95 protein-coding genes and 1 pseudogene (2 of these 96 running past the window's edge) are annotated in these 115,343 nt (G+C 72.3%); 65 read left to right on the forward strand and 31 right to left on the reverse strand.

Translation table 11 applies throughout. From position 1 onward, the window contains the following. The 3 genes from OG738_RS29730 to OG738_RS29740 form a co-directional block, all read left to right on the forward strand. Positions 1-835: the 3' portion of an oxidoreductase gene (locus OG738_RS29730; protein WP_329045777.1), read on the forward strand. 65 nt of this gene lie to the left of the window's left edge; only the last 835 of its 900 coding nucleotides appear in the window; the start codon falls outside the window, past its left edge; the stop codon is at positions 833-835. Positions 836-1,319: 484 nt separating this feature from the next. Then, a complete protein-coding gene (locus OG738_RS29735) occupies positions 1,320-1,676 on the forward strand; it encodes an HPF/RaiA family ribosome-associated protein (protein ID WP_329045778.1) in 357 nt (118 codons plus the stop codon). Then, positions 1,673-2,131 carry an STAS domain-containing protein gene (locus OG738_RS29740; RefSeq protein ID WP_329045779.1) on the forward strand — a complete coding sequence of 153 codons (459 nt, stop codon included), beginning with the start codon at positions 1,673-1,675 and terminating at the stop codon, positions 2,129-2,131. The genes OG738_RS29735 and OG738_RS29740 overlap by 4 nt, the downstream gene beginning before the upstream one ends. A gap of 48 nt (positions 2,132-2,179) precedes the next feature. Here OG738_RS29740 and OG738_RS29745 read toward each other — a convergent pair whose 3' ends face one another. Continuing rightward, positions 2,180-2,446, reverse strand: coding sequence for a hypothetical protein (locus tag OG738_RS29745; protein ID WP_329045781.1), 267 nt, complete (start codon positions 2,444-2,446; stop codon positions 2,180-2,182). Positions 2,447-2,508: 62 nt separating this feature from the next. Beyond that, positions 2,509-2,931: a DUF6292 family protein gene (locus OG738_RS29750; RefSeq protein ID WP_329045782.1), complete on the reverse strand. Its 423-nt coding sequence runs from the start codon at positions 2,929-2,931 to the stop codon at positions 2,509-2,511. 180 nt (positions 2,932-3,111) lie between these two features. Between OG738_RS29750 and OG738_RS29755 the strand changes: the two genes are divergently transcribed. From OG738_RS29755 to OG738_RS29780, 6 genes are all read left to right on the forward strand, one after another. Next, positions 3,112-4,068 (forward strand): acyl-CoA desaturase, encoded by a 957-nt coding sequence (locus OG738_RS29755; RefSeq protein ID WP_329045784.1) that lies wholly within the window; start codon positions 3,112-3,114, stop codon positions 4,066-4,068. 171 nt (positions 4,069-4,239) lie between these two features. Next, the gene (locus OG738_RS29760; RefSeq protein WP_329045786.1) at positions 4,240-4,848 is read left to right on the forward strand and encodes a hypothetical protein; all 609 of its coding nucleotides are present in this window, start codon (positions 4,240-4,242) and stop codon (positions 4,846-4,848) included. 281 nt (positions 4,849-5,129) lie between these two features. After that, positions 5,130-5,867: a GAF and ANTAR domain-containing protein gene (locus OG738_RS29765; RefSeq protein ID WP_329045788.1), complete on the forward strand. Its 738-nt coding sequence runs from the start codon at positions 5,130-5,132 to the stop codon at positions 5,865-5,867. Positions 5,868-5,897: 30 nt separating this feature from the next. Further along, positions 5,898-6,644 (forward strand): GAF and ANTAR domain-containing protein, encoded by a 747-nt coding sequence (locus tag OG738_RS29770; RefSeq protein WP_442875960.1) that lies wholly within the window; start codon positions 5,898-5,900, stop codon positions 6,642-6,644. 131 nt (positions 6,645-6,775) lie between these two features. Continuing rightward, the gene (locus OG738_RS29775; protein ID WP_329045790.1) at positions 6,776-7,432 is read left to right on the forward strand and encodes a phosphoribosyltransferase; all 657 of its coding nucleotides are present in this window, start codon (positions 6,776-6,778) and stop codon (positions 7,430-7,432) included. Positions 7,433-7,897: 465 nt separating this feature from the next. Next, positions 7,898-8,578 carry a response regulator transcription factor gene (locus OG738_RS29780; RefSeq protein WP_329045791.1) on the forward strand — a complete coding sequence of 227 codons (681 nt, stop codon included), beginning with the start codon at positions 7,898-7,900 and terminating at the stop codon, positions 8,576-8,578. On the opposite strand, the gene OG738_RS29785 is transcribed toward OG738_RS29780, so the two are convergent. Then, a complete protein-coding gene (locus OG738_RS29785; RefSeq protein WP_329045793.1) occupies positions 8,538-9,440 on the reverse strand; it encodes a hypothetical protein in 903 nt (300 codons plus the stop codon). The two genes, OG738_RS29780 and OG738_RS29785, sit on opposite strands and share 41 nt — an antisense overlap. Positions 9,441-9,612: 172 nt before the next feature. Between OG738_RS29785 and OG738_RS29790 the strand changes: the two genes are divergently transcribed. Then, positions 9,613-11,211: a GAF domain-containing sensor histidine kinase gene (locus tag OG738_RS29790; protein ID WP_329045794.1), complete on the forward strand. Its 1,599-nt coding sequence runs from the start codon at positions 9,613-9,615 to the stop codon at positions 11,209-11,211. 62 nt (positions 11,212-11,273) lie between these two features. Here the strand turns inward: OG738_RS29790 and OG738_RS29795 are convergent, their stop codons facing one another. The 4 genes from OG738_RS29795 to OG738_RS29810 all read right to left on the reverse strand — a co-directional run bounded on the left by OG738_RS29795 (position 11,274) and on the right by OG738_RS29810 (position 13,655). Next, entirely contained in the window at positions 11,274-11,432 is a 159-nt protein-coding gene (locus OG738_RS29795; RefSeq protein WP_329045795.1) for a DUF6307 family protein, read from the reverse strand. Further along, on the reverse strand, positions 11,429-11,881 hold the full coding sequence (locus tag OG738_RS29800; RefSeq protein ID WP_329045798.1) for a DUF5994 family protein: 453 nt from the start codon (positions 11,879-11,881) through the stop codon (positions 11,429-11,431). Before OG738_RS29800 ends, OG738_RS29795 begins: the two co-directional genes overlap by 4 nt. 950 nt (positions 11,882-12,831) lie before the next feature. Next, entirely contained in the window at positions 12,832-13,233 is a 402-nt protein-coding gene (locus tag OG738_RS29805) for a hypothetical protein (RefSeq protein WP_329045799.1), read from the reverse strand. A 299-nt stretch (positions 13,234-13,532) separates the two neighbouring features. Then, entirely contained in the window at positions 13,533-13,655 is a 123-nt protein-coding gene (locus OG738_RS29810) for a hypothetical protein (protein WP_329057076.1), read from the reverse strand. Positions 13,656-13,932: 277 nt separating this feature from the next. Here OG738_RS29810 and OG738_RS29815 point away from each other — a divergent pair, with 277 nt between their 5' ends. Then, positions 13,933-14,250, forward strand: a complete 318-nt coding sequence (locus OG738_RS29815; protein ID WP_329045801.1) for a hypothetical protein — start codon at positions 13,933-13,935, stop codon at positions 14,248-14,250. A 1,084-nt stretch (positions 14,251-15,334) separates the two neighbouring features. Here OG738_RS29815 and OG738_RS29820 read toward each other — a convergent pair. Then, positions 15,335-16,564, reverse strand: coding sequence for an alpha/beta hydrolase (locus OG738_RS29820; RefSeq protein WP_329045802.1), 1,230 nt, complete (start codon positions 16,562-16,564; stop codon positions 15,335-15,337). Positions 16,565-16,644: 80 nt separating this feature from the next. Here OG738_RS29820 and OG738_RS29825 point away from each other — a divergent pair, with 80 nt between their 5' ends. The 3 genes from OG738_RS29825 to OG738_RS29835 all read left to right on the forward strand — a co-directional run bounded on the left by OG738_RS29825 (position 16,645) and on the right by OG738_RS29835 (position 18,046). Continuing rightward, positions 16,645-16,956 carry a PadR family transcriptional regulator gene (locus tag OG738_RS29825; protein WP_329045803.1) on the forward strand — a complete coding sequence of 104 codons (312 nt, stop codon included), beginning with the start codon at positions 16,645-16,647 and terminating at the stop codon, positions 16,954-16,956. Beyond that, the gene (locus tag OG738_RS29830) at positions 16,953-17,759 is read left to right on the forward strand and encodes a hypothetical protein (protein WP_329045805.1); all 807 of its coding nucleotides are present in this window, start codon (positions 16,953-16,955) and stop codon (positions 17,757-17,759) included. Before OG738_RS29825 ends, OG738_RS29830 begins: the two co-directional genes overlap by 4 nt. A gap of 68 nt (positions 17,760-17,827) precedes the next feature. After that, positions 17,828-18,046 (forward strand): hypothetical protein, encoded by a 219-nt coding sequence (locus tag OG738_RS29835; protein WP_329045806.1) that lies wholly within the window; start codon positions 17,828-17,830, stop codon positions 18,044-18,046. Here OG738_RS29835 and nhaA read toward each other — a convergent pair. Genes nhaA through OG738_RS29860 form a run of 5 tightly spaced genes read right to left on the reverse strand, consistent with a single transcriptional unit; the run spans position 17,997 to position 24,098 of the window. Then, entirely contained in the window at positions 17,997-19,922 is a 1,926-nt protein-coding gene (gene nhaA / locus OG738_RS29840) for a Na+/H+ antiporter NhaA (RefSeq protein WP_329045808.1), read from the reverse strand. The two genes, OG738_RS29835 and nhaA, sit on opposite strands and share 50 nt — an antisense overlap. 6 nt (positions 19,923-19,928) lie before the next feature. After that, positions 19,929-20,792, reverse strand: a complete 864-nt coding sequence (locus OG738_RS29845; protein ID WP_329045809.1) for a class II glutamine amidotransferase — start codon at positions 20,790-20,792, stop codon at positions 19,929-19,931. Positions 20,793-20,801: 9 nt separating this feature from the next. Continuing rightward, on the reverse strand, positions 20,802-22,235 hold the full coding sequence (gene zwf / locus OG738_RS29850) for a glucose-6-phosphate dehydrogenase (RefSeq protein ID WP_329045810.1): 1,434 nt from the start codon (positions 22,233-22,235) through the stop codon (positions 20,802-20,804). A gap of 47 nt (positions 22,236-22,282) precedes the next feature. Next, entirely contained in the window at positions 22,283-23,113 is an 831-nt protein-coding gene (locus tag OG738_RS29855; RefSeq protein WP_329045812.1) for an SDR family oxidoreductase, read from the reverse strand. A 13-nt stretch (positions 23,114-23,126) separates the two neighbouring features. Beyond that, positions 23,127-24,098 carry a hypothetical protein gene (locus tag OG738_RS29860; protein ID WP_329045813.1) on the reverse strand — a complete coding sequence of 324 codons (972 nt, stop codon included), beginning with the start codon at positions 24,096-24,098 and terminating at the stop codon, positions 23,127-23,129. Between the two features lie 182 nt (positions 24,099-24,280). Between OG738_RS29860 and OG738_RS29865 the strand changes: the two genes are divergently transcribed. Beyond that, a complete protein-coding gene (locus tag OG738_RS29865; RefSeq protein WP_329045814.1) occupies positions 24,281-24,559 on the forward strand; it encodes a cytochrome ubiquinol oxidase subunit I in 279 nt (92 codons plus the stop codon). Here OG738_RS29865 and OG738_RS29870 read toward each other — a convergent pair. After that, positions 24,549-25,085: a sensor histidine kinase gene (locus OG738_RS29870; RefSeq protein WP_329045816.1), complete on the reverse strand. Its 537-nt coding sequence runs from the start codon at positions 25,083-25,085 to the stop codon at positions 24,549-24,551. The two genes, OG738_RS29865 and OG738_RS29870, sit on opposite strands and share 11 nt — an antisense overlap. Positions 25,086-25,090: 5 nt before the next feature. Between OG738_RS29870 and OG738_RS29875 the strand changes: the two genes are divergently transcribed. Further along, positions 25,091-25,315 carry a hypothetical protein gene (locus OG738_RS29875; protein WP_329045818.1) on the forward strand — a complete coding sequence of 75 codons (225 nt, stop codon included), beginning with the start codon at positions 25,091-25,093 and terminating at the stop codon, positions 25,313-25,315. 414 nt (positions 25,316-25,729) lie between these two features. Here the strand turns inward: OG738_RS29875 and OG738_RS29880 are convergent, their stop codons facing one another. From OG738_RS29880 to OG738_RS29890, 3 genes are all read right to left on the reverse strand, one after another. Then, positions 25,730-26,368 carry an MEDS domain-containing protein gene (locus tag OG738_RS29880; RefSeq protein ID WP_329045820.1) on the reverse strand — a complete coding sequence of 213 codons (639 nt, stop codon included), beginning with the start codon at positions 26,366-26,368 and terminating at the stop codon, positions 25,730-25,732. 103 nt (positions 26,369-26,471) lie between these two features. Continuing rightward, positions 26,472-27,314, reverse strand: coding sequence for an NAD(P)-dependent oxidoreductase (locus tag OG738_RS29885; protein WP_329045821.1), 843 nt, complete (start codon positions 27,312-27,314; stop codon positions 26,472-26,474). Between the two features lie 24 nt (positions 27,315-27,338). After that, positions 27,339-27,521, reverse strand: coding sequence for a hypothetical protein (locus OG738_RS29890; protein ID WP_329057078.1), 183 nt, complete (start codon positions 27,519-27,521; stop codon positions 27,339-27,341). 37 nt (positions 27,522-27,558) lie between these two features. Here OG738_RS29890 and OG738_RS29895 point away from each other — a divergent pair. Beyond that, positions 27,559-27,684 (forward strand): annotated as a pseudogene (locus OG738_RS29895) (IS5 family transposase); the annotation flags it as partial. An 8-nt stretch (positions 27,685-27,692) separates the two neighbouring features. Here the strand turns inward: OG738_RS29895 and OG738_RS29900 are convergent. The 3 genes from OG738_RS29900 to OG738_RS29910 are packed head-to-tail and all read right to left on the reverse strand — an operon-like array spanning position 27,693 to position 30,972. Further along, the gene (locus tag OG738_RS29900; RefSeq protein WP_329045823.1) at positions 27,693-29,237 is read right to left on the reverse strand and encodes an FAD-dependent oxidoreductase; all 1,545 of its coding nucleotides are present in this window, start codon (positions 29,235-29,237) and stop codon (positions 27,693-27,695) included. Continuing rightward, the gene (locus tag OG738_RS29905; RefSeq protein ID WP_329045825.1) at positions 29,234-30,130 is read right to left on the reverse strand and encodes an alpha/beta fold hydrolase; all 897 of its coding nucleotides are present in this window, start codon (positions 30,128-30,130) and stop codon (positions 29,234-29,236) included. Before OG738_RS29905 ends, OG738_RS29900 begins: the two co-directional genes overlap by 4 nt. After that, positions 30,127-30,972 (reverse strand): alpha/beta fold hydrolase, encoded by an 846-nt coding sequence (locus tag OG738_RS29910; protein ID WP_329045826.1) that lies wholly within the window; start codon positions 30,970-30,972, stop codon positions 30,127-30,129. The genes OG738_RS29905 and OG738_RS29910 overlap by 4 nt, the downstream gene beginning before the upstream one ends. A gap of 59 nt (positions 30,973-31,031) precedes the next feature. Between OG738_RS29910 and OG738_RS29915 the strand changes: the two genes are divergently transcribed. Together OG738_RS29915 and OG738_RS29920 are read left to right on the forward strand one after the other, a co-directional pair. Beyond that, positions 31,032-31,730, forward strand: coding sequence for a TetR/AcrR family transcriptional regulator (locus tag OG738_RS29915; protein ID WP_329045827.1), 699 nt, complete (start codon positions 31,032-31,034; stop codon positions 31,728-31,730). 484 nt (positions 31,731-32,214) lie between these two features. Next, a complete protein-coding gene (locus tag OG738_RS29920) occupies positions 32,215-33,306 on the forward strand; it encodes a hypothetical protein (protein ID WP_329045829.1) in 1,092 nt (363 codons plus the stop codon). A gap of 240 nt (positions 33,307-33,546) precedes the next feature. Here OG738_RS29920 and OG738_RS29925 read toward each other — a convergent pair whose 3' ends face one another. Further along, positions 33,547-34,743 carry a cytochrome P450 family protein gene (locus OG738_RS29925; RefSeq protein ID WP_329045831.1) on the reverse strand — a complete coding sequence of 399 codons (1,197 nt, stop codon included), beginning with the start codon at positions 34,741-34,743 and terminating at the stop codon, positions 33,547-33,549. 561 nt (positions 34,744-35,304) lie between these two features. On the opposite strand from OG738_RS29925, the gene OG738_RS29930 reads away from it, so the two are divergent. From OG738_RS29930 to asnB, 8 genes are read left to right on the forward strand one after another with little or no spacing between them, the layout of a single operon-like run. Next, complete coding sequence (locus OG738_RS29930) at positions 35,305-39,207, forward strand: amino acid adenylation domain-containing protein (protein WP_329045832.1); 3,903 nt, start codon at positions 35,305-35,307, stop codon at positions 39,205-39,207. A 29-nt stretch (positions 39,208-39,236) separates the two neighbouring features. Continuing rightward, positions 39,237-40,532, forward strand: coding sequence for a lysine N(6)-hydroxylase/L-ornithine N(5)-oxygenase family protein (locus OG738_RS29935; protein WP_329045833.1), 1,296 nt, complete (start codon positions 39,237-39,239; stop codon positions 40,530-40,532). Continuing rightward, complete coding sequence (locus OG738_RS29940) at positions 40,519-41,187, forward strand: FMN-binding negative transcriptional regulator (RefSeq protein WP_329045835.1); 669 nt, start codon at positions 40,519-40,521, stop codon at positions 41,185-41,187. Before OG738_RS29935 ends, OG738_RS29940 begins: the two co-directional genes overlap by 14 nt. Continuing rightward, complete coding sequence (locus tag OG738_RS29945) at positions 41,184-42,983, forward strand: non-ribosomal peptide synthetase (RefSeq protein WP_329045838.1); 1,800 nt, start codon at positions 41,184-41,186, stop codon at positions 42,981-42,983. The genes OG738_RS29940 and OG738_RS29945 overlap by 4 nt, the downstream gene beginning before the upstream one ends. After that, positions 42,974-43,864 (forward strand): LLM class flavin-dependent oxidoreductase, encoded by an 891-nt coding sequence (locus OG738_RS29950; RefSeq protein WP_329045839.1) that lies wholly within the window; start codon positions 42,974-42,976, stop codon positions 43,862-43,864. Before OG738_RS29945 ends, OG738_RS29950 begins: the two co-directional genes overlap by 10 nt. A 22-nt stretch (positions 43,865-43,886) precedes the next feature. Next, positions 43,887-45,257, forward strand: coding sequence for a DUF6002 family protein (locus OG738_RS29955; protein ID WP_329045840.1), 1,371 nt, complete (start codon positions 43,887-43,889; stop codon positions 45,255-45,257). Beyond that, positions 45,254-46,369 carry a GNAT family N-acetyltransferase gene (locus OG738_RS29960; protein ID WP_329045842.1) on the forward strand — a complete coding sequence of 372 codons (1,116 nt, stop codon included), beginning with the start codon at positions 45,254-45,256 and terminating at the stop codon, positions 46,367-46,369. The genes OG738_RS29955 and OG738_RS29960 overlap by 4 nt, the downstream gene beginning before the upstream one ends. After that, on the forward strand, positions 46,345-48,159 hold the full coding sequence (gene asnB, locus OG738_RS29965) for an asparagine synthase (glutamine-hydrolyzing) (protein WP_329045843.1): 1,815 nt from the start codon (positions 46,345-46,347) through the stop codon (positions 48,157-48,159). The genes OG738_RS29960 and asnB overlap by 25 nt, the downstream gene beginning before the upstream one ends. On the opposite strand, the gene OG738_RS29970 is transcribed toward asnB, so the two are convergent. Beyond that, entirely contained in the window at positions 48,138-49,733 is a 1,596-nt protein-coding gene (locus OG738_RS29970; RefSeq protein ID WP_329045845.1) for a DUF885 family protein, read from the reverse strand. The two genes, asnB and OG738_RS29970, sit on opposite strands and share 22 nt — an antisense overlap. Positions 49,734-49,786: 53 nt before the next feature. Between OG738_RS29970 and OG738_RS29975 the strand changes: the two genes are divergently transcribed. Genes OG738_RS29975 through OG738_RS30025 form a run of 11 tightly spaced genes read left to right on the forward strand, consistent with a single transcriptional unit; the run spans position 49,787 to position 68,810 of the window. Further along, entirely contained in the window at positions 49,787-51,262 is a 1,476-nt protein-coding gene (locus OG738_RS29975; protein WP_329045846.1) for a condensation domain-containing protein, read from the forward strand. Then, complete coding sequence (locus OG738_RS29980; RefSeq protein WP_329045847.1) at positions 51,259-52,497, forward strand: MFS transporter; 1,239 nt, start codon at positions 51,259-51,261, stop codon at positions 52,495-52,497. Before OG738_RS29975 ends, OG738_RS29980 begins: the two co-directional genes overlap by 4 nt. After that, positions 52,494-52,697, forward strand: a complete 204-nt coding sequence (locus OG738_RS29985; protein WP_442875819.1) for an MbtH family protein — start codon at positions 52,494-52,496, stop codon at positions 52,695-52,697. The genes OG738_RS29980 and OG738_RS29985 overlap by 4 nt, the downstream gene beginning before the upstream one ends. Before the next feature lie 34 nt (positions 52,698-52,731). Continuing rightward, positions 52,732-62,124: a non-ribosomal peptide synthetase gene (locus OG738_RS29990; protein WP_329045849.1), complete on the forward strand. Its 9,393-nt coding sequence runs from the start codon at positions 52,732-52,734 to the stop codon at positions 62,122-62,124. A 42-nt stretch (positions 62,125-62,166) separates the two neighbouring features. Continuing rightward, the gene (locus tag OG738_RS29995; RefSeq protein ID WP_329045851.1) at positions 62,167-63,405 is read left to right on the forward strand and encodes a DegT/DnrJ/EryC1/StrS family aminotransferase; all 1,239 of its coding nucleotides are present in this window, start codon (positions 62,167-62,169) and stop codon (positions 63,403-63,405) included. 32 nt (positions 63,406-63,437) lie between these two features. Then, complete coding sequence (locus OG738_RS30000) at positions 63,438-64,586, forward strand: NAD(P)/FAD-dependent oxidoreductase (protein WP_329045853.1); 1,149 nt, start codon at positions 63,438-63,440, stop codon at positions 64,584-64,586. Between the two features lie 26 nt (positions 64,587-64,612). After that, a complete protein-coding gene (locus OG738_RS30005) occupies positions 64,613-65,596 on the forward strand; it encodes an ornithine cyclodeaminase family protein (protein ID WP_329045854.1) in 984 nt (327 codons plus the stop codon). Between the two features lie 16 nt (positions 65,597-65,612). Next, a complete protein-coding gene (locus OG738_RS30010; RefSeq protein WP_329045856.1) occupies positions 65,613-66,368 on the forward strand; it encodes a thioesterase II family protein in 756 nt (251 codons plus the stop codon). Next, complete coding sequence (locus OG738_RS30015; protein WP_329045857.1) at positions 66,365-66,868, forward strand: thiamine pyrophosphate-binding protein; 504 nt, start codon at positions 66,365-66,367, stop codon at positions 66,866-66,868. Before OG738_RS30010 ends, OG738_RS30015 begins: the two co-directional genes overlap by 4 nt. Continuing rightward, entirely contained in the window at positions 66,865-67,428 is a 564-nt protein-coding gene (locus OG738_RS30020) for a thiamine pyrophosphate-dependent enzyme (protein WP_329045858.1), read from the forward strand. Before OG738_RS30015 ends, OG738_RS30020 begins: the two co-directional genes overlap by 4 nt. Then, positions 67,425-68,810, forward strand: a complete 1,386-nt coding sequence (locus OG738_RS30025) for an amino acid adenylation domain-containing protein (protein WP_329045859.1) — start codon at positions 67,425-67,427, stop codon at positions 68,808-68,810. The genes OG738_RS30020 and OG738_RS30025 overlap by 4 nt, the downstream gene beginning before the upstream one ends. Before the next feature lie 106 nt (positions 68,811-68,916). Here OG738_RS30025 and OG738_RS30030 read toward each other — a convergent pair whose 3' ends face one another. Continuing rightward, complete coding sequence (locus tag OG738_RS30030) at positions 68,917-69,078, reverse strand: hypothetical protein (protein WP_329045860.1); 162 nt, start codon at positions 69,076-69,078, stop codon at positions 68,917-68,919. 122 nt (positions 69,079-69,200) lie between these two features. Beyond that, the gene (locus tag OG738_RS30035) at positions 69,201-69,836 is read right to left on the reverse strand and encodes a TetR/AcrR family transcriptional regulator (RefSeq protein WP_329045861.1); all 636 of its coding nucleotides are present in this window, start codon (positions 69,834-69,836) and stop codon (positions 69,201-69,203) included. Positions 69,837-69,926: 90 nt separating this feature from the next. Between OG738_RS30035 and OG738_RS30040 the strand changes: the two genes are divergently transcribed. The 15 genes from OG738_RS30040 (at position 69,927) to OG738_RS30110 (ending at position 87,334) form a co-directional block, all read left to right on the forward strand. Beyond that, positions 69,927-70,466 carry a carbonic anhydrase gene (locus tag OG738_RS30040; RefSeq protein WP_329045862.1) on the forward strand — a complete coding sequence of 180 codons (540 nt, stop codon included), beginning with the start codon at positions 69,927-69,929 and terminating at the stop codon, positions 70,464-70,466. Continuing rightward, positions 70,463-71,245: a hypothetical protein gene (locus OG738_RS30045; protein WP_329045863.1), complete on the forward strand. Its 783-nt coding sequence runs from the start codon at positions 70,463-70,465 to the stop codon at positions 71,243-71,245. Before OG738_RS30040 ends, OG738_RS30045 begins: the two co-directional genes overlap by 4 nt. A gap of 268 nt (positions 71,246-71,513) precedes the next feature. Beyond that, positions 71,514-73,133, forward strand: coding sequence for an alkaline phosphatase PhoX (locus OG738_RS30050; protein WP_329045864.1), 1,620 nt, complete (start codon positions 71,514-71,516; stop codon positions 73,131-73,133). Positions 73,134-73,423: 290 nt separating this feature from the next. After that, complete coding sequence (locus tag OG738_RS30055) at positions 73,424-73,807, forward strand: hypothetical protein (RefSeq protein WP_329045865.1); 384 nt, start codon at positions 73,424-73,426, stop codon at positions 73,805-73,807. 71 nt (positions 73,808-73,878) lie between these two features. Beyond that, positions 73,879-74,883: a phosphate ABC transporter permease subunit PstC gene (pstC, locus tag OG738_RS30060; RefSeq protein ID WP_329045867.1), complete on the forward strand. Its 1,005-nt coding sequence runs from the start codon at positions 73,879-73,881 to the stop codon at positions 74,881-74,883. Beyond that, positions 74,880-76,016, forward strand: a complete 1,137-nt coding sequence (pstA, locus tag OG738_RS30065; protein WP_329045868.1) for a phosphate ABC transporter permease PstA — start codon at positions 74,880-74,882, stop codon at positions 76,014-76,016. Before pstC ends, pstA begins: the two co-directional genes overlap by 4 nt. Next, positions 76,013-77,602: a phosphate ABC transporter substrate-binding protein PstS gene (pstS, locus tag OG738_RS30070; RefSeq protein WP_329045869.1), complete on the forward strand. Its 1,590-nt coding sequence runs from the start codon at positions 76,013-76,015 to the stop codon at positions 77,600-77,602. The genes pstA and pstS overlap by 4 nt, the downstream gene beginning before the upstream one ends. Continuing rightward, positions 77,599-79,983, forward strand: a complete 2,385-nt coding sequence (locus OG738_RS30075) for a hypothetical protein (RefSeq protein ID WP_329045870.1) — start codon at positions 77,599-77,601, stop codon at positions 79,981-79,983. The genes pstS and OG738_RS30075 overlap by 4 nt, the downstream gene beginning before the upstream one ends. Before the next feature lie 150 nt (positions 79,984-80,133). Then, positions 80,134-81,120 carry a hypothetical protein gene (locus OG738_RS30080; RefSeq protein WP_329045871.1) on the forward strand — a complete coding sequence of 329 codons (987 nt, stop codon included), beginning with the start codon at positions 80,134-80,136 and terminating at the stop codon, positions 81,118-81,120. 14 nt (positions 81,121-81,134) lie between these two features. After that, positions 81,135-82,718, forward strand: coding sequence for an Ig-like domain-containing protein (locus tag OG738_RS30085; protein ID WP_329045873.1), 1,584 nt, complete (start codon positions 81,135-81,137; stop codon positions 82,716-82,718). 129 nt (positions 82,719-82,847) lie between these two features. Beyond that, positions 82,848-83,861 (forward strand): DUF916 domain-containing protein, encoded by a 1,014-nt coding sequence (locus OG738_RS30090; RefSeq protein WP_329045875.1) that lies wholly within the window; start codon positions 82,848-82,850, stop codon positions 83,859-83,861. Further along, a complete protein-coding gene (locus OG738_RS30095; protein ID WP_329045876.1) occupies positions 83,845-84,549 on the forward strand; it encodes a hypothetical protein in 705 nt (234 codons plus the stop codon). The genes OG738_RS30090 and OG738_RS30095 overlap by 17 nt, the downstream gene beginning before the upstream one ends. A gap of 16 nt (positions 84,550-84,565) precedes the next feature. Then, positions 84,566-85,660: a hypothetical protein gene (locus tag OG738_RS30100; RefSeq protein WP_329045878.1), complete on the forward strand. Its 1,095-nt coding sequence runs from the start codon at positions 84,566-84,568 to the stop codon at positions 85,658-85,660. After that, entirely contained in the window at positions 85,645-86,520 is an 876-nt protein-coding gene (locus OG738_RS30105) for a sortase (RefSeq protein WP_329045879.1), read from the forward strand. Before OG738_RS30100 ends, OG738_RS30105 begins: the two co-directional genes overlap by 16 nt. Positions 86,521-86,536: 16 nt before the next feature. Beyond that, positions 86,537-87,334, forward strand: a complete 798-nt coding sequence (locus OG738_RS30110; protein WP_329056889.1) for a phosphate ABC transporter ATP-binding protein — start codon at positions 86,537-86,539, stop codon at positions 87,332-87,334. Between the two features lie 16 nt (positions 87,335-87,350). Here the strand turns inward: OG738_RS30110 and OG738_RS30115 are convergent, their stop codons facing one another. Continuing rightward, positions 87,351-87,890, reverse strand: a complete 540-nt coding sequence (locus OG738_RS30115) for a Uma2 family endonuclease (RefSeq protein WP_329045880.1) — start codon at positions 87,888-87,890, stop codon at positions 87,351-87,353. Between the two features lie 441 nt (positions 87,891-88,331). Here OG738_RS30115 and OG738_RS30120 point away from each other — a divergent pair, with 441 nt between their 5' ends. Then, positions 88,332-89,990, forward strand: coding sequence for a TIGR04141 family sporadically distributed protein (locus tag OG738_RS30120; RefSeq protein WP_329045882.1), 1,659 nt, complete (start codon positions 88,332-88,334; stop codon positions 89,988-89,990). Positions 89,991-90,123: 133 nt separating this feature from the next. Here the strand turns inward: OG738_RS30120 and OG738_RS30125 are convergent, their stop codons facing one another. After that, on the reverse strand, positions 90,124-94,338 hold the full coding sequence (locus tag OG738_RS30125; protein WP_329045884.1) for a cation-translocating P-type ATPase: 4,215 nt from the start codon (positions 94,336-94,338) through the stop codon (positions 90,124-90,126). A gap of 160 nt (positions 94,339-94,498) precedes the next feature. On the opposite strand from OG738_RS30125, the gene OG738_RS30130 reads away from it, so the two are divergent. Beyond that, complete coding sequence (locus tag OG738_RS30130) at positions 94,499-96,601, forward strand: catalase (protein ID WP_329045885.1); 2,103 nt, start codon at positions 94,499-94,501, stop codon at positions 96,599-96,601. 16 nt (positions 96,602-96,617) lie between these two features. After that, positions 96,618-97,022 (forward strand): ChaB family protein, encoded by a 405-nt coding sequence (locus OG738_RS30135; RefSeq protein WP_329045886.1) that lies wholly within the window; start codon positions 96,618-96,620, stop codon positions 97,020-97,022. Positions 97,023-97,273: 251 nt separating this feature from the next. Here the strand turns inward: OG738_RS30135 and OG738_RS30140 are convergent, their stop codons facing one another. Then, positions 97,274-98,092, reverse strand: coding sequence for a family 1 encapsulin nanocompartment shell protein (locus OG738_RS30140; protein WP_329045888.1), 819 nt, complete (start codon positions 98,090-98,092; stop codon positions 97,274-97,276). 250 nt (positions 98,093-98,342) lie between these two features. Between OG738_RS30140 and OG738_RS30145 the strand changes: the two genes are divergently transcribed. Further along, positions 98,343-99,605, forward strand: a complete 1,263-nt coding sequence (locus tag OG738_RS30145; RefSeq protein WP_329056577.1) for an IS110 family transposase — start codon at positions 98,343-98,345, stop codon at positions 99,603-99,605. A gap of 52 nt (positions 99,606-99,657) precedes the next feature. On the opposite strand, the gene OG738_RS30150 is transcribed toward OG738_RS30145, so the two are convergent. Next, on the reverse strand, positions 99,658-100,209 hold the full coding sequence (locus tag OG738_RS30150) for a hemerythrin domain-containing protein (protein ID WP_329045890.1): 552 nt from the start codon (positions 100,207-100,209) through the stop codon (positions 99,658-99,660). 119 nt (positions 100,210-100,328) lie between these two features. On the opposite strand from OG738_RS30150, the gene OG738_RS30155 reads away from it, so the two are divergent. From OG738_RS30155 to OG738_RS30165, 3 genes are all read left to right on the forward strand, one after another. Then, positions 100,329-101,456 (forward strand): hypothetical protein, encoded by a 1,128-nt coding sequence (locus OG738_RS30155; RefSeq protein ID WP_329045891.1) that lies wholly within the window; start codon positions 100,329-100,331, stop codon positions 101,454-101,456. Between the two features lie 90 nt (positions 101,457-101,546). Further along, positions 101,547-101,912 (forward strand): MerR family transcriptional regulator, encoded by a 366-nt coding sequence (locus OG738_RS30160; RefSeq protein WP_329045892.1) that lies wholly within the window; start codon positions 101,547-101,549, stop codon positions 101,910-101,912. Between the two features lie 105 nt (positions 101,913-102,017). After that, positions 102,018-102,941, forward strand: coding sequence for a quinone oxidoreductase family protein (locus OG738_RS30165; RefSeq protein ID WP_329045894.1), 924 nt, complete (start codon positions 102,018-102,020; stop codon positions 102,939-102,941). Between the two features lie 39 nt (positions 102,942-102,980). On the opposite strand, the gene OG738_RS30170 is transcribed toward OG738_RS30165, so the two are convergent. Continuing rightward, positions 102,981-104,906, reverse strand: coding sequence for a BTAD domain-containing putative transcriptional regulator (locus OG738_RS30170; protein ID WP_329045895.1), 1,926 nt, complete (start codon positions 104,904-104,906; stop codon positions 102,981-102,983). Positions 104,907-105,017: 111 nt separating this feature from the next. On the opposite strand from OG738_RS30170, the gene OG738_RS30175 reads away from it, so the two are divergent. Further along, positions 105,018-105,896 carry an alpha/beta fold hydrolase gene (locus OG738_RS30175; protein WP_329045896.1) on the forward strand — a complete coding sequence of 293 codons (879 nt, stop codon included), beginning with the start codon at positions 105,018-105,020 and terminating at the stop codon, positions 105,894-105,896. Between the two features lie 41 nt (positions 105,897-105,937). Here OG738_RS30175 and OG738_RS30180 read toward each other — a convergent pair whose 3' ends face one another. Next, the gene (locus OG738_RS30180) at positions 105,938-107,386 is read right to left on the reverse strand and encodes an FAD-dependent monooxygenase (protein WP_329045897.1); all 1,449 of its coding nucleotides are present in this window, start codon (positions 107,384-107,386) and stop codon (positions 105,938-105,940) included. Between the two features lie 238 nt (positions 107,387-107,624). Here OG738_RS30180 and OG738_RS30185 point away from each other — a divergent pair, with 238 nt between their 5' ends. Both OG738_RS30185 and OG738_RS30190 read left to right on the forward strand, forming a co-directional pair. Beyond that, positions 107,625-111,167 carry a hypothetical protein gene (locus OG738_RS30185; RefSeq protein ID WP_329045899.1) on the forward strand — a complete coding sequence of 1,181 codons (3,543 nt, stop codon included), beginning with the start codon at positions 107,625-107,627 and terminating at the stop codon, positions 111,165-111,167. A 222-nt stretch (positions 111,168-111,389) separates the two neighbouring features. Beyond that, entirely contained in the window at positions 111,390-111,749 is a 360-nt protein-coding gene (locus tag OG738_RS30190) for a DUF1003 domain-containing protein (protein WP_329045900.1), read from the forward strand. 1 nt (position 111,750) lies between these two features. Here the strand turns inward: OG738_RS30190 and OG738_RS30195 are convergent, their stop codons facing one another. After that, a complete protein-coding gene (locus OG738_RS30195) occupies positions 111,751-112,956 on the reverse strand; it encodes a PucR family transcriptional regulator (protein WP_329045901.1) in 1,206 nt (401 codons plus the stop codon). A 163-nt stretch (positions 112,957-113,119) separates the two neighbouring features. Here OG738_RS30195 and OG738_RS30200 point away from each other — a divergent pair, with 163 nt between their 5' ends. After that, on the forward strand, positions 113,120-114,562 hold the full coding sequence (locus tag OG738_RS30200; protein WP_329045902.1) for a class I adenylate-forming enzyme family protein: 1,443 nt from the start codon (positions 113,120-113,122) through the stop codon (positions 114,560-114,562). A 30-nt stretch (positions 114,563-114,592) separates the two neighbouring features. Beyond that, positions 114,593-115,343 carry the 5' end (the start) of a DUF3556 domain-containing protein gene (locus OG738_RS30205; protein ID WP_329045903.1) on the forward strand. The gene runs 1,028 nt beyond the window's last position, so the window shows 751 of its 1,779 coding nt (coding positions 1-751); it begins with the start codon at positions 114,593-114,595; its stop codon lies beyond the right edge, outside the window.

A 115,343-nucleotide genomic window follows, 5' to 3' on the forward strand; every position in this document is an offset into this window, starting at 1 on the left:
CGAAACGGCGGTGGCGCTGGCCGGGGCGGGGGCCGAGGTGGTGGTCGCCGGACGGGCGAAGGCCAAGGTCGACCAGGCGGTCGCCGCGGTGCGTGAAGCCGTCGGCGCCGCCAAGGTGGAGGGGCTGGTGCTCGACCTCGCGTCGCTGGCTTCGATCGACGGTGCCGCCTCCGCCGTGCTCGCCGGCGGGCGGCCGCTGGACCTGCTGATCAACAACGCGGGCATCATGGCTGTGCCCGAGCGCCGGGAGACCGCAGATGGGTTCGAGCTGACGTTCGGGACGAACCACCTCGGGCACTTCGCGCTGACCGGGCGTCTGCTGCCGGCTCTGCTGGCCGCGCCCGCGGCCCGGGTGGTGACGGTGAGCGCGAAGGTCGCGCGGAACAAGGGGGCGACGCTGGAGGACCCGCTGAGCAAGGTGTCCTACGCCTCGGGGATGGCTTCGTACACGAAGTCGAAGCTGGCGAACGTCGTCTTCACGCTGGAGCTGGCGCGCCGGGCGGCCGGAACGGGGATCACCGCCGTCGCCGTGCACCCGGGCACGAGCAACACGGGGCTTCAGCAGCACCTGCCGAAGTACCTGCAGGTCATGGCGTCCATGGTGCTCGAGCGGTTCGTGGGCCAGAGCCCGGCTGACGCGGCCCGGCCTTCCCTCTACGCCGCGACCGCCCCCGGCGTCGAGGCGGGTGACTTCGTCGTGCCGGAGGGGCGCGCCGAGCTGCGCGGGGCCCCGCATGTCGCCGAGATGCCGCCGGCCGCCACCGACCCCGCCGTCGGACGTCAGTTGTGGGAACTGTCCGAAAAGCTCACGCACGTCACCTACTCCTTCCACTGACGGGATCCGTGCCATGAGTTTTCGAGTTCGAGAGACTGTTCGATGCCACGCAAGTTGCGTGCTCACGAGGCCGAGGCGCTAGATCGCCGTATGGGGACGCGAGCACGAACTCGCTGGTCAAGAGTGGTGATCTTGACGTGTCGGGCGGTGCCGAGTGATGTCGGGCAAGACCTTTTCGGCTGGTCACCGTTCGGTGCGCGCAAAGGGACGCCTGCGGCCGGTGTAGGCCGCGCTCCGGCCCGCCCTACCAGCCGTGCCTGCCGGGAGCTGCTGACCCGGATCGCCGAGTTCCGGGTGGAAGCCGGAGAGGTCCAGGTCGGCTGAGCCCGGCCGGCACGGCAGCGCGGTGGAGGCGAGAAAGGTTCCTTCGGCCCTCGGGCCGGGGACGGGTGACCCTGGGCAGACCGTCGCCGAAGTGGACACGATGGTCGAAGGCCGGACGCCCGCATCGCGCAGACCCGGCCGGCCGGCGAGAGGGCAACGCATGCAGATCCAGATCAGCACGGACCGAACCGTGCCCGGCGGCGAGGAGCTGATCCGGCACTTCGAGGGGGAGCTGGCCGCCAAGCTGTCGCGGTTCAGCGACCACATCACGCGGCTGGAAGTCCACTTCAGCGAAGAGTCCGCCGCCGCCGACGGAATGGACCGCCGCTGCGTGCTCGAGGCCTGGCCGGCCGGACGGCGGACGGTGGCCGTCAGCCACCACGCGGGTTCGGTCGCCGAGGCGTGCCGGGGTGCCGTGCACAAACTCGAGAGCGTGCTCGAAGGCGTGTACGGGCGGATGGACCACCACAAGGGCGGGGACTCCATCCGGCACCAGGGCGGGCGTGCCGGGTCATGACCGTCCACGATGGACAGATTTCCGCCGGCGAGCCGATCGTGCCGCCCGTCGTCATCGACTTCCCGCGCCCTCGCCGGTCGCCGGTCCACCGGCACCAGGATCTGACGATCACCGTGGAGTGGCTCGGTGGGACGCTGGTCGTCGCCGTGGACGGTGACGTCGACCTCTGCACGGCGCCGATGCTCCACGACATCCTGGAAGCGAACTTGAGCCGGACGCCGCGGCGGGTGGTCGTGGACCTGTCACTCGTCCGGTTCCTGAACACCGCCGGGCTGGAGGTGCTGCTCGACGCCCACCGCCGGGCCACCCCGGGCACCGATGTGCGGCTGGTCGCCACGACGCGCGCGACCTGGCGGCCGCTGCAGCTCACGCGCACGGATGAACGCCTGCACGTCCACACGTCGCGGGCAGCGGCCATCGCGGCGCCGCGATGGGCGGCGGCGGACACCGGCTGACCGCGGGACCCCGGTTCCCTGCCTGCCCGCATCTGTGTGAAGCACGGCTCAGTTCCCGGTTCGCTCGCCGGAACCGGGTGGGCGGCCGTCGAGGATGTCGGTGGCTCGCACCAGGCTGACCTGCTCATCGGCGGCGGACCCCTGCCGGCGGATGGGCACCCAGGTGGTGCTGGTGTGCTCGTCGCGCAGGCTGTGCCCCGCGACGTTCCCGGTGACCGCCGACCTGCCTGCGGCGTCACCGCGGCCGTGCTGGTCCTGCTCGCCGTGGCCGGGCACCGCACCCGGCCGGATTCCGCTGGATGGGCCGGACCGCACGAATCCTGGCCGCGGTCACCACGCCGGCTCGGTCGCGATCACGACCACCTCGCTGGTGGCGGTCACCGCGGGTGGTGGACGTAGGGACTCAGTCGCTCGGCCAGTGCCCCGCGAGTCGTGGCGGCCACCGGGCCGGGCCGCTTCCGGCCGGTGTGCCGTCCGGCGGCGGTGTCGGTGACGAACTGCGCGACCGCGCGCGGGTCCGGTACGAGGTCGCCGCCGTCGTGGTGGGCGATGACGACCGGGTCCTCGGCGGGATCGGTTTCCACCGCGAGCGACCACCCCCGCCGTTCGTTCCACACCAGCATGACGTCGTGGTCGGGCCGGTCGATCCACCGCTGGGGCAGCCCGAGGTAGGCGGTGGCCGTGTCGCTGATCTCCACCGTGGTGCTTTCGTCGGGGACGCCGACCGCGGCCGCGACCGCCCGCACGTATTCGCCCAGGCTGCGTTCGAGGTTCCGGGCGTCGGGTTCGGGGTGCTCCATACCCGCCCACGCTAGAGCGCCTGCACACGGGCGGCAGAGTTGGTGCACGGAAAGTCATCTCGCGAAGCCCGGCGGCCCGCTCGTGGTATCCCACGGTTTGGGTGGCCGTCGGCGGGCTACTCTTGTGGTGATCGCCCCGGTCCCTGGCGGACAGGTACGTCAGCGGAAAGAGCGATCGCGATGACACACACGGTGGAACGTCCGGCCGGCCGGCAGCTCAAGGCCGCGGAGCCGATGCTCGCGGGCGAGAAGACCCGCACCGAAACCTTCCTGGTCAAGCTGTTCGCGGTCGTGCCGCTGCTCGCGTTGGCCGTGGCGGTGCCGTTCGCGTGGGGGTGGGGCCTGGGCTGGACCGACGTCGCCCTGACGGCCGGGTGCTACTTCCTGACCGGGCTCGGGGTGACGATCGGGTTCCACCGTTACTTCACCCATGGCGCCTTCAAGGCGAACCGGCCGCTGCGGATCGCGCTCGCCGTCACCGGCAGCATGGCCATGCAGGGCCCGGTGATCGGCTGGGTCGCCGACCACCGCCGCCACCACGCCTACGCCGACCGCGACGGCGACCCGCATTCCCCGTGGCGCTACGGCACCACTGCGGGCGCGCTCGCGAAGGGCTTCTGGCACGCCCACATGGGCTGGCTGTTCGACCGGCGGAAGACCAACGCCCAGCGCTTCGCGCCCGACCTGCTCGCCGACCGTGACATCGTCCGGATCGATCGCTGGTTCCCCGCGCTCACCGTGGTCACCCTGCTCGCGCCGGCGCTGATCGGCGGGCTGGTGACGCTGTCCTGGTGGGGCGCGCTGACGGCGTTCTTCTGGGCCGGCCTGGTGCGGGTGGCGGTGCTGCACCACGTCACCTGGTCGGTGAACTCCCTGTGCCACCTGATCGGCGACCGGCCGTACGCCGCCCGGGACAAGTCCGCGAACTTCTGGCCGCTGGCCATCGCGTCCATGGGCGAGTCCTGGCACAACTGCCACCACGCCGACCCCACCGGCGCCCGCCACGGCGTCCGCCGCGGCCAGCTCGACCTGTCCGCGCGCGTCATCTGGTTCTTCGAAAAGCTCGGCTGGGCCACCGATGTCCGCTGGCCCAGGCCCGAACACCTGGCCGGCAAGCTCAACCCCGGCTACCGCTGAGCGCCCCGCAGGCTCGGCGAGCGCGGGCACCAACCACGGTTCATCCCCGATCTCGAACCCCGTCCTCTAGACTGTGAAGACGCCCCGGACCTCGGCGTTCCTGGTTCTTCCCCACGCTTGCCGCTTGGCAGGCGCCGTGCTGGGACGGTGAGGCGTACGACTGTGGGACGCGTGGCAGTGGTCGGCCTGGTCGGCCCCGTCTGCGTCCTGGCCACGATCGGTGCCCTGACGCTGCCGGGGAACGTCCTGATCGGCTGGGTCCTGCTCGGAGCCGGGGCGGGACTTCTCGTCGCTGTCGGCGCTCCGCGGTTTCGGCCAGGGCGGGTCACGGCGAGCGGTCCGGATCTGCGCCTGGGCGCGGCCACCGCGTCGGCGTTCGTCACGGCTTGCCTGGTCATCGCCGGCCTGCTCACCACCGTAGGCGGCGGCCTCACGGCGATCGTCCTGGTGCTGCTCGTGGTGGGCGGGGTGTGGGCCGGCTACCACCGCCGGCCCGCGCCGTCCGTCTCGCCCGAGCCGCACAGCGTTTCGGCGCCGCGCCCCGCGGCTCGCGTCCTCGTGGCCGACATGGCGACCGAGGAACTGTGCGTGGCTTGGCGGCGCAGCTACTTCCTGCTGCTGCTCGCCGCCGACGGGCCGGCGCGTCGGCTCGTCGTCGAGCGCCGCCAGGACTTTCTCGACGAGATCGAACGACGGGACCGCCGCGGATTCCTGAGGTGGCTCGACAGCGGCGCGCAGGCCGGCAGCGATCCGGGGCCCTACCTGACGACCCGGAACTGACCGAGGGGAGCGCCTCAGGCCGGTGGTCGACACCGCTCTCCTCGCGTCGGCGGTGTCGGGCGATCTGCGGGTGAGCCGGCACCGGGCGCCGGCCTCGCTGCGGCGGCACCTCGCCGGACCCCCGGTGCCCTGATGAAGGACGTGGGTAGGATCGGCGAACGCAGCCGCGGTAGCGGTGCTGATCCGGACTCGAGCCTGTCCGAGTTGGTGTGGCGATCACGAACACCGACCCGAAGGGGACCGGATGCGGGATGGTGAAACCCGCGGGTCGTGGGGTCGCGGTGGCTGAGATCGAAGTCCTGCGGGAGAACGTGCTGACTGCGCTGGGCGAGCGTGGTGCGGGCAGCGGGGTCGACGTCATCGGGCGGGTGTGCCGGGCGTGTGTGCGCCTGCTGCCGGTGGACGGCGCAGCGGTGTCGGTGATGGTCGATGCCGGGCACCGCGAGGTCGTCTACGCCAGTGACGCGGTGAGCACGGCGCTGGCGGAGTTGCAGTTTTCCCTCGGTGAAGGGCCGTGTTTCGAGGCATACGTCGTCGGCGGCCCCGTCCTGGTGCCGGATCTGGCCGCCGGGCCGCCACCGGCGTGGCCGGTGTTCGCCGCCGAGGCCGCGGCGCACCCGGTGGCCGGGCTGTTCACGTTTCCGGTGCAGATCGGGGCGGTGCGGGTGGCGACCCTCGACACCTATCGCGCCACACCGGGTTCGCTGACCGCCGGGGAGTTGTCGACGGCGTTGCGGGTGGCCGACATCGCGGCGCTCGCGTTGTCGGGGCTGCGGGCCGGAGGTGGCCGCTGGCTGGACGGGGACGGGCGGTGGATGGAGAGCGCCGGGATGCGGTACCGGGAGGTGCACCAGGCCACCGGAATGTTGATCGCGCAGCTGGATCTGCCCGCGTCGGTCGCGTTGGCCCGGTTGCGGGCGTATGCGTTCGGGCACGGGCGTCCACTGCTCGAGGTCGCGGGCGACGTCGTGGCCGGGCGGCTGCGGTTGGACGAGGAGTTCGGGCGAGGGTCACCATGAAGGCAGCTGATGGACGAGGAGATGGTGGGCATGGCCGACCGTGAACGACAGGTGACCCGGGCGTTCGTCGCGCTGGCGGACACGCTGGTCGACGACTACGACGTCGCCGACCTGCTGCACACGCTGGTGCAGCAGTGCGTGCAGCTGCTCGACGTCGCCGCGGCCGGGCTGACGCTGGCCGACGAGCGGGGCGGCCTGCAGGTGCTCGCCTCGTCCACCGAGCAGGCGCGGCTGATCGAGCTGTTCCAGCTCGACATCGACGAGGGCCCGTGCGTCGAGTGCTTCACCACCAGCACCCCGGTGCTGGTGGCCGACATCGCGGCGCAGGCCGGGCGGTGGCCGCGCTTCGCCGCCGAGGCGGCCAAGGACGGGTTCGCGTCGGTGCACGCGCTGCCCCTGCGCCTGCGCAGGCAGACGATCGGGGCGCTGAACCTGTTCGGGTTCGACCCGGGCGAGTTGTCGGCGGACGACGTGGCGCTGGCACAAGGGCTGGCCGACACCGCGACCATCGGCATCCTCCACGAACGGGCCGTCCGCCAGGGGGAGGTGCTCTCCGAGCAGCTGCAGACGGCGTTGAACAGCCGGGTGATCATCGAGCAGGCCAAGGGCGTGCTCGCCGTCAGCGGGCAACTGAGCATGGCGGCGGCCTTCACGGCTTTGCGCGGCTACGCCCGCCGGAACAACCTCCGGCTCAGCGACGTCGCTCGTGCCTTGGCCGACCGCGAACTCGGCCCAGCCGTCGTGCTGGCCCCCGCGGCGACGAGCCACTCGCCCTGATCGGTCCTTTGTGGACAGCGGAGAAAGGTGCCGAACGGTCCGCACCGTGGTGACCAACGGCTCTCGCGGCGGAGACGCCGTGCCGTGATGCTGAAGACGCACCGACCGGCTGTCGACGGCAGGGAGTTCCCATGCGGTTCCGCGATCGCCGCGAAGCCGGCGAGCGACTGGCACTCCGGTTGCGTCCGCTGCGCGGCGACCGGGCCGTAGTCCTCGGCTTGTCCGAGGGCGGGCTGGTGGTGGCCGGCGAGATCGCCGACGTCCTCGGTGCGCCGCTGGACATCCTGCTGACCGGCCGGATCGAGGCCGCCGGGCCGCCGCCGACGACGCTCGGCGCCGTCGGCGAGGGCGGCTTGGCCGTCTGGGACCACGACGCCATCCGCCGGTTCGACATCGAGCCGGACGAACTCGCCCGGCTCGCCGACGGGGCGCGAGCCGGACTGGCCCGGCAGGTCGCCGTCTACCGGCGCACGGTGGCACCGGTGCCGATCGCCGGCCGCACGGTCGTCCTCGCCGACGACGGCGCCGCCACCGGCACGACCGCGCACACGGCGATCCGCGTGCTGCGGGCCCGGCAGGTCCGCCGGATCGTGCTGGCCGTCCCGGTCGCCCAGACGGACGTCGTCGACCGGCTCGCCCGCGAGGTGGACCAGTTCACCTGCCTGCGTCCGATCCCTTGGCTGCACGCGGTCCGCAACAGCTACCGGAAGTTCTCCGCGGTCGCCGACACCGAGGCACTCGAACTGCTGCACCGCGAACCCCGCCGGCCGACCGAGGTCCGCCGGTGACGTCCACAGTGCTCTGTCCGTTTCGGATAGAACACCGTGGAGTTCCGGGTTAGCGGTCTTCGGCCCGGATCCCGTTCACGGCCGCCGGTGGTGGCACGATCGCGGCCGTGACGGCCGGTCCTGGCCTGACCGCGGCGGCGCTCTCGCGGGCGAGGAAGGCCCCTGCAGCGCGAGCGGGCGCGCCATCATCGTGTCCGACGCCTCGCCGCTGATGATCTTGGCGCGCTTCTCGCGTTCCGCTTCGGCCTGCCGGGCCATGGCCCGCCAGGAGAGCCAGCAACGCGGCGACGATGACGATGATCACGAGAACGTTCATGGTGCTCCCAAGGTGGCGATCGACGCCGGCGCAGGGCCGGTGCCGGATCTGGGGCATCCGTTCACCGTGGTCCTTCCCGGCCGCGCGGCCCAGAGTCGCGGGACCTTTGTTCCGGGGTCGTTCGGCGCGGGCGGGCGTAGCCTGGGGCAGTGGCCGACCGCACGCAGCACGATCTGCCCGTCATCACGGTCTTCCTGGTCGACGACCACGAACTCGTGCGGCGCGGGGTCGCCGAACTCGTCGACGACGAAGCCGACCTGACGGTCGTCGGGCAGGCTTCGTCGGTGGCCGAGGCCTTGGCCAGGGTGCCCGCACTGCGCCCGGACGTGGCGGTGCTGGACGTGCGGCTGCCCGACGGCAACGGGGTGCAGTTGTGCCGCGACCTGCGCGCGGCGCTGCCCGGTCTGCGGTGCCTGATGCTGACCTCCTTCACCGACGCGGATTCGATGGTCGAAGCGGTCCTGGCCGGCGCCGAGGGGTATGTGATCAAGGACGTGAAGGGACTGCAGCTGGTCGACGCCATCCGCCGCGTGGGGTCCGGGGAGACGCTGCTGGACGGCCGGGCGGTCGCCGCGCTGGTGGCCGAGTTGCGGGCGAAGACGGGGACACCGGGCCCGCTCGCGGGGTTGAGCGAGCAGGAGCTCGTCCTGCTCGACCTGCTCGGGGAAAGCCTGACGAACCGGCAGATCGCCGAGCGGATGTTCCTGGCGGAGAAGACCGTCAAGAACTACGTGTCGCGGCTGCTGGCGAAGCTCGGGCTGGAGCGGCGGTCGCAGGCGGCGGTGCTGGTCACCGGGATCCACGACGCGCAACGCCGTGCGGGCGGCTAGCGGCGAACGGGTGCTCGTCGCTGATCACGACGTCCTCGAGCGGCGCCTGCGCCGAGGACGGCACCGGGGTGCCGTGGCCGAGGCGCAGCATGATCTGGGGCCAGAGCCCGCCGCCGAGCAGCTGCCGCAGTTCACGCCGGGTCGCCGGCTCCGCCATCGCTTGAGAGGAGAGGGCCGCCGAAAGTCCGGCGGCACTGGCGGTCAGCAGGACCCGCTGCATGGCTTGGCCGGCCTGGAGCCGGCCGAGGGCGGTGTCGTGCAAGGTGCCGATGACCACGACCAGCCGGCCGGGTTCGACGTCGAGGTCGCTCCCGCCGCCGGGGCCGGGCGTCGCGGGCGGGGCTTCCGTGCGGCGCATGATCTCCCGCAGCTGTGGTACCAGGTCGGCGGTGATGGTGGCCAGCCACGCGCGTTCGACCTCGGCCGCTCGCCGCAGCTGCCGCTGCACCGCGTCCGGGATGACGGCGGCGGTGAAGGGTCGCCGGTTGCTCTGCCGATCGGCGATGGCCGCGACGAGCTCCCCGTCGCCGGGTGCGATCGTTTCGTACCCTTGCGGCCGCACGATGGCGAGCAGGTCGGGCCGGCCTGCCGAGGGGAAGATCCGGACGTCGGTGTTGCTGCCCTGCGCCTTGATCGCCAGCCGGAGGTTCAGCAGGGCGGCCCCGCAGTCCAGGAGCCGTTCCCGTTGCTCGCTGTCGGTCCCGGTGGTGAGCGGATCCGCGTACAGCTCGACGGAATCCGGCGTGCACTGGAACCGCCACGGCCGCGTGTTCCGCAGCGGCGGGGGAGCCGTGGCCGCGAGGAGGACGGATCGCACCTGGCTTGCGCTGAGGTTGCCGACGGGCATGACACCGGTCTTCATGGACGGCTCCGAACTCCTGGATTCCTGGATGCGCTTTGACCGTCCGCCCCGGCCGCGGGTTTCGCCAAGTGCCGAACGGCCCCGGCCTCCGGGTGAAGGTCGTCGGTTGCGAACCCGGTTCGGTTCGCCCCGGATAACGCCGCGGGCCGGATCGCTGTGCGAGTGTGGTGGCATGCCCGAACAGATCGGGTCGGGCCGGGACCGGATGGACGCGCTGCCCGCGGCCGTCCTCGCGTTTTCCGCCGGTCTGGAGCTCGAGACCACGCTGCACCGGATCGTGACCGCCGCGGCCGGCCTGGTCGACGCCCGCTACGGCGCGCTGGCCCTGCTCGACGAGGACGGCCGGACCACCGGGTTCGCCATCACCGGCGTCGACGACGCCACCCAAGACCGGATCGGCCCGCCACCGGAGGGCCACGGGCTGCTCGGCACGCTCGTGACCGGCCGGGCTGCGGTGCGCCTGGCCGACCTGGGCGCTCACCGGGCGCGCGGTGGCTTCCCGCCGGGCCACCCGGCGATGCGGAGCTTCCTCGGTGTCCCGCTCCTGGTGCGGGGCGCGGTGCTCGGACGGTTGTACCTGTGCGGCGAGCAACCCTTCACCGCCGACGACGAGCGGGCGATCGTGGCGCTGGCCGCGGCCGCCGGGATCGCCGTCGACAACGCGCGGCTCTACGAAGAGAGCCGGAGCAGGCAGCGATGGCTGGAAGCCACCGGGGAAATCTCTGCCGAGCTCCTCGGCGGCACCGACGTCCACGAGGTGCTGCACCTGATCGCGAGCCGGGCCGCCGAACTCACCGGCGCGGAGAACGCCCTCATCGCGCTGCCCGTCGAACCCGGCGGGGCGCTGGTCGTCACGGTGTGCGCCGGACCGGACGCCGACCTGCTGACCGGCCGCCGGATCCCGCTCGGCGGATCGACCTCGGGTGCGGTGCTGCGCGATCACGTGCCGCGCAGTGTGCCGAGCCTCGCGTTCGACCTGGGTCACGACGTGGACCTCGGGCCGGCACTGGCGGTGCGGCTGCGATCCGGCTCGCGATCGGGCTCAGCGGTGCTCCTGGCGATCCGCGCCCCCGGGGCGCCCCGGTTCGACGAGCACGAGCTCCAGATCGTGTCAGCGTTCGCCGACCAGGCCGCGCTGGCCCTGCGGGACGCCGAAAGCCAGGCCGCCCGCCGCGAACTGGACGTCGTCGTGGACCGCGACCGGATTGCCCGCGACCTGCACGACCAGGTCATCCAGCGGCTGTTCGCGGTCGGCCTGGGCATTCAGGGCACCCGCCGCAGGACCGGCTCGCCCGCGCTCACCGCGCGCCTCACCCAGCACATCGACCAGCTCCAGGACGTCATCGAGGAGATCCGCGGCGCGATCTTCGACCTGCACGCCCAACCGGAAGCCGGGCGGGGCCTGCGCGCGCGCCTGCAGAACACGATCACCGAGACGACCGCCGACTCCGCGATCCGTACGACCGTGCGGCTGTCGGGATCGTTCGACCGGGTGCCCGCCGGCCTGGCCGAGCACGCCGAGGCCGTCGTTCGCGAAGCTGTCAGCAACGTCCTGCGCCACGCGCGTGCCGCCGAACTGGCGGTCACCGTGTCCGTGGACGGTGACCTGGTCGTCGAGGTGTCGGACACGGGGATCGGAATACCGGAAGCCGTGGCCCGCAGTGGGCTCCGCAATCTGGAGCGGCGCGCCGCAGAAGCGGGCGGGTCCTTCCGCGTCGAGAGCCCGGCCGGCGGCGGCACGCGTCTGATGTGGACGGTCCCGGTGCGCTGACACCGGTCTGGCGGCCCGGGGGAGCGCCCGGCACCGGCGGCGCCGGGTGCACCCACGCTCGGTCACCGCGTTCGTTCGGGAACTGTGTCCATGGTGTGCAGCAGTTGCACAGCGAGTGCCTGGCAGGCGGTGGCGGACAGTTTCGTGTTCTCCTTCAGAACGTCCTGCACCAGTTTGACCCGCAGGTCGTATCGGGAGACAAAGGTGGCATCCGTGGTCATGGTCTTCCTTCACATTCGTCGTGCGCGTGGGCGCCGATCGGCGGGGGGTGCGTGGTGTCGTCCACGGCGGTGTCGAAGGCGCGTTGCGCGTCGTCGAGGCCGGTTTCCGGCGGGACGACCCGCAGGGTCAGCCGCTGCCGGTCCCAGCCGATCACCGTCAGGGTGCCGGTGTGCTGCGATCGGAATCCTTCGAGCCGGACGACGCTGTCGTCGAAGGTGATCCGGCGGGTGGACGCCGGCCAGTCGGCGAGATGGTGGGTGACCCGGTCGATCCGTCCGAGCCGGGCGGTCACCGCCGTGAGCAGTGCGGGCAGTTCGGCGGGCAGGTCGCGGCTCCGGGGCCACCACGCGCCGTCGACCTCACCGGTGGCGGGAGCCGCCGGCTTCAGCGACAGACGTGCTTCGGTGGCCGGCGGAGGGGAAAGGGTGGTGTTCGGGCCCGACGGCATGTCGGTGCTCCCGCCCCCGGCCGCGGATACCGGCCGGATTGGGGCCGAGGACGGCGCGAGTTTGACCACTCGCGCACGAAATGCTCTCGGACACACCGAGCGTACACGACGGCTGCGCAGGGTGTGACACTGGCTCCTTGGCGGTCGCCGGCGGGATGCGCCGGCGCACAGTGTTCACTGTGGACTTCAGGTCACCACATTCGCCGGGCCCGAGGTTCGGCTGCCTGGGCCGGCGGGACGGGCCGGCGGCCGTGGTGGATCGCCGATGCCGTCGGCGGGTTCGAGCCCGAGGGTGGCGAGCAGCAACGCGCAGTCGTCGGCGTCGTTGGCCGCCGATGCCGCCGCTCGGGCGCCGTGGTAGCGCTGTTCGCGGGTGAGTTCCCACCCGGTTTCCTCGAGTCGGGGTGGGGGGCGCCTCATCGGCGCGGGGACGGGCGTGGGCGACTCGGTCCTCGGAACGCCGCAGTGGTCATCGGTCCTCCATCCGGTATCGGCAGCCTCCGGGGCGCCACCGGGGGCAGGGGCGGGAGATGCGCCGGCGACTGATAGAGGCGCCGGCTGCCGGACGTTTCAGCGTAGCCCTGACTGTGTGTTGTGGGATGGCGAAGCGTGCAGCGAATTCGTCACGCTCGGGACGAACCGGAATACTGCGATCTGATTCGCGTTGCCGGGGATCCCGGCTCGGCCTCGGCGCGGTGGCGCCGGCGGCGTCCGCCGTCGGCCAGCAGTGGGTGAGCGCGACGCCCAGGAACTGCTGTGTCCCTCGGATGAGCCGGTCCAGGCGCGCCACCATCGCGTCGTCCTCAGCGTGCCGCCGCCGCGGCGGCGGCCGGTGATGGTGAGTTCCCGCAGCGCCTGGCAGTGAGGCGATCGGCTCCTGGAGCGGACGCGTTTCCGGTTCGACCTGCGACCCCACCGGATCTGCCGCCCGGCCAGGCATCGCAGCGTCGTCACCCGGCCAGGTCGCCCGCCGGCGCCGGGTTGGCGCTTCCGGCGGGTTCGGAGTCGTCGGCGAACGCGCTGAAGGTGAATCGGACGGTACCGGCGGTCGTCGACGGCGTGATGATTCCCGCGGTGTCCGGCCGGTCCAGGCGGTCGAGGAGACGGGCGAGGGCTTCAGGTGCGCCGACCGGCTCGGTCTGCGTCTGGGCGAGTGTGCGGTGCAGGATGCCGATGTCCCAGCCGCTCCCGGCGCCTCCGCTGCCGGCGGGAACGGTCATGGTCGCGTCCAGAAGCCACCGCGGTGACTTGCCCGGGAGTGACGGGGTGGCGTGCGCGGTCAGCCCGACGATCTGGTCGGCGCGCAGGAGGCCGTCGCTGAGGGTGCGGATCCAGACATTGTGCAGGCCCATGGCTTCTCCGTTCGTCTCGAGCGCTGCGGGGTCAAAGGCGGTATCGCCAGGCGGCGCGCACGACGGCCGCCACGCACCCGGCGACGGTGGTGCTGAACAGGATCACTGAAATCAATCGTGTACTCCGGATTGCTTGCGGGACACGGAGATCAGAACTCCGTGTCGGCGCCCGCGGGCGCCTTCTCTTCTGGCTTGTCGGCTACGACGGCTTCGGTGGTCAGGAACAGCGCCGCGATGGACGCGGCGTTCTTGCAGCGCGGACCGGGTGACCTCGGCCGGGTCGTGGGCGCGCACCACTTCTACTCCAGCACCACATTGCGGCCTCGCGGGCCCAGCGTCACCTTCACCGTGTCGGCGGAGGTGTTCATGCCGCGTTCGAGACCGCGGCGCGCGTCCTCGTCGAACGCGATCATCTTCGCCATCGTGGTCGTCCTCCACATCCAGCACGCACTCCAGCGCCGAGCCGGCGCCCGCGACGGCAGAACTGCCCCGCAGTCGGGCAGTCCCACCACCCCGGCATTACTCGAGCGGGCGTCCGGCACCGCTTAGCACTCCACAGTGCCGAGTGCCAAATCCGATTTAGCACCCGGCACGGCGTCCTCGCAACCTTCGGCGGAGTGAAGGACCTCAGCACCACTTGGCTGGTCGCTCGGAGGTGAACGCGACCGGAGGTAATCGAGGTGTGCGCCCATCCCTTCGATGACGCGCTGCGGACCGCAACACAGGCTGTGCGGCAGGCGGCAGGCGGCCGGCGGAGTGTCGTGTCAGGGTTGTCGGCCGACGCGCTGCGGTGCGCCGGCACTCTCCGACGCCGGGGAGGATCGCGCTCCGGCCGGCGAGACGATCCGGGACATCGTCGACGACCTCCGCACCATCGCCCGCTACCTGAAGACCACGGACGTCCCGCTGGAACCGGCCGACGACGACCTCCGCGCCCTGACCGCGCAGCCGAATCACCGAGATGGTCACCGGCAGGGTGAAGCCGCGTCGCTTCCCCTGCCCGCCGGCACCGGATGAGGCTCGCGCCGGTCACGCCCCGGCTCGAATGTGCACGAACGGGCGCAAGGTGCGCGGACGGAGTCGAGCAGGTCGCGGGCCAGTTTGCTGAGCTTGGCGTTCAGGGATTGCTTGACCAGCCGGAGCGGTTCGCAGGCGCCGGCAGAGGCTTTCGCGCGGCTCCGCGCTTTCGTCGTCGCGCTGAGCGACCACGGCAGCTGAGCTCGGCCGGGCGCGCGCGGGAGCGGGCTCTGGCACGTCCCGCGGGCGGACCAGGCCGGCGTCGAGCGATGCTGTCGGGCCGAATCACGTGTGTCGAACACGGCGACGCGCGGATCCGGTTCGGGCGCCCGTCCACAGGTGTCCCTCGCCGGAGATGGGCCTGCAGCTCCGGCGAGCGGTCGCAGCAGATTATCTACGTCTCGTGCTTGACACAATCTGCACTGCTGGCTATAAATTTTGGTGTAGTGATGACTGGCCTGGTGTCGAGAAACCGGACTTCCAGGGGAGTGATCCACGATGCCGGGCACTGCTGGCCGTGTAATGGACCGCGAGTTCGCCGATCTGGTGTGCGCGGATCCGGCCTGGCTGCGTGCGGAGTTCGACGCCCTGGTGGCCGCCTCCTTTCCGCCACTGCAGTCCGCGCGTGGCCGAGGATCCGGGCCCGGCTCGAGCGCCCGGACACCGGCCGAGGACCCTGCGGTCCGGCCTGCTCGGCTTCCTCGATCGGCCGCGTGCAAGGAGCGGTGGATGCGGCAGCGTTCCCCTCCGCGAAGAACCGCATGGTCGTGGTCGTCGCGCAGTTGATCGAGAGGCAGGTGATGTCTCGCCGCGGCACCGACGTCCCGCCTCGCGGCGAAACCGGAAGGGCTGCTTGCCTCCATTCCGGGCGGTGCAGACCCCGTGAACGGCTCCCGCCAGCGCGTCTCGTGGCGCATTCTCGTGCGGCAGTCCTTCCGGCGAGCCGGGACGCGTGCCGCGGCCTGTCCGACCGCGATCCACCACCGGGGATCGCGGTCGGCGGAACGCACGTGCCCGGTGGCCGAACTCATCTGGCTTTGCGGACAGGCCCGGGGAACCGGGGTCCTGCACACCTGGTCCCGGCTCAAGGTTTCGGGCGCTGGACCTCGACGCTGGGGTAGGGCGAGGGCCCGTTCAGCAGCGGCTCGGGGCGGGTGCCTGTTGCGTGGTCGAGGAACGCGCGGAGGTAGGCGTTGGTGATCGATAGGGCTTCGCGTCCGTCGATCGGTCCGAGGGCGAGCAGGAAGCCGATCGGTGCGGCGAGGTAGTAGGCGCCGTAGTCGGTGAAGTTGAAGTGCTCGGCGCCGGTGATCCGGTAGCGCCAGACGGGACCGGTGCCGGCTTTCACCAGCGACAGGGCGGTGTCCCGGTCGGCCTGGTCGCCCGCGGCGGCCGGTTCGCACGTTCCGGTGACGCAGGAGCTCTGGCCGCCGATGATCATCATCGGCCGGTCGAGTCCGGAGTGGACGACGCTGCCGTATTGCGTGCCGTCGAGATCGGCGGCGCCCGCGCACTGGGGGTCGGTGTGACAGGCCTGCAGTGCGGCCGCGCCGCCGAAGGAATGGCCGATGTAGACGGTCTTGGTGGGGTCGACGTGTCCGGCGAATCTCCTCTCCGCTGCGGCCTGGGTTGCGGTGAAGCGGGCGTCGGCCGCCCAGACGTCGACCAGCCGGTCGCCCGCCGCCTGCGCCTCGCCGGTGTGCAGGTCGGCAGCGTTGGATGCGGAAGGGTTGCCCGCCTCGTCGGCCGGCACGGTCGCCCCGTCGAGCACGGTCAGGTTCGCGCTGTAGGTGGGGGTGACACCGGCGACCAGGTAGCCGGCGGCGGCGAGGTCTTCGGCGATCGTGGTGTACTGCGGTGCGGCGAAGCCGAGGCCGGGTTCCAGGACGACGACGGGGAAGCGGCCGGCGGCGACGGGGGCGTCGGCGACGGCGTGGACGCGGACTTGGTCGAAGCTGGTCTCGCCCCACCCCGGCGGGGCGCTCATGTGCAGTCCTGCCCAGGCGCCGGGGGTGTAGGGGGCCGGTTTCGCGTCCGCCTCGGGGGAGGCCGGGTACCACAGCCAGACCGACAGCCGTCGTGGCGTGCCGGGGTGCGGGGCCAGCGGATCGGTGCGCGCGTGGTCGGTCCATTCGGTGATCGCGCGGCCGACGGAGTAGGGGCCGGTGGGGGCGGGCAGGGTGACCGGCCGGGCCGCCCGGATCGCGGCGTAGCCGGCGTAGGCGCCGAGCCCGGCGACCACCACCAGCGCCATGACGAGCAGGATCCGCGTCGCGCGGCGGAGCCGTCGACGGCGGCTCGGGGTGCCATCCATGCCGGGATAGTACACGCCGCGTAGTACGTGTCGCGTAGTACGCGGCGTGTACAGTGGGTCTGACGTCGAGAGAGGAACGCATGCACAGCAAGGACGCGCAGATGCTGGTCCTCACGGCCCTCGCGGAAGGCCCGATGCACGGGTATGCGATCAACACCGCGATCCAATCCTTGACCGGGACCCGGCTCGGACCAGGCAGCCTGTACGGCGCGCTCGCCCGGCTGGAAGCGCGGCGCTTCATCGAATCGGCCGGCGACCCGTCCGAGGAGCAGCAGAGGCAGCGAACGGTCCGGATCACCACCACGGGGCGGGCGGCGCTGCGGGCGGAGCTCGAGCAGATGACCAAAGTCGCCCGGGCCGGCCTTCGCGCGTTGGGGAGTGCTCCGGCGTGAACGTGCCCGCCGTCTTGGCTGCGCTCTATCCGCCGGCGATCCACCGGCGGTGGGGAACCGAGATCGCGCAGGAAGCGCGCCTGGCCGGGCCGCGCTCGTGGTCCGACACGGTCGTCGGAGCCGTGAAGCTGTGGCTGCACCCGAGTGAGTGGCCGGAGCCGGGTTCCGGTGAGACCAGCCGCGTGCTGGTCACGGCGTTCGGCGTGGTCATCACGGCGTCCGGGCTGCTGGTGCGGGCGTTCGGTGCCGGTCGGCTGAGCGTGAATGCCGCGCAGCTCGCGGCGGGGGTGTGGCTCGTGCCGGTCGTGGCCGGGGTCGTGCTGGCGGCGCCGCTGCTGCCGCTGAAGAGGAGCGCATTCGGGCGGGCGTTCGCCGTGGCCGCCCGGACTCTCGTGGTGCCTGCCGCGGCGGTCGCGGCGCTTCTGTTGCTCGCCCGTACCGGCCTGGCCGACCATCTGACGGGGCTGCCAAACGTGCTGGTGGTGACCTACTACTGGGTTACCTTGGGCTTCGTCGGATTCCACCTGTGCCTGCTGGTGGCGCGCATCGGCCGCGTCGCCGTCCTGCCGAGCCTCGAGCGCCTGCGGCTCGCGTTGCTGTGCGGCGGCACCGGGTTCGCGCTCGGTGCCGTACAGGCTCTCGTCGCGGCCGGCCCCAGCGGTGTGCGTGCCGACGCGGTGGTGCTGGCGTCCGGCCTTGCCACCCTCGCCGTCGCGCTGATCAGCGTCGGCCGGGACTTGCGTGGCGTTCCCCGGCCAGTGCGATGCGGGCGGTGTCCGCGGGGTCGGACTTGGCGTCGGTGACGCCGCGCCGCCTGATCCCTGCCCGCACGGTGCCTTTCGCGCGCCGCTCAATCCATTGTGGACGGACCATGTCCGAAAACCCTGTCATTCTCGTGACCGGCACGAGCGAAGGCCTCGGCTACGGGACCGCCCGGCTGCTCGCCGCCGGAACGACCACCGTGATCGCGCACGCCCGCACCGCGGAAGGAAGCCAGGCGGCGTGCGAACGGCATCGACGTCCTGGTCTGCGCCCGGTGATCAGCGAGCCGCGTCCGGACGAGCTGACGGGCGACCGGCCGGTGCGCTGACGGCGCGTTTGTGGGCGGTGTCCACAGCAGCCGACAGTGTGGCGATGTCGTAGGCGCCGTAGTGCCGCCGTCCGTTGACGAAGAACGTCGGCGTGCCGGAGACGCCGCTGAGGTCGGCCGACTCGACGTCCGCCGCCACCTGGGCAGCGCCGGTGTGCCGGCGGAGATCCTCGCGGAATCGGTCGACGTCGAGGCCGAGTTCCTCGGCGTGGTGGACGAGGTCACCGGGGCGGAGTGTGTCCTGGTGGGCGAACAGCAGGTCGTACATCGGCCAGAACGCCCCCTGCTCGGCGGCGGCTTCGGCGGCCTCCGCGGCCAGCTGGGCATACGGGTGGACGTCGGACAGCGGTAGATGCCGCCACACGTACCGGACGTCACCCCGGCAGGCGAGCAGGTCCCGGATCACGGGTTCCGCCTGCCCGCAGTACGAACACTGGAAATCGCCGTATTCGATGACCGTGACCGGGGCGTTCTCGGGGCCGCGGCTGTGGTCGCTGTTCGGGTCGACCGGTGCGGCGAGGTCGACGAGAGTCTCGCCGGTGCCGAGCAGCGCGCGGGTACGCCGATGTGACGGCAGCAGCCCGGTGACCCAGGAGAGGACCCACGTGCCGGCCGACGCGACCACCGCGGCGGACAGGATGCCGAGCTTCGCCTCCTGCAACTGCTCGCCGGTGAAGGAGAGCGACGCCACCAGCAGGGCGACGGTGAAGCCGATACCGGCGACGGTGGCGCCGCCGGCCACGGCCGCCCAGCCCACCGGTGGGCGAAGCCGACCGCGGCTGAGCCTGGTGACGAGCCACGAGAGGCCGAGGATCCCGAGGGGCTTCCCGAGGGCGTACCCGAACAGGATCCCCAGCGTGATCGGCGCTGTGTAGGCGCGGGCGAGGAAGCCGGGGCTGATCGTGATGCCCGCATTGGCGAGCGCGAAGAGCGGCACGATCACGTAGCTGGTCCACGGGTGGAAGCGCTGCTGGAGCAGCTCGTTCGGGGAGAGCGCCGCGGCGACGCCGGTCTGTGCCGACCGGGCGAGCTCCGGGGTGGGCTGTTCGCGGAAGAGCCGGAAGACCTCACTCGCCCGTTCGAGGTCGCCGCGCGCGGCCGGGTAGGCGAAGGTGAGCATCCCGATCGCCAGGCCGATCACCACCGGATCGACCCCGGAGAGGCTCAGCGCCACCCACGCCGCCGCGCCCAGCAGCGCGTACACCAGGCCGAGCCGGACTCCGGCGGCGCGCACGAGCAGGACGACGCAGAAGACGCCGAGCGCGACGAGCAACGGCGCGACGGTCACCTTGCCGCTGTACACGGTCGCGATCACCACGAGTGCGACGAGGTCGTCGACGACGGACACGGTCAGCAGGTAGGTGCGCAGCCGCGCCGGCAGACGGTGCCCGGCCAGCGCGAGTATCCCGAGTGCGAACGCCGTGTCCGTGGAGATGACCACGCCCCAGCCGTGGGCGGAGGGACGTCCGGCGTTCACGGCGAGGAAGATCGCGGCCGGCACGAGCATCCCGCCGAGGCCGGCGGCCAGCGGCAGCGCGAGCCGTCGCCGGTCACGCAGCTCGCCCAGGTCGATCTCGCGCCGCGCCTCCAGCCCGACGACGAAGAAGAACAAGGTCATCAGGCCGCTGTTCACCCACCAGCGCAGGTTCTCCGAGAGGCCGTGGTCGCCGACGCGGACCGACAGCCGCGTGGCCCACACCGCCTCGTACGACGCGGGCTGCACGTTGGCCCAGACCAGCGCGAGGACCGCGGCGGCCAGCAGCACCACCGCACCGCCGGTCTCGGTGCGCAGGAACGCACGCAGCGGGGTCCGGACGTTCCGCGCCCACGCGGTCCGCTCGGCGAAGGTCCGGCCGGATACCTGGCGTTCTGCCATCCCCGCTCAGCTTGCCGCTTGCGACGCCGCGGCCCTGACGCCGAGGCCGTCCAGGGTGAGCGGGTGGCGCGGCGGGTGGGCGATGATGATGCGCCGCATGCAGGTGAGGTGGTCGTCGACGTGCAACAGCTCGCCGGGGCGCAACGGCTGCCAGCCCGGGTCCTCGTCCATCCGCTCACTGGCCACCACCACCGCGGCGTACTCGGACAGCGCGCCGGAACGGGCCCGGATACCGCCCGCAGTGCTCGCGTGCTCGAGGCGCCTGTCGCCGTGCGGGCCGCCGGGACCGCGTCGCAGCAGGAACAGGTCGTGGGTGTCGGGGTAGCGCAGCGCCCACAGCTCGGTCGGCGTGGTCAGGATCAGGTTGATCGCGTACACGGGCAGGTTCTCGGCCACCCACCGGGCCGCCGCGGTGATCGCGGCGGTGACGTCGCCGCTGTGCGCGTCGATCTGCTGGGTGATGAGGGCGAAGAACCGTTCCGAGTCGGTGTCACCGATCACCAGGTCGCGGTAGTCGCCGAGGTGGGCTTCCAGCTTCGGCAGGTCGGCGAGCACGCCGTTGTGCGCGAACAGCCGGCCGCGTTGCTCGAACGGGTGGGTGTTGCGCGGTTCGAGGCCGCCCGTGGCGGCGTAGCGGAGGTGCGCCAGGAACGTCGCCGACTCGCGTTCCTTCGCTGCACGGGCGAACTGCGGGTCCTGGCAGGCAGCCTGCTTGTCCACCATCGGCGTGCCGTCCACACCGAACACGCCCAACCCGGTTCCAGCCGGCTCCTGGCGGCTGTGCTGCGCCAGGCCGTCCGGCGCTTCCAGTAGCCGGAACGTGGCGCGCACCCGGTGCGGGGCGGCCGACAACCCGAACAAACGACACATGGCGGACCTTCAGTCTCGAGGCGGGCCGGCGTGGGGCAAACGCCAGCGGAACGGCGTGATGAGCTGGTCGACGGCGGGTTGCGGGCCCCAGGTGCCCGGCTCGTAGGGCTGGACCGGGGGAGGGTCGTCCAGGAGCGGGCCGGAGATCTCCCACAGGCGCTCCACCGCCGCGGCCTGGGTGAACAGGGACTCGTCGCCGAGCATGGCGTCCAGGATGAGCCGCTCGTAGCCTTCGAGACTGTGGGCGGCGCAGAACGAGTCGGCGTAGCGGAAGACCATCCCGGCGGCACCGAGCCGCAGCTGCGCGCCGGGCTCCTTGGCCAGGAACTCGACAGTGATCGAGCCGGGGTCGGCGAAGTCGATGACGAGCTCGTTCCGCCCGTCCCGGGCGCCGGCCGGGAACATCCGCAGCGGCGGTTCGTGGAAGCCCAGCGTCACCAGCTGCCGGCTCGCGCCGAGCTTCTTGCCGGAGCGCAGGAAGAACGGGACGCCGGACCACCGCCAGTTGTCGATCTCGACCCGCACCGCCGCCATGGTCTCGGTTTGGGAGTCCGCGGCGACACCGTCCTCGTCGCGGTAGCCGGTGTACTGGCCACGCACGACGTGCTGCACGTCGATGGGCCGGAGCGCGTCGAAGACCTTGGCCGTCTCCTCGCGCAGGTGCCGGGCGTCCAGCGCGGTGGGCGGCTCCATGGCCAGGAATCCCAGTACCTGCAGCAGATGCGTGACGATCATGTCCCGGTAGGCACCGGTGTGCTCGTAGAAGCCGGCGCGGCCCTCGATCGAGAGCGTCTCCGGCACGTCGATCTGCACGTAGCTGATGTGGTTGCGGTTCCAGACCGGCTCGAACAGGCCGTTCGCGAACCGGAAGGCCAGGATGTTGTCGACGGACTCCTTGCCGAGGAAGTGGTCGATCCGGAACACCTGGGACTCGTCGAAGACCGCGTGGACCGTGTCGTTCAGCGCGCGAGCGGATTCCAGGTCGGTGCCGAACGGCTTCTCGATGATGACCCGCGACCCGGGCGCGAGGCCCGCGGCGCCGAGCATGGTGACCGTCGGTTCGAAGGCGGCTGGTGGGACGGCCAGGTGGAACAGTCGTCCCGGTGCGCCACCGATCTCCTTCTCCGCCCGTTCGATCGCGGCGACCAACGCGGTGGTGTCGTCGGGGCTCGCGCCGGCGAAGGAAAGCGTCTGCTGGAACGTCTCCCAGGTCTCGCCGTTCGGCTTGCTGGTCCCGAACCGCTCGACTGCTTCGCGGGCGAGGTCGCGGAACTGCTCGTCGCTCAGGGTCCGCCGGGACGAGCCGATGATCCGGTACCGGTCGGGCAGCAGGCCGACCGCGGCGAGGTGGAACAGCCCGGGCAGCAGCTTGCGCGCGGCCAGGTCGCCCGTCGCCCCGAACAGGACGACGACGTGGTTCTCCGGTCGGGCTGATCCCGACACTCGCGACGATGTCACTGTGGCCTCTTCCGCGACGACGGACACGTGCTTCAGTTCCCGCTGCCCTGCGCGGCGGCGGCCACGGGCTGCCACGCACGCCAGGAGGCCAGCCGGGACTCGTAGTCCGCGGTCGCGATGCCCAGTGGCGCCTCGCCGAGGAACAGGCGCAGCGGCGGGTGGGGGGAGTCGACGAGCCGCAGCACGGCGTCGCGGGTCGCGGCCGGGTCACCGGGTGTGAAGCGCCGGGCGCGGGCCTGCACCGCCTGCTCGTGGACCGGTTCGTAGGCGGGCAGCACGGTGGCGTGCCGGGCGGACGGCCCGGCCCAGTCCGTCGAATAGCCGCTCGGCTCGATCAGCGTGACCTTGATGCCGAACCCGGCCACCTCCTGGGCCAGGCTCTGGCTCAGCCCTTCCAGCGCCCACTTCGACGCGTGGTAGGCGCCGGTGTTCACGAACGCCGAGATCCCGCCGATCGAGGACACCTGCAGGAGGTGCCCGCTGCCCTGCTCGCGCAGGAAGGGCAGGGCGGCCTGGGTGACCCACAAGGCGCCGAGCAGGTTCGTCTCCAACTGCGCCCGGATCTCGGCTTCGCTGATCTCCTCGACCATGCCGAACTGCCCGTAGCCGGCGTTGTTCACGACGACGTCGAGCCGCCCGAAGTGGTGGTGTGCCTGCCGTACGGCGGCGAAATCCGCGTCGCGGTCGGTGACGTCCAGCCGGATCGGCAGCATCGCCTCCCCGTAGGTGGCCACGAGATCGTCCAGGCTGGAGACATCGCGGGCCGTCGCCGCCACCGTGTCGCCGCGGTCCAGTGCCGCGATCGCCCACTCGCGGCCGAAGCCGCGCGACGTGCCGGTGATGAACCAGGTCTTCGCCGTCATCGCAGGTCCTTCCTCAGTCGGTTCCCGGGCTCTTGCCGAGTTTGTGGGTCACCACGATCATCGCCCCGAACAGGGCCACCGCCCAGACGGCGAGCACCGCGATCGGCTGGAGGTGCTGGCAGTTCGCGAAGTAGACCGCGTTGCGCAGCGACGTCACGGTGGCGCCGGAGGGCAGCCACTGCGAGACGAACGCGAACGGGGCGGGCAGCAGGGGTGGTGCGACCGCGCCGCCGGAGGAGCTGTTGCCCAGCACGACGAAGAACAACCACGTCGGCACGATCGCCCAGCGGCCGATCAGCACGACCATCAGCGAGCAGAACGACGCGACCGCCAGGATGTGCAGCGCGAGGATGCCCCAGCTCTCCAGAACCGGCAACGTGAGCCGGTGCAGCAGCAGGCCGTCGACGAGCGTGAAGACCAGCGACGCGCCCACCGCCAGGCCGGCCACGAACGCCGTCCACCGGCGCGGCGAGAACGGACCCGCGTTGGCGCCCACCTGGAAGACCGTGATGAACCCGACGATCGTCGCGACGAGCATGAGGTAGAAGATCTCCACGCCGTTCGGGTCGTGCGTCCCGAGCGGACGCGTGTCCACCACCCGCACTGCCGGATCGGCGACGGCGACCTGCTCCAGCACCCGCGCGACGGACGCTCCGGCCGCGCTCGCCACGTAGAGCGTCGGTGTCGGCGCGGTCAGGTCCAGTGCCGCGTAGACATTCTGCTCGTCGACCGCGTGCAGCGCGTCCGCGACCGAGGCATACGGGTGGAAGACCAGGCCGTCCTGGGCGACGCGCTGCACCGAGTCCACTGTGGACTCGTGCCCGGCCGGGTCGCCGACGAGCGCGGCTTCGATCCGGTGCGGCACCGGGTCGCCGAGCGCGAGCGAGTACGACGCGACGAACAGCGAGCCCATGACGACCGCCAGCGCGGCGATGACGACCGCGCGTCGCGTGGCGGACCGGCGGTGCTCTGTCGGAGCGCTCATCGAGCCTCGTCTTTCTTCGTCGATCCGTCTACACCAGATTTCCGGACCGGGCACCGTCCGGCATCGACGCCACCGGGCGAACCGGCTGCCCGCTAACCCGATTCGGGTGATTCCTGCTGGCCGGTATGCCGTCGGTCCAGGTAGCGGGCTCACCCCCGATTCACACCCACCCGTAATCTCCGATGGCAGGATTACCTCTGGCAGGCGCGACAAATGCAGGCGTTGTCGCTGGCCGTGCACATTCCCCTGGTCTGCTTCGGAATCGTCTTTCCCGCGGTCTCGGGTTCACGCTCGAGGGTTTCTCGTTCTTCCTCGAGGCGATCTTCATCGCGATCTACGTCCACGGCTGGGACCGCATCCCGCCACGGCGGCATTTCCTGGCCGGCATCCCGGTGGCGATCGCGGGTGTGGCGGGGTTTCGCCCTCGGCTACCACTGGGCCACCTGAAGGTCAGCGCCTGATGGGAAGGCTGACGGTGAGCGTGGTCCCCTCACCGGCGGGGCTGGCTATTCCGATCGTCCCGTCGAGGGCGTCGACGCGGTCGGTCAGCCCGATGAGCCCGGAGCCGCGGCTCGGGTCGGCGCCGCCTCGGCCGTTGTCGCGGATGGCGAGTTCGAGGATGTCGTCCTGGATCGCGACCGTCACCTGCGCCGTCGAGGCGTGCGCGTGTTTCACGATGTTGGTGAGCGCTTCGCTGACGACGTAGTACGCGGCCACCTCGACCGGTACGGGCAGCCGCCCCCGGGTGCGCAGCTCGAGGTCGACCGGGACGGGAGATCGTCGCGCGAGCGTCTTGAGGGCGGGCGTGAGGCCGCCCTTCGCCAGGGCCGCGGGGTGGATGCCACGGGAGATCTCCACCAGCTCGTCGAGCGCGTTCGCCAGGCCGTTCGCCGCGTCGGTGAGCTCGTCCTTGAGCCGGTCCGCTGGTGAGACGGCCGCCTCGATCGCTCGTATTTCCAGGATCGCCGTGACGAGCTGCTGCTGCACCCGTCGTGCAGATCCCGTTCGATCCGGCGGCGGGTGTCGTCCGCCGCGGTGACGATGCGGGCGCGGGAGGCGGCGAGCTCCGCCCGGCTCCGGCCGAGCTCGGCCGTCCGCTCGGCGACCTTCACCTCGAGCTGGTCCCTGGTGTCCCGGAGCGCCTCTTCGGCCCGTCGGCGTTCCTGGATGAGCCGGGCGTTCTCGAAGGCCGTCGCGGCGTGGTTCGCGGCCAGTGACAGCAGCAACTGCTCGAACGCGGTCGGGAAGCCGCGGCGTTCGCTGGCGGCGGCGACCAGCCCGCCCTCGCCGTCGACACCGATGCGGAGGACGACGCCCTTCGCCGAGTCGTCGCCGGCATCGACCACGATCGGCGCTGCCTGGAACCGGACGCTCGTGGCGGCGTGCCGGGCCAGCCAGTCCGGAAAGCCCGGCCACCCCGTTCCCCGCGTGACGTCGACCGCGCCGGCACCGTCAAGATCCCGCAGGCGCACGAACGCGAAGTCGACCTGCAACAGCTCGACCAGCGTGTCGGCCAGCCCCGCCGCGACGGCCGGCGGTTCCCGGCCGACCCACATGGCCGGAAGGGCCGAGAGCGCCACCAGATCCCTGAGCACCGCGTTCAGGGTCTCGGCCTCGGCGTCGACGGGCATTCAGCGCGCCGCCCGCGATCGCTGCTCCCGCAGCTCGGCGAGAAGCTGCTCGGGTTCCACGTAGAAGGGATTCTCCTGCAGCAATCCGCCGATGATCACCACGGGATGCGTCCGCAGGGCATACACGATCGTCCGTGCGCCGAACTTCGACAGGTCGTAGGCGCAGATCACCACGTCGTCGTACTTCGGGACGACGTAGTTGACCCGCGTCTCGAACTCGATCATGTCCTCGATGCCCGGCAGGTCCGCGAGCGCCCACTCCATCTGCGCGAGGAATCTCGTCGGGGCGTACCCCGAAGCGGGCCCGGACCGGAGCACGTCCTCGAATCCCTCGAACCAGACGTCCTGATCGAAATGGTCCGCGCTCAGCGGCCCGTCCTCCCAAGGGTGTACTTCGAGCTGCCCGGAGCCGATGGCGTCGGCCACGTCGACACCCGCGTCGGCAAGGCGGGCGAGGTGGTCCTCCCGCCGCTCGGGGTCGACGAGGTGAAAAGCCCGCTGCCCTTGGGAGAAGCCGTCGGTGATGAACGACCGGAGCACGCTGTAATGCTCGTCCATGCTGGTGAACAACGCACAGATGTGACGGTTCTGCCCCAAGGTTTCCGGCGGAATCCGCAGTGAGGTCTCGTTGCCTGTCATGGCCCCCGCCTTCGTCTGGAAATAGACGAATTGCAAAGAGGGAGTCTACGCCGGACCGCAACCGTGAGCCTCGTCCTGATGGGGTGATCCGCGTGGTCACCTGCTAGCGGTAGAGCTCGGTCACGGTGGCGATGTCGGCCTGGGCCGGGCCCGAGGCAGCCGCCTTCTCGTAGCGGCTTCGCACCACCGCGGCCGACGGGAGCTCCACCTCCGCCGCGTGCGCGACACCGATGGCCAGGCCGGCATCCTTGGCGCCGAGCCCGGTGGACCACCAGCCCTCCTGCGAGCCGGTCAGCACACCCTCGAAACGGTTCTTCAACCCCGGCGCGACCATGGGACTGGCGCTCAGCAGCTCACGGAGCTGGTCGTCACTGAGGCCGCCGGCCCGGCCGACCGCGAACGACTCGGCCAGGGCGACCACCTCCGACAGCAGCAACAGGTTGGTCGCCAGCTTCGCGGTGATGGCCATCGGCGCGGTGTCGTAGCGGCGCACGGTGCTCGCCAGCGGCGCCAGCACCGGCTCGAGGCGGTCGACGAGGTCGCCGTCACCACCCGCGAGATACGTGGCCTGGCCGGCCCGCACCACGACCGGGCTCCCCAGCACCGGCACGGCGAGGAAACGAGGCGAGAACTCGGCGGCCAGCTCGCCGCTCAGCGTGGGCGACACCGTCGAGCAGTCCACGTAAACGGTCCCGTCGGCGATCGAGGACCGCAGCTCCCCGAAGGCAACAGCCCGGACGGCCGCGTCGTTGGCCAGCATCGTGATCGCGACCTCGGCTCCCTCGACGGCCTCGGCGACACTGTCCGCTTCCCGGCCGCCCGCCGACACGATCTCGGCCGCCCTGCCCCGGGACCGGTTCCACACCGTCACCCGGTGGCCGCCCTCGAGCAGCCGCCCCGCGATCGCGCGACCCATCCGTCCCATCCCCAACACCGCGACGTCCATTGCAGCCTCCTCAGGCATCTCTCCTCAAGGCTGGCCCGCGAACGCCGGGTCGTCGTCGCGGCCAGCACCCATCCCGGTATGCCTGCTGGCTGCGATGCCCGACCGCGCCGATGGCGAGAACCTGGGGAAGACGGCTTTGCCAACGGCGAGGAGTGCGTCGACGCCCTCGAGCCGGTTCCTGACGAGCTGGTCAACCTCGATCAGCACCGCCAGGTCATCGCTGCCCGTGTGCGGAAAAGGCGGATCTGCAGGCCGAGCCGCCGGGCGGGGCGACAGCCCCCAGTTCGTCCCGGTCCTGGCCGGGATTCGGGTGCCCCGGCTGGGCGGTGGCCGGCCGCGGACACGTCCGGATCGGGTGCCGGCGGACAAGGATGCGGCTCATCCGGCTGCCTCCGGTGTCATGGCGTGGGCGGCGGCTTGGGTCGAGCCGAGGAAGTCCCGGGTCGCGATGTGTGCGACGTAGCCGTCGGGCCGGATGAGCAGCAGGGTGTCGCCTTCGAGTCCGTAGACGCGGCGGAAGTCGCGCTCAGGATCGGTGAGCACGTGGTCGGCCTTGGCATCGGCGTCGACGACGACACGCCGCAGCGGCGCTCCCGCGGCCGGCCAGCGGAGTTCCTCGCTCGCCACGGCGGCATCCGGTCCGGTTGCGACCGCGGTGAAGTGCGGTCCCCGGTAAGTGTCGAACAGGCGCGCCTTCGTCCCGTCCGTGCCGAGCAGTTCGGTGTCCGGCGCGCGGTCGCCGACGTGGAGGGTCGTCGTGCTGTCGGTTCCGCTCGGTGCGAGCGGACCACCGTAATAAGTCAGCGACAGCTGCTGCTCGTCCTTGCCGCGGCGCATGCTCGCCGGGTCGAGCTTCGCGATGCCTTCGTACTTCTGCGTGGACAGGCCGAGCACGCCCGCGGCGATGGGCAGGCGTTCGGCTTCGTAGCTGTCCAGCAGCCGTGCGTCGGCCCCGGCGAGGACCTGGCCGAGCTTCCAGCCGAGGTTGTAGGCGTCCTGGATGCCGGTGTTGAGGCCTTGCGCGCCCGCCGGGGTGTGCACGTGCGCGGCGTCGCCGGCGAGGAACACCCGCCCGCGGCCGTAGGCCTCCACCATCCGGATGTTGGGCCGGAACACCGACCGCCACTGGATGTCGCGCAGCTCGATGTGCCGGTTGCGGGTGTGCGCCCGGATCCGCTGGGTGATCGCTTCCTCGCCCTCGGGCGGCTCTTCGTCCGGAGACAGGCGGATCATCCACTGGAACAGGTCGGTGTGCGGCAGCGGGCAGGCGCCGACGAACCGGCCCTTCACCCCCGGCCAGATGTGCCAGCGGTCACGGGACAGGCCCGTGGTGACGGCGTCGACGATGAGCACCCGGTCCTGTTCGTCGGTCTCGCCGAGGAAGCCCAGGTCGAGGTGCTTGCGCACGGCGCTCGAACCGCCGTCGGCGCCCACGAGGTAACGAGCGGTGATCTCTTCGGCGCCGTCGTCCGTGGCTACGGTGGCGGTGACCGACGTGCTGTCCTGCTCGAACTCGACGAGTTCCCGGCCGTACTCGACCCGGACGCCCAGCTGTTCGAGCCGGTCGTGCAAAACGCGGTCGGTGCGGAACTGCGGCATCAGCCGGGTGTTCGGGTAGGGGACGTCGGTGGTGCGCTCGCGGTTGCGGAACATGCGCCACGGGGCGACCACCGGTCCCAGGTGGATGCCCAGGCGGGGGTAGTCGCTGCTGGCGGCGAGGACGTCGTCGAGCGCGCCGAGGTCGCCGAACACCTCCAGGGTCCGCGGCTGGATGCCCTTGGCGCGTGAGCCTTCGAACGAGTGCGGGGCCTGGTCGATGATCCGGACGTCCAGACCGCGACGGACGAGGTCGATCGCCAGCGTGGTGCCGGTCGGGCCGGCACCGGCGATCAGGACGTCGATGGTCCTTGGAGGGTTCTTCATGGTTCGAGCCGATCTGGGTGGGAAACGGCGAAGGACGCGATTGTGTCGCCGACGTCCTCCGGTCGTTCGAAGGGGGCCATGTGGCCGCACTGGGCGATGACGTCGGTCCGCCGCGGGCGCAGCAGCTCGCTGACGGTGTCGAGGTGGGTGATCGGGGTGACCCGGTCGTCGTCGCCCCACACCAGCAGGACCGGAATGCCGAGCGTGCCCGTCCGCCGGAACAGCTCCTGCCGCCGGTACAGCGGAAAGTCCTGCAGCGTCTGGAAGAACGAGTAGAGGGAGCCCTCGTACCGGTAGGCGTCCCGCACCATCGCGACCAGTTCGGCGGAGCGGGCCGGGTCGCGCACGTTGTGCCCGAGGTGCCCGTCCAGCAGCCCGCGGCCGAAGCGCCGGGCGACGAATCCGGCCACCAGGTCGTTGCGCAGCAACCGTTGCGGCAGGGGACGCTCGCCCAGGCCGGCCGGGCCCACGATGGTGAGGGTGGCCACGCTGTCGGGGTACCGGTTGGCGTAGGCCATCGCGACCAGGGCGCCCATCGAGGTCCCGACCACGTGCCGCCGTGGCCCGAGGTCCAGCGCCGAGGTCAGCTCGGCCAGCTGCTGGACGAACAAGGCTTCGTCGTAGGTGCCCCGGACGCGGTCGGAGCAGCCGCGGCCGTAGGCGCTGTAGGCCAGGGTGCGCAGGCCGCGGGCGTGCAGCCGCGCGGCGAGGTCGTCCCAGTAGAACAGCGGGATCGTGATGCCGCCGACCAGTACGACGAGGTCACCGTCGCCCGGACCGCCCAGCTCGTAGTGCGTCATCCCGTCGGACAGATCGACGAAGCTGCCCCGCAGGGTGCGCCGCGTTGCCGCGTCGAGCCGGCGGTCCTCATCGGCCGCGACGAAGTACTTCACCGCCGCTCCTCGCGCCGCGACGTTCCGGTGATCGAGGGCAGGAACTCCGCGATCGCCGCGGCCACCCAGTCCGGGTCCTCTTCCGGGAGCAGGTGCCCGCCGTCAGGGTGCACGCGCTCCTGCGCGGCCCGGATGTCGCGAGCGAAGTGCTGCCCGTCGACGTCGGCGCTGCGCAGGACCAGCGTCGGGACCGCGATCTGCTTGATGTCGGCGCTGCGGTCCGGCTGGTCGGTGTTGGCGAAGTCGACGAACGCCGCCCTGTTGCCCGGCCGGCTGGTCAGCGCGTGCACCCGGTCGACCATGGCGTCGTCCACGATCGTCGAGTTCGGGCCGACCGCGTCCCGCAGCCCGCGTTCGGTCGCGCGGCGCGGGAGCCACCGCCGCAGCAGCGGGCGGAGTAACCGGTTGCGAGCCAGTTTCAGCCCGGCGGGCAGGGACTTCCCCGGGTAGCCGGTGGCGTTGATCAGGATCAGCCCGTCGACCCGCTCCGGCGCGTCCAGAGCCAGGTTCCACGCGATGTTGCCGCCCAGCGAATTTCCGGCCACCGCGAAGTGCGGCACCTGCAACGCGGTCAGGAAGCGGGCGATCGTCGTCGCGTACGTCCGGACGCGGTAGTCGCGGTCGGGCCGCGGACCCGTCCGCCCGAAGCCGGGCAGGTCCGGCCGGATCACGTCGTAGGACGCCGACAACAGCGCCGCCACCCGCTCGAAGCCCTCCAACGACGACCCGCTGCCGTGCAGCAGCACCAGCGTCGGCCCCTGACCTGCGCGTTTGTAGTGCACGCGCAGGTCGTCCACTGAGCCGGACCGGACGCCGTGGGTGAAAGCAGAGTCGCTCGCCATAATGGCAACAGTGTTGCCGTTATTGCTGGGCGTGTCAACCGGACGTCATACTGACGGGTGTGACCAGTTCGCCCCGCCCTCCCGCCGACGCCGCCACGTCCTCCCGGCGCTCCCGCGGCCGTCCTGCTGTCCCGCTGGAGCGGATCACTGCCACGGCACTCCAGATCGTCGACGAGGAAGGCGCCGAGGCGCTGTCGATGCGAACACTCGCCCAGCGGCTCGAATCCAGTACGGCGACGCTGTACCGTCACTTCGCCAACCGGGCCGAGCTGGCCACTCACGTGGCTGATCGGGTATTCGGCGAGGTCGATCTCGACCTGGAGGCACTCGCCTCGATGGGGTGGGAAAAGGCGTGCCGCACCGTCGCGCACTCGATGTTCGACGTACTCGGCCGGCACCACAAGGTAGCGGCCCTGCTGGTCAGCCATGCGCCGATCGGCCCGCACGCGCTGAGGCTGCGTGAGCGCTGCCTGGCCGTCCTGCTCGACAGTGGCTTTCCGCCGCATACGGCGGCACGCGCCTATGCCGCATTGGCGCGGTTCGTCCTGGGCTTCGCGATCCAGCTCACCGGCACGACGGACGCCTCGGAAGAGCAGCGGCTGGCCGCCGTCTTCCGCGACCTTTCCGCGACGGACTTCCCCGCCACCCACGCCGTCGCCGAATCGTTGCCGGTGCCGCTCGAGGAAGAATTCGCGTTCGGATTGGATCTTCTTGTCGACGGCCTGCGTCAAGCGCGTCATCACGGCCGAAGTTCCTGACGTCGCAGTGACAGCATGGCGGGCGGTGCGCCGGACTCGCCCCCTACGCGAGCCCGGCGACCGTATCCCCTGGTGGCCCCCAGCCGTCGGTGAGGACGCCGGTCCCCGCATGCAGTCCCGGCAACCGCACACGCCGGTGAAACCCGTACCCGGGCGGTCCGTGACGAGGTTGCAGATCATGAACACCCGACCGGGGGATGTCCGGCAACCTCGCGAGACGCTGGCCCGCGCCACTCTTTGCCGACTTTCTGCACGTGGAGCGGGGTATCGCGCTGGTGACAGGTTCCGGCGGTTCGGTCGCGGCAGTCGAGCTTCTGGCTGGGCTATCCGGGTTACGGTGGCCACGCACGGAGACCCGCGGCCGGTCGATCTGGGGCGGGCGCGGGTGTGCGCGATGCGCGGTCGCCCATTCGTCGGCGAGAGTGGGGAGGATCATTGCCGCGAGTCGACTGTCGTGGGGCTGCGCACGACCAAGGGGTGAGTGGTGGATCGGGAGACGGGGTTCGCGGTTGCCGAGTTCGATCGGGCGCTGGACACCTGGTGCTCGTGGACAGGACGGCACGAGGCGATGGCGCACGTGCGGTTTGTGGCCCGCGTGCTGCGCGAGCGGGGGGCGTGGCCGGAGTTGGTGCGCGGGTGGGCGGAATCCGACGAACGCGGAGACGCCGACGGCGCCTGGCGGATGGGCTGGGTGCTGCTCGACCAGGGCGACCGGGCCGGATCGGAGCGCGCGTTCGGGCGGGCGGCCCAGCGGGGCAATCTTTCCGCTCTGTTCAAAGTGTGCGGTGAGCGCGCCAGGGCCGGTCTGGACGCCACCGCACTGCAGACGGAGTACGAGCGGGCCTCGCGGCGCCGGCAGGAGGCCGATCAACTGGCCGACCAGCGCGGTGACGCCGATGCTGCCTACCGAATCGGGTTCGACTTGGTCGCACGATCGAGCGTGCTTGAGACGGAGTTGTCGGCCATCCCCGACATCAGCTCCCGGCGCAAGTACAAGAGATGGCAGGCAGTCGCCCGCGAGAAGCGCGACCAGGCCCGGGAACTGCGGCGGTCGGGCGAAGCGGCGCTGCGGCGTGCGGCCGAGCGCGGCAGCGCCGACGCCGCCGCCAAACTGGGCGCGCTCGAGCACGAGGGATACCCGTCGAACGACTCGGATCAGCAGCAGAACGAGCGGGCCCTGCCGTGGTATCGGCTGGCCGACGAACTCGGTCACCCCGCCGGCTCGTGGTGGCTCGGCCACATCCTCGCGGCCCGTGGCGACCATGACGAAGCCCAAGCCGCGTATCGGCGCGCCGAAATCCGCGGCCACCCGCTCGCGGCCTCAAGCCTGGCGTCGCTGCTGAGCCGGCGCACGCCTCTTGACCGGCAAGCCCTCGAAGCCGCCTACCGCCGGGTCACCGAGATCGACTACGACCCGAACGGCTGGGTCAAGCTGGCCGGGCTGCTCCAGCAACGAGACGATCTCGACGGCGCCGAAGCGGCCTACCAGCGGGCCGTCGAACGAGGTGCCCGTGAGGCGGCCTTCGCTCTTCGACGCCTGCGCGAGCAGCGCGCCACGAAGCCGTCCTTCACGTAGTCGCCGGGCGCGAACCAGCGCTCCGGCCGCTTCCGTTCGGCGATCTCCAGGGGCAGCAATCTCCAGCCGCCGCGACGCCGGCCCGCTGCACCGGCTCCACCACGACAGCCGACACCGCCGTCCCGCTCACGCGAGGGCAACAAACACCCTGTCCGGGTGCAGAACTGGACGGCTACCGCGCCGGCATGCGCGTCGCCCGGTGACAACCAGCTTCCCGGCAACTGATGCGCGCCGGTCCCGTCACACCGGGTCGAACAGCACCGGGACTTCACGGGGACTGCGGAGCTTGGGCCCCAGAACCCACGCGAGATCCTCGGCGGGCTCGGCCAGGCGAAGGTTCGGCAGCCGCCTGAAGAGCAGTTCCAGCGCCACTTCTCCTTCCAGGCGGGCCAACGGCGCACCCACGCACAGGTGGATGCCGTGGCCGAAGGCCAGGTGGGAACGCCACTCGTCGACCACGAACCGTTCGGCGGCGGCGAAGCGGGCCGGGTCGCGGTTGGCCGCGGCCAGCGAGATCACCACCGCGTCGCCCTTCCTGATCGGCGTCTCGCCGATGGTCATGTCCTCGGTGGCCCAGCGGTTCACCGACGTCTGGACGGGCGAGTCGTAGCGCAGCGACTCCTCGACCGCGATCTTCCACGGCAGCGAGCCGTCCAGCAGCTTGGCGAGTTCCGTCGGGTGCTGGAGCAGGCGCAGTCCCGCCGCCGCGATCAGCGGTCCCGTGCTGACCATGCCGGCGCCGAGGAGGACGTACAGCATGCCCTCCAGTTCCTCGGCACTGTGCACGACGCCGCGTTCGAGGCCCTCGATCATGATCGTCGTGACGTCGTCACCGCGGTGGGACCGCTTGTACGCGATCAGGTCGCGGACGTAGGCCATCAGCTCGTCGGTGGCCGGGCCGCCGCCGTACGGCGCCTCGGTGTAGCCCGCCACCAGGAATCGGTCGATGCAGCGGCTGACCTCCATCCGCTGGTCCTCCGGGATCCCGTAGTAGTCGTGGATCACCGCCCACGGGATCGGCCAGCTGTAGTCCGCCACCAGATCGGCCCGGCCGGTGCCGGCGAACTCGTCGATCAGCGCGTGGCACGTCTCGAGCACCCTGGGCCGCAGGCGTTCCGTCGCCCCCGGGCTGAGGATCGGGCTCACCAGGTGCCGCAGCCGGGTGTGGTCCGGCGGGTCCTTGCCGAGCAGGTCGCCGTGGTCCTCCGGGCTCTCGTCCGGCTTCCCGGCGTGGCGCCGGTCGTGGCTCAGCCTGCGGTCCGCCAGGCACGCGCGGGCCTCGGCGTGCGTGGTGACCAGCCACGCGGTGCCTTCGCCGTCCGGGCCGGGCACGCTGGCCACGGGCATGTCCTCGCGCAGCCAGGCCAGGTTCTCGTACGGATCCGGATCACCCTGTCCTTGCCGCGAGACGAAGTCCGGCAGCCGGACGTGCGCCATGGCGAATCCTCCCCAGTGGTATTTGCCGGCGGGTCATTCCGGCCCGGAATGGTGCGGTAACGCCAATTGAGCGGGCTCTCGCCGGCCACCAAATGACCGGTACCGGATCATGACCCTTTCCGAGACTTACCAGCATCCCGGCGTCCGTGCAAGGAGGTTGATTCGATTGGCGGAGGGGGGCCTGTCGGTCTTTCACGAACGCGGCCGGTGGTTGGTTGACAGGACGCTGGTGCTGGTTCATCCTGGGACGGAGCGAACTTGGGGATGGATGGCCGTCTGCGTTGTCGCGCAGCGGAAACAGGGGTCGATGGGGGCAGGGCAACAGCGGGCAGTCGATCTTCCGATCGTGGTCGCCCGGTCACCGGAATGGATTAACCGAACGGCGCGTGCCGGTCGTCCGGAAGCGCTGTCCGCGATTGATCCGCCACGTGATTCGTCCGCTTCGGCGCTGTTTCGCATACCTGCGAAAAACGGGATGGACCGGTGCACACGCGCCGGTGATCGGACATTCCGGTGTCCATTCCGGCGGGAATGGTGGCCGAGGACAGAAGGGGACTGGGGATGACCTCCGGCAAGACCGTGCTGGACCGGTTCGCCGAGCAGGTGGCCACGCGCCCGTCGGGGCCCGCGCTGGCGTGCGGCAGCGGCCGGCTGACCTACGCCGAGCTCGACGCGCGCGCCACCCGGATGGCCGCGGCGCTGCAGGACCGGGCGATCGGTACGGAGTCCCGGGTCGGCCTGTGCCTCGGCCGGACGATCGACCTCCCGGTGGCCATGCTGGCGATCCTCAAGGCGGGCGCGGCGTTCGTCGCGCTCGACCCCGCGCACCCGGCCGAGCGGCTGCGGGGGCTGGTCGAGGACTCCGGTGCGGCCTGCGTGATCGCCGAGCCCGGCAGCACCTGGACGGCCGAGGTCGACCACGTGACGGTCCAGGACCTGGCCCGCGCGGGCAGCGCCGGGCCGCTGCCCCGCGTCGGCCCCGGAAACGCGATGTACGTGGTCTTCACCTCCGGCTCCACCGGACGCCCGAAGCCCGTGGTGATGGAACACGGCCCCACCGCGAGGCTGATGAGCTGGGCCGCGCGGCGCTACGACCTCACCGGCGCGGTGCCCCAGTACTTCCCGGTGACCTCGGACGTGTGCGCGTACGAGATCTTCTCCGCCTGGTGGGCGGGCGGCTGCGTGGTCGTCGTCGAGGAGGACGACCGCTACGACGTCGCCCGGCTGGCCGAGCTGATCCGGCGGCACGGCGTCGCCACCGCGCTGCTGCCCGGCGCCGTGCTCGCCGACCTGGCCCGGTACGCCGGTGGCGACCCCTCCGCCGTCGCGACGCTGCGGCAGCTGGTGACCACCGGCGACCGGCTCACCATCGGCGACGACCTGCGCCGGATGTGCCGGGACCTGCCCGGCCTCACCCTGGACAACCAGTGGGGATCCACCGAGGTCAACGTGGTCACCGCGGGCCTGCTGAGCGGACCGGCGGACGACTGGCCCGCCACGCCGTCCATCGGGTCGCCGGTGTCCGGCGGCCGCATCCACGTGCTGGACGAGCACCTCGAACGGGTCCCGGTCAACGTCCCCGGCGACCTGTACGTCGGCGGCACCCAGGCGGCCCGCGGCTACCTCGGCCGCGCCGATCTCACCGCCGCCGCGTTCCTGCCGGACCCGTACACGGCCACGCCGGGCGGCCGGATGTACCGCACCGGCGACCGGGGCCGCTGGCGGCCGGACGGCACGCTGGAGTTCCTGGGCCGCAGCGACTTCCAGGTCAAGGTGCACGGCTACCGGGTGGAACCGGGCGAGATCGAGGGCGTGCTGCGCGCCCACCCGTCGGTCGCCCGCGCCGCGGTCGTGGCGCAGCGGACCGGCACCGGCGTCCGGCTCGTCGCGTACGCCACCCCGCGGGAGTCCGAAGTGGACACCTCGGCGCTGCGGGACCACCTGCGCGGGCACCTGCCGCAGCACCTGGTCCCGGCGGTCGTGGTGGCGTTGCCGGAGATGCCGCTGACCGCCACCGGCAAGGTCGACCGCGGCAGGCTGCCCGCCGTCGACGCGGAGCCCGCGCCGGTGCGAACCGAACCCCGCGACGACGTCGAGCGGAAGATCATCGAGGTCTGGCAGGCCGTGCTGAAGCGCGACGCCATCGGGCCGGAGGACGACTTCTTCTCGCTGGGCGGGCATTCGCTGCTGTGCGTGCAGGTCGTCGCCCGGATCGGCCGCGCCTTCGACGTGGAGCTGCCGCTGCGGGCCATGTTCACCCACCGCACACCCGCCGAGTTCGCCGAGGTGGTGGCCGGTGCCAGGGCAGGCGGGCAGCCGAAGCTGACCCGGCAGTCGCCGGGCAGCCCGCGGCTGCTGTCCTTCGCGCAGCAGCGGTTGTGGTTCCTCGACCAGCTCCAGCCGGGCATGACCGCCTACAACCTGCCCCGGACGCACCGCCTCCGGGGTGCACTGGACACCGGAGCGCTGCGACGGGCGTTCGACACGATCATCACCCGGCACTCGGCGCTGCGGTCGCACTTCGAAGAGGTCGACGGCGAGCCGCTCGTCGTGCTCGACCGCCCCGGCCGGATCACCTTGGACAGCGTCGACCTCTCGGCGGAGCCCGACCCCGAAGGCGCCGCGCTCGACCTGCTGCGCGATCGCGCGGAGACCCCGTTCGACCTGTCGTCGGGGCCGCTGGTCCGGGCCGTGCTCGTCCGGCTCGCGCCCGAGGACCACATCCTGCAGACCGTCATCCACCACGCCGTGTACGACGGCCTGTCCCAGCAGATCCTCACCGACGAGCTGTCCCGGGCGTACCGGGCCGAACTGGCCGGCGCACCGGCCGGCCTGCCCGAACCGGCGGTGGAGTACACCGACTACGCCGCTTGGCAGCGCGCCCTGCTCGCCGGCGACACGAGCGCCGAACAGGCACGCTACTGGCGCGGCAAGCTCGGGGGCGCGCCCGCGGTCCTGGAGCTGCCCGCCGACCGGCCGCGCCCGCCGGTGCCGACGTACCTGGGCGCCGCGGTGCCGTTCTCCGTTCCCGCCGACGTCGTGGGGCGGCTCCGCGAGATCGCCAACGACGGGCAGGCCACCACGTTCATGCTCACGCTGGCCGCGTTCCAGGTGCTGCTGGCGCGGTACGCCGGGACCGACGACCTGATCGTCGGCTGCCCGGTCTCCGGGCGCAGCGAACCCGAGCTGGAGCCGCTGATCGGGTTCTTCGTCAACTCGATCGCCCTGCGCGCCAAGGTGTCCGGCGAAGAGCGGTTCACCGACCTGCTGGCCCAGGTGCGGGAGACCACGCTCGACGCGTTCGCCCACCAGGACCTGCCGTTCGAGCAACTCGTGCAGGTACTGGCACCACCACGCGACCTGAGCCGCAACCCGGTGATCCAGGTGTGGTTCCAGCTGTTCGAGGCCGAGTCGCTGGACCGGTTCGACCTGTCCGGGCTGTCGGTGTCGGAGTTCCTCGACCTGGACACGGCCACCACCACCCGGTTCGACCTCGAGCTGCAGCTGCAGGTGGCCGCCGGGGGCGGCCTGAACGGGCAGGTCGTGTACGCCACCGGCCTGTTCGACGAGCCGACCGTCCGCCGGTTCGCCGAGCACTACACCACCCTGCTCGCCGCCATCGCCGCCGATCCGCGGACCCGCGTGGACCGGCTGGCCGTCACCACCGCCGACGAGCGCGAACGCGTGCTGGGTGAATGGAGCGACCGCGCGGGCGGCGCGCTCGTCCTGGACGACCGGCTCGAGCCGGCCCCGGTCAACGTCCCCGGCGATCTCTACACCGCGACCGAAACGGACGTGGACGCCGTCGAAGTCCGCGGAAAACGCTTCCACCGCACCGGCGAGCTGGCCCGCTGGCGGGCCGACGGGTCGCTGGAGCGGCTCGGGAGCCCCGGCCGGGTGCTCCGGGTCCGCGGCTACCGGCTGGAGCTGACCGAGGTCGAGGCCGCGTTGCGGGAACACCCCGCGATCGCCGAGGCGGCCGTCACCGCGCACGACACCGAGGTGGGCGTCCGCCTCGCCGCGTACCTGGTGCCCGCGGCGGGGGAGACCGTGCCGGAACCCGCGCCGCTGCGCGACTGGCTGCGCCAGGGGCTGCTCGACCAGTTCGTCCCGCAGGGGCTCACCGTGCTCGACGAGCTGCCGGTCACCGCGGCCGGCGAGGTCGACGTGGCCGCGCTGCCGGAGCCGGACCTGGACGTGGCGCGCGTGGCGCCCCGGGACGACACCGACCGGGAGATCCTCGCGCTGTGGTGTGAGCTGCTCGGTCACGCCGACATCGGCATCCACGACAACTTCTTCGACGTCGGCGGCCACTCGCTGCTGGTGCCGCAGGTGGTGCACCGGGTGAACAAGACGTTCGGCACCGCACTGCCGATGCGTTCGCTGTTCGACGCCCAGACGGTGATGACCCTGGCCGACCGGGTGCGGCTCGCCACGGCGGGCCGGCCCGCCGACCACGCATGACCCGCAGCCACCGGACCCGGGGGGAGCACATGGACGACACCAGTGACATCGTGGCGGTCGGCTTCGGGCCCGCCAACCTGGCACTGGCCATCGCGGTGGAGGAGCACAACGCCGCCGCGGCGCCGGAACACCGGCTGCGCGCGAGGTTCCTGGAGCGCCAGCCCCGCTTCGGCTGGCACCGCGGGATGTTGCTGGCCGACGCCACCATGCAGATCAGCTTCCTCAAGGATCTGGTCACCTTGCGCAACCCGGGCAGCCGGTTCACCTTCCTGACCTACCTGCACGAGCGGTCGCGGCTGGTCGACTTCATCAACCACAAGACGTTGTTCCCCACCCGCCTGGAGTTCCACGACTACCTCGACTGGGCCGCGGCCGAGTTCGCGGACCGCGTCGAGTACGGCGCGACCGTGACCGACATCCGGCCGGTCGTCGCCGGGGAGCAGGTCGTGGCGCTCGACGTCGTCGCGGAGGGACCGGCGGGCCGGGTCGTGCGGCGAGCGCGCAACGTCGTCATCGGCACCGGCATCGAACCGGTGCTGCCGCACGGCATCACCCGGTCGCCGCGGGTGTGGCACAGCAGCGAGCTGCTCGACCGGCTGTCCGGGCCGGAAGGCCGGGCCGCCACGGCGTTCGCGGTGATCGGTGCCGGGCAGAGCAGCGCCGAAGTGGCCGCCTACCTGCACCAGCAGGTGCCGGACTCGCAGGTGCACGCCATCTTCTCCCGGTACGGCTACAGCCCCGCCGACGACTCCCCGTTCGCCAACCGCGTGTTCGATCCGGCCGCGGTGGACGAGTTCTTCGCGGCGCCGGAGTCGGTGAAGGAGAAGTTCCTGCACTACCACGGCAACACCAACTACTCGGTGGTGGACGTCGAGCTGATCGAGGACCTTTACCGCCGGGTGTACCGGGAGCGCGTCGCCGGCCACCGCCGGCTGCACATCCACCACCTTTCGCAGGTGACCCGGGTGGACGAGCGCGGCGACGGCGTGGTGCTGCGCGTGCAGGCGATGGCCGGGGAAACCGGGCACGACCTGGCGGTCGACGTCGTCGTGTGCGCCACCGGCTACCGGCCGATGGAGCCGGACGTGGTGCTCGGCGGGGTGGCGGACCTGTGCAAGCGCACCGGGTCCGGGCTGTTCCGGATCGAGCGGGACTACCGGATCACCACCGGCGACAACGTCCACTGTGGAATCTACCTGCAGGGCGGCACCGAGCACTCGCACGGCCTTTCGTCGTCGCTGCTGTCGACGTCGGCGGTGCGGGCCGGGGAGATCGTCGACTCGGTCGCGGCCGGGCGGAAGGAGCGGGCCGGTGTTCGTTCCTGAGATCTATCGGTCACCGGACCCGGCGTGGCTGACCGAGCTCGTGCGGGCGTACCCGCTGGCGACCCTGGTCACCACCGGCCCGGACGGCCCGCTGGCCACCCACCTGCCCATCGTGTTCGCCGCGGACGTCGACGGCACCGAACCACCGGAGACCCTCGACGGCGCCACGCTGTACGGCCACCTCAACCGGGCGAACCCGCACTGGGCCGCACTGGACGGCGGCACGAACGCGCTGCTGATCTTCCACGGTCCCGACGGCTACGTGTCCCCGTCCGTCTACCGGACTACCCCGGCCGCCCCGACCTGGGACTTCACCGCCGTGCACGTCCACGGCGCGCTACGCCCGGTGGCTCGGCCCGCGCCCACCATGCGGATCGTGCGGGCGACCGCCCGGGTGTTCGAGGACCGCTTCGGCGCCGGCTGGGACCAGACGGCTTCGCTGGGCTACTTCGGCACCCTGCTGCCCGGGGTGGGCGCGTTCGAGCTGACGGTCACCGCCGCGGAGGGCATGTTCAAGCTCAGCCAGGAACAGGAGCCGGAGGTCCGCGGGCGCGTCGCCGCGGCGTTCGCGAACAGCGACCACGGCCTGCACCGCAGGCTGGCCGCCCTGATCGACCGGGCCGCGCGGGCACGGATCGGGGTGGGCGGGGCATGACCGGGCTCGGCACGCGGTTCGCCGCCCAGGTCGCGGCCACCCCGGACGCGGTGGCCGTCGTCGACGGCGCCACCCGGATCACCTACCGCGACCTGGACGCGCGCGCCGATCGGCTCGCCCGCCACCTCGCCGGCCTGGGGGTCGGCCCGGAGGTCGTGGTCGGCGTGTGCCTGCCACGGGGCATCGGCGCGGTGACCGCGTTGCTCGCGATCCTGAAGGCCGGGGGCGGCTACCTGCCGCTGGACCCGGCGCACCCGGCGGCCCGGCTGACGGGCATGCTCGAGATCGCGCGTGCCCGGCTGGTCGTGGGCCCGTCGCCGGACCCGCGGCTGCCCTCGGTGCCGCCGGAGCCCGCTGAGTCCGATGTGGACGGTGTGCTTCCCCCGGCACCCGCGGAAGCTCTCGCGTGCGTTCTCTTCACGTCCGGGTCGACCGGGCAGCCGAAGGGCATCGGGCTCGGTCCGGCGCCGATCGAGAACGTCGCCGATTGGGCGGCGGCGGGGCCGGTGGTGTGCGGGCACCTCTGCTCGCTCGGGTTCGACATGTCCCTGCAGGAGATCTTCGGCACGCTGCTCGGCGGCGGCCGGCTCGTGGTCGTCGACGAGGACCGGCGCAAGGACCCCTACCTGCTGATGGACCTCATCGCGGCCGAGGGCATCGAACGGCTCTACCTCTCACCCGGGTTCCTCGTGCAGCTCGCCGGTGCCTACCTCGCCCGCGAGCGCACCCCCGGCCTGGGCTCGCTGCGGCACATCGTCGCGGCCGGCGAGCGCCTGCGCGTCACCGCCGGGATGCGGCGCTTCTTCACCGAGGTCGGAGCCCGCCTGGAGAACCAGTACGGTCCCTCGGAGACCCACCAGGCCACGGCCAACCCGCTTCCCGGTGACCCGGCGGGCTGGCCGGCGGAGCCGTCGCTGGGCGGCCCGATCCCGACCACCACGGTCCACCTGCTCGACGAAGACCTGCGGCCGGTCCGCGACGGGGAACCGGGCGAGGTGTACATCGGCGGCCGCGGCGTGGCCCGTGGCTACCTCGGACAGCCGGCGCTGACCGCGGCGAAGTTCCTGCCCGACCCGTTCACCGGCGAACCCGGCGCCCGCATGTACCGCACGGGCGACCGGGCTCGCCGCGACGGCAGCGGTGCGCTGCGCTTCCTCGGCCGGCTGGACAACCAGGTGAAGGTCCGCGGCTTCCGCGTGGAGCCGGGCGACGCCGAGGCGGTGCTCGCTGCGTACCCCGGGGTCGGGCAGGCCGTCGTGGTACCGCACGACGGACCCGGCGGGTCGGTCCGTCTCGACGGCTATCTGGTGTGTGGCGAGCCCGCCCCCGACCTCGCCGCGGTCCGGGCCTTCGCCGCGCGGCGGCTGCCGGACTACCTGGTGCCCGCCACCCTGCAGGTGCTGGCGTCGCTGCCGCTGAACCGGAACGGCAAGGTCGACCGGCAGGCCCTGCCGCTGCCGCCGTCCGGGCGCGGCTCGCCGGTGCCGTACGTCCCGCCGTCCACCGACCAGGAAGCCCTGCTGTGCGGCCTGATCGCCGACGTGCTGGGGACCGGCCGGGTCGGGGTGACCGACGACTTCCTGGACCTGGGCGGCAACTCGCTGCTGGCGACCCGGCTCGTCACCGCCCTCGTCGGCGCGTTCGGCGTGGAGATCCCCGTGCGTGCGGTGTTCGACCACCGCACCGCACGCGCCCTCGCGGCGGTCGTCGAGGACGCGCTCGTCGCCCGCGTGCGGGCGCTCAGCGCCGCCGAACTGAGCGCGGCACTCGCCTCCGGGGAGGGCCCGTGCGCGTAGGGCTGCTCATCCTGCCCGCTCAGACGTGGCGGGAAACCGCACGGCTGTGGCGGAACGCCGAGGACCTCGGCTTCGACCACGCCTGGGTGCACGACCACATCGCCTGGCGCGACCTGACCGGCAAGCCGTGGTTCGCGGCCGTCCCGACGCTGGCCGCGGCGGCCGCGGTCACCTCCCGCATCCGCCTGGGCACCCTGGTGTGCACGCCGAACTACCGGCACCCGGTCCCGCTCGCGCAGGAAGCCGTTGCGCTCGACGACATCTCGGGCGGCCGGCTGGTCCTCGGCCTCGGCGCGGGTGTCGACGGACCCGACAGCCGCGTGCTCGGCCGCCCGCAACCCGGCCGGGACACCCGCGTCGCCCGGTTCGCCGAGTTCACCGCGCTCACCGATCGGTTGCTGCGCCAGGACGTCACCGACTTCGACGGCGAGCACTACCGCGCCGAACGGGCGTGGATGACCCCCGGCAGCACGCAACGGCCGCGGGTGCCGCTGGCCGTCGCCGCGCCGAGCGCCCGCACGATGCGCGTCGCCGCGCACTACGCCGACACGTGGATCACCAACGGCCGCACGCCCGAGCCGGGGCTGCGCGCCGCGGTCGTGGACGTGAAGACCGTGCGGGTGCAGTCGGAACGCTTCACCGACGCCTGCCTCGCCGAAGGGCGGGATCCCGCCGAGCCCGCCCGCATGGTGTTCCACGCCGACCGGGAGCGGTCCGCGCTGTCGTCGGTGGGCGAGTTCGCCGAGCTGGCCGCGGCCTACGCCGAGGCAGGCATGAGCGACCTGGTCGTGCCCTACCCCAGGACCGCACCACCCCACCTGGCCGATCCGGCGGTGCTCGACCGCGTCGCCGCCGACGTCCTGCCGGACCTGCAGCGTTGAGCAGAAAGGGTGCAACCCCGCCATGTCCGTGGAGAACCTGACGACCGACGCCCGGATCCCCCGTGCGCTCGTCCGCTACTACGCCGGGGTGCGGACGGCCATGCGCTGCGCCGGTGCCCGCCGGGCCGGCCGGGACGCCCCCGCTGTCGCGCTCGACCTGCCGGAGCACCCGGACGAGAGCTTCCACCGGTTCGCCGACGTCACCGACATCGGCCTGACCGAGGTGGACACCGGGCTGCACCTGCTCGACCTGATGCGCAACCCGGGCACCCGGACCACGAAGTCCATCGCGTCGCTGACCATGGTCGCCCGCGCCGTGCACCACATCCGCACCACCGGCGAACGGCTCGTCCTGCTGACGCCGACCTCGGGCAACAAGGGCACGGCCCTGCGTGACGCCGTGGCCCGCGCCTACGCGAGCGGGCTCGCCACCCCGGATCAGCTGCGGCTGGTCGTGGTGGTGCCGGAGGCCTCCCGCGCCAAGCTGCGCGGCGGGCCGTTGTCCGCCGACCCGCAGCTGCGCGCGGCGAACCCGGTGGCGGTCGCGGCCGTGGACCGGCCGGCCGAGGTCAAGCAGCTCGCCACCGACGTCCTCGCGGCGGTGTCGCCGTGGCTGACCGGCAAGACCGGCTTCGGCTGCTGGTACACGCTGGACCTGGACAACTACCGGGCCGCCGACGTGGTCCGCGCGTTCGCCGAAGCCGAACTCGCCCCGATCACCCCGGACTCCCCGCCCCGCTGGCACGCCCACGCGGTGTCCAGCGGCTACGGCCTGCTGGGCTACCACTTCGGGCACGAGCTGCTCACCTCCCGCCGGTACGCCGAGCTCCCCGCGCCCGCGTCGCACCCGGGATTCCTGCTGGTGCAGCAGCTGGGCACGCCGGACATGGTGGTCAGCACCCTCGGCCGCGGACCCCGCCGGTACGCGCCCGGCGCCGACGGCACCTGGCGGCAGGACGGCGTGGCCGACCCGGCGTTCCCCGCCGTCACCGACGACCCGGGCGAAGTGCTCGACGCGACCTTCTACACGAAGAACCCGCCGACCTCGGCCGAGATCGACCCGATCATCGCCCGGCACGGCGGCGGCGGGATCGTGGTGTCGCGGCGCGAATGCCTGGACCGGTTCGGCGCGGTCCGCGCGCTCGCCGCGAACGCGGGCATCGACATCGTCGCCGACCCCGCCCTGATCCGGGAATGGTCGCTGGTCAAGGTCCTCACCGGCGTGCTCGTCGCCCGCGAGCGCGGCCTGGTCCCGCCGGGCACCCGGGTCATCGCGCACGCCTCGGGCTACTACACCGACGAGCTGATCCCGCCGCTCGACCCGGCGCACACCACAGCCGTGCGCACGGCCTCGGACCTGGCCGAGGCACTGACCGCGGCGGTACTGGCATGACGGCTGCTCTGCGCGAGGCGCGCTACCGGTGGCACAACAGCACCGATCCCCGCATCGGAGACTGGCACCGGCGGCTCGACCGGCTGGCCAGCGCCCGGCCCCGGGTGACGGTCTCGTACCCGGCCGGCGGCGGGCCGGTCCTGGCGTACGCGGGCATCGACGACGGGTTGCAGCACGTCCTGCCGTACGCGGAGCAGCGGCGCGGCCCGGCCCTGCGCCGCGCCGGCCGGCGGACGACGTGGGCGAGGCTGGACGCGCCGGAGGCGGACCTGCTGTTCGTCGGGTACCTCACCGGGCGCCCGCCCGGCCCGGCCGGCCTGGCGCACGTGGACCTGCCGTTCCGGGTGCACCTGGTGGTGCGGCCCGGGACGGATCCGGCCGCGGTGCCCACGCGGCTGTCGCGCAAGGCCCGCCAGCAGTACCGGCGCGAGCAGCACAGCCGGGACCGCAGCCTCGAGGTCGCCACCGGGCAGGCCGACTTCGAGTACTTCTACCGCCGCATGCACGCACCGACCATGCGGCGGCGGCACGGCGACGCGGCCCGGTCGGTGCCGTTCGACGTCGCGCTGCACAGCCTGTTCGCGCAGGGCGTGCTGTTCTTCCTGCGGGAGCACGGCGAACGCGTCGCCGGGATGCTGTGCCGCCGGGAGCCGGGCGCGCTGGTGCTGCGGCTGGCCGGGGTCCTCGACGGGGCAGGCGACGCGTACCGGACCGGAACCTACCTCGGGCTGTACGTGTCCATTCTGGTTTGGGCGGCCGAAGCCGGGGTGGCGGAGGTCGACCTGTCCGGCACGGAACCCTTCCTCAGCAAGGGGATCTTCCAGTTCAAGCGCAAGCTGCACCCGCTGGTCCGGGTGCCCGCCAACCACTTCGCGAGCAAGCGGCTGCGGCTGTGCGTCCGCCGGGACACCCCGGCGGTGCGGGACTTCCTCGTCGCCAACCCGGTCCTGGTGCCCGGCGGCCGGGCGTTCGAGGCGTGGTACTTCCGCGACCGGGACCGCGCGCCCCGGCTGGACCTGCGGTGGCGGACCGACGGTGTGCACGGGCACCGGGTCGTCGACCTCGACGAGTTCCTGGGAGGTGCGCCGTGTGCGGCATCGTCGGCTGGATAGCGTTCGGCCGGGACCTCACCCGGGAGCGGGACACCATCGCGACGATGACCCGCACGCTGCACCGCCGGGGACCCGACGACGAGGGCGAATGGCTGTCCCCGCACGCGGTGCTCGGCCACCGCAGGCTGGCCGTGCTCGACATCGAGGGCGGCGCCCAGCCGATGACGGCCACCGGGCCCGCCGGCCGGCCGGTGGTGCTCGTCTACAGCGGCGAGCTGTACAACTTCCGTGACCTGCGCGCGGAACTGCGGGTGCGCGGCCACCGGTTCACCACCGCCTCCGACACCGAGGTGGTGCTGCGCGCGTACCTGGAGTGGGGGATCGGGTGCGTGGACCGGCTCGCCGGCATGTACGCCTTCGGCGTCTGGGACGCCCACCGCGAGGAGCTGCTGCTGGTCCGGGACCGGCTGGGCGTCAAGCCGCTGTACTACCACCCGCGCCCGGACGGCGTGGTGTTCGCCTCCGAGCCCAAGGCGATCCTGGCCAACCCGCTGTTCCGGCCGCGGACCCGGCTGGAGGACCTGCCGATCCTGTTCAACCCCCGGCTCGCCATGCCCGGCGAGACCCCGCTGGCCGATCTCCACCAGGTGCCGCCCGGTCACCTCGTGCGGGTGGGCCGGACCGGGACGCACGTGCTGCCGTACTGGCACCTGGTCAGCCACGACCACACCGACGACCTCGACACCACCATCGGCACCGTCCGCGAGCTGCTGGAACAGGTCGTCGCCGAGCAGCTCGTCGCGGACGTCCCGCGTTGCACGCTGCTGTCCGGCGGCCTGGACTCCACGGCGGTGGCCGCGCTCGCCGCCGCCCGGCTGCCGGAGCGCGTCAGCACGTACTCGGTGGACTTCGCCGGGGCGGCCGGGGACTTCCGGCCGACCCCGCTGCGGCCCGAGCGCGACAGCCCGTTCGCCGTCGCCGCCGCCGAGCACCTCGGCACCGACCACACCGACGTGGTCCTGGACCCGGCGCTGCTGACGCGGTTCGTGCCCGAGGCGCTGGCCGCCCGCGACCTGCCAACGCTCGGGCAGTTCGACACGTCGATGTACCTGCTGTTCCGGCAGGTGCGGGAGCGGTTCACCGTGGCGTTGTCCGGCGAAGGCGCCGATGAGGTGTTCGGCGGGTACCCGTGGTTCCTCGACCCGAAGACCGTGGGCGCGGACACGTTCCCGTGGCTGGGCAACGGTCCCCGGCTCACCGGGTGCCTGGCATCGGACGTCCTCGCCCGCGTCCGCCCCGGCGAGGACGAGGCGGACCGCTACGCCACCATGCTGGCCCGCGTTCCCCGCCTGCACGGCGAAACCGGGACGGCCGCGCGGATGCGCGAGGTGCTCTACCTGAGCCTGCAGGGGCCGCTGACCTACCTGCTCGACCGCAAGGACCGGATGAGCATGGCGGTCGGGCTGGAGGTGCGCGTCCCGTTCTGCGACCACCGGTTGCTGTCGTACGTGTGGAACGTGCCGTGGAAGATGAAGACCTTCGACGGACGCGAGAAGAGCCTGCTGCGCGCGGCCGTCGCCGACCTGCTGCCCGAACCGGTGCTTCAGCGGCGCAAGAGCGCGTACCCCTCGACCTTCGCGCCGGCCCACGGCGAGGCCGTACGCCGCGAGCTGGACGCCCTGCTCGACGACCCGGCTTCGCCACTGAGTCCGTTGCTGGACAAGGAGAAGGTGTACGCCCTGCGCGACCGTGGCGGCCCGCTGATGACCGTGGCCGACACGTTACACCTGCTGCTGCCATTGCTGGAGGTGGACCGTTGGCTGCGCGCCTACGACGTCGAACTCGGCTGACCGGCGAGCCGGTCGGCCGCGTCCAGCCGCGACCGGTCACCCAGCGCCTCCCAGTGCTGGAGCACCAGGGGCACGTTCCCCTCGCGCCACAACCGGTCGTGACAGTCGCGAATGTCCACACCGGACCCGACGGCGGCCGCGACGAGGTCGGTGACCTGGGCCTTGCCCACGAGGTAACTCAGTCCCTGACCCGGGTTGGCGGCGAAGGCCACGGCCTCCTCCCACGCCGTCTGCGCGTCCATCGGCACCGCGGCGGCCAGCCGGTCGGCGGCGGCCTCGATGGTCAGCTCGCCGAGCGCCAGCGCGATGTCCACCTCGGCACGCAACGCCCGCAGCCGCTGGAAGTTCGCGAGCACCACGGCGGCGGCCGGGGCGTCGTCGAACAACCCGGCCGTGCGCATCAGTTCCTCGTGGTAGAACGCGATTCCCTCGTTCGGGGTGGAGTCGACGAAGTGGCGGCGGGCCGGGTCGGGGTGGCGGGCACCGAGGGCGAACTGCTCGGCGTGCACGCCTTCGTGGCAGATGCCCAGCCGCGGGTCGAGCGCGTCGGCCAGCTGGAAGTACGGCAGATCCTCGGCGGGCTCGGGGATGTAGCGGACGGCCTCGTCCAGGTCGTCGAGCACGCCCAGCCAGGTCAGCGGCTTCAGGTGGCCGGGCAGCCGTTCGAACCGGTAGTCACCGGGCACCGGGCCCAGCAGGCCACGGTCGACCCGGAAGCGCCGGACGGCGGCGAGGTCCCGGCGCTGCCGCGCGATCTGCTCCGCCGCCGAAGCGCACAGCGGCGGCCGCTCGCGGAAACGACGGCGCAGCACGGCTTCCGCGGCGACCGCGCGGTTCCACTCGGCCGCGGCCAGGTCGAGGATCTGGTCCGGCGAGTACGGCACGAGCGCGACGCGGTGCAGCAGGAACCGCAGGGCATCGGGGCCGATCGGGGAAGCGGGGGCGAACCGGTCGCGGTGGTCCCGCAGCCACCGTTCGAACCCGGCGAGCGCGTCGACGGCGTCCGCCGTGGCCCGCGCGAGGGCGGGGCGCAGGGCTGCGGGCAGGTCCAGCTCGGCCATCGCCGCGGCCAGATCGTCGCGTACCCGGCCCAGCGCGGGGATCGTCACCTCCGCGTACGGCGCGGACACCTGCCCGGCCATGGTGGCGGCGCAGTCCGCGGCCGTCCGCGGGATCCGGCGCAGGTGCCTGAGCACGACCTCACCGTCCACGGGACCGAAGGCCAGCAGCGTCCGGTACACCGGTTGCAGGCACTGGTCGAACGCGAACCACGGGTTGCGCTGCCAGCCGCGCAGGTGCTCCAGCTCCCACTCCGCCCGCGCCAGGACCACGCCGAGCACCCGGCCGTCGACCTGCACCGGAACCGGCGCACCGGCGAGGTCCAGGGCAGCGTGACGGGACTGGAACGTCCGGAGCGCCGCCCGGCGCGCCCGGACCGCGCCGGCCGACCAGTCGGCCACCCAGCCCGCCGGCCGCGGCACCCGGGGCAGGTCGTCGAACGAGTCGGGCTGCGTACGGCACCGCCACGCGCGGACCTCGGCGAACAGGTCGGCGAGCACCCCGGCCACGGACATGTTCCGGCTCCCTTCGAATCCGAACTCTCTATCACGCAGTGGGGTGATCCGCGATGACCAGCGGCATGTCCGGCGACCGCGAGGAACTGCTACGGCGCAGGCTCGCCGGCGCCCGGAACCGCCAGGACGGGCCCACCGCCGGGGCACGGGCCGCCCGCCCGGTGCTGTCCCACGGCCAGCGCCGCATCTGGTTCATCGACCGGCTCCAGCAGGGCAGCCCCGGCTACACCATCCCGGCCGCGTACCGCCTCCGCGGCGCCCTGCACATCGGTGCCCTGCACGGCGCGCTGGCCGCGGTCACGCAGCGGCACGAGGTCCTGCGGACGCGCTTCCCGGTGGTGGACGACGAGCCGTACCAGGACATCGCCCCGTACTGGCCCGGACTGGCGCTGCACGACCTCAGCGGCACCGGCGACCCCGTGGCACGGGCCGGGGAACTGGTGACCGACGAGGCGTACCGCACCTTCGACCTGGCCGAGGGACCGCTGCTGCGAGCGGAGCTGCTGCGGCTGGCCACCGACGACCACGTCCTGCTGATCACCGTGCACCACAGCATCTTCGACGGCGCTTCGCTGAGCGTGCTGCTCGGCGAACTGGCCACCGCCTACACCGCGATCGCGTCCGGCAGGCAGCCCGACCTGGGCGCACCGCCGGTGCAGTACGCGGACTTCGCGGCCTGGCAGCACCGGCACCTCACCGACGACCGCCTGGCGGCCGACCTGGCCTACTGGCGCGACCGGCTCGACGGCGTCGCGCCCGTCCTCGGCCTGCCCACCGACCGGCCCCGGCCGAAGATCGCCTCCGCGCGCGGTGGCGCGGTCGGGTTCACCGTGCCGCCCGAGACCACCGCCGCGCTGCGCACGCTGGCCCGCACCCACTCCGCCAGCCTGTTCCTGGTCACGTTCGCCGCGTTCCACGCGGTGATCGGCCGTTATGCCGGTACCACGGACGTGCTGCTCGGGGTGCCGGTCGCCGGCCGGGACCGGCGCGAGCTGGAGAACATGATCGGGTTCTTCGCGCAGACCTTGCCGGTCCGGGTGGACCTGTCCGGCGAGCCGACCTTCGCCGAGCTGCTCGGCCGGGTGCGGGAGGAGTTCTTCGACGCGACCGCCCACCACCAGCTCCCGTTCGACCGGCTGGTCGAGCAGCTGGCCGACAGCCGGGACCTCGCGCACAACCCGATCGTGCAGGTGCTGTTCACCATGCTCGGCACGGGAACCGGGGCGGACGTGCCGCGGCTGCCCGGGGTCGCGGCCGAAGAGTTCGGGTCCGCCGCCACGACCACCCGGTTCGACCTGGAACTGCACCTGGCCGACGCAGGTGACCGGCTCGACGGGCGGGTGGTCTTCGCCGCCGACCTGTTCGACGAGACCACGATGTCCTGGTTCGCCGGGCACTTCCTGGCCATGCTGACCGCGGTCGCGGCCGACCCCGGCGCGCGGGTGTCCCGCGTCCCCCTGATCACCCCCCAGGAGCTGGCGCTCGTCGAGGAGTGGAACGAGCGTTCCGTCGAGAGCGAGTACGCGTGAGCGAGCCCGGAACCACCGAACGCACCCCCACCATCGGGGACCTGTTCCGCGAGCCGCGGGCCCGCACGTACTTCCTCGGTGTCGGCGTGTCCCTGTTCGGGGACAACGTGCTCACCCTCGCCGCCGGCGTCTGGGCCAAGACCCTCACCGGCAACGACGGCGCGGGCGGTCTCGTGTCGTTCTTCCTGCTGCTGCCGACGCTGTGCTCGCCGGTGTTCGGCGTGCTGGCCGACCGGGTGCGCAAGCGGTCGCTGATGATCGCGGTCAACGCGGTCATGGTGCTGATCGTGCCGACGCTGCTGTTCGTGCGCACTTCCCGGGACATCTGGCTCATCTACCTGGTGATGCTGGCCTCCGGGGTGGCGGTGGTGACACTCGCCGCCGCGCAGAGCGGCCTGTTCGTCATGATGCTGCCCGAACGCCTGCTGGGCACGGCCAACAGCACGTACACCTCCATGCAGGAGGGGATGAAGGTCCTCGCCCCGGCGGCCGGAGCGGCCCTGTTCGTCTGGCTCGGCGGTGGCCTGATCGGCCTGCTCGACGGGCTGACGTTCCTGGTCGCGTGCGCGGTGCTGTGGGCGATCAAGGTGCCCGAACCGGCGCCGCAACCCCGCCGGGCGAAGCTGCGCGCCGAGCTCACCGAAGGGTTCCGGCACCTGGCGAAGGTCACCGAGCTGCGCGTGGTGGTCGGCGCCGCCGCCGTGATCATGCTGACCGCCGGGTTCGTCACCACCGCGCTGTTCGGCGTGGTGAGCACCGGGCTCGGCCGGGCACCGGCGTTCCTCGGGGTGGTGTCCAGCATGCAGGGCATCGGCTCGGTCGTCGGCGGCCTGCTCGCGCCGCGGCTGATCGCGAAGGTCGGGGAGGCCCGCACGGTCGGGTTCGCGGCCGTGCTCACCGCCGCCGGCACCGCGGTGCTGGCCGTCCCCTCGGTCGCGGTGGTGCTGCCCGGGAACGCGCTGCGGGGCGTCGGCCTGGCCTGGATGCTGATCGGGGCCATCACGCTGATGCAGCGACGGACCCCCGGCGCGCTGATGGGAAGGGCCGCGTCCGCGCTGTACATGCTCTTGTTCGGGCCGTCGGTGCTCGCCCTGCTCACCGGCGCGGGGCTGACCAACCTGACAGGCCACCGCACCTTGGTCGTCGTCGCCGCCGTGTTGGCCGCCGGTGCCGGCGCGGTCGTGCTCATCCGTCGAAGTGGTCCGGTTCGGACGTCCACAGAGGAGGAATCGTGAACGGGGAAATGCAGTACCGGGTCGTGGTGAACCACGAGGACCAGCACTCGATCTGGCCGCAGGACCGGGACAACCCGCCCGGCTGGACCGACGAGGGCTTCCGCGGGTCGAAGGACGAGTGCCTCGCGCACATCGCCGAGGTGTGGACCGACATCACTCCGCGCAGCGTTCGGGAAGCGCTGGCGCACCGGCAGTCCTGAGCACTTCTGAGCAGTCGTGACTGGAGGAGACCGCATGTCGACGCGACGCCCGGATCTGTCGGACGAGCAGAACGCGCTGCTCGCCCGGCTGCTGCGCGGCTCGAAGGGTGCCATCGCCCGGCCCGCCGGCCCGGCACTGGAACGGCGGCCGGCCGGCGAAGCGCCGGTGCTGTCGTTCGCGCAGCAGCGGCTGTGGTTCCTCGACCGGCTGCAGCCCGGTGCGGTCGCGTACGTCATGCCCGAAGCGACGTACCGGATCACCGGCCCGCTCGACCCGGCCGCACTGGAAACCGCGCTGCGGATGGTGTTCGACCGGCACACCGTGCTGCGGTCACGCTTCCCGGAGGCCGACGGCGGCCCCCGCGTCGACCACGTCGAGAGCATCCCCCTGCGCCACGTCGACCTCTCGGGCACCCCCGACCCCGTGGCCGCGGCGACGGAGTTCACCCGCACCGAAGGCGGCACGCCGTTCGACCTGGCCACCGGTCCGCTGGTGCGGACGACGCTGCTCAAGCTGGCCGACGACGACCACGTCCTGCAGACCACCGTGCACCACAGCGTCTTCGACGGCTGGTCCATGGACGTCTACGGTCGCGACCTCGGCATCGCCTACCGCGCGGCACGCACCGGAACGGCTCCCGCGTGGCGCGACCTGCCGGTTGGTTACGCGGATTTCGCCGCGTGGCAACGGGAAGCGCTCTCCGGTGCGGCTACCGAGGCCCTCTCGGCACACTGGCGCGAAGTCCTGGACGGGGCCCCGCAGGTGCTGGAGCTGCTGACCGACCGGCCCCGCCCGCCGGTGCCGTCGCAGCGCGGCGGCACGGTCGGGTTCACGGTCCCGGCCGCGACCGCCGAGGCGCTGCGGGCGCTGTCGCGGGAGCACGGCGCGTCGTTGTTCATGACGACGCTCGCGGCGTACCAGGTGCTGCTGGGCCGCTACGGGCAGACCGGCGACGTCGTGGTCGGCGTCCCCACCGCCGGGCGCACCCGCCCGGAGCTGGAGGACCTGATCGGGTTCTTCGTGAACTCGCTGCCGCTGCGCGCGGACGTGCGCCGCGAACGGACGTTCACGCAGCTACTGGCCTCGACCCGCGAAGCCGTGCTGGACGCCTTCGCCCACCAAGACCTGCCGTTCGAGAAGCTGGTGGAAGACCTGGCCCCGGAACGGGACCTCAGCCGCAACCCGATCGTGCAGACCTGGTTCGACCTGTTCACGCCCCGCACCACCCTGCACGTCGACGGCGCGCGCGCCGAACGGTTCGTCCCGCCCTGGACCACCACCCGGTTCGACCTGGAACTGCACCTGCTCGACCAGCCCGACGGCACGCTCACCGGGCAGCTGGTCTACGCGGTCGACCTGTTCGAGCGGACCACGGCGGAACGGTTCGCCCGGCACTACCGCACCCTGCTCGAAGCGGTGGCCACCGATCCCGGGCGGGCACTGCGGGACGTCACCTTCTCCGACACCGGCGAACGCGAGCGGCTGCTGCGCGGCTGGAACGACACCGCGACCGGCGACGACCTGGACGGCACGGTCACCGACGCGTTCGAACGCCAGGCCGCCGCGATGCCGGACGCGCTCGCCCTGGTGAGTGGTGACGAGCGAGTGACCTTCGGCGAGCTGAACGCCCGCGCCAACCGGATCGCCTGGGCCCTGCGCGAACACGGCGTCGGCGCGGACGACGTGGTCGGGCTGTTCCTGCCGCGCGGCACGGACCTGATCGTCGGGTTGCTGGGCGTGCTCAAGGCGGGCGGCGCCTACCTGCCGCTGGACTGGGAACTGCCCGACGACCGCCTGCACTACATGCTCGGCAACGCGGGCACCACTTTGGCGGTCACCGACGACGACCTGGCCGCCCGCCTCCCCGACGGCGTGCGGCCGGTGCTGCCCGGCGCTTTCCCCGGCACGAACCCGCCGCGCACCACCACCGCCGACAACCTGATCTACGTCATCTACACCTCCGGGTCGACCGGGCGCCCCAAGGGCGTGGCCATGACGCACCGGCCGCTGCGGAACCTGATCGGCTGGCAGCTCGGCCGGTGCGGGGTCGCCGGGCCCACCCTCCAGTTCTCCGCGATCAACTTCGACATCTCGTTCCAGGAGCTGTTCACCAGCTGGCTGGGCGGCGAGCCGGTCACGCTGGTCACCGAGCAGCAGCGCCGCGACGGCGCTCAGCTGCTCGACGTCATGGTGGCCACGGGTGTCCGCCGGCTGTTCTGCCCGCCGATGGTGCTGGAGCAGATCGCCCAGGCGGCCGCCGACCGCGAGGTGCTGCCGCCGCTGGCGGAGATCCAGACCGCGGGGGAGCAGCTCCACCTCGGCGACGAGATCCTGGACCTGCTCGACCGGCTGCCGGGCGTCCGCGTCGACAACCAGTACGGGCCCACCGAGGCGCACGTGATCACCGCGCACCTGCTGACCGGCGACCCGTACGCGTGGCCCGCCGCCCCGCCGGTCGGCGGGCCGATCGCCAACACCCGGGTGTACGTGCTCGACGAGGACCTGCGGCCGGTCCCGGTCGGCATCCCCGGCGAGGTGTACGTCGGCGGTGTCTGCCTGGCACGCGGCTACCTCAACCGCAGCGACCTGACGGCCGACCGGTTCGTGCCGGACCCGTTCGGCACCGAGCCGGGCGGACGCCTCTACCGGACCGGGGACGTGGCCAGCTGGGGCGACGACGGCGCGCTGCGGTTCCACGGCCGCGCCGACGACCAGGTCAAGATCCGCGGCTACCGGATCGAACCGGGCGAGATCGAGGCCGTGCTGGCCGGCCACCCCGGTGTCCGCGAGGCCGCGGTGGTGCCGGTCGAGCTCGTCGCGGGGGACCTGCGGCTGGCCGCTTACGTGGTCGCCGCCGGGGAACCGCCTGCCGACCACGCGCTGCGGGCCTATCTGGAGCAGCAGCTGCCGGACTACATGGTGCCCGGCTACCTGATGTTCCTGCCGGCGTTGCCGTTGACCGGCCCCGGCAAGCTGGACCGCAAGGCGCTGCCCCGGCCGGATCGGGAGGCGGGTGCGGTGCGCGGCTACACCGCCCCGCGCACCCGCGCCGAGGCCGCGATGGCGGAGATCTGGACGGCGGTCACCGGCCTGCCCCGCGTCGGCGTGCACGACGACTTCTTCGAGCTCGGCGGCCATTCGCTGCTGGCCACCCGGGTGATCGCCCGGGTGAACCGCGAGTTCGGCATCGACCTGCCGTTGCGCGCGATCTTCAGCCACCGCACGGTGGCCCGGCTCACCGCCGCCGTGCACGGCGGCCCGGCCGCCGCGCCCACTCGCCCGCCGCTCAAGCCGCGCGACGCCGACGGGCCCGCGGTGCCGTCGTTCGCCCAGCAGCGGCTGTGGTTCATCGACCGGCTCCAGCCGGGGTCGGTCGCCTACGTCATGCCGGACACCACCTACCGGATCCGGGGACCGCTGGACCCGGTGACGCTGCAATCCGCTCTGCACAGGGTGTTCGAGCGCCAGGCCGTGCTGCGGTCCCGGTTCACCGAGGTCGGCGGGCAGCCCCGGCTGGTGTTCGACGACCCGGCCACGATCCCGCTCGGGCACCTGGACCTCAGCGGTGAACCCGACCCGCAGGCCGCGGCGCTGGACTTCACCCTGGCCGCCGCCCGCGAGCCGTTCACGCTGACCGAGCCGCTGGTGCGGGTGACGCTGCTGCGTCTGGGCGAGCACGACCACGTCCTCCAGATGACCGTGCACCACAGTGTGTTCGACGGCTGGTCGATGCGCGTGTTCGAGGAGGACCTCAGCGCCGCGCTGCGGAGCGGGGAGCCCGGGTGGGAGCCGCTCGCGGTCGACTACGCCGACTTCGCCGCGTGGCAACGGGAAACCCTCACCGAAGACGTCATCGCGGCGCACGCCGCGTACTGGCGCGACCGGCTGGCGGGGGCGCCACCCGCACTCGAACTGTGCACGGACAAGCCCCGCCCGCCGTTGCCGTCGCACCGGGGCGCCACCGTCCGGTTCACGCTGCCCGCCGCACTGGTGACCCGCCTGCGTGAGCTCGCCCGGCGGCACGACGCCACGCTGTTCATGCTCACCGTCGCCGCCTACCAGGTGCTGCTCGGCCGGTACGCGGCGAGCGACGACGTGGTCGTCGGCTGCCCGTCCGCCGGCCGCGACCTGCCGGAGCTGGAGCCGCTGGTCGGGTTCTTCGTCAACTCGGTGCCGCTGCGCGCCGACCTGTCCGGCGACCCGCAGTTCACGCGGCTGCTGGCCCAGGTCCGCGACACCACCCTCGACGCGTTCGCCCACCAGGAGCTGCCGTTCGAACGGCTGGTGGAGGAACTGGCGCCGCCGCGTGACCTGAGCCGCAACCCGGTGATCCAGGCGTGGTTCGACCTGTTCACCCCCGCCTGCGCGCTGCGGGTGGACGGGGCGAGCACCGAGCGGTTCACCCCGCGCTGGGCCACCACCCGGTTCGACCTGGAGCTGCACCTGGTCGAGGACGCCGACGGCGGGGTCACCGGCGACCTGGTCCACGCGCTCGACCTGTTCGACGACGCCACGATGGCGGGTTTTGCCGAGCACTACGCCACCCTGCTCGGGGCGGTCGCCGATGCACCCGAGCGGCCACTGAGCGGGCTCGCCGTCGCCGGACAGTCCGAAGTGGACCGTGTGCGCGGCTGGAACGACGCCAGTGCGCTGCCGGAGCCCGCGACCGAAACGGTGGTGGAGCGGTTCGCGCGCACCGCGCGGCGCACCCCGGACGCGGTCGCGCTGATCGCCGGGAGCACCCGGCTGACCTACCGCGAGACCGCCGCGCGGGCCGCCCGGATCGCCGGCGCGCTGGCCGCGCGGGGCGCCGGGCCGGAAACGCTGGTCGCGGTGTGCCTGCGCCGCACCGCCGACCTGCCGGTCACCCTGCTGGCCGTGGCCACCGCGGGCGCGGGCTACGTGACCCTCGACCCCGCCCACCCGGCCGGCCGGCGGCACAGCCTGACCGCGGACTCCGGCGCGCTGCTGGTGATCGCGGAGGACGACGACGGCTATCCGGCCCCGGTCGTCGCGGTCGCGGACCTGGAGCGGGCGCCTGCCGCGCCGGTCACGCCGGCCGGGCCGGGCAACGCGCTCTACGTCGTCTACACCTCCGGGTCGACCGGCCGCCCCAAGGGCGTGGTCATGCAGCACGGCCCGACCGCGACGCTCATGCGCTGGGCCGAGGACCGCTACCCGCGGCAGCCGGTGTCCCTGCAGTACTTCCCGGTGACTTCGGACGTGTGCAGCTACGAGCTGTGGTCGACGTGGTGGACCGGCGGGTGCGCGGTGCTCGCGGACGAGGACGACCGGCTCGATCCGGACCGGGTGGCCGCGCTGATCGAGCGGCACGGGATCACCACCGTCCTGCTGCCCGGCGCGATGCTGGACGAGGTGGCCGCCCGCCGGCCGCGCGGCCTGCGTCAGGTGATCACCACCGGCGACCGGCTCGCGATCACCGACGCCATCCGCGAGCTCGGCGTGCCGGTGGACAACCAGTGGGGATCCACCGAGGTCAACGTGGTCACCGCGGAACGGCTCAGCCCGCCGTCGGACGCCTGGCCCGACGCGCCGGGCATCGGCGTCCCGGTGTCCGAGGGCCGGATCCACGTCCTCGACGAGCGGCTGCGGCCGGTGCCGGTGGGCGTGCCGGGTGAGCTGTACGTCGGCGGGCCGCAGGCCGCGCGGGGATACCTCGGCCGGCCCGATCTCACCGCGGCGGTGTTCCTGCCCGATCCGTTCGCGGGTCCCGGCGCCCGGATGTACCGGACCGGAGACCGAGGGCGGTGGCGGCCGGACGGGACCCTGGAGTTCCTGGGCCGGACGGACTTCCAGCTCAAGGTGCACGGCTACCGGGTCGAACCGGGGGAGATCGAGGCCGTGCTGCGCGACCACCCGGCCGTGCACCGGGCGGTGGTCGTCGCGCACCCCACCGGCACCGGGCCGCGCCTGGCCGGCTACGCATCGCCGGATGCCGGGCAGGAGGTGAGCGAGGGCGAACTGCGCGAGCACCTGCGCCGCCGCCTGCCCGATCAGCTCGTCCCCGACGCCCTGCTCGTCCTGCCGCGGCTGCCGGTCACGGGCACCGGCAAGGTCGACCGCGCCGCCCTGCCCGTGCCCGCCTTCGGGGCGGCCGGATCCGCGGCCCCGCGCCACGAAACCGATGAACGGGTGCTCGCGGTGTGGCGGGAGGTCCTCGGCCGGGACGACATCGGGGTGCGGGACAGCTTCTTCGACCTCGGCGGCCATTCACTGCTGTGCGTGCAGGTGCTGACCCGGGTCAGCCAGGAGTTCGCCGTCGACCTGCCGTTGAGCTCGATGTTCAGCCACCGCACGGTCGCCGAGCTGGCGGACCTGATCGCCACGACCGGCACCTCGGCGCGGCCGCTGCGGCCCGCGCCCGAAGGCACCCGGCCGGTGCCGTCGTCGGCGCAGCAGCGGCTGTGGTTCCTGGAACAACTGCAGCCGGGCATGCCCGCGTACCTCGTGCACTGCACCTACCGGCTGCACGGCCCGCTCGACGCGGACGCACTGGCCCGCGCCTTCGCCCAGGTCCAGCTGCGGCACTCGGTCCTGCGGTCGCACCTGCCCGACGAGCGGACCGTGGTCGTCGACCCCGAGCCGGTCCCGCTGGAGATCGTGGACGTCAGCGGCGCGCCCGACCCGCGCGGGGCGGCGCACGACCGGGCCGCCGAATCCGCCGCGCCCCCGTTCGACCTGGCCACGGGACCGCTGGTCCGCGGCACGCTGTTCCGGCTCGGCACCGACGACCACGTCCTGCACATCGTGGTGCACCACGTGGTGTTCGACGGCGTGTCCCGCCGGATCCTCACCCGGGACCTCGCCGCGGCCTACCGGGCCGAGGCACTGCCCGCCCTGCCGGTCCAGTACGCCGACTACGCGGCCTGGCAACGGGAAACCCTCGCCACCGGGGACCAGGTCGCCTACTGGCGGACCGCGCTGCGCGACGCCCCGCCCGCGATCGAACTGGCCACCGACCACCCGCGCCCGCCCGTGCCGTCCGCGCGCGGGGCCTCGGTCGCGTTCACCATCCCGGAACCGACCAACACCGCACTGCGCGCACTGGCCGGCACACACCGGGCCACGCTGTTCATGACGACGCTCGCCGCGTTTCAGGTCCTGCTCGGCCGGTACGCGCGCACGGACGACGTGGTGGTCGGCTGTCCCACCGCCAACCGGACCCGCGCCGAGGTGGCGAACCTGGTCGGGTTCTTCGTCAACGTCCTGCCGCTGCGCGCGGATCTGTCCGGGGCGCCGACGTTCGCCCGCCTGCTCGACGCCGTCCGCGACACCACCCTCGCCGGGTTCGCCCACCAGGACCTGCCGTTCGAGCAGCTCGTCGAGGAACTCGCGCCACCGCGCGACCTGAGCCGCAACCCCGTCGTCCAGGTGTGGTTCCAGCTGTTCGAGACCGATGCGCTGGACGAGCTGACCCTGCCGGGGGTGCGGGTGTCCCCGTTCCTGGAAGAGGCGCGGACCACCCGGTTCGACCTCGAGCTGCACCTGCTCACCGGCCCGGGCGGCACGCTCACCGCCGAGCTGGTGTACGCGACCGACCTGTTCGAGGCGGGCACCATGCGCCGGTTCGCCGCCCACTACGCCACCCTGCTCGACGAGATCGCCGGCGACGCCGACCGGCCGGTGCCGGACATCCCGGTCGCGAACCCGGCGGAACTGCACCAGGTGCTCGCCGGGTGGAACGACACGGCGGAGGCGTTCGGCGAGGCCACCCTCGCCGAACGCTTCGAAGACCAGGTCCGCCGCACCCCGGACGCCCTCGCCGTGGTCGGCGCGCAGCGGTACACCTACGCCGAGCTCAACGCCCGCGCCAACCGCCTCGCCGCCCTGCTGCGGGAGCGTGGCGCGGGGCCGGACGACGTGGTCGCCGTCGCGCTCCCGCGCGGGGCCGACCTGGTGACGGCCCTGCTGGGCGTGGTCAAGGCGGGTGCGGCGTACCTGCCGGTGGACCCGGCCCTGCCCGCCGGCCGGGTCACGGCCATGCTCGAGCGCGCCAAGGCGAAGCTGGTCGTCGGCCACAGTGGGATCCAGCCGGGGGACAGCGACCCCTACCCGGCAGGCAACCCGCCTCGCACGTCCACTGTGGACAACCTGGTGTACGTCATCCACACCTCCGGCTCCACCGGCACGCCCAAGGGCGTGGCGCTGGGCATGCGGTCGTTGCTCAACCTGGTCGACTGGCACCACCGCACGTACCGCCCCGGCCCCGCCGACGTGGTCACGCAGGTCGCCAGCCCGTCCTTCGACGCCGCCGGCTGGGAGATCTGGCCCGCACTGCTGTCCGGCGCGTGCCTGCACATCCCTCCGGACGAAACCGTCCAGGTGCCGTCCGCGCTGGCGAAGCACTTCGCGGACGCGGGGACCACGATGGCGTTCGTCCCCACGCCGCTCGCCGAAGCGCTCATGACCGAGCCGGCGGCCCCGGCCCTGCGCGTCCTGCTCACCGGCGGCGACGCCCTGCGCGCCCACCCCGGTGCCGACCCCGGCGTGCCGGTGGTCAACCACTACGGCCCCACCGAGAACGCGGTCGTCGCGACGGCCACCGGCGTGCTCGTTCCGCCGTGGGAGGTGCCGCCGATCGGAGCGCCGATCGCCAACGTCCGCGCGTACGTCCTCGACGACGCGCTGCGTCCCGTCGGGGCGGGCATGCCCGGCGAACTCTGCCTCGGCGGGGTCGGCGTGGCCCGCGGCTACGTCGGTGACCCGGCGGCGACGGCCGAGCGGTTCGTCCCCGACCCGTTCGGCGAGCCCGGCGCCCGGCTGTACCGCACCGGCGACCTGGTGCGGTGGCTGCCGACGGGGACGCTGCAGTTCCTCGGCCGGATCGACGACCAGATCAAGGTCCACGGCTACCGGATCGAGCCCGGCGAAGTCGAGGCTGCGCTGCTGACGTGTCCCGGGGTCACCGCCGCCGTCGTCGCGGTCTCCGGCGAACAGCTCGCCGGCTACCTCGTCGGCGACCCGCCCGAGCCCGCGCAGCTGCGCGCCCGGCTCGCGGAAATCCTGCCCCGGCACATGATCCCGGCCGTGTTCGGCACGCTCGACCGGGTGCCGCGCACCCGGTCCGGCAAGGTCGACCGCCGCGCGCTGCCCGCGCTGCACCGGCAGTCGGAGACGGAGGTGGCGCCGCGCGATCCCGTGGAGGAGGCGATCGCCGGCATCTGGGCCGAGGTGCTGGGCGTCGAGCGGGTTTCGGTGCACGACGACTTCTTCGACCTGGGCGGGCACTCGCTGCTCGGCACCCGGGTCGTCGTCCGGATCGAGGACGCCTTCGGTGTCCGGCTGCCGATGCGGGTGGTGTTCGAGCGGCGGACCGTCGCCGAGCTCGCCACCGAGGTCACCGCGGCCGTCCGGGCGGAGATCGAGCAGATGCCGGACGAGCAGGTCACGACCGAGCTGCGGTGACGAAGGAAGCGGGGTGCCGAAGTGGAGGCGGGGGGTGAAGGCGTGGTGACCGATGCGGACGCCGGGCAGTTCGCGGTGCCGTACCTGGGCATCGGCACCGTCATCGACGACCGGGAGCTGGCGGCGGTGCGGGAGGTGCTGTCCTCCGGGCTGCCGCTGTCGCAGGGCGTGTGGCGGGAGCGGTTCGAGGAACGGTTCGCCGAGCACATCGGCGTGCGGCACGCGGTGTCGGTGACCAGCGGCACGGTTGCGCTGGAACTGGTGATCCGGCTGCTGGACCTCGGGCCGGGGGATGAGGTGATCACCACCCCGCAGACCTACCAGGCCACCATCCAGCCGCTGCTGGACACCGGCGCCGTGGTGCGCTTCGCGGACGTCCGCGCGGACACCGCCAACATCGACCCGGACCGGGTCGCCGCGCTGATCACGCCCCGCACCAAGGCGATCATGCTCGTCCACTACGGCGGGCTGCCCGCGGACATGGACGCGATCATGCGGATGGCCGACGAGCACGGGATCGTCGTGGTCGAGGACGCCGCGCACGCCCTCGGCGCCCGCTACCACGGTCGCCCCGCCGGCGGGCTCGGCCACATCGGCTGCTTCAGCTTCCACTCCAGCAAGAACATCTCCACGCTGGGCGAGGGCGGCATGATCACCCTGGACCGGGACGACTGGGCGCGGCGGCTGCGGCTCGTCCGGGGCAACCAGGCCGACCTGCTGCTCACCGCGGCCGGCACCGCCTTCGGCGACTCCACCAGCCCACCACCGGGGGCGTTGTTCCCCGGCGACGCCTACACCCACGAGTGCTTCGGGGTGCGGCGGGCGGGCACCAACGCCACCCTCAGCGAGGCCGCCGCCGCGGTCGGCCTGGTCCAGCTGGACAAGCTGCCCGGGCTGACCGCCCGGCGCCGGGCGGTCGCGGCCCGGCTGACCGCCGAGCTCGCGGAGTTCGAGGAAGTCCGCGTCCAGCCCGTCCCCGCCGGGGTGGCGCACGCCTACCACCTGTTCACCTGCTACGTCGACCCGGCGCGGATCGACCGCGACGAGCTGGTCCGCTGCCTGGCCGCCGAAGGAGTGCAGACCTTCCTGCGGTACTTCCCGCTGCACCTGCTGCCGGAGTGGCGGGCCCGCGGCCACCGCCTCGGCGAGTGCCCGGTCGCGGAACGGCAGTGGTTCGCCGAGCACCTGAACCTGCCGTGCCACCCGGGCCTGTCCGACGAGCAGGTGGAGCTGCTGACCACGGCGCTCGGCTGCGCGCTGCGCAAGGTGATCCGCCGGTGAAGCGGCCGGAACCGGCAAGGAAAGGAGCAGACGTGTCGACCAACCAGCACGACCTGATCGTCGTCGGCGGTGGCGCGATCGGGCTGGCCGCGGCGGTCGCCGCCGCCCGGCGCGGCCTGACCGTGCTCGTCCTCGAGCAGTTCGCCATGCTGCACGATCGCGGCAGTTCCGGTGGCGCGGAGCGGCAGTGGCGGCTGCAGTACTCGCAGGAGGACCTGGCCCGGCTCACCGTCGCGGCCGTTCCGATGTGGACGGAACTGGAACAGGCGGGTGGCCGCAGGCTCATCCACCGCACCGGCAGCCTCTGGTTCGGCGACACCACCACCGCCACCAACGAAGGGCAGGTGCAGGCCGCGGTCGAGGTGCTCGACAAGGTCGGCCTGCCGTACGAGTGGCTCTCGGCCAAGCAGATCGAGCAGCGCTACCGGTTCGCCGGCCTGCCGTCCTCCTACGAGGGGTTCGTCCAGCCCGACGGCGGCATGGTCGACGTCCGCGCCACCCTGTGGGTGCTCTACGAGCAGGCACAGGCCCTCGGCGTGGAGTTCCGCGACCGCACCAGGGTGCACGAACTGGTCCCGGACGACGGCGGCGTGACCGTCCACACCGGACACGGCAGCCACCGGGCCGACCACGCGGTCGTCACCGCCGGTGCCTTTACCGGACCGCTGCTGGAACCCCTCGGCGTGCGGTTCGACGTCGAGCTCTACGAGATGACCACCGCCTACTTCCGCGCCCTCGACCCGGGTTTCGACTACCCGACCTGGTTCGCGTTCCAGCAGCCGACCGAAGAGGACACCAACCTGTTCTACGGCTTCGGCAGGCTGCCGTGGGCGGCCGACGACCTCGTCCGGGTGGCGCCCGACTTCGAGGTCGGCGAGTTCCACGACGCGTACGAGGCCGGCTACACCGCCAACCCCGTGCACCTGAAGCGGACCGCGGAGTACGTGGCCGCGCACCTGCCCGCGCTCGACCCCACGCCGGTCCGCCCCGGCTCGTGCCTGATCGCCTTGCCGAAGGACCCCGGGCGGCAGCTCTACTTCGGCCGCCCGCCCGGTGCCGAGCGCGTGGTCGTGCACGGCGCCGGCTGGGGATTCAAGTACGTCCCGCTGCTCGGCCGCGCGTGCGTGGACCTCGTCCTCGACGGCAGGACCGAGTACGACCTGTCCCGCTTCGCCTTCTGAGCTTCCCGACGCGAGAGGAATTCCCGATGCTGCGAATCATCAACGGCGAGGCCGTCCGGTCGCTCTACTCGATCGAGGACGCCATCCCGGCCATGGAACAAGCCATGGTGTCCTTCAGCGACGGCTCGGCGTACCAGCACCCGCGGATCACCGTGGAGCCGCCGGGCGCCGACGGCGAACGCGGCATGGTGCTGCTGATGCCCGCCGCCGCGTCGGGCTCGCTCGGCCTCAAGCTGCTCAGCATGTTCCCGCGCGCGGCGGAGAAGGGACTGGCCAGTGTCCAGGGCCTGATCGTCCTGGTCGACGCGGTCCACGGCGAGCCGCTCGCGGTGCTGGACGGCGTGTCCGTCACCGAGATCCGCACCGCCGCGGTGACCGCGCTGGCCACCGACCGGCTGGCCCGCCCGGACGCGGCGAACCTGGGCATCATCGGCGCGGGCGTCCAGGCCAGGGGCCACCTGCGGGGACTGGCGGGGCTGCGGCCGTGGAAGTCGATCCGGCTGTTCTCCCGTACCCGCGACCGCGCCGAGGACCTCGTCCGCTGGGCCGCCGAGGAAGGCGTCGACGGGATCGAGATCGCGTCCTCGCCCACCGAGGCACTCCGCGACGCCGACGTCGTCTGCACCGTGACGTCGGCCTGCTCGCCGGTGCTCGCCGACTCCGATGTGGCCGCCGAAGGCGTGCACGTCAACGCGATCGGCGCGTTCGGCCCGCGCTGCCGGGAACTGCCGCCCGAGCTGGTGGCCCGCGCGCGGATCTTCGTCGACAGCAGGCAGTCCGCGCTCACCGAGGCGGGCGACCTGATGCTGCCGCTGGCCGACGGGGTGATCACCGAGGACGCGATCGTCGCCGAACTGGGCGAGCTGCTGGCCGGGGCACCGGGCCGGGTGGGCGACGAGCTGACCGTGTTCGAGTCACTCGGGCTGCCCATCCAGGACACCCTCGCCTGCGACGCGATCTACCGCCGGGCGGTCGAGGCGGGCGCAGGCGTGGAGATCAGCTTCCCGTGACCGGAAGGGGTGCGAGATGACGATCCGGGTACTGGCCCGGCCACCGCGCGGAGGACCGGCGCGGCTGCCGTTGCTGTGCGCGCCGTTCGCGGGCGGCGGTGTCAAGGCGTACGACGTCTGGCACGGCCTGCTGCCGCGCGACATCCTGCCGATGACGCTCCGGCTGCCCGGCCGGGAGGGCCGCTTCGACGAGGACCTGCCCACCGACCTGCGCGACCTGGCCCTGGCCGTCGCCGACGAGGTGGCGCCGCACCTGACCGGCCCGTTCGCCGTGTTCGGGCACAGCATGGGCGCGGTGCTGGCGTACGAGCTGACCCGCGTGCTGCACACCAAGTACGCGATCACGCCGCGCTGCCTGGTGGTGTCGGGCGCGCAGCCGCCGGACACGTTCGCCGCGCACTCGCACTACGCCGGGATGGACGACGAAGCGCTCCGCGCGGCCCTGTCGGCGATGGGCGGCAGCCAGCCGGGCGTGCTGGAGGACCCGGAGCTGTGGGCGTTGTTCGCCCCGATCATCCGGTCCGATCTGCTGCTGTGCCAGACCTACGACCACGTGCCCGGTGATCCGCTGCCGTGCCCGCTGGTGGCGTACGGCTCGAGGGACGACCCGGACCTGGACCAGGAGCGGCTGGCCGGGTGGGCGCGGTTCACCACCGGCCCGTTCGAGTCCCGCATGTTCCCCGGGGACCACTTCTACTTCCGACACTGGCCGGAGGCGTTCGCCATGGACCTGATCAACCGGCTGCACCGGCACGCGGGTGCGGACCGGTGACGGCCGCACGCCTGGACGCGGTGGCCACCGCCGACCGCGTCGCCGGCGCGCTGACCGAAGCCGGCTTCGCACCCTGTTTCGGCACGCCGTGCGGCATCCTCGCGCCGCTCTACGCGGCCCTGCCCGGCCTGCTCACGGTGGCCAGGGAGGACAACGCGGTCGGCATGGCGGCCGGTGCGGCCCTGGCCGGGCACGCGCCCGCGGTGCTGATGCAGAACTCCGGCCTCGGCCAGTCGGTGAACGCGCTGGCCTCCCTGGTCGTGCCCTACCGGATCCCGATGTTGCTGGTGGTGAGCGTCCGCGGGGCCGACGGCGACCCGACCCCGGAGAACCAGGTGATGGGACGGCTCACCGAGCCGCTGCTGGCCGGGCTGGGCGTGCCGGCGGAGATCCTCGAGGCCGACGGCGTCGAAGAGCAGGTGGCCCGGTTGTGGCTGGTCGTCCGCGAACGCCCCGCCGCCCTCCTGGTCCCGCCGACGGCGCTGGGGTGGCGGGCATGAACAAGACCACGGCGATCGCGGCCGTCCTGGCGGTGACCCCGGGGCGTCCGGTCGTGTTCACCACCGGCTACGCCTGCCGCGTCGCGCGCCACCTGGCCGACCGGCCGGGCCACTTCTACATGACCGGCTCGATGGGGCTGGCCTCTTCGATCGGCATCGGGCTCGCGCTCACCACCGGCCGTCCCACGGTCGTGGTCGACGGCGACGGGGCCCTCCTGATGAACCCGGTCGGTCCGCTGACCGCGGGCACCGTGCCGGGCCTGCCCCTGGTCCACGTGGTCCTCGACGACGCCGCCTACGCCTCCACCGGCGGCCAGGACACCCCCCGCGCCGACATCCCGGCGCTCGCACGGGCCTGCGGATACTCCCGCGTGACGTCCACTTCGGACGCAACGGACCTGCGCGACGCCGTGGGTGCCGCGCTGACGGCCGGCCCGGGACCTGCGTTCGTGCACGCGGTGCTGACCGGGCCGGACGACCCGGTGCCGCCGCGGGTGGACGTCGACCTGGGCGGCCACGCCCGGACGTTCCGCGACTTCGTGACGGGCGGCTGCCGGTGAGCGAAACGGTGTGGGACAGGGTCGCGGCGCAGGCCGCGCGAACCCCGGAGGCCGTGGCGGTGGTCCCGTGGACGTACGCGGAACTGGTGGACCGCGTCTCGGCGGTGGCGAGCACGATCTCCGGGTACGCCGGTCCCGGGCAGGTCGTGGCCATCGACGTGACCGGCGCGCCGGCGGGGCTCGTGGCGTTCCTGGCCACCGCCCGCGCCGGCTGCACCGCACTGCCGTTGAGCGCCGAAAGCCCACCGCCGCATCGCGCGCTGATGCTGGAAGACGCCCGGCCGGCCCTGGTGGTCACCGAGGACGACGGCACCTGCGCGGTGCGCCCGACCGCGTATTTCGGGTTCCCCGCCGGGGACACCCCGCCGAGCGACATCGCGTACGTGATGTACACGTCGGGTTCCACCGGCCGGCCCAAGGGCGTGCTCGTCCCGCACGCGGCGCTCGTCCGGCGGCTCGCCGGCCTCGCCCGGGTGCCGGGGCTGGCCGCGGGGGAGTCGATGCTGGCGATGACGGCGTTGTCGTTCGACATCTCGCTCGCGGAGATCCTGCTCCCGGTGTCGGTGGGCGCCACCGTGGTCCCCGCCCCACCCGCGGCCCGCGTCGACCCCGAGGTCTTCGCCGGCGTCGTCGCCTCGACGTGCCCGACGGTCCTGCAGGCGACGCCCAGCTTCTGGCGGCTGGCACTGGCGTGGGGATGGACCGGGGCCCCGGCCGGCCGGATTTGGTGCGGCGGTGAACCGCTCACCCCGAGCCTGGCGGCGAAGCTGCTGCCGCGGTGCGCGCAGCTCTGGAACGTCTACGGCCCCACGGAGGCGACGATCTGGGCGACGGCCGCGCACATCACGGACCCGGACGCGGTGTCCCTCGGCACGGCCCTGCCCGGAACGGGAGTGCTGCTGCTCGCCGACGACGGCAGCCCGATCACCGAACCCGGCACCCCGGGCCGGCTGGTCCTGTCCGGCGACGGCGTGGCCGCCGGCTACCTCGACCGCCCCGAACTGACGGCAGCCCGCTTCCCCGGCGGCTGCTACCACACCGGCGACCTGGCCGCGTACCGCGCGGACGGCACCCTCGAATACCTCGGGCGCGAGGACAACCAGATCAAGCTCCGCGGCCACCGGATCGAACTCGGCGAGATCGAAGCGGTGGCCGAGAGGTGCCCCGGCATCACGGCGGCGGTCGCGGTCCTGAAGAACCCGGACACCACCTCGGCCCACATCGCGTTGTACGTCACCGGCGAGATCACCGCGCGGTCGGTGCGGACGTGGTTCGCCGATCAGCTGCCGCCGCCCATGCGGCCCACCACGGTCGAGGTGGTGGCGGAGCTGCCGCGGACCTCGGCGGGGAAGGTGGACCGGCAGGCCCTCACGTCCCGCTAGCCAACGGCGCCCAGAGCTGCGCCGCTTGATCAGGGTGCGCGACGACCGTCACGCGTGAGACAGCAGTCTGGGCCCGAAGTAGTGGGGGACACGGCGCCGCTCTGGCTTAGCCGCGCGGTCCAGCGCCGTGCAGGAGGGTGTCGATCACGAGGGTGGCCGGCTCGTCCGGGTCCTGAGTGCCCGGCTTGGCGATGGCTTCGCTCAGCGCCGCCGGGGCCGCGGGTGGTGGCGAGCAGGTTTCGATGATCTGTTCCAGCCCGCCGGGCACGGTAAGAACCTGGGCCGGTCCGGCGGCTGTGGCGCAAGCAGTGCGCTCGGAGTCTCCGGTACGGATCGGGCCACCGGCCACCCGGGGTGCGCGAGCTGTTCCGGCGCGGCGCGATCGTCGGCTCAGTCCAGTGCGTCGGTGATGAAGGTGAAGGTGAGCTGCTCGAGGTGACGTCGCGTGTCGGCGGGGAGATCGCGTAGCGGCCCTTGGCCGACCAGCACGGCCAGTCCGTGCACCATCGACCAGATCGGGTATTCGATGCCGTCGCGGCGTCGCTGGTCGAGCACGCCGGCGTCCACGAGTTCGTCGAGCACGATCCGGAGCTGCCCCAGGGGGGTGCGATCCTGGCCGGTCCTGGTTTCGGGTACGTCGTAGGCGTGCTGCTGTGGCAGGGCGAACGCGATGGCGAACAGTCCCGGGTCCTGGCGGGCGAACTCCAGGTACGCGGCGCCGATCGCGCCGAGCCGAGCGCCGGCCGCGGTGGGATCGCCGTACTCGCCGGGCACGCGGGCGACGCCCGCGGCCATCCGGTCGGCGAGCTCGCCCATGGCCGCCGCGCTGACCGCGGCGAGGAGTTCGTCGCGGTCCGCGAAGTGCCGGTACGCGGCGTTGGGGACCACGCCCACCATCCGGGTCGCTTCGCGCAGCACCACCGCGTCCGGGCCACCGGCGCGGGCCAGTTCAAGGCCCGCCGCGACCAGGCCTTCGCGAACGGCGCCGCGTGGCCGTCGTTCCCTTGGTGATCCGCTGACCGTCACAGGAACAGGATAAACATAGTGGACAGTGTCCACTAACTGCGCTATGGTGGACAGCGTCCACTAACTGACTGGGGAAACACCATGACTGGAATGAACTCCCTGCTGGAGCGCAACGAACGGTTCGCCCAGACCTACCGCGCCACCGGTCTGGGCCTGCCGGCCGCGCGGACGGTCGTGCTGGCGTGCCTGGACCACCGAGTCGATCCCGCGATCGTCCTCGGACTCGAACTCGGCGACGCCCCCGTCATCCGCAACACCGGCGGACGCGTGACGCAGGCCGTCATCGAGGACATCACCTATCTCGCCTTCCTCGCCGAACGGCTGACGGGCGGCGAGGGCGTGGCCGACTCGCTGTTCGAGGTCGCGATCTTGCACCACACCCAATGTGGAGCCGGCCTTCTCGCCGATCCCGGTTTCCGTCGGCAGGCCGCCGAGGCGACCGGCGTGCCCGAGGCAGCGCTGCAGGCTCGCGCCGTTGCGGACCCGCGCACCACGGTCGAAACCGACGTCGAACTCCTGCTGGCCGCACCGTCGCTCTCCGCCAAGATCAGCGTCTCCGGGCACGTGTACGACATCGCCACCGGCCGCGTCGCCACGACACTGCGGGCCTGCCACCCAGTGAACTCGTGATCACGCCTACCACTTTGGAGGACGTCGTGTACAACCCGCCTGCCTATGTCTGGGCGATCACCATCGGCGGTCCCGCCGCCGTCGCGGCCGTGACCTGCGCCGTGCTGTACAGCGGCGCCAAACGCGCCGGCCTGGGGACGCGGTCGGCGACGCTGGTCGCCGGGGCCGCGGCCGTCCTGCTCGGTGGCTGGATCACCGCCAGCGCGGTGATCGCGGGTCACGGCTGGTACGAGGCACAGGCCGGCCGGGTGCCGTGGCTGGCGGTCGCGGCGGCCGGGTGCCTGGCCACACTGCTGGCGCTGAGCCGGATCCCGGTGGTGACGCGCGCGCTGACGGCCGAGGGCATGGCCGCCCGCCTTCTGCTGCCGCACTCCTTCCGGGTGGCCGGTGTGTTCTTCCTGCTCTACATGGCCTTCGGTCACCTGCCCGCAGTGTTCGCCCTGCCCGCGGGGCTGGGCGACATCGCCGCCGGTATCGCCGCGCCACTGGCCGCGCGCAGGCTCGCGCACGGCACCGGCCGCCGCGCCGCCCTGTGGTTCAACGCGTTCGGCATCACCGATCTGGTCGTCGCCACGACCCTCGGCGCCCTCACCGGATACGGACTTCTCGACGTCACACCCTCGGCTGCCCCGATCGGTGAACTCCCGCTCGTGCTGATCCCGACGGCCACCGTGCCGCTGCTGCTGGCCCTGCACATCACGTCCGTGTCGACGCTCGTCCGGGCCACACGCCCAGCGCCGCTCGCCGACCGGCTCCATTTTGGCGCCACGTCATCCTGATCCCGCATCGTGCGGGAGTACCAGCCGAGCGCCCGGTTCGCGATCGGCGGCGGAGATTTTCCGTTGAAGGTGTTGTTCTGTAAGGGAAATTCGCGCGCGGACGCTGGTGTTCGTCCCGGTGCACCAGGTGGCGGGGTGTTGGGCGTGCGTATGTCTGCCCGTCACTCAACTACGCCACGGTCGTGTCTTTCGCAGTCTTGGCTCTCGGTGTTTCCCGGACATTGGAGGCTTCGAGATGAGACCGAGCAGGCGAACGAAGGCCAGGACGGTGCTGGCAGCCGCGGGTGGGCTGGCCGTGGCGGCGACGGTGGTGGCGGGCGCGCCGGCGCAGGGGGTGGACCAGCACGGCGGTGGCCGCGGTCTCGCGCTCACCGGGGTTCCGGCGAACGCCAAGGTGGCCGGGCTGACCGTGCCGAACACGCTGTCCCCGGAGCTGGCGGAGTGGGTCGCCGCCCAGGGCTCGAACCGGCTGGAGAACGCGACTGCGGACCTCCCGTTCTTCGGGTACCGCGGTGACGGTCCGCTGCTGCCCGCCGCCGGTGACCTGCCCGCGGCCGGGCACCTGGTCGAGGCGTCCAAGACCGAGCCGGACAAGAACACCTACCTCGTGCTGCACGGTCAGCGCGGCGCCGACCCGCACTACGACTACGGCACGCACTTCGTCTTCCAGGGTCACGAGGCGGGCGCCACCGGCTACCTCACGCGCGTCAACCTCGACGCCGACGCCGCGCACCGGGTCACCCTGCTGTCCACCGCGACCACCGACGGCAAGCCGCTGCCGGACTTCGACGGCTCGACGTGGGACCCGTGGGCGCGGCGGCTGCTGTTCACCGCCGAACTCGGTGCCAGCGGCGGCGTCTGGCAGTCCACACTGGACGGGACGCGAACCGAGGACATCTCCGGTGCGCTCGGCCGCGGCGGTTACGAGGGCATCCAGAACGACTCCGCGGGCAACCTGTGGGTCGTCGAGGACTCCGGCGGCGCGACCGTGCCCGGGACGAATGCCAAGCTGCCCAACAGCTTCGTCTACCGGTACGTGCCCAGCGACAAGGGTGACCTCACGCACGGCAAGCTGCAGGCCCTGCAGGTGCGCTCCCGGCGCACCGGGGCACCGATCGCGTTCCAGCCGATCGACGCCGCGCACCCCAAGGGCAACGCCTTCAGCGACGACACCAAGGACTTGCACACCTACGGCCTGTCGTTCGACACGAAGTGGGTGACCATCCACGACACCGCCACCGACCCGGCCTCGGCCGGGTTCGACGCGAACGCGCTGGCCAAGGCCGCCGGGGCCACCCCGTTCAAACGGCCGGAGAACGGCCAGTTCCGGCCGGGCACCGGCTTCCGCGAGTTCTACTTCGACGAGACCGGCGACACCAACGCCACGAGCACGGCCAACGACGGCTACGGCGGCTGGGGCGCGGTGCTCAAGCTGAGCCAGGCCGACCCGAAGGCCGACACCGGCACGCTGTCGCTGGTCTACAACGGCGACCAGGAGCACACCGGCCTCGACAACGTGGCATTCCTGGACGCCGACCACGTGGCGTTCGTCGAGGACGCGGGCGACGCCCTGCACACCCAGCGCGGGCTGCTGGACTCGGCGTACCTGTTCGACGTGCGCGCCGACTACGCCCGCGGCGCCCAGCCGGTGCGCTTCCTCGCCGAGGGCCGCGACTCGTCGGCGACGCTGGACTCGGCGTTCAGCGGCCGGACCGGCTTCCAGAACGACGGCGACAACGAGATCACCGGGATCCACGCCTCCACCGGCGACCCGTCGCCGCAGGGCATCCTCGGTGCCCAGCGGCCGACGCCGTTCGCCGGCGGCTGGCGGTTGTTCTGGACCCAGCAACACGGCGACAACGTGCTCTGGGAAATCACTCGGCGCTGAGCCGGCGGGCGCGGCGGGCCTCGGCCCGCCGCGCACTCGCCCGCAGCGGGCCACCCCTGCGCGACCACCGCGCCGCACCTGGCGCCCGGCCGGCGTGCGGGCAAGCCGACCTCGGGGTCGATGTCGACAATTTCCGTTCGAAAGTGCGGTTGGTCCGGTATTTCCGGACCTGCGCGCTTCATCCCTTGTGAACGCCGGCAGCATCGAAGCGCAGTCCCTTGTTTCGCTGCTGTATACCGGGATGATCGAGCCTGAGCGCGCATCACTGGGGGTCGCGCGTAAGGACGACAATGGCCGAACCTCGGTTCGAACTGGTTCACATTTCCCCGGAGCAACTGCGGGGACGGGGGTACACCGGCTCGGCGGGAAAAGTCATGTGGCGGTTTCTTTCCGCCAACAACCGCAGTCTGGCGCAGTCGGCAACGTCCTTTCCGGACGCTCCTTCCTGCGCTGACGCCGTGCGGGCGCTCCGCGGTCAGCTCGCGCTCGCCGAAGTTGTCACCGTGCGCGACACCAGGGGCAAGTGGTTGTGGCAGCTCAAGATCGCGGGTGTCGCGGTCGGTGTGTCGGCACGCAGTTACCAGCGGCGGCTGCACGCGGTCAATTCCGGGAATTCTTTTCGGGACCTCGCGGAACGCAGTCCCGCGGTTTCCGGTGCACGTGTTCGTCCGTAGTTCACGTTCCGGCCCGGAGACGTCCAGATCGCCGGGAAAGGCTCTCGTTCGGACGAGACAAGGGGAGTGCGATGACCAGTGTGCTGACCGAGGCACCGCGGACGGAGGTACGGCGAAGAACCGGGGCCCCGGGCGGGGCCGACCAGGCGTTCCTCGCCGTGCTCCTGGGAGCCGGTGTGGTCGTGCTCGCGATCATGGTCACCGTTGGCGGGTTCCTGGTGAAGAACGGCGCCCAAGCCCTCGATCTCGCCGGATTCTCCTTTCTCACCACCCAGACCTGGCAGCCGGACTCCGGGAACTTCGGCATCGCCGCCGTGCTCGTCGGCACCTTGCTGATCGCCGGCACCGCGCTCTGCGTCGCCTTCCCGCTGGCGTTCGGCGTGGCGCTCTACATCTCCGAATACGCCCCGGCCCGGCTGAAGCGGGTGCTGATCAGCCTGGTCGACCTGATGGCCGCCGTGCCGAGCGTCGTCTACGGCCTGTTCGGCGCGGTTTTCCTGCAGTGGAACGCCCTCGACGTGCCGCGCTGGCTCGCCGTCCACCTCGGCTGGTTCCCGCTGTTCACCGTGGACGGCTACGACGCGAACGACCCGCTGAGCAGCCAGACGGTGTTCGCCAGCTCGACGTTCTTCGCCGGCCTGATCGTCGGGATGATGGTCATGCCGATCACCTGCTCGGTGATGCGCGAGTCGTTTTCCCAGGCACCGCCCGGAGAACGTGAAGGCGCCTACGCGCTCGGCGCGACGCGCTGGGGGATGATCCGCAGCGTCGTGCTCCCGTACGGCCGGGGCGGGATGATCGGCGGCACCATGCTCGGCCTCGGCCGGGCGCTCGGTGAAACCATCGCCGTCTACATGATCATCGCGCCGGTCTTCACCATCCAGCCGCACATCCTGCAGAGCGGCGCCAACTCGGTGTCCGCGCTGATCGCCCAGCAGTGGGCCGCGGCCAGCCCGTTCGGCCTCTCCGCGCTGATGGCCGCCGGGCTCGCGCTCTTCGCACTGACCCTGCTGGTCAACTTCGGCGCGTCGGCGATCATCGCGCGCAGCCGGTCCGGTCAGGGCAGCGAAGCATGACCGACGCCCAGGAACGCCGGCGGGTCACGAAACCCGGCCGGCTCCTCGACCGGGTCGCCGTGCTGGGCGCGCTCGTCGCGGCTGTCGCACTCACCGCGCTCGTGTTCGACCAGCTGGCGCCGTTCGGCGGGGTGATCGGCTTCGCCGTCCTGGCCTGGCTGGTGTTCCTCGGCCTCTACGGACTGCTAGTCTCGCTCACCGAAAACGCGCTGACCGTCCGGGACCGGCTCGTCTCGGCCGTGGTGCACAGCCTCGCGGTCTTCGCGCTGCTGGCCCTGGTGACGATCGTCGCGTATCCGATGATCCGGGGCATCGACGCGTTGCGCCACCTGAACTTCTTCACCCAGGACATGGCCACCGCGGGCCCGCTCGACCCGCTGACGCAAGGCGGGATCCTGCACGCCGTCGTCGGCACGCTGGAGCAGATCGCCATCGCGCTGGCCGTCACCGTCCCCTTGGGACTGACTTGCGCGGTGTACCTCAACGAAGTCCGGGGCGCGTTCTCGAGGTTGGTCCGCACGATCGTCGACGCGATGACGGCGCTGCCGTCCATCGTGGCCGGTCTCTTCGTCTACGCCGCGCTGATCGTCGCGCTGGGGCTGGAGAAGTCGGGCCTCGCCGCGGGGTGCGCGATCAGCGTGATGATGCTGCCCATCGTCATCCGCGCGGCCGACGTCGTGCTCCGGCTCGTGCCGGGCAACCTGCGGGAGGCGTCGCTGGCGCTGGGGGCGGGTCGGCTGCGGACGGCCTGGCACGTCGTCCTGCCGACCGCGCGGTCCGGCCTGACCACGGCGATCCTGCTCGGCACCGCCCGCGGGATCGGCGAAACGTCGCCGGTGCTGATCACCGCCGGGTTCACCGCCTACCTCAACGCGGACCCGCTGTCCGGGCCCCAGATCTCCTTGCCGCTGGCGACCTTCTCGCTCGTCACCTCACCGGAGGAGGCGATGAAGGCTCGCGGGTTCGGAGCTGCGGCGGTGCTGATGCTGCTCGTGCTGGTGTTGTTCGTGATCGCCCGGATCGCGGGCGGTCGCCCGGCCGGGGAGCTGACGCGCGGCGCACTCCGGCGCCGCGCGCGGGCCTCGGCCGCCGACCGCGAACGGTTCGACAGCCGGATGCGGGGAGAGCAATGAGGAACTTCCGTGCGGTGCGGTGGGTTGCCGCGGCGCTGGTCCTGGTGCTGCTCGGGCAGTCCACGGCCTTTGCCCAGAGCTACGTGCCGATCAGCGGCGCCGGCTCGACATGGAGCTCCAACGCGCTGGACCAGTGGCGCAAGAACGTCGGCCAGTACGGCATGCGGATCAGCTACGCGGCCACGGGTTCCACCGACGGCCGCAACCAGTTCAAGGCCGGCCAGGTCGACTTCGCCGTCTCGGAGATCCCGTACGGACTGACCGACGCCGGCGTCACCGACAACCCGCCGACGGACCGCGGCTACGCGTACATGCCGATCGTCGCCGGCGGGACGTCGTTCATGTACAACCTGCACATCGGTGCCACGCGCGTGACGAACCTGCGCCTGTCCGGCCAGACGCTCACCGGCATCTTCACCGGGACCATCACGAACTGGGCGGACCCGGCGATCAAGACCGACAACCCCGGGCTGACCCTGCCCGCCCGCAAGATCATCCCGGTCGTGCGGTCCGACGGCTCGGGCACCAGCGCGCAGTTCACCGCCTACATGGCGAGCCAGTTCGGCGGGGCGTGGGACGCGTTCTGCCGCAAGGCGGGGCGCGCGACGCCGTGCGGGTTCACTTCGAACTACCCGCTGGTGCCGCCGGTGGTCGGGCAGTCCGGCTCGCTCGGCGTGACCAACTACGTGCGCCAGGACCAGAGCGAAGGCGCGATCACCTACGTCGAATACTCCTACGCGCGCAACGCGGGCTTCCCGATCGCCAAGGTGCTCAACAAGGCCGGCTATTACATCGAGCCGAAGGCGACCAGCGTTGCCGTCGCGCTGCTCGCGGCGGCGATCAAGCCGGACCTGACCCAGGACCTCGGCGGCGTCTACAACAACCCGGACGCGCGCACGTACCCGTTGTCCAGCTACAGCTACATGATCCTGCCGACCACGCCGACGTCCCCGTTCAACACCGACAAGGGGAAGACGCTCTCGGACTTCGCGTACTACTTCCTCTGCGAGGGCCAGCAGCAGGCCGACCAGCTCGGGTACTCACCGCTGCCGAAGAACCTCGTGCAGGCCGGGCTCGACCAGGTGGCGCGGATCCCGGGCTCGACGAAGAAACCCACCGACATCTCGAAGTGCAACAACCCGACGTTCTCGCCGGACGGCACCAACCTGCTCGCCAAGAACGCGCCGCAGCCGTCGCCGTGCGACAAGATCGGCGTGACGCAGTGCGCGGAAGGCACCGGCGGTGCGCGTGCGCCGACCCCGGTGGCCGGCGGCACCGGCTCGGGGCCCGGCGCGCAGTCCGCGACCGGCCCGAACGGCACCACCGGCCCCGGTGGCACGAGCGCGACGACCGGGCCCGACGGCACCACCGGACCCGCGACCGGCGCGATCGACCCCGACACGGGGCTGCCGATCAACGGCCAGAACATCGCCGCCGGCGGCTCGGCCGTCCCGGTTTCCCTCGACCAGCGGGACAACGCGACCGCTGCGCTGCTCACCGCGCTGGCCGTCGCGCTCCTGCTCGGCCTGGTCATCGGCCCGCCGATCCTGGCCCGCCGCCTGGGCAAGGACGGTGACGAGCGATGAAGCTCGCCCGCCTGCTGCTCGCCGCGGTGCTGGCGGTGGCCGCGCTCGCCGTCGCGGACACCGGCAACGCCGAAGACGCCACGAACTCGGCCCTGACGGTGTCCGGCACCGGCTCGTTCTCGAGCCTGAAGGTCACCGTCGACCAGACCACGGACCTGATCAACCAGACCGTCCACGTCAGCTGGACCGGCGGCGCGCCGACCGGCCCGTCGGGCAACTTCGCCACCAACTACCTGCAGCTCATGCAGTGCTGGGGTGACGACCCGGCCGGGCCGACGCGCGAGCAGTGCCAGTACGGCGGCCTGGCCGCGCAGGGTTCGCCGGTGGCCGGAGCCTGGGCGCGGCGACGGCAGGTCAGCTACGGGTCCACGTTGGTCGATCCGCTGGAGACGCTGAAGCCGGCGGCGCCGGGCCAGCAGGCCGTCGTGCCGTTCCGCTCGGTCACCGGTGTGACGACCACGTCGCCCGGCGACTTCTTCACCGCGGGCACCACGAACGAGCTCCCGCTCGCCAAGACCCGGCTCGACGGCGGCGGCGAGGTCGACTTCGAGGTCCAGACGGCGCTCGAGTCCTACGGCCTCGGCTGCGGCACCGTGGTGAACGGGAGCCCGCGCTCGTGCTGGCTCGTCGTCGTTCCGCGCGGAAACAAGGAGGTCGACGGCTCGACGGTCGGCGGCGACAACCGCCCGCAGCTCGACTCGTCCCCGCTGAGCGCGTCCAACTGGGCCCAGCACCTCTCGATTCCGCTGAAGTTCCAGCCGGTCGGCGCGGCCTGCCCGATCGGCGCGGCCGAACGGCCGACGTCGGGTGACGAGTTCCTGGCCGACGCCGTGCTGCGCTGGCAGCCGAAGCTCTGCGCCGGCGGTGGGACCGTCTTCGGCTTCACCCAGGTGCCGGACGGCGTGGCCCGGCAGACGCTGCTCTCGGACAACCCCGGCCTGTCGTTCCTCCGCGATCCGGTGCCGCCGGACCAGGCCACCAAGCCGCTCGTCTACGCGCCGATCGCGTTGTCCGGCTTGAGCATCGCGTTCATCACCGAACGGCAGTCGGCGGGGGAGGGGGTCGTGCCGCCGGAGATCTGGCACCGCGATGGCGAGCAGATCACCGACCTGAGCCTCACGCCACGGCTGGTCGCGAAGCTGCTCACGCAGTCGTACGTGCTGTCGCTGCCGGTGCGGCAGGACTACCTCAAGGGCAACCCGGACTCGCTGACCGCCGACCCCGAGTTCGTCGCGCTCAACCCGGAGTTCAAGGACTCCGGCCGCCTCATGTCCATTGTGGACGCGCTGGTGCCCACTGTGGACATGGACGCGACGACGGCGCTGTGGCGGTGGATCGCCGCGGACAAGGACGCCACGGACTTCCTGAACGGCGTCCCGGATCCGCACGGCATGAAGGTCAACCCGAACTTCAAGGGCCTGAAGCTGCCGGTGTCGAACTTCCCGAAGGCCGACCTGACCTGCACCGGCACCGGGCTGCTCGCCAGCTGCGCGCTCGACCTGCGTCCGCTGGCCGGCGACATGCACGAGGCCGGCCGCGCGATCAGCCGTGGTGACACGCTGGGCAAGGCGCCGACCGGCTTCGCGACCCCGGACGGCAAACCGCAGCTCAAGGCCGTCGACCGGCAGCCGCAGGGACAGCGAAGCCTGCTGGCGGTCGTCGACACCCCGACCGCGGCGCGCTACGGCCTGCCGACGGCGAAGCTGCGCAACGCCTCGGGCGCGTTCGTGGCTCCTTCGGACGCTTCGATGCTCAGCGCCGTCGCGGCCGCCAAGCCCGGCGCGGTCGGCGACGTCCTGTCGGTCGACCCGCTGACGACGGCGAAGGACGCCTACCCGCTGACGAACCTGGCCTACGCGGCGACCGCACCGTCCGCTTTGGACACGAAGGCGGGTGCCGACTACGCCGCGTTCCTGAAGTACGCGGTGGGCGACGGTCAGCAGCCGGGGATCGCGCCCGGGCAGCTGCCCGCGGGGTACGTCCCGCTGCCCGCGGCTCTGCGGGCCCAGACCACGTCGGCCGCGGACAAGATCGCCGCGGACGCGGGCAAGGCGGTCACCCCGCCGACGTCGTCCGCGCCGGCTCCGGACTCCGTCCGCGGGCCGCCCGTCGGCGGATCTCCGGCGGGCGACCAGTCGCTTCCCGGTGGGCAGCAACCGCCCGCGACGTCCGCGCCGGCCTCCGCGCCGTTGCCGGTGAAGGCGGTGACCACGCCGCCCACGACGTCGGCGGTCCAGCAGCCGGTCGCGCAGGCGCGCCCGACCCCGGCGACGCCGGTGGGGTTCGTGCGGTACGTGCTGCTCATCCTGCTCGCGGCCGGTGCGGTGGCCGCCGCGTCCGGTCCGGCGCTGACGCGCTGGGGCAGCCGGAGGGGGAGGTGATGTCCACGGCCCGCCGCGCGGGGAGCTGTCACTCCACCGCACGACGAGCCGGGTGAACCCAGCAAGCCCGGTGTCGGAGCCCCTACGACGACGACACCGGCACGTCCGGGCACGAGCCCGGGCATCCCTGCTGCGAAAAGGATACCTGAAGTGCGTAGAAGACATGCTCTCGTCACGGTCGCCTCGGCGGCCATGCTGCTCGTGCTGGGTGGCGCCGCTCAGGCCGACCCGGCCGGCGCGCCCACCTACCGCGACCTCGCCGGTGTCGGCTCGGACACCACCCAGGGCGTGGTGAACGGCCTGGCCGACGCGATCACCGTCGGCGGCGTCAAGGTGCTCGGTTCCTACGACGCGGTCGGGTCCGCCACCATCACCACCAAGGACCCCGCCGTCAACGCCAACTGCACGATCCCGCGTCCGGCGGGCTCGGGCAACGGCGTCAACGCGCTGGTCGCCTCGCTCGACGGCAACACCGGCTGCGTGCAGTTCGCGCGGTCGTCGTCGAACAACTCGGCGAACTACGCGGGCAAGAACCTCACCTACGTCCCGTTCGCGGTGGACGCGGTCACCTACGCGGTCCGCGCGGACAGCTCCATCTCGAAGAAGCTCACGACGGCGCAGCTGAAGAGCATCTTCAACTGCACCGCGCCCGGTGTCGGCACGACGTACAAGCCGCTGCTGCCGCACTTCGGCTCGGGCACCCGGTCGTTCTTCCTGTCCCAGCTGGGGCTCACCGACGCGGCGAACTTCACCACGACCTTCTCGTGCGTGCACGACACCGACGCGGCGAACACCCCGATCGAGGAGAACACCGGCACGTTCCTCATCGAGCCGGCCAACGTCGCGCCGTACTCCATCGCCTCCTACCAGGCCCAGGTCAACGGGGTGATCCCGGCGGTGCAGGGCAAGGCCGTGCTCGCCACGCTGAACGGCATCTCGCCGACCGCGCTGAACACCAGCTCGTCGTTCAAGCGGGACGTCTACAACGTCATCCCCAGCGGCCAGGTGGGGAACGCGCCGTACAGCACCGTGTTCGTCGGCAGCGGCTCGGCGATCTGCCAGAACGCCGACCTGATCAAGAAGTACGGCTTCGGCCAGGCCGCCAACTGCGGCGACACCGCCATCGTCACGCCCTGAAAGGCAACGCACCCATGAGCTCCAGATCCTTCGCGCACCGGTTCGCCGTCGGGGCGGCGGTCGTCGGCACGGCCCTCGCGGCGATGTTCGGCTCGATCGCGCCGGCTTCGGCCGCCGTCCCGCCGGGCACCCTCGGCACCCTCACCCTGAGCCCGGCCACGGGCTTCGACACGACCGCGGGCGTCGCCACGACGTCGGCGGGCTGCCCGGACACCTCGGACGCGTACTACATGTACGTCTACGGCCCCGGCGGCTTCACGAACGGTCTCATCGCCACGACCACCAGCAGCGTCAACTTCTCCACCACGGCGGGCTTCCCGATCCAGCAGGGCCTGTCGTTCAAGGACATCGCGCTGGACAACAGCACCACCGTCCAGCCGGGCCAGTACACCCTGGTGGCCAGCTGCGTCGACTCGTTCTCGCAGCAGGTGATGGGCACCTTCACCAAGGACATCTGGTTCACCGACGCCACGCACTACCAGGGCACCGACCCGAACGCGCCGGTCACCACGGCGACGTCGCTCGCGGTCTCCCCGGCGTCCCCGGTCACCCAGGGCAGCCCGGTCACCCTCACCGCGACGGTGACGCCGGCTTCCGCGGGCGGCACCGTCCAGTTCAAGGACGGCGCGGCCAACCTCGGCAGCCCGGTCGCCGTCTCCGGCGGCACCGCGGCGCTCACCACCTCGGCGCTGGGCACCGGCAGCCACTCGCTGACCGCGGTCTTCACCGGCGGCTCGGCGAACGTCGCCGGCTCGACGTCGCAGGCGGTGACCTTCCAGGTCAACGCCCCGGTCGCGACGCCGACCACGACCGCGCTCTCGGTCACCCCGAGCGGCACGGCCGCGCAGTACAGCTCGGTGACGCTGAACGCCTCGGTCACGCCCGCGGGCGCGGCCGGGTCGATCCAGTTCACCGACGGCGGCGCGAACCTGGGCAACCCGGTCGCGCTGTCCGGCGGCACGGCTTCGCTGTCGTCGTCGACGCTGGCGGTGGGCGCGCACACCTTCACCGCGAAGTTCGTGCCCATGAACTCTGCCGCATTCGTGGCGTCGGAGTCCGCGGGCGTGCCGCTGAGCGTGACGGCGTTCGCCGGGGTGGCTGCCTCGGAGAACATCACCACCACCGTCACCGCCGGTGCGTTGCTGATCAGCGTGGCCAACCAGAACGTCACGCTGCCGTCGCCGGTCATGCTGCCCGACGCCTCGATGCTGCAGACCTCGGGCAACCTGAACCCGGTCACCGTCACCGACACCCGGGCGGGCAACCCCGGCTGGAACGTCTCCGGCCAGGCGACCGACTTCGGTGACGGCGCTTCGCACGCGATCAACGCCGGCAACCTCGGCTGGACGCCGTCCATCGTGGACAAGGTCGCGGCGCAGAACATCACCGCGGGTCCGGCCGTCAACCCGGCCGCGGCGATCGCCCCGGGCACGGCCGCTCCGGCGGGCGCGGGTCTCGCGGGCTCCCGCACCCTGGCCACCGCCGCCGCGAACGGCGGCAACGGCACGGCGCACCTGACCGCCGGGCTTTCGCTCAACGTGCCGACGTCGACCGTCGCCGGCACCTACACCTCGGTACTGACCCTCACCGCCATCTGATCACCCGGGTCTCCGGCAACGCGGTCGTGAGTGAGAAACAGGGTTAGAACACTGTTTCTCACTCACGACAACGGCGGCAGAAGCCTTGCCGGAGACCCGGTTCCACCCCTGCCTCCCGAAGGGATTCCGATGCGCTTAGCCGTCCTGGCCGCCGCGTTCCTGCTCGCGTTCGCGCCGTCGGCCGCTGCCCAGACCCCCGCTCCGCCGCCGGCCGCGGGCGACCAGCGGGTGACCTTCGGGGTCCGCCCGGCCACCGCGACCGCACCGGACAACCGCGCGAGCTTCGGCTACAGCGCCACTCCGGGCGCCGTCGTGAAGGATTTCGTCGCGGTGTCCAACGTCGGAACCAATCCGGTGACGCTGAAGATCTACGCCAGCGACGCCTTCAACACTCCCGAAGGCGGCTTCGACCTGCTCGCCGCGGGCAAGCCATCGGTCGACGTGGGCGCCTGGACCAAGCCGGACAAGGCGAGTGTTTTCCTGGCCCCGCGGACGGTTTCGATCGTGCCGTTCGCCCTGACCATCCCCGCGAACGCGACCCCGGGCGACCACGCGGCGGGCATCGTCGCCGCGCTGACCACCGAACAGACGGGCGCGAACGGGCAGAAGGTCGCGGTCGAGCAGCGCGTCGGCGCCCGCGTCTACCTGCGCGTCACCGGCGACCTGACGCCCCGGCTGGCGATCACCGGGCTCACCGGGTCGTACGCGGCGACGCCGTTCGGCCGCGGGGACGCGACGGTCAGCTACACCGTCCGCAACACCGGCAACACCCGGTTGTCCGGCAAGCAGCGCGTCAGCGTGAGCACGCCGTGGGGGTCCACTGTGGACGGGGAGGCACTGCCGCCGATCCCGGAACTCCTGCCGGGTGGGCTGATCAAGGTGACCACGACGGTCCGCGGCGTGCTGCCCGCGGGCTGGCTGGACGCCACCGTGCACGTCGATCCGGTACCCGCACCAGGGTTCACCGACCTCGTCCAGCCCGCCGAAGAGTCCGTGACGCTGAGCGCGGTGCCGTGGGCGGCCCTCGGTGTGTTGGCCGTGCTGCTGCTGGGGATCTTCGCGCTGCTGTTCACGCGGCGCCGCCGTCGCCGCGGCGCTACCGAGCCGGTGGAGGAGGGGGCCGAACATGCGACGGCGCTTTGAGATCCTGCTCGCGGTGGCCGCGTTCGGGCTCGTCGCAACGCCCGCGGAGGCCGCTCCGCTCGGCGGCCTGGTCATCACCCCGGGCGAGGGGCAGGACGCCGCGACGATCCGGATGCACACCAGCGGCGGCTGCCCCGCGGACGCCGACGCGTACTTCGCCACCCTGCGCGGCAAGGGGATGCCGGCCGACGGCCAGATCGTCGTCGCGAACACCGACGTCGGGCTGTCGCACACGAGCGGCTTCGACGTGTTCCTCGCGCAGACGTTGCGGGACTTCGCCGCGGACAACAAGACGACGCTGTCCGGGCAGTACGACATCGCCGTGCACTGCATCGACTCCTTCAGCCAGCAGAGCAAGGGCGAGTTCACCGCGGCGCTGAGGTTCGACACACCGGTGAAGTACGCGGCGCTCGGCGCCGCGAAGGGCCCTTCCCGGGTGCCCGAAACAACCGCCGCCACTCCGCAGGCGCCGGGCGCGGGCGCCGGTCCGGTGCCGGGGACGGCCGCGCCGGAGCTGCCGGCCGCGACCACCCCGGCACCGGAACCCAGCCGGACTGACGTGGCGGCTGGGAACCCGGCACCGGCCGGGTCGCTGGCCGCGGTGTTCGGCCTCGTCGCCGCCGTGGGCCTGGTGGCCGCCGTGGTGGCGCTCGCGGCCTGGGTAGTGCGCAGGCGTCGTGTCCAGTAACGGAAGGAAGGCTTTCATGCGTAAGCGTCAACTGGCCGTGGCCATCGGCTCGGCGGCCGCGGCGGGGAGCGTCGTGGTCGCCCTGGTGACTTCGTCATCGGCCTCGGCCGCGCTGCCGCCGCCGGGCAGCCTCGGCACGCTGACGATCGAACCGGCGACCGGTACCGCGGCGACCGCACCGGTGGTGCGGACCGCGCAGGGCTGCACGCCGGACTCCGACTCCTACATCGCGCACGTGTTCGGCCCCGGCGGGTTCGCGGACGGCCTGGTGGCGACGTTCGGGCTGCAGGACGTCAACTTCTCGACCACCCAGGCCTTCCCGGTGCAGTTCACCAAGAGCATGACCGACATCGCGACCGACAACAACACGACCGTCGTCGCCGGGACCTACGTGATCCGAGTGTCCTGTGTGGACTCCTTCGCGCAGACGACCACCGGCACGTTCACGACGAACATGTACTTCACCGACCCCGGCCACTACCAGTCGAACGACCCTTCGGGCGTACCGCCGACCACGACGTCCACCACCAAGGCGTCGGTCAGCACGTCCCAGCCGCCGACGACGACCTCTACGACCGCACCCACGACGACCACAACGCCGACGACCGCGACGACCACGCCGGTCACCTCCGTCACGACGACCACGAGGACGCCGGTCACCTCGGCCACCACGAGCACGACCACGCCGGTCACCTCGACCACGACAACGCCGGCTTCGACGTCGACCACCGCGCCGACCTCGACGACGACCAGCACCACCAGCACCACCACGCCGTCGACGAGCACCACCACCAGCCGCCCGGCCACGACCACCACCACGAGTACCAGTACGAGCGGCACAGCCACCAGCACCAGCACCAGCTCGTCGGCGAGCACCACGACGTCCACCGGCGACAGCACGGCGGAGACCGTCCCGGCCGGCGACGGTTCCGGCGGAACCGGCGCGGGCGCGGCGCAGTCGGTCGGGACCAGCGTCCCGCAGCGCACCCTCGCCAACACCGGCGTCAACGTCGGCTACCTGCTGCTCCTCGCCGTCGTCCTGCTCGGCGCGGGCGGTGTGGCGCTGGTCCTCGCCCGGCGGCGCAGGGCGGCCCGGTGGCCGTCGAAGTGACCCCGGCGGCCGCACCGCCCGCAGCGGTGCGGCTCGCCGGGCAGGCGCTGTCGATCGCGGCGGCGTTGATGTTGTGCCTGGTGGCGCAGTTCGGGCTGATCGGCGCCCTGGCCCACAACCGCGACCAGGACCGCGCCTACGACGCCTTTCGCGACCAGCTCGCCAACGCCACGGCGCCGGCGGGGGGCCTGGACCGCGACGGGCATCCGCTCGAGCCGGGAACGCCGGTGGCCGTGGTGGCGATCCCGCGGATCGGCCTGCGCGAGGTCGTCGGCGAAGGCACGTCGGCCACGGTGCTGAAGTCCGGACCGGGCCATCGGCGCGACACCGTCCTGCCCGGGCAGCCGGGGGTGAGCGTGGTCATGGGCCGCCGGGCCGGCTACGGGGGCCCGTTCGCCGACCTCGGCTCGCTCGCCCACGGCGACTTGATCACCGTGACCACCGGACAGGGCAAGCACCAGTTCGAGGTGCTGGGCGTCCGCCGCGCGAACGACCCGCAACCCGTCGCGCCCGCGAAGGGGCAGGGGAGGCTCACGCTGATCACCGCGGACGGGCCGCCCTACCTGCCCAGTGACGTCCTCCGCGTCGACGCGCGGCTGCTCACCCCGGCCGTGGCGGCCGCGGGCACGGTGCCCGGGTTCGCGCTGCCCGGCCGGGAGCAGGCGCTGGAAGGCGACGCGTCGGCGCTCGTGCCGCTCGTGGTCTGGGGTCTGTTGCTCGCGCTCGCCGCGGCCGCCGTGGTGTTCGTGCACCAGCGCGTGGGCCGGTGGCACGCGTGGGTGATCGGGGTGCCCGTGCTCGGCGCCCTCGGGGTGACCGTGGCCGATCAGGCGGCGTCCCTGCTGCCGAACCTGCTGTGAGGAGACTGCCGTGACGATGCTGCTGCCTTCGGTCGAGGAGGCCACCGCGATCGAGGCGCGGGAGGTGTCCGCGTGGTTCGGCGAGCGGAAGGTCCTCGACCGCGTCTCGCTGCACATGCCACCGTCCTCGGTCACCGCGCTCATCGGCCCGTCCGGCTGCGGCAAGTCGACGTTCCTGCGCATCCTGAACCGGATGCACGAGCTCGTGCCCGGCGCGACCCTGGCCGGCGAGGTGCTGCTCGCCGGCGACGACATCTACGCCTCGTCGTGGAAGCTGACCGACGCGCGCCGCCGCATCGGCATGGTGTTCCAGAAGCCGAACCCGTTCCCCGCCATGTCCATCTACGACAACGTGACGGCCGGCCTGAAGCTCACCGGCACCAAGGTGAAAGCGGCGGACCGCGACGACCTCGTCGCCGAATGCCTGACCAAAGCGGGCCTGTGGAAGGAAGTCCGCGACCGGCTCCGGCAGCCCGGCGGCGCGTTGTCGGGCGGCCAGCAGCAGCGGCTGTGCATCGCCCGCGCGCTCGCCGTCCGCCCCCAGGTGTTGCTGATGGACGAGCCGTGCTCCGCCCTCGACCCGACGTCCACCCGCCGGATCGAGGAGACGATCGAGGACCTCAGCGGCGAGGTGACGATCGTGATCGTCACCCACAACATGCAGCAGGCACAGCGGGTTTCGGCCCAATGCGCGTTCTTCCTCGCCGAGGAGGGAGCCCCGGGGGTGATCGTCGAAGCTGGGCCGACCCGGACCGTGTTCGACCACCCTGGTGACTCGAGGACGGCCGACTACGTCCACGGCCGGTTCGGCTGAGCCGTCGCCTCGAAGTTCAGTGGGGCGAGATCAGGTCCGCCGGGCGCAGGGTCAGTGCGTAGGGCTCGGTGAGGGTGACGGCCTCGTCGTCGTGGCCTTCGGCGGCCAGGACGTAGGTGTCGCCGTCGAGGCGGAAGCAGCTCAGGCTCGGCACGCGGGGGTCGATCACCCAGTAGAACGGGCAGCCGGCCGCGGCGAGCCGGGCGGGCTTGAGGTAGAGGTCGATGTGCTGACTGGACGGCGAGACGACTTCGACGGCGAGGACCGGCACCCCGACGAGCGCTCGGTCGGTGAACGTGTCGCGGCGTCCGACGACGACGTCCGGGATGAGCACGGTGTGGTCGTCGAGCACGACGTCCAACGGAGCGGGCAGGACCTCGCAGTCCGCGGGGCAGAGCGGGGTCAGCGCGGCGAGCAGGCGCGCGACCACCCTCTGGTGCAGTGGACGCGGGGACGGGCTCACTAGGAGGGTCCCGTCCACCAGTTCGTAACGGCGGCGTTCATCGGTGATCAGCTCCAGGTCCCGACGGGTGAGACGGTCTCCGTGTGCGAACATCGGGACTGTCTCCATGCTGCCCCCAGCGTCGGGCCGGACGGGAATCGACCAGCCCAGGGTAGTGGGGTACCGCGCGCAGCGCGAACCGCCGCTCGGTGAGCGATCCGGCCCGACCGGACCAGTCCCCGTCCGGGTGCCGCGGTGATGATCGTCACGATGCGTGCGGCTGGCGTTCCGGCGCCGCCCGAACAGAGCAGAATGACTCATGAATGCGGCCGTTGGAGTGCATTCGAACAATTCTTTACGCCGCAATTCCGTGGCCTTCTGTCGGATACTCATCGATCATCTCCTGGACTTCTGACCAGCGACGATGTCACGATGAAAGCACGAAACAGGGTACTCGGTCGGGTCCGCAATCGCTGTTCAGGCTAATTTAACCGGCGCGGCACCGGCGCGCATTATCCTGAACGGAGGCTGTTTCACCGAAGGGCCGGTGACCACATGGCTTCGACGTCCACCCCGAGCAAGCCGGTGTCGCTTTTCCGGCTCGACGGCACCGCGGCCGAGCAAGAGCTGCTCGTGCCGCTGAAAGACGACCAGATCGTCACCGACACCGAGGTCGACTTGTCCGGTACGCGCGCACGGCTGGTCGCGGGCCGGTTCCGCACCGAGGCGCCGCAATGGTTGCCGCACGCGGCGTCGCTCACCGGCACCGAGCTGGCCCTGTCGTCCGAGCTGCCGTTCGCGGTGCTGCTCGTGCCCCGGCCGCCGTGGACCTACGCGGTCACCTGGGGCGCCGGGCACCTGATCCTCAACGACGAACACGTCGACCAGGGCTTCGGCCTGCTGTTCGGGATCCGGCGCCTCGACCCGTTCGACCTCGGCCTGGTCGCCAGCGCGGCCCTGGACACGTCGGCCCGCGCCACACAGACGTCGATCCCCGGCGGCGGCGATCTTTCGGCGTTTCGCCTGGAGCCCTACGGCGAGCTGGTCAACCGGCTGGCCGGCACGGCCGACCTGGCCGACCTCACCTACGGGCGGATCACCGGCCGCCGCCACCGCATCCGCGCCGGCAACGCCGTGTGGCTGCCGCTGGCCAAGGACCCCGCCGCGTTCCTGGCCGACCTCGACGCCGTCGGCGCGGTCGTCGACGAGCCCGACGCGCACTCGGCGTTGCGGTTCGTCGCGCAGACCCGGCCGCTGGATCGCCACGACAGCCTCCTGCCGACCCTCGAACGCCGCCTGGCCGAGAGCGTCGACGGCGAGAACGGCGCGCTCGGGCTCGCCTGGCCGGCGACGGCCGTGCACGACGCCGAGCAGGCCGGCTCGTTCCGGATCACCGGCTTGGGCCCCGGCGGCCCGTTCACGGTCCCCGGCCGGCTGGAGCTCGCGCACCTGACCGACCGGCTGGCCGGGATCGACGTCGACGACCGGCTGAAGGCCGTGCGCGCCGGGCGGATCGTGCCCTGCGCCGACGACGCGGGCGAGGAGGAAGCGGGCGCCTCGATCCCGGTGGCGCGCTGGCTGGTGTTCGAGACGACGATCGACCACGTCCGGTACGTCTTCCACCAGGGACGCTGGTACCGCATCGGCGAGACCTATGTCCGGCAACTGCGCGAGCAGGTCGCCGCGATGCTCGCTCGCCGGTTCGACTGGCCGCCGGTTCCGTGGGTCCCGACGGGCACCCCCGACGACGAGCACGCGTACTGCCGGCAGGTCGCCGAGGAGCCCGGATTCCTGTGCCTGGACCGGGATTTCGCGAGCACGCCGCTGCACCCGCGGTTCGAGCTGTGCGACCTGCTCGGGCCGGGCGACGAGCTGATCCACGTCAAGTGGCTGAGCCGCGCCACGGCCGCCAGCCACCTGTGCACGCAGGCGCTCGTCTCGGCCGAGGCACTGGCCCACGAGCCCGAAGCGCTGGCGCAGCTCGCTGCGAAAGCCGCGCCGGATCGGGTGATCGACCGGATCCCGCGCACGGTCGTGCTCGCGGCGGCCGGCCGCTCCTGGAACATCGACGAGCTGTTCACCCTGTCCCAGGTGTCGCTGCTGCGCCTGGACCGGTCGGTGCGCGCGCTGCAGGCGACCTTGCGCTTCGCGGACGTCCCGTACGTGCCGAAGGCCCGCACGCACGCCACGTCTGCCCGCCGGCGACGAAGCTGATGGGGCTGCACCGGCTGCATCGTGCGGGGAGCAGCACCTGAACGTGCTACGGGGAAGCGGTGAGCGCTCTGCGGACTGCTCCTTCGACGAGGATCGGCACGACCCCAAGCGCGTCAACGGCGCGGGCCGGGGATCACCGGGGACGCAGGCTGTTCGGCAAGATCGGCACCAGCGATGTCACGACTCCGGTCGTGATCCCGGCGCCGACCCCGGCCCAGGCCAGCGGGCCGAGCGGTGTGCAGCCGAAGAACCGGCTGACCCCGGGCGTCTGCACGATCGCCGCCAGCGTGAGGGCCGAGCCGACTGCCGTGCCGACCACCAGCGGGCTGTGCAGGCGGCCGCGCAGCGTCTGGGCCAGCTGCGTGCCCACCAGCGCGCACAACGCCATCGTGCTCGTGCGGCGGGCCGTGCCGGGGGTGAAGCGGCCGATCAGCCACGCCGTCGTCGCGCCGACGCCCGTCGTCACCCCTCGGCTGGTGATGTCGGGGGAGAGCCCTTCGCCGAGGTTTGCCGGGCCGCTGTCCGGGGCGTCGTCCGGGCGGGTCACGGCCACCGCCATCGCCGGGAACAGGTCCGTCAGCAGGTTCACCAGCAGCAGCTGCCGGGTGGCCAGCGGCGAATCACCCGAAAGAAGGGTGCCCAGCACCGAAAATCCGATCTCGCCCGCGTTGCCGCCGACCAGGATGACCACCGCGTCGGACACGCTCCGCCGCAGCGCGCGGCCTTCCGCCACGGCGTCCAGCAAGACCGTCAGGTCGCCGTCGGTCAGCGCGAGGTCCGCGGCCGTGCGGGCGGCCGTCGACGACCGGGCCCGCACCCCGATGCCGACGTCCGCCGCGCGGATGGCGGCCGCGTCGTTCGCGCCGTCGCCGACCATCGCCGTCACCCGGCCTGCTTCGCGCAGCGCCTCGACCACCTGCAGCTTCTGCTCCGGCGCGACGCGGGCGATCACCCCGGCGCCGGACAGCAGCCGGGCGCGTCCGGCGCGGTCGAGCCCGGCCAGCTCGTCGCCGGTGACGACCGGGCTGTCGGCGGGCCACCCGAGCGACGTCGCGATGGCCCGCGCCGTGTGCGGGTGGTCGCCGGTCAGCATCACCGGGGCCACCCCGGCCGCGCGGAGGCCGGTGACCAGCGGCTCGGCCGTGGCGCGCAGGGCGTCGGCCAGGCCGACGAAGCCGGCGAACTCGAGGTCCGAAGGCAGGTCGCCGTCGAGCGCGGTCCCGTCCGGGACCTTCCGCGACGCCACCGCCAGCACGCGCAACCCCTTGTCCGCCAAGGCTTCCCCGGCCTCGGAAAGCTGCTCCGCCCCGGCGCACGCGGGCAGGACAATCTCCGGGGCGCCTTTGACGAGCAGCACCGTCCCGTCGTCGCCGTCCCGCCCGATGGTGGCCGAGTACCCACGGTTGGCCTCGAACGGCTGACCGTCCACTTCGGACCAGGTGGGGTCCGGCCCGGCGGCTTCCAGCACGGCGTGGTCGGTGGCGTGCACCCGGACGTGCGGGTCGTCGAGCGAGCCCGGGCACGCCCGGGCGGCGGCCCGCAGCACCGCGTCGTCCGGCCCCGGCTCGCGCGGTTCGCCGTCCGGCCCGGTCGTGGCGACCACGCGCAGCCGGTTCTCGGTCAGCGTGCCGGTCTTGTCGAAACACACGACGTCCAAGCGCCCCAACGCTTCCAGCGCGCGTGGCGTGCGCACGAGCACCCCACGGGCCGACAGCCGCCGGGCCGCCGCGCGCTGCGCCACCGTGGCCACCAGCGGCAGCCCCTCGGGCACGGCGGCGACGGCGATCGCCACCCCGCCGGCCAGCGCACGGCGCATCGGCCGGCCGCGCAGCGCGGACAGCCCGGTGACCAGGGCACCGCCGAGCATCGTCAGCGGCAGGGCGCGGCGGGTGAGGTCCTGCAGCCGTGCCTGGATGCCCGCCGCGGCGGCGGTGCGGGTGGCCAGCTCGACGGCCCGGCCGGCGACCGTCGCGGACCCGGTCGCCACGACCACGGCGGTGCACTCGCCGCTGACCACCGTGGTGCCGGCGAAGACCAGGCAGCTGCGCTCGGCCAGCGGCGCCCCGGGCACCGGGGCGAGCTGCTTTTCGACCGGCAGCGACTCGCCGGTCAGCGCGGATTCGTCGACCTCCGTTTCGGACGCGGTGAGCAGCCGGGCGTCGGCCGGGACGACGTCGCCGACCCGCAGTTCGATCCGGTCGCCCGGCGCGAGCTCGCGCGCGTCGACCAGCCCGCCGCCGGCCTTGCGGGCCCGTTGCCGCTCGTCGTCGCGGAGCTTGGCCAGCGCCCGGCGGCCGCGAAACTGCTGGGTGCCGCCGACGACGGCGTTGAGGCCCATCGCCGCGGCCACGAGCAGCGCGTCCACCGGCGAACCGACCACCGCGGAGGCCACCGCGCCGAGCGCCAGCACCGGCGTCAGCGGGTCGCTCAGCTCGGCGGCGACGTCGGCGGCCAGCCCCGCCCCGAACCGGACCGGTGCCGCCGCCGGGTGCCGGGCCAGCGTCTCCGCCACCGTCCGCACCCGCCGCGTCGCCACGTCCCAGGAGGTCGGGTCCGGTCCGGGCGCCGCGAGCCGCTCGACGACCTCGTCCGCGGTCAGCTCGTGCCAGGCGACCCGGTCGCGGCCCTCCGGCGGGCGGGCCGCGGCGACGCGCAGCGCGGCGAGCCAGCCCATGCCGATCGCGGTCAGCCCGCCGAGCGCGATCGGATCCAGCCGCGGCAGCGCCGGCAGCAACGGCCGTCGGCGGCCGGGGCGGCGTCCGGACATCAGCAGCAGCGCGCTGACCAGGGCCCCGGCGGTGGCCAGCCGGGTGCCGCGCCGGCTGTTCGCCCGGGCCGCGGCGGTGGCCAGCAGCACCCGCCACACTCCGGTCGGCCCGGGGCGGACGAGCAGGTCGGCGTTCCAGAGCACGGGGGCGTCCCGGTCGGTGAGCGCGACGCACAGGTCTCCGGCGAGCAGGCCGGCCACGTCGTCCGAGCCGGGCCCGCACGTCGGTGCCGGGCGGCCGACGGTGAGCACGACCCCGCCTTCGTCCTGCAGCCGCGTCACCACCCCGGTGAACGTCTCACCCGCGCCGGTGGTGACGACGTCGTCCGCGAGTGCGGCGAACTCGCCCAGCCGGCCACGGGCGTCCGGCCCGGCGATGACCACCCGCGCCTCTGCCCGTCGCGCCGCGTCCAGCACCGCCTCGGCGTGCGGGTCCAGCCCGGTTTCGCCGTGCAGCACGTCGGCGTGCAGCACCACGGTGTCGACAGTGTCCAGTGCCTTGAGCCGGTCCGGGTCGCGGACGAGCACGCCTTCGCGGGCGAACGCGGTGCCCATCGCGGAATGGAAAGCCGTGTCGGCGTACCGGGCCGGCATCGGCGACGCGGCGAGAACCGCTTCGGCGGCTTCGTGCGCGTCGCGGCGCATCAGCAGGTCGGCCACCGCGGCGAGCAGGCCGCCGCCGACGGCGTTCTTGGCGTAGTCCTCCGCCGGGGCCGCGACCCGCCGCTGCGGCGGGGTCACGCTCAGACTGGGCCGGTGCGGCGAGCAAAGATCGTCGTGCACGGCGTCGAACGCGGCGAGCCGGGCGACCGCTTCGGCGAGCTGACCCGTGCGGAGGACAGCGTCGAGCGCGAGCTCGACCGGGGCCTGGCTCAGCCCGCGCACCGCGGCGGAGACACCCGCCCGCGTCAGTTCGGCGGTGTACCAGCCGAACCGCTCATCCAGGGCGGCGCGGACGGCGGGGTGCTCCCGGGCCGCGGACACCACGGCCCGGATTCCTTCGTGGAGCTTGCCCGAGCGGACCGCGGTCGTCCCGACCGCCACGGCGAACCCGGCGACGTCCATCGCCAAGGCCAGCGCGGCCGTCCGCACCCCGTACGTGTCACCGGGGTGCGCGGGGGCGCAGTCGCCGGGCTCGGCCGGCGCGAGCCCGTGCCGCTCGCAGCGGTCGGCGATCCAGCCCGCCACCGCGTCCGCCGCGGATTCCGCGGCCAGGTGGACGACCACGCTGCCCAGCCCGCCGTCCCAGTACGCCCCGGCGACGTCCGCGTGCGCGGCCACCTCGGCGGCCAGCGCCCGCACGTCCGGGCGGCCGCCGTCAAGCGCCCGCAGCGGCACGTGCAGGCGGCGTCCCGCGCGCCACACCGCCGAGCGGGACCCCGTGGCGTTGCGCACGACCCGCGCGGCCCGCACCGACGTGCGGCTCGCCGTCCCGGTCACTTCCCCCGCCGTCGCGGCCGCCCCCGAGACCAGCTCACCGGCCAGCGTGACGGCCTTCTTCGCTTCCCGCGTCGCCAGGACGGGCCCGGCCACGGCGAGGGTCATCCCGGTCTTCGCCACCGCGAGCAAACCTCCGAGCACGCACACCTCCACCAGCCGGTCCGTCCCCGACAGGCTTTCCCGGCGGCGGGTGGATCAAACGCCGCTGGACGACGACGGGAGGGGTGCTGCCGGTTTACCGTTCGGGTGGCCGGGTAGCCGCGAAGAAACCTGGAAAACACGCACGCGAGAGGGCGATCCCGTGACTGACGGACGCAACGACGCGAAGCACGAGCAACTGGAGGAATTCCGCAGCGACCCGGCCGGTACGGCGCTCACCACGCAGCAGGGCGTCCGGGTCGGGCACACCGACGACTCGCTGAGCGCGGGCACGCGTGGGCCGACGCTGCTCGAGGACTTCCACGCGCGGGAGAAGATCACCCACTTCGACCACGAACGCATCCCCGAACGAGTGGTGCACGCCCGCGGCGCCGGCGCGTACGGTTTCTTCGAGGCCTACGACGACTCGCTGAGCGGGTACACCGCCGCGGAATTCCTCACCAGTGGCGAGCGGATCCCGGTGTTCGTCCGCTTCTCCACCGTCGCCGGCTCGCGCGGTTCCGCCGACACCGTCCGCGACGTGCGTGGGTTCGCCACGAAGTTCTACACCCGTCAGGGCAACTACGACCTGGTCGGCAACAACATGCCGGTGTTCTTCATCCAGGACGGCATCAAGTTCCCCGACTTCGTCCACGCCGTGAAGCCCGAACCGCCGAACGAGATCCCGCAGGCGCAGTCCGCGCACGACACGTTCTGGGACTTCGTCTCGCTGCAGCCGGAGTCGCTGCACATGGTGCTGTGGCTGATGTCCGACCGCGCGCTGCCGCGCAGCTACCGGATGATGCAGGGCTTCGGCGTGCACACCTTCCGGCTGGTCAACGCCGACGGCCAGGGCACGTTCGTCAAGTTCCACTGGAAGCCGGTCCTCGGCACGCACTCCCTGGTCTGGGACGAGTGCCAGAAGATCGCCGGCAAGGATCCGGACTTCAACCGCCGTGACCTGTGGGACGCCATCGAAGCGGGCCAGTACCCGGAGTGGGAGCTCGGTGTGCAGCTGGTCGACGAGTCCGCCGAGCACGATTTCGACTTCGACCTGCTCGACCCCACCAAGCTCATCCCCGAGGAACAGGTCCCGGTGCTGCCGGCCGGGCGGATGGTGCTCGACCGCAACCCGGAGAACTTCTTCGCCGAGACCGAGCAGATCGCCTTCCACACCGCCAACGTCGTCCCCGGCATCGACTTCACCAACGATCCGCTGCTGCAGGCCCGCAACTTCTCCTACCTGGACACCCAGCTGATCCGCCTCGGCGGACCGAACTTCGCCCAGCTGCCGGTGAACCGGCCGATCGCCGACGTCGCCACCGACCAACGCGACGGCCACGGCCAGCAGACGATCCACAAAGGACAGACGAGCTACTTCCGCAACTCCCTCGGCGGCGGCTGCCCGGCCATCGCGGATTCCGGCACCTTCCAGCACTACACCGAAGCCGTCTCCGGGCACAAGATCCGCGAACGCAGCCCCAGCTTCAAGGACTTCTACAGCCAGGCCACCCTGTTCTGGAACAGCATGACCGACGTCGAACGCGACCACATCGTCGCCGCGTTCCGGTTCGAACTGGGCAAGGTCACCGAGAAGGGCGTCCGCGCCCGGACCGTCGACGAGCTCAACCACGTCGACCACGACCTGGCCACGCGGGTCGCAAGCGGCATCGGTGTCCCGGCACCGGCGGCGGAGACGCCCCACCACGGCCACCGCTCGCCGGCGCTGTCCCAGCTCGGCCAGCCGAACCTCAATCCCCACGGCCGGAAGGTCGCGATCCTCGCCGCCGACGGTGTCGACACGATCGGCACCCGCAAGCTGCTGGACGCCCTCGAAGCCGCTGACGTGACCGGTGAGGTCCTGGCCCCGGCCGACGGCGAGCTGGCCCCGGGCGGCGACGGCGGCCCGCTGCCGGCCGACCGCCAGCTCGCCACGACGGCGTCGGTGCTCTACGACGCGGTCGTCGTCCCGTGCGGGCCGGGCAGCGTCGACCAGCTGGCCCAGGACGGCGAAGCCGTGCATTTCGTCGCCGAGGCCTACAAGCACCTGAAGCCGGTGGCCGCGTTCGGTTCCGGCCTCGACCTGCTCCGGCGGGCGGGAGTGCCGGCCCAGCTCGCCGACGACACGAAAACCCGTATCGACGACGGCGTCGTGACCACGACCTCGGCCGCGGCCGACCTGCCGGACGAGTTCGCCGCCTCCTTCCTGGCCGCGCTGTCCGAACACCGGATCTGGAGCCGCAGCACCAGCACGATCCCCGCGTGAAAGAGGAGGCCACCGCATGCCAGGACGGGAAGACCTGCCCAGTACTCTCCTGCGTTCGCCGCGCAAGGCGCAGGACACCTGGGTGGCTGCGCATGACTCCGCGCTGGAGACCTACGGTCCGGGCCGCCGCGCCGCCCAGACCGCGTTCGCCGCCGTGAAGCACTCCTTCGAGAAGGTCGGCGACCATTGGGAGCCGAAGCGGCGACGCGGGCCGTCCGACGAGCAGGCCGCGGGCGGTGCCGGGCAGCCCGCGAAACGCACCCACGGCGGTGTCGACGCGGAAGCGAGCAAGCAGCACCTGTACCGCCTGGCGCGTGAACTCGGGATTCCTGGACGGTCACGCATGTCGAAACGCGAACTCGTCGAGGCGCTGGAGAAGGCCAGCCGGCGGGAAAGTGCCCGCGCTCGCCGGCAGAAGTGACAGTCCATCGTGGACGCACGAGGAAGGAGCGACTCGGCCGGGCAAACCTGGTGCTGCCGGCTGCCGGACATTACGGGTTTTCGGAGCGGCGCGTGGTGCCGCGGGGCTCGGCGTCTTCGCCCGGCGCCTCGTGCCCGCTGTGTTCGACCGCTTCGCGGACCTCTTGGCCGACGGCCAAAGCGGCTTCTACCGGTCGGAACGGCGCCTTCGGCCCGCCGCACCGACCGGTTACCCCGGGCGCGACCGGCCGGTCAGGCGGTCAGCGTGATGGCGGCGTCGGGTTCGACGACCCGGAAGCTGAAGCTCTCCTCCAGGTAGAGCGTCACCGTCTCGGCGTCGTGGTGGCTGTAGCCGACCGCGAGGTCCTGGCCGAGCTCGAGGGAGAAGTCGCCGCCGTCGAGGCTCACGATGAGGGCGCCGTCCAGGCCGGGCGCGCGGACCACCTTGCCGCCGCCCAGGACGCGGCGGAGGTGGTCGAACAGCAGGTGCCCGCCGTGTTCGGTGCTCTCCACGATGCGTGTGTAGCCGTTGGGGGTGATCGCCAGCCCGTACGGGCCCTTGATGCCGGCCTGGCGCAGGGTGTCGACCGCGCGGGCGACGACGCCGGGGTAGGCGTCGGGGTCGTCGCCGAGCGGCGGCGTGTCGTACGGGCAGGTTTCGGTGATCCCGGTGATGCCGGCCGCGGCCCAGCCGTGGAAGACGGCGCGGTTCTCGATCATCGCGATCTGCTTCGCCGCGCGGTCGAGGTCGTCGAATTCGAGGTCGTCGGCGCCGCGCTCGGCGTCGTCCAGCTCCGTGCGCGACACCGTGAACGGCACCCGCACCTCGGTGAGCGGCAGCACCCGCCGTTGCCGGACCACCGCGCCTTCGCCCAGCCCGGCCAGTGACCCGGCGGCCAGCGTCGCGGTCCGCCCGAGGTCGGTGGCGGAGTGGCGCCAGCCGTGCGGGCCGGCGACGTCGACGAGCCGGCGCGCCGCGAGGTGGGTCTGCAGACGCTCCTTGGCCTCGGCGTCGACCTCCTTCCAGCCCGCGTCGGTGATCGGGGCCAGGTCGCGCATCAGGTGGTTCATGTCAGAAGCTCCCGTCTGTTTCGCAGGCTTCACGGGGCTGGGAAGATGGGGTGGGCCGCTCGGTAAGCCGGTTGGACTGTGATGCGGTGAGAGCTCGAATGTCAGAATGGTGATGGAGGTCCGCTCCGGGACTACGGTTTGTGCCAGACCGGCGGTGCGCCGCCGCACGAGCACGTGTGTCAGTTTCGCTGCTTCCCGGGACCTCTCCGAGCGGCCCACCCAGGACGACAGGACCGATGGGTGGTACATCATGACAAAATCGTCGGCGCGGGACGAGGTGCTGTACCTGCGCGCTGCGGGTGTGGATGTCGGCAAACGGTTCGTGATGGCATGCGTACGCACCCCGGACCCGCGCCGGGCAGGCCGATGGCTGCTGGAGACCGAACGGTTCGACACCACCGCCGGGGCCATCCGGGACCTGCGTGACTGGCTGACCGAACACGCAGTCGAAATCGTTGCCCTGGAAGCCACCTCGGACTACTGGCGTGCGGTGTATTACCCGCTGCAGGACGCCGGGCTGAACCTGATGCTGGTCAACCCCGCCCACCTGCGCGGGATCAAGGGCCGCAAGACCGACCCATCGGATGCGGCGTTCCTGGCCCGCGCCGCCGCCTCGGGAATGGTGCTGGCCTCCTTCGTACCCGACCGCGCGATCCGCGAACTGCGGGAACTGACCCGCCGCCGCACCGAAATCCGCGCCGACCGCGGCCGCGAAATCCAACGACTGGAAAAAGAACTCGAGGACAGCGGCCTCAAACTGACCAGCGTCCTGACCGACGTCACCGGAGTCAGCTCGCGGCGGATCCTGGCCGCATTGATCGACGGCGAACGCGACCCCGCCACACTGGCCGAGCTGGCCCTCAGCCACGCCCGCGCCAAGATCCCCGCCCTCACCGTGGCGCTGGAGGGCACGTTCACCGACCACCACGCTTTCATGTGCCGGCACTTCCTCACCCAGATCGACCACCTCGCCGAACTGGTCACCGAACTGGACATGCGGATCGCCGACCTGATGCGCGACCGCGACCGGGACCTGAACAACCTCGACACCATCCCCGGCATCGGGCGCACCGCCGCCGAGATCATCATCAGCGAGACCGGTGGAGACATGGCCCCGTTCGCCACCGCCGCGCACCTGGCCTCCTGGATCGGCGTCTGCCCCGGCCTCAACGAATCGGCCGGGGTGAACAAATCCGGCCACACCCGCCACGGCAACGCCAACCTCAAACGCATCCTCGGTACCGCCGCCATGGCCGCGATCAAGCAAAAGAACTCCTACTACGCCGTCTACTACCGGCGCCTCGCCGCCCGCCGCGGCCGGCAACGAGCCCTGGTCGCCGTCATGCACAAACTCACCATCGCGATCTGGCACATCCTGACCGACAAGGTCACCCACCACGACCTGGGCGCCGACTACTTCACCCGCCGCGACCCCCAGCGCACCATGCACCAGATCGTCAAGCAGGCCAACGCCCTGGGCATGACCGTCCGCTTCGACCCGATCCCAGCCTGACGCAGGACCCCAACAACCACACACCGACCAGCGAATCGCACTCATCTTCGTGTCAGTCCTGTTCCTTGAGGCTGCCGATACCGAGCGAGGCGTCGGCGGGACGGTCGCCGAGCTCCTGCTCGACGTACTCGTGCGGGTCGAGGTCGCTGACGTCGAGGTCGCGGGCGCCTTCGTGCTGCCGCTTGAACTCGAGGAACCGGCGGCCGAGTTCTTCGCGGAGCCCGGGGTCGGCGTGGCGCCGGAAGTCGGCGAGACCTTCGTCCTCTTCCTCGGCCATGTGCTCGCTGTTGGCGAACCGGGCCTTGTGCACCGCGGCGTGCCAGGCGGTGCTGCCGACGGGGTGCAGGGCGGCTTCGTGGACGCCGTCGCGGATGTCGTTGTGGTCGCCGATGGCGTCGAGGGTCTCTTCCTCGGCGTCTTCGCCGCGACGCAGCAGGTGCGGGTAGAAGATCTCCTCTTCGGCGCGGGCGTGCACGTCGAGCAGGTCGGCCAGGGGCTGCCAGACCTCGGCCAGGTCGGCGGAGTCGGTCAGGTCGTCGAGGCGGGCGAACTGGCGCCGGAACCAGTCGTGGTCGTCGAGGATGAGGCTGGTGATGTCGGCCATGCCGCATTCGTACCCCGGGTGGGCGGTCCGGGAAACCCGAACGCCCGGTTGGGCCGTTTGCCGGTGGTCGAGCCGGGAACCCGGAGATCTCCCCTCGGAGGTCGAGGAAAGGCTCGAGCATGACCGCCCAGCGTGCGCCGGAGGCCCTGGTGGTGGGCCTGCTGACCGATGACGGCTTGCCCGGGCAGCTCGCCGGGAGAATCGCGGACGGCCTGCCCGCCCGTCTGGCCCGTGACCTCGGCGAGGAGACGACCTGGCGCGTCGAGCACGAGACGCAGTCCCTTCCGCTCAACGAGGAGGGTGACATTCCCATGCTGGTCCTGGCGGAGGAGCGCCGGGCCGAACACGGCTGGGACCTGCTGGTGCTGATCACGGACCTCCCGCGGCGGGCCGGCACGGTCCCGATCGCGTCGGACTACAACACCGACCACGGCGTGGCGATGGTGTCGTTGCCCGCGCTCGGGGCCCTGCGCCTGCGCCACCGAGTGCGCCGGCTGATCGTGCACCTGGTCCGGCACCTGGTGGCGCGCCGCGCGGCGAAGGAGGCCGATCCGCCGAGGGAGATCCTAGACCGGCTGCGGGAGCTGCTGGCGCCGACGCGGCACATCCGCGGCCGCGGCGCCGCCGACGAGCACCTGGCCCTGGTGGGTGTGCGCGGCCGCCTGCGGCTGCTCGCGGGGATGATCCGGGACAACCGCCCGTGGCGGCTGGTGCCCAACCTCGCCGGAGCCACCGCGGCCGCGGCGGCCACCGCCGCGTACGGCATCATCACCACGTCGTTCTGGAAGCTCGCCGAAGCCCTGCCCGCGCTGCGGCTGGCCGGGATCACGGTACTGGCGATCGTGGTCATGTCGGGCTGGCTGATGGTGCACAACCACCTCTGGGACTCCCCGTCCGGGCACCTCGAACGGCGGAAAGCCCTGCTGTACAACGCCTCGACCGCGCTGACTCTGTCGATCGGAGTCGCCTGCATGTACGCCATCCTCTTTGTGCTGGCGCTGCTGGCGTCGATCGTCCTGATCGAAGGCACCTACCTGGGGCAGGTCCTCGGCCATCCGGCCGGGCCCGTCTCCTACCTCAAGCTGGTGTGGCTCTCGACCTCCGTGGGCATCGTCGCCGGGGCGGTGGGCTCGAGCCTCGAAGACGAGGAACGTGTCCGCCGGGCGACCTACAGCCGGCGTGAGCGGGAGCGGCAGCTGCGCAGCCGCGAGCGCGCCGAGGAAGCCGAAAGCGGCGGTGCCGGCTGAGCGGGATGCGCCGACGGTGGCCGGTTCCGGAAGTCGCGGTGCAGAGCAGGTTCCCTCGAGAGGCTGGTCACGGGGGCGTAGCTTCCAGGTATGAGGATCGGCGAGTTGTCCCGGCGCACCGGCGTGAGTTCGCGCTCCCTGCGGTACTACGAAGCGCAGGGCCTGTTGACCAGCACCCGCTCCGACGCCGGGCAGCGGCACTACTCCGACGCCGAGGTCGAGCGCGTGTCGCTCATCCGGCAGCTGTTCGAGGCGGGCTTGTCGAGCCGGGTGATCGCGATGGTGCTGCCGTGCGTCGAGACTCCCGGGGATCCGGGCGTCGTCGAGTTCGCGTTCGCGACGATGAAGCGCGAGCGCGACCGGATCGACGCGGAGATCGCGCGCCTGGCCGAGACCCGGGACGCGCTCGACGTGCTGCTCAGCGCCAACAGCCGGCACCGCGCGAAGCTGGCCTGACGTGTGACCCGCGCCTCAGCCGGTTGCCCCTGACACCGGTGTCAGCGGTCAGGATGGCCGCAGAGCCCGGAACGCCCGGGCCGGTCACCCGGAAAGGCGCGGAAAATGGGACAGGCATGGGGTTTCGGCAGGCATGGCGGGCCGGAAGTGCAGGAGTTCTTCGACCGCCCCGATCCCGTTCCCGGTCGCGGTGAGGTGCTGATCCGGGTCGACGTCGCCGGGGTGAACCCCCTCGATCACCTCCTGCGCGCGGGCCTGGTTCCCGGGCTCGACGGCGGGCGGCCGTTTCCGCGCGTGCTGGGCATGGAAGCAGCGGGAACCGTTCTCGCCCTGGGGGAGGACGTCGACGGGCTCGAGGTGGGGGATGCGGTCTTCGGCTTCGCGCTCACCGGCGGCGGCACCTACGCCGAGACGACGGTGCTGTCCGCGCCGAACACCGCGCGCATCCCGGCGGGTCTGCCGGCCACCGTGGCGGCGACCCTTCCGGTGGCGGGGACGACCGCGGTGGACGTGCTCGACCAGCTCGGCCTGCCGGCCGGCGCCGCGATCCTGGTGAACGGCGTCGGGGGTGGGGTCGGCCTCGCGGTCGCCCGGCTGGCCGCGGCGCGGGAGCTGCACGTGGTCGGCACCGGCAGCGCCGCCAAACGTGAGCCGGCCGAGACCGTCGGGGCGCGATTCGTCGACTACACCACCGACGACGTCGTCGCCGCGGCCCGTGAGCTGGTTCCCGGCGGTTTCGACGGGATCGTCGACCTGGTCGGCGGCTCCGCGCTGCGGGCGGTCGCCCCGCTGGCGCGGGATCCCCGCAATGTCCTCGCCGTGGGCGATCAGTCCGTGGTCGACATCGGCGGCCGTTTCGTCGAGCGCCGCCTCGACCGCGAGAACCTGCAGCGCGCCGCCCGGCTGGCGCTCGACGGAGTCCTCGCACCGGCGATCACGGCGGTCCACCCGTTGTCCGACGCCCCGGCCGCGCTCGCCACCGTCGAGAGCGGTCACACGTCGGGCAAGGTCGTCATCAAGGTGACCTGAGCTGCTCGAGGTGGTGAGTGAACGGCGGTCGTCGGGCGCTCACTCCTGCGCCGCGCAGGCCTCCGCCTTCGCCGAATACTTTGCCACCGGGCCCAGGGTCAGCATTCCGCTGGCGGCGCCGGCGTCTTCCTCGCGGGCGGTGCGCAGCGCGGCCGCGGCCCGCGCGGCGACGCTGCGCTCGCCGAGGCGCGCCGCGGCGTGGGCGGTCAGGCACCACATCGCCTCTTGCACGTGGTCGTGCGGTGGTTCCGGCGCTGCCGCGAGGGCGGCGCGGGCTTCCTCCTGCCGGCCCTGGGCGAGCAGCACGTGCGGGCGTGCCCAGTGCAGGTACGGACCCCAGTCGAGGTGCTGGTCGGTGGGTGCGGCGCGGTCGTGCAGGAGGCGCAAACCCAGCAGGGCGAGCGGAAACAGGCCACGGTGCAGTCCCGGCATTCCGGCCGTCCGGAGTGCTTCCTCGGCCGCGCGGTACTGCGCCGCGGCCGTAGCGGCGGTCGGCCCGCCGGGTTCGGTGCTGCGGGCGGCCGTCACCCGGGCCCGGAACCAGGCGGTGAGGACCGCGACGAGGGGAGCCTCCGTGGTGGCGGCGAGCTCGTCGGCCGCCTTGGCGTGTGCGGCCGCGGTGTCGAGGTCGCCGCGGGCCGAGGCGGATTGCAGGCGGACGAGCCGGCCGAGGACGGCGAAGTTCGGCAGGTCGTGGCGGGTCGCCAGGTCGAGGATTTCGGCGCCGATCCCGTCTCGGGTGGCCGCGAGCCCGGGACGGGTGAAGGACTGCAGGAACACGCCGTTGAGCGCGAACGCCAGCAGGGCGGGATCGGCCAGCTCCCGGGCCAGTGCCTCGGCCTGGCGTGCTGCCTGCCGGGCGTGGCTCAGCTCGGCTGCGGCGAGGTCGGCGCTGCGGCTTTCGACGGCGATCGTGGCCAGGAGACGCGCTCTCAGGTCGGCGGGGCCGTCCGGGCCGAGCCGGGTGAGCGTGCGTTCGGCGGCCGCGACGACGGCCTGGGACTGCGCGGGGTCGTCGGCGCGACTCCAGATCGCGGGCACGTCGTAGGCGCCGATGATCCGGGCGGTCAGCGGGAGGTCCCCGGTGCGTTCCGCCGCCTGGATCGCGGCGAGCCGGTCGCGCCGCGAGTGGACGAGGGCGTCGCCGCCCGCCAGCGCGAGCGTGCGGGCCAAGTCCACCGTGGTGCGCGGGCCGAGCCGGACAGCGGCACCGGTCCACGGCGTGCCACCGGCGGGTCCGGTGAGGATGTCGGCCTCCAGGCGTCGCAGGTCGGCTCCGGGGTCGAGCCCGAGCTGGTCGGCGAGCACCCGGCGGGCGCGGCGGAGGGTGGCGAGGGCGTCGGCTTGGCGACCCGCGCGGTGCAGGGCGCGGGCCAGCAGCCCCCAGGCCGGCTCGCGCCACGGGTGTTCGGTGACGTGGGCGCCGAGTTCGGCGACGAGATCGGCGCCGTGCCCCGAGTCGAGGAGGATGCCGGCGCGGAGTTCCAGCGCCGCCAGTCTCAGCTCCTCCAGCCGGTTCCGTTCACGCTGCGCCCACGGCGAATCCGGCACGTCGGCGTAGGCGGGTCCGCGCCAGTCCGCGAGCGCCGCCCCGAGGTCGGTCACCGCGCCGGGGGAGTGGCGTGTTCGGGTGAGCGCGTCCTCGAACCGGTGGACGTCGACGTGCTCGCGGGGCAGGCGCAGCGCGTATCCGGGGCCTTCGGTGACGATCACCCGCGGCGGCGTGCGAGGCGGCCGTTCGGGTTCGAGCGCGCGGCGCAGTGCGGCGACGAACGTCCGCAACGCCCCCACCGCGCGGGCCGGCGGCTCGAGCCACAGGTCGCCGACCAGGGTGTCGGTGGTGACCAGCCGCCCCTCGGCGGCGACGAGCCGGGCGAGCACCTCGCGGTGGCGGGGACCACCGAGGTCCACTCGCGTGCCGTCGTCGCCCAGGGCCCGCACGGCACCGAGCACGTCGATTCGCATGCCCCCATCATCGGTGCCCGCGCCCGGGTGCGCCGCGGCGCACTGATCGGTTGCTGATCGCCGTCGCCCACGCTGGCCGAGTCAGGTTCCCGACCGGAAGAACGGCCTTCGATGACACTCTCCATGCCCGGTTTCGACCACGTCCGCCTGCCCGGTGCCGGCGGTGTCGAGCTGGCTGCCGCGATCGGCGGCAGCGGCAGCCCGGTGGTCCTGCTGCACGGTTTCCCCCAGACGCACCTGATGTGGCGGCACGTCGCCGAGCGGCTGGCCGGCGAGCACACGGTGATCTGCCCCGACCTGCGCGGCTACGGCGCCAGCGACAAGCCGCCGGCCACCGGCGAGGACGTGTACGCCAAGCGCACCATGGCCGCCGACGTCGTGGCACTGGCGGCGGCGCTCGGCCACGAGCGCTTCGCCGTCGTCGGCCACGACCGGGGTGCCCTGGTCGCCTTCCGGGCGGGCTTGGACCACCCCGAGACCGTCTCGCACCTGGGCATCCTCGACGTCGTCCCGACGCTGGACATGTGGCACGTCCTGCACGGGGTCCGGGCGGCGGTCGGCTACCACCTCTTCCTCATGGCGCAGCCGCCGGGCCTGCCGGAGACGATGATCGCCAACAGCGCGGACGCGTTCTTCGGCTCGTTCCTCGACGCCTGGGCCAACGACCCGGCCGCGATCCCGGCGGAGGTCCGCGCCGAGTACCTGCGGGCGAGCGCGGCCGGGGTGCCGTCGATCGTCGCGGACTACCGGGCCTCGGCGGGGATCGATGTCACGCATGATCAGGCCGACCTGGACGCCGGTTCGCAGCTGGCCATGCCGGTGACGGTCGTCCAGCAGGACTGGGGTGCGCAGCTGGGTTACGACGCCGCCGGGGTGTGGCAGGCGTGGGCGCCGGACCTGGATCACCGGCTGACCCGCGCGGGACATTTCATGGCCGAAGAAGCACCTGCCGAGATCACGGCGGCGATCCGGGACCTGCTGGCTCGCTGACGGCTGGAACCGGAACAGTCCACTGCCCGGCTCTCCTCTCGTCATCCGCCGGAAGGATGACGAGCCGGGTTCCCTTGATGTGACGAGAGGGTGCTCAGCGCGTCGGGCAGACCCGAGACGTCCGGCAGGCGGGCGCCGATGTACCCGTCGGGGCGGACGAGCAGGGCGCCGCCCGGAGGGAGGCCGCAGCGCTCGGCCGGAATCCGCTCGACACGCAGTGGCCACGGCCCGGCCGATTCCCAGCTCGACGCGGTGAACACCGCGAAGCCGTTGGTGCAGGCGTCGAGCGTCGATCGGCCGGGCGCCAGCCAGAAGTGCGGCATGCGGTGGCCCGGCTCCGCGGTGGGGACGTAGCCGGTGCCCGGCTCGGCGGGCTCGGGCGGCCCGAGCACGGCGGCGGAGCGGTAGGCGGTCCCGAGGACCAGGCCGAGCTGGGCGAAGTACTGCTCCGACCACGGCAGTTCACCCACCCGGGCTTGCCTGACCAGCCGGGCGTTCGCCACCGCCTGCTCGAGCGTCCGGTGCGCGACCGGACGCCGTTCCGGCTCGTACGTCGCCGGCAGGCCGGGCCCGGCCCACCCGCGCAGCACACCCGCGAGCTTCCAGCACAGGTTGTGCACGTCGGCGATGCCGGTGTTCAGGCCGAGCCCGCCGATCGGCGGGACCGGGTGGGCCGCGTCCCCGGCGAGGAAGACCCGGCCGCGGCCGAAGCTCGAGGCGACGAACGCCGTCATCACCCACTGCTGCACGCGCAGCACGTCGACCCGGACGTCCGCGCCCAGCGCACGCGAGACGTGGCCGGCCCAGCCGGTGTCCGCCGGTGTCGGGCCGAACCAGGCCCAGCCGCCTTCGGGATGGACCGGGACCAGCGAGCCGTGCGGGGTGAAGCAGACGCCGGTGGGCTCGACGTGGCCGAGGTCGGCGTCGAACACGACTGTCGTGAAGCTGCCCAGCGTCCCGGGTCCGTCGGTGCCGATCCGGAGCAGGTCCCGGACGGTCGAGTTCGCGCCGTCCGCGGCCAGCAGGAACCGCGTGCGGACGCGGCTCCCGTCGCCGAGCACGGCCACGACGCCGTCGGCTTCCTCGGTCACGTCGACCAGGGCGGCCCCGAACCGGACGGGGTCGCCGGCCGCGGCGAGCAGCGTCGGTTCCAGCCGGTCCTGCGACGTGACGACGCCGAGGGCGGGGGACTCGGGCACCGGGTCGTGGACGCCCAGCATGGGCGCGGACGCCAGGTCGGGGCCGCACAAGGTTTCGCGGAAGCGGACGCGACCGTACGCCGGTGAAAACGCCCGGGCCGTGATCGCGGCATCGAGACCGAGGCCGCGGTAGATCTCCATCGACCGGACGTTGATCAGCCGGGACCGCGGGAACGGCGAGAGTTCGGCGCGTTTCTCGACCAGCAGGGTCCGCACGCCCCAGCGGTCCAGCAGCGCCCGGGCGGTGAGCCCCACCGGGCCGCCCCCGACGATCAGCACCTCAGCGTCCACCCGACCACCCTCGCGGACGCGCCGGCCCGAGGCAACGTCCGGTTGGGCAGCGGATCGGGCTCACCAACGCACGAGAAGCACGTGGTCGCACACCGGCGTCGCCGCCATCAACTCGTCGTGGGCCGATCGGGCAGTCGCCGGTGCCCCGAAGATCGCGCGCCGGACCGGTCGGCCGTAACGCCTCCGGTGGCAACGTATTACCTCGGCGGCAGGGACCGCCATGATCGGGGAGGGACGGATGGGGATTCTGATCGGCGGTAGTGCCGGCCCGACGAGGGCGGCGGTGTTCCTTTCGAACCGTGGCACCGGGGCGCCGCTGCAGGGCGTGCTGATGTTCGCGGCCGCGGAACTGTCGGTGCAGCAAGGACCAGCCGGAGGGCCGCCGAGCCCGTCGGTGGTGCGGTCGCCGTTGGGGCTGCTCGGCAGTGACCACGCCGGCTACGTGTCGTGGGACCTGGAACCGTTGCGGCGCCAGGCGGATCGGCTCGCGGGCGCGACCGGTTCGGTCACCCTGGAGCACCTGTGGGTGTTCCTCAACGGGCCGCTGCAAAGCGTCGTCGACCTGGTCGCGGACGCGAGCCCGCTGGCGGAGAACCTGGTCACGAGACTGTCGGTCGACCCGGCCGGCGTCTACCAGGACTCCTCGCCCGGTTTCCCGGCGATGCAGTCGCCGTCGCTGGCCGACTGGTCGCTCTCGCCCGGCTCGTTCGCGTACATGCCGGCGGAGCTCGTCGGCGCCGACGGCTGCGAGACGCTGCTGCCGTCGAACGTCGCGACGCAGAAGTTCCAGCTCTTCCAGATCGTGCCGATCCCCGGTCAGACGGCGACGCTGAACAAGCCGGGCGTGGCGGCCGGAGCGGCGGGCGACCCGCCGCCGCAGACCGGCGACGTGCCGGTGGCGCTGGTCATCACCTACGACGTGTCGTGGATCCCGGTCGGGCACGGCCTCGGCCAGATCACCTACAGCCTGCCCCTCGCCCCCGGCGAGGAGGTCCAGCTCGCGGTGGTCGACTGGGCACGGTCCTCAGTGGACACCCGGGGCGAGGAGACCACGCTGACCGACCGCCTCGACCACGACGAACTGCGCGACCGGACGGTCAGCGAGGTGGTCAACGCCTCGATCCACGACTGGCAGGCGGGCGGCTCGATCATGGGTGGCCTCGCGGCGGGCGCGTCCCTCCCGGCCGGCGGGGCGCTGCAGGCGAGCGGCGCGGCGTCCATCGGCGGCGGCTACGCCACCACGACCGGCGACCGGAACATCTCCTCCGACACCGTGCAGAAGCTGACCGACCAGTTCACCCAGCACTCGACGAACGTCCGCGACCTGCGCAGCACGGTCGTCGTGCAGTCTAAGCAGTCGGAGGCCGCGAACGCGCAAACCCGCCTGGTGCGCAACCACAACCACGCACACGCGCTGACCATGCTCTACTACGAGGTCCTGCGGCACTACCGGGTCGTCGTCGAGCGCGGTGCGGTGCGGCCGGCGGTGCTGCTCACGGAGAAGCCGGTCTCGTTCGTCCCCGCCGACCCGAAGTCGCCCGGTGACGTGATGGCGACGATCTCCCGCTATCGCAGCGTTCTCGAGCCGGGTCTGCTGCTGCCGGATCTCGCGGGTGGTTTCGACGCGGTGGAGAAGTACGTGGCGTGGCAGGAGGTCCAGCTGGAACTGCCGGCCCCGGCCGACCCGGGTGCCGTCCCGTTCCAGCAGTTCACCATCACCGTGGCCGTCGGCGGGCAGTCCGACGACGGCGGCGGGTCGCTGCAGGCGTCGGTCGTGCTGAGTGATCAGAACCGGATCGCGCTGACCCGGATCGACGGGGACACCACCCGCACCGAACTCCAGCACGGTGGCGACCTGACGAGCACCAACACCACCTACGCCTTCTGGGGGCAGGTGCCGAAGACCGATCCACCGCGGGTGTTCTGGAACAACCTGACCGCCCTCGAACTGACCTTCAAGCTGCACGACATGGGCAACCCCGACAAGGAGAACCTCGCGCTGGGCCGGATCACCGTCGTGGCGATGGAGCCCACCGGCGTGCAGACGGTCGTCTACGACCAGGTGCCGCCGCTGCCGGTCGTGCGCGGTCACGACCCGGTCACCGTGTCGCTGACGACCAGCAGGCCGCCCGCGTCGCCGCAGGTGCTCACCGCGGCACAGCACCTCTCCGACGACGAGAACCTGCTCCGCGTGCGGCTGCAGCACCACCTGGCCAACAACAGCGACTACTACAACCGGCTGATCCGGCTCAACGAGGACCCGAACGAGCGCATCGACCGGTTCGGCGCCGACACGCTGACGTTCGGCGGCCAGACGCGGCCGGTGTTCCAGGCCATCGAGAACCGCGCGCTGGACGTCTACGGCCAGGCGACGGCGTTCGCGCTGGACCCGGCGCTGTACAAGCAGGCGGTCAACGACGACGGGACGCCGATGCGGCTGCCGGACGTCGCGCCCGCGCGCAGCGAGGACGTGATCAGCCTGCCGACCCGAGGCGTGTTCGCCGAGGCGAAGCTCGGGCACTGCAACGCGGCCGAGGTCATCGACGATTCGCGGTTCTGGAACTGGCAGCTCTCGCCGGATCCCGACAAGGCGCCGAACATCGCCGACGTCAGCACCGCGACCAGGGAGGTCGTCACCTCGACGACACCGACCGCGTTCCCGACGTCGGTGGTCACCATCCAGCAGCCGCCCGCCGCGCCGGACCCGGTCGCGCTGGCCGCGGCGATGAAGGTGCTGGGGCAGGGCAACATCTTCACCGACATGTCGACCCAGACCGAGGTGGCCGCGCTGCTGCAGGCACTGGTCAAGGAGATCGGCGGCGGGGACGGCAGCGGCGGCACCAAGACCCCGCCCGGCGGCGGGACCACCACCCCGCCTGGTGGCGGTGGTGGCACGACTCCTCCCGGCGGAGGCGGCGGGGCCACTCCGCCGGGCGGCGGTGGCGGGACGACGCCGCCCAGTGGTGGCGGGACGACGCCGCCGGGCGGCAAGCCGACGAAGCAGGCGATGGAGGCGGATCTCGTGGCGGCGACGGCACTCGACGGACCTCCGGAGCACTCGCCGCAGCCACCGCAGGTGCTCACGCCCGGCATCCGGTCGGTCGTCGTCACGATCCCGCCGGTGGTCTACGGGCCCGGCGGCACGGGCAACGAGACCGGCGCCTTCTCGGTGCTGCTACGGCAGGACGGCATGGCGGACCTGCTGGCCGACAACGTCCGGCCCGGCGCGGACGACATCGTCCTCACCGGCGCGATCGACCCGGCGAAGCCGGTGGCGCTGTCGGTCAACGGCACGACGTCGCACTACATCTGGCAGCTCGACGCGTCGGACAACCTGCCCCGGCCGATCTCCGGTCCGCTGGGCTGGTACGGCCAGGCGACGTTGACCGTGCCGGCGCTGCCGGCGGTCCAGCAGAGCTACGGGTTCCAGGTGGTGCGCGAGACCGCGACGAAGGTCGTCACCGTGCAGGCCGACGACTTGGCCCAGGGCGTCGTCGGCGTGGTCGCGGCGGCGGCAGGCGTGCCGGTCGAGCAGCTGGTGTCGGTGGGCTCGCAGTTCGTCCCGCCCGCGCCACCGTCGACCGGGGACAGCGGCGGAAACGGCGGTGGCGGCATCAGCATCGGTGGCGGCGGCATCTCCGTCGGTGGCGGTGGCACCGGCGGCCCGGGTGGTTCGGGGCCGGGCCAGCACCCGACGCCCGCGCAGGTGAAGGGTGAGGTCGAGTACTTCACCGGGAAGCTGCTCATCGTGCCCGCGGGCACGGGACACGCCCAGTCCTGAACCCCTCCGGAACTGCGCCGCGGCACCCGTCGCGGCGCATTTCCGAGCACGGTCCAGACCCAGGCGCCCCACACCGACGACGGTCCGGCCTGTTATCGGCGGCGGCACAGGAGTAGTAACGGATCTTCGAGCCCGGATCAGCCGTTCCGGCTCCGACCTCCGGCTCCGGGAGACGATGTGCAGTCCGAATTCACCAACAGCCCGCCCCACCACCCCGTTGTCGTGGCACACCGAGCGCAGCGGCGTGCCGATCTTCAACTCCGGATCGCCGACGCGATCACCGCGTTCGCCGGCTCCATGCGGTTCGTCTACATCCACGCCGTGCTGTTCACCGTCTGGATGATCTTCATCGAGGCGGATCCGTGGCCCAAGCTCACCCTGATCGTGTCCCTCGAAGCGATCTTCCTCTCGACGTTCGTCATGGTCGGGCAGAACCGTCAGGCCGCGTTCCAGCAGGCCAAGGCCGACCACGATTTCACCGAACAGGAGCTGGAGCTCAAGACCAACACGACACTGACCCGCGAGATCCACGTCCTCACCACCGAGTTGCGCCGGCGCCTGGTCGAGGACGCCGCTCGGTGACCTACAGCAGCAGCTCGGCGGCGAGGAGCGCGACCTCGACCGTCAACCGGTTCCGGGTGATCGAGCCGCCGAGCAGGTCCTCGGCTTTGCGGACCCGGTAGTGCACGGTGTTCTTGTGCAGGTGCAGCCGCGCCGCGGCCTGCGTGTAGCTGCCCCCGAGTTCCAGGAACACGCGCAGGGTGTCACGCAGTTGCCTGGTCGCGATCTCCTCGCCGATGAGGCCGGGTAGGACGCGCTCCACCCAGCGCCGGAGGTCCTCCTTGTCCCGGGTGAGCAGGGCGGCGACCGCGACGGTGTCGAACGACACGACGGTTCCGACGTGGTCGCCGCCCGTTTCGGCGATCGCGCGGGCTCGCCGGGCTTCCCGCAGCGTGCCGCGGAAGCCGGCCAGGCCGGGAGCGGGGGCACCCAGGGCGATCCGCAGAGCGCCGTCGACCTGTGCCCGGAGCCGGTCTCGGTCGACCTCGAAGCGGCTGTGGTGGGTGAGCCACGCCCAGAGCGTCCGGTCGTCGTCGAGCATGGTCAGCGGAGTTCCGCGGCCGGACACCTCGGCCAGCAGGCGAGCACCCGCCTGCAGCGCGGCCGGATCGTCCGAGGGCAGCCAGACCACGGCGGCCTGGTGCCAGCCGCCCAGGGACCAGCCGAGCAACGACTCGGCGGCGTCCTCGCCGAGTCCGTCCGACTCGAGCACGAGCCGGATCTGGGCGGCGCGTGCGGCGCCGGTGCGGCTGTTCCAGCGGCGGCGCTCGGTCTCGTAGATGTCGATCAGGCCTTCGATGACCAGGTCGATGTAGTTGCTGACCCGCTCGGACACCTCGGTGATCGCGGCCAGCGCGACCGCGGTGTCCGGCACCTTCAGGTCGCCGACGGCGGCGATGGCCCACTGCAGGAACCGGTGCTCGCCGAGGCGGTAGGCCCGCAGCAGGCCTTCCAGCGACAGGTCGTGCTGCGCGAACCGCCGGGCGTACTCGGCCGCCGCCGGGGGCACGGTGATGCGGTCGATCGGGATGGCGTGCACGAGCATGTCGACGACCGCGGCCAGGTTCGCCGACGTGCTGGCCACCATCAGCCTGCGGACCGTCTCGTCGTGCCGGAACTCCGGGATGACCTCGACGAACCAGTCGGTCATCTCCGTGGTGAGGGCCGGCAGCGCCGCGTCGACGGCCCGAGCGACCTCGGCGACGACGTCGTCGCTGGTGGCGGACATGAGCCGACTGTAATCCGGCGGGCCGGGCGCCGCGCGTCCCCTCTTGTGACTTGGACACAACCGGGCGGGACAGCTTCGGGACACGCGCCCATGGTGGGTGCCTCGCCATTTTCCTACCGTAGTGGGACGCATTGACGCGAGACCGAATCCGAAAGGCAATTCCATGCACATTGCCGTGCTCCCGGATGAACGCGCACGACGCGATCCTGCCGGTGCGTGCCTGGCCGACGACACCGCAGCTCTCACCAATTCCGAATTCGCCCGCAAAACCCTCGCCGCCGCCGCGGCTTTGCGCGACCGCGGAATCCGCGCGGGAGACGTCGTGGCGACGTTGCTGCCCAACCGGGTCGAGTTGGTCGTCGCGTTGTTCGCTGCCTGGCGGCTCGGCGCGGCCGTCACGCCGGTGAATCCGGCGCTGACCGAGCCGGAAGCCCGGTTCCAGATCGAAGATTCGGGAGCCCGGGTCGTGCTCGGCCCCGCCGGGGCCGACTTGGTCACGATGCCGGTCGACGAGCTGGACGGGGACGCGACCGACGCCGGCCTCGAGGGCACGTTGACCGAGGACGCGCTCGCGTTGCTCATCTACACCAGCGGCACGACCGGCCGCCCCAAGGGTGTCCTGCTCGACCACGCCAACCTCGCGGCCATGACCGGCATGATCATCGCCGGGATCGGGCTGGGCCCCGACGACCACAGCTTGCTGATCCTGCCGCTGTTCCACGTCAACGGCATCGTCGTCAGCGTCCTGTCGCCCCTGCTGGCCGGCGGCCGGGCCACGATCGCCGGCCGGTTCCGCGCCGAGACGTTCCTGACCACCGTCGAACGGGTGCGGCCGACGTACTTCTCCGCCGTGCCCGCGATCTACGCCCGGCTCTGCACCCTGCCCGCGGACCAGACCGCCGACCTCGGCTCGCTGCGCCTGGTGATCTGCGGAGCCGCGCCCATGCCCGCGGAGCTGATCAGCCGGTTCGAACAGCGCTTCGGCGTCCCGCTCGTGGAAGGCTACGGCCTGTCCGAAGGCACCTGCGCCAGCACGCTCAACCCGCCCGCCGGCCCCCGCAAGCCCGGCACCGTCGGGCTTCCGCTGCCGGGCCAGCGGGTCGCGCTCATGACTTCCGGCGGGGCGCTGCTCGGAGACGGGCCCGGCGAAGTGGTGATCCAGGGCCCGAACGTGATGCGTGGCTACCTCAACCAGCCCGAAGCCACCGCCGCCACGATCGTCGACGGCTGGCTGCGCACCGGCGACGTCGGCCGGTTCGACGCCGACGGCTACCTCGTCCTGGTCGACCGGATCAAGGACATGATCATCCGGGGTGGGGAGAACCTCTACCCGAAGGAAATCGAAAACGCGCTGTACGCGCACCCCGCCGTCCTGGAGGCCGCGGTGGTCGGCATGCCCGACCCGGTGCTCGGCGAAGTGCCGGTGGCGACCGTCGCCGCGCACCCCGGCACCCGCGTCACCGCCGAGGAACTCCTCGACCACTGCCGGGGACGACTGGCGAAGATCAAGCTCCCGACCCGGATCGACATCGTCGCCGTCCTGCCCAAGAACGCGGTCGGCAAGATCGACAAACCGTTCCTGCGCCGCCAGCTGATTTCTTCGTAAACCACGTCGTACGCCGAGAAGGAGCCCGAAATGGGATTCAAAACCGGGGATTTCCCGCCGGTCGATCCGGAAACGTTCCTCGACGAACCGCTGTTCGACCGGATGAAGGCGCTCGCTCTGCACTGGGTCGAATACGGCTTCGGATCACCGAAGCTGATCCCGGCGACCTACGTCGTGAAGCTGCTGTTCGTGTACGTGCTCGCCGGAGTTGCCCTCGTGACGTGGACGTCGGGCGCGGGGCCGTTCTGGGACGTCACGCACTGGTGGAACCAGCCGGTCGTCTACCAGAAGCTCGTCCTGTGGACGATCCTGCTGGAAACCATCGGGATCGCCGGGTCGTGGGGCCCGATCGCGGGCAAGTTCAAGCCGATGACCGGCGGGATCCTGTTCTGGGCCCGGCCGGGCACCATCCGGCTGCGGCCGTGGAAGCGGGTGCCGTTCACCGGCGGTGACCGCCGAAGCGGACTCGATGTCGCTCTCTACCTGGCGTTCCTCGCGTCGCTGCTGGTCGCGATCGTCCTGCCGGGGGTGCCCAGCGCGTCGCTCACCGCGGCGCTGCCCGGCACCACCACCGGGCTGGTCGCTCCGGCGCTGTTCTTTGCCCCGATCGCGCTGTACGTGCTCAACGGGCTGCGGGACAAGACGATCTTCCTCGCCGCCCGCGGTGAGCAGTACCTGCCGGCTCTGGTGTTCTTCGCGTTCCTGCCCTTCGTCAACATGATCATCGCCGCGAAGCTGCTCATCTGCATCGTGTGGATCGGCGCGGGCGTGTCGAAGTTCG

Source organism: Amycolatopsis sp. NBC_01488 (genome assembly GCF_036227105.1).
Taxonomy (GTDB): domain Bacteria; phylum Actinomycetota; class Actinomycetes; order Mycobacteriales; family Pseudonocardiaceae; genus Amycolatopsis.

Coding starts and splice junctions, on each gene's coding strand:
- OG738_RS29735 (WP_329045778.1), top strand. CDS start 1,320: ATGCAGATCCAGATCAGCACGGACCGAACCGTGCCCGGCGGCGAGGAG.
- OG738_RS29740 (WP_329045779.1), top strand. CDS start 1,673: ATGACCGTCCACGATGGACAGATTTCCGCCGGCGAGCCGATCGTGCCG.
- OG738_RS29750 (WP_329045782.1), bottom strand. CDS start 2,931: ATGGAGCACCCCGAACCCGACGCCCGGAACCTCGAACGCAGCCTGGGC.
- OG738_RS29755 (WP_329045784.1), top strand. CDS start 3,112: ATGACACACACGGTGGAACGTCCGGCCGGCCGGCAGCTCAAGGCCGCG.
- OG738_RS29770 (WP_442875960.1), top strand. CDS start 5,898: ATGGCCGACCGTGAACGACAGGTGACCCGGGCGTTCGTCGCGCTGGCG.
- OG738_RS29775 (WP_329045790.1), top strand. CDS start 6,776: ATGCGGTTCCGCGATCGCCGCGAAGCCGGCGAGCGACTGGCACTCCGG.
- OG738_RS29785 (WP_329045793.1), bottom strand. CDS start 9,440: ATGAAGACCGGTGTCATGCCCGTCGGCAACCTCAGCGCAAGCCAGGTG.
- OG738_RS29790 (WP_329045794.1), top strand. CDS start 9,613: ATGCCCGAACAGATCGGGTCGGGCCGGGACCGGATGGACGCGCTGCCC.
- OG738_RS29795 (WP_329045795.1), bottom strand. CDS start 11,432: ATGACCACGGATGCCACCTTTGTCTCCCGATACGACCTGCGGGTCAAA.
- OG738_RS29800 (WP_329045798.1), bottom strand. CDS start 11,881: ATGCCGTCGGGCCCGAACACCACCCTTTCCCCTCCGCCGGCCACCGAA.
- OG738_RS29805 (WP_329045799.1), bottom strand. CDS start 13,233: ATGGGCCTGCACAATGTCTGGATCCGCACCCTCAGCGACGGCCTCCTG.
- OG738_RS29810 (WP_329057076.1), bottom strand. CDS start 13,655: ATGGCGAAGATGATCGCGTTCGACGAGGACGCGCGCCGCGGTCTCGAA.
- OG738_RS29815 (WP_329045801.1), top strand. CDS start 13,933: ATGACGCGCTGCGGACCGCAACACAGGCTGTGCGGCAGGCGGCAGGCG.
- OG738_RS29820 (WP_329045802.1), bottom strand. CDS start 16,564: ATGGATGGCACCCCGAGCCGCCGTCGACGGCTCCGCCGCGCGACGCGG.
- OG738_RS29825 (WP_329045803.1), top strand. CDS start 16,645: ATGCACAGCAAGGACGCGCAGATGCTGGTCCTCACGGCCCTCGCGGAA.
- OG738_RS29835 (WP_329045806.1), top strand. CDS start 17,828: ATGTCCGAAAACCCTGTCATTCTCGTGACCGGCACGAGCGAAGGCCTC.
- nhaA (WP_329045808.1), bottom strand. CDS start 19,922: ATGGCAGAACGCCAGGTATCCGGCCGGACCTTCGCCGAGCGGACCGCG.
- OG738_RS29845 (WP_329045809.1), bottom strand. CDS start 20,792: ATGTGTCGTTTGTTCGGGTTGTCGGCCGCCCCGCACCGGGTGCGCGCC.
- OG738_RS29855 (WP_329045812.1), bottom strand. CDS start 23,113: ATGACGGCGAAGACCTGGTTCATCACCGGCACGTCGCGCGGCTTCGGC.
- OG738_RS29860 (WP_329045813.1), bottom strand. CDS start 24,098: ATGAGCGCTCCGACAGAGCACCGCCGGTCCGCCACGCGACGCGCGGTC.
- OG738_RS29865 (WP_329045814.1), top strand. CDS start 24,281: ATGGCAGGATTACCTCTGGCAGGCGCGACAAATGCAGGCGTTGTCGCT.
- OG738_RS29880 (WP_329045820.1), bottom strand. CDS start 26,368: ATGACAGGCAACGAGACCTCACTGCGGATTCCGCCGGAAACCTTGGGG.
- OG738_RS29885 (WP_329045821.1), bottom strand. CDS start 27,314: ATGGACGTCGCGGTGTTGGGGATGGGACGGATGGGTCGCGCGATCGCG.
- OG738_RS29900 (WP_329045823.1), bottom strand. CDS start 29,237: ATGAAGAACCCTCCAAGGACCATCGACGTCCTGATCGCCGGTGCCGGC.
- OG738_RS29910 (WP_329045826.1), bottom strand. CDS start 30,972: ATGGCGAGCGACTCTGCTTTCACCCACGGCGTCCGGTCCGGCTCAGTG.
- OG738_RS29925 (WP_329045831.1), bottom strand. CDS start 34,743: ATGGCGCACGTCCGGCTGCCGGACTTCGTCTCGCGGCAAGGACAGGGT.
- OG738_RS29930 (WP_329045832.1), top strand. CDS start 35,305: ATGACCTCCGGCAAGACCGTGCTGGACCGGTTCGCCGAGCAGGTGGCC.
- OG738_RS29935 (WP_329045833.1), top strand. CDS start 39,237: ATGGACGACACCAGTGACATCGTGGCGGTCGGCTTCGGGCCCGCCAAC.
- OG738_RS29945 (WP_329045838.1), top strand. CDS start 41,184: ATGACCGGGCTCGGCACGCGGTTCGCCGCCCAGGTCGCGGCCACCCCG.
- OG738_RS29955 (WP_329045840.1), top strand. CDS start 43,887: ATGTCCGTGGAGAACCTGACGACCGACGCCCGGATCCCCCGTGCGCTC.
- OG738_RS29960 (WP_329045842.1), top strand. CDS start 45,254: ATGACGGCTGCTCTGCGCGAGGCGCGCTACCGGTGGCACAACAGCACC.
- OG738_RS29970 (WP_329045845.1), bottom strand. CDS start 49,733: ATGTCCGTGGCCGGGGTGCTCGCCGACCTGTTCGCCGAGGTCCGCGCG.
- OG738_RS29975 (WP_329045846.1), top strand. CDS start 49,787: ATGACCAGCGGCATGTCCGGCGACCGCGAGGAACTGCTACGGCGCAGG.
- OG738_RS29990 (WP_329045849.1), top strand. CDS start 52,732: ATGTCGACGCGACGCCCGGATCTGTCGGACGAGCAGAACGCGCTGCTC.
- OG738_RS30005 (WP_329045854.1), top strand. CDS start 64,613: ATGCTGCGAATCATCAACGGCGAGGCCGTCCGGTCGCTCTACTCGATC.
- OG738_RS30010 (WP_329045856.1), top strand. CDS start 65,613: ATGACGATCCGGGTACTGGCCCGGCCACCGCGCGGAGGACCGGCGCGG.
- OG738_RS30020 (WP_329045858.1), top strand. CDS start 66,865: ATGAACAAGACCACGGCGATCGCGGCCGTCCTGGCGGTGACCCCGGGG.
- OG738_RS30040 (WP_329045862.1), top strand. CDS start 69,927: ATGAACTCCCTGCTGGAGCGCAACGAACGGTTCGCCCAGACCTACCGC.
- OG738_RS30055 (WP_329045865.1), top strand. CDS start 73,424: ATGGCCGAACCTCGGTTCGAACTGGTTCACATTTCCCCGGAGCAACTG.
- pstC (WP_329045867.1), top strand. CDS start 73,879: ATGACCAGTGTGCTGACCGAGGCACCGCGGACGGAGGTACGGCGAAGA.
- pstA (WP_329045868.1), top strand. CDS start 74,880: ATGACCGACGCCCAGGAACGCCGGCGGGTCACGAAACCCGGCCGGCTC.
- pstS (WP_329045869.1), top strand. CDS start 76,013: ATGAGGAACTTCCGTGCGGTGCGGTGGGTTGCCGCGGCGCTGGTCCTG.
- OG738_RS30075 (WP_329045870.1), top strand. CDS start 77,599: ATGAAGCTCGCCCGCCTGCTGCTCGCCGCGGTGCTGGCGGTGGCCGCG.
- OG738_RS30085 (WP_329045873.1), top strand. CDS start 81,135: ATGAGCTCCAGATCCTTCGCGCACCGGTTCGCCGTCGGGGCGGCGGTC.
- OG738_RS30090 (WP_329045875.1), top strand. CDS start 82,848: ATGCGCTTAGCCGTCCTGGCCGCCGCGTTCCTGCTCGCGTTCGCGCCG.
- OG738_RS30095 (WP_329045876.1), top strand. CDS start 83,845: ATGCGACGGCGCTTTGAGATCCTGCTCGCGGTGGCCGCGTTCGGGCTC.
- OG738_RS30100 (WP_329045878.1), top strand. CDS start 84,566: ATGCGTAAGCGTCAACTGGCCGTGGCCATCGGCTCGGCGGCCGCGGCG.
- OG738_RS30110 (WP_329056889.1), top strand. CDS start 86,537: ATGCTGCTGCCTTCGGTCGAGGAGGCCACCGCGATCGAGGCGCGGGAG.
- OG738_RS30115 (WP_329045880.1), bottom strand. CDS start 87,890: ATGTTCGCACACGGAGACCGTCTCACCCGTCGGGACCTGGAGCTGATC.
- OG738_RS30120 (WP_329045882.1), top strand. CDS start 88,332: ATGGCTTCGACGTCCACCCCGAGCAAGCCGGTGTCGCTTTTCCGGCTC.
- OG738_RS30135 (WP_329045886.1), top strand. CDS start 96,618: ATGCCAGGACGGGAAGACCTGCCCAGTACTCTCCTGCGTTCGCCGCGC.
- OG738_RS30140 (WP_329045888.1), bottom strand. CDS start 98,092: ATGAACCACCTGATGCGCGACCTGGCCCCGATCACCGACGCGGGCTGG.
- OG738_RS30145 (WP_329056577.1), top strand. CDS start 98,343: ATGACAAAATCGTCGGCGCGGGACGAGGTGCTGTACCTGCGCGCTGCG.
- OG738_RS30150 (WP_329045890.1), bottom strand. CDS start 100,209: ATGGCCGACATCACCAGCCTCATCCTCGACGACCACGACTGGTTCCGG.
- OG738_RS30155 (WP_329045891.1), top strand. CDS start 100,329: ATGACCGCCCAGCGTGCGCCGGAGGCCCTGGTGGTGGGCCTGCTGACC.
- OG738_RS30160 (WP_329045892.1), top strand. CDS start 101,547: ATGAGGATCGGCGAGTTGTCCCGGCGCACCGGCGTGAGTTCGCGCTCC.
- OG738_RS30165 (WP_329045894.1), top strand. CDS start 102,018: ATGGGACAGGCATGGGGTTTCGGCAGGCATGGCGGGCCGGAAGTGCAG.
- OG738_RS30170 (WP_329045895.1), bottom strand. CDS start 104,906: ATGCGAATCGACGTGCTCGGTGCCGTGCGGGCCCTGGGCGACGACGGC.
- OG738_RS30175 (WP_329045896.1), top strand. CDS start 105,018: ATGACACTCTCCATGCCCGGTTTCGACCACGTCCGCCTGCCCGGTGCC.
- OG738_RS30185 (WP_329045899.1), top strand. CDS start 107,625: ATGGGGATTCTGATCGGCGGTAGTGCCGGCCCGACGAGGGCGGCGGTG.
- OG738_RS30195 (WP_329045901.1), bottom strand. CDS start 112,956: ATGTCCGCCACCAGCGACGACGTCGTCGCCGAGGTCGCTCGGGCCGTC.
- OG738_RS30200 (WP_329045902.1), top strand. CDS start 113,120: ATGCACATTGCCGTGCTCCCGGATGAACGCGCACGACGCGATCCTGCC.